The following is a 115,343-nucleotide window of genomic DNA, read 5'->3' on the forward strand; positions in this document are numbered from 1 at the left end:
AGGGACTTACACCCTTACATACTCGATCTGTGATAAGACCAATATATCAAACTGCAGTACGGCTTCGGTTACTCTAACAGTAAACGCGCCTGCAGTGATACTGCCAGTTATTATTGCAGTAACGGAGAATTTAGGTCCAATCAATGGAACAATTGGAGGAACTACAACGTCATTAATTGCCGGAGATACTCTAAACGGAGTACAAGCTGTAATTGGTTCAGGTGTAGGACAAGTTACCTTATCAGGAACTGCCCCAGCAGGACTTACAATTAATGCAGACGGTACTATAAAAGTAGATGTAAATACACCTATTGGTAATTATCCTGTAACATATACAATCTGTGATAATGATCATCTTTTAACAAACTGTGCAACTGTAACTAGTTATGTTGCAGTAACTGGAGCTGCTTTAGTATTAGTAGATGATACAGCTGGTCCGGTAGCAGGTGTTGATCATCCGGTAAATGTTGTAAACGTTCTTACAAACGATACCAAAAACGGATTACCAATTACGGCTAATGATGTTAAACTTTCTGAATCAATTGCAGATCCAAAAGGATATTTAACTTTAAATCCAGATGGAACAGTAATTTTAAAAGAAAATGCTCCAGCAGGATCTTATGAATTAACATATCAAGTTTGCGAATTAAACACGACAAATTGTGCAACAGCCACTGTTAAAGTAGAAGTAGTTGAGCCAACAATGACTGTAACAGCTAACAGTTACTGTTCAAACAATGTGCCTTATGTATCTTATAATGTTGCGGCAGATAATTTCGCACCAAATAATTTACTAACCATAAAATGGATTGACAGTGATAATAATGTAGTGTTAACTCAAACTGATTTACCATTAAGCGGTAACATCTTATGGCCAGGTGCGACAATTGATACCAATGGAAAAGGAACAGATTGGCCAGGATGGGTATTGACAAATGGAAAATGGACAGAAGGTGTTGACGGATTCGAGAAAACTAAACCAGCAGTTACAATGCAGTTTTCATTAAACCCAACAGTTAATGTTTTAGTTTCTTATCCAGCATCAACATCAGGTTGTAACGCAAGACCAACATTTACGATAAAAGCAAATGATGATATTACAGGTCCGATAGATACAACAAAAGGAGTTAGTACTTCACTAAATATATTTGCTAATGACGAATTAAATACATTACCAATTGTACCAGCCAATATTGCGCTGACTACTGTTATACCAAATGCTAATTTGATTCTAAACGCAGACGGATCTGTTGATGTAAAAGCACAAACTCCATCTGGAACGTATCAATTAACGTATCAAATTTGTGATCTGTCAAGTAGTTCATCAAACTGCAGTCAGGCAATTGTAAAAGTTACGGTTGTGAATAGCGTGATAACATTGCCAAATACAATTGTAGCAACAAATGATGGCGTAATTAGTGTTGACGGAATTAATGGTTCACTTGAATTCATCAATGTTTTAGACAACGATTTATTCAACGGAGGAGCAGTTAATCCAATTGATGTAACGATTTCAAACACACCGGCAAATTCTCATTTTGAGTTCAATGCTGACGGAACTGTAAATGTAAAACCGAATACACCAGCAGGAAATTACGCATTAACGTATCAGATTTGCGAAAAAGCAAGTGGATCTAATTGTGCAACAGCAGTATTAAATGTCTTTGTAGAAGTTCCTTCAATTGCAATTATTAAAACAGCGGTATTTAATGATGAAAACGGAAGCGGCGTTGCAAATGCAGGAGAAACAATTACGTACAAATTTACAGTTACGAATACAGGAAATGTTCCGTTAACCGGAATTACAGTTACAGATCCGTTAACCGGAGTTGTACTTTCTGGACAAGCAATAAGCTTAGATGTAAACGAATCTAATGACAGCAACTTTACTGCACAATACAAAATAACACAAGCAGATATTAACCGAGGAAATGTTAGTAATCAGGCAACTGTTAAGGGTAAAAGTGAAAAAGGAGTTGTCGTAGAAGATGAATCAGACGATTCGAGTAATTCAGGAGACAAACCAACAGTTTTAGATCTAAACGGTTGTGTAATCAAAGTCTTTAATGCATTCTCACCAAATGGAGATAGTAAAAACACAAGATTCTACATTCAAGGTTTAGAATGTTATCCTGAGAACACAGTCGAAATTTATAACCGTTGGGGAGTTTTAGTCTTTGATATGGATCATTATAATAATGAAGACAAAGCGTTTAAAGGATTCTCTGAAGGTCGTGCAACCGTTAAACAATCAGACGGACTACCGGTAGGAACGTATTTTTATATTCTTAAATACAAAGACAGTGATTCTAACCCGCATGAATTAACAGGTTATTTATACGTTAACAAATAAAAATGATATACGGCTTAGTGATAAGCTAAGCCGTTTAAAAGTTTATAAAATGAAAAAATTAATTTTAGTTTTCATGTTTTTTTCGATTGTGTGTTCTGCGCAGCAAGATTCGCAGTTTACACAATACATGTATAACACAATCGAAATAAATCCGGCGTATGCTGGCTCGCGCGGCGTGTTAAGTGTTTTTGGGTTGTATCGTACACAATGGATTGGACTTGACGGAGCGCCAGAAACAAGTACTTTTTCGTTAAACACACCTCTAAACAACAGTAGTTTAGGTTTGGGAGTTTCTTTGGTAAACGATAAAATCGGGCCAACAAACGAAAATACCTTGTCGGCAGATTTGTCTTATACCGTTCCAACATCAGAAAGCTTCGATCTTTCTTTCGGAATAAAAGCAACAGCAAATCTTTTCAATCTAGATGTAAGCAAATTGAGTTTTGAAAACCAGGACGATCCGCAGTTTCAGGACTTAAACAATAAACTTACACCAAACATTGGAGCAGGTATATACTGGCATTCAGAGAAAATGTATTTAGGATTATCCGTTCCAAATTTTATCGAAACCAATCGTTACGATGACAATGATACCGCCATTTTCAAAGAAAAAATAAACTATTATTTCATGGCTGGTTACGTATTCAATCTGGATCATTTAGAATACATAAAATTCAAACCGGCATTATTAACAAAAATGGTAGAAGGAGCACCTTTGCAAATAGATGTTTCGGGTAACTTTATGTTTAATGATAAATTTGTTGTTGGTCTGGCTTATCGCTGGAGCGCATCAGTTAGTGCAATGGCAGGTTTTCAGGTTTCAAAAGGGATGTACATAGGATACGGTTACGATCATGAAACCACCAATTTACAGAAATACAATTCAGGATCACATGAGATTTTCCTTCGTTTTGACTTCTTCAGAAATGCAGGCAAACTTACATCACCAAGATTCTTTTAATTGATTTAAATATGAAAATTAAAAATTTAGCTTATTCCTTTTTATTCACTTGCTTATTTTTTAATGCAAATGCCCAAACAGCAAGCATAAAAAGTGCAGATAAAAAGTACGATAATTACGCTTACGCGGATGCTATAAAAGCGTATGAAAAATTAGTAGAGAAAGGATCAAAAGACGAAAAAGTATTGCAAAGACTTGGTAATTCCTATTATTATATTGGAGAACTAAAACAAGCTTTACAATATTACGATCAATTATTTTTAGTCAATGAGGATCAGGAAGCAGATTATTTATACAAATATTCGCAATGCTTAAGATCAGACGGAAACTATAATAAAGCAGATCAGATTTTAGAAAAATTCAGTCAAAAAGCACCTTTAGATAAAAGAGCAATTTTGTTTTTAAAGAACAAAAGCTATTTAGAAGATATTAAATTAAATTCGGGGCGATTTGAAATAGCCGATGCGGGAATTAATTCTAAGGGTTCTGATTACGGAAGCGCAATTCTAGACAATAAATTAGTTTTTACCTCTGCCCGTGATACTGGCGGAATCGTTAAAAAGAATTTTAAGTGGACTAATAAAGCGATTTCAACTTTATATACAGTCGATTTAAATGCAGACGGAAGCATTGGCGAACCTAAATTTTTTCATAAAAAGAATTTGGCTGTCAATTTTAATCAGTCAACTCCAGTTTTTACAAAAGACGGAAGAACGATGTATTTTACCAGAAACAATTCTGTAGATGGTAAAAGAAGAGAGAACGAAAATAAAATTACTTTTTTAAAGCTTTACAAAGCAACTCTAATAGATGGCGAATGGAAAGAAGTACAAGAACTTCCATTCAATAGTGACGAATATAGTGTGGCGCATCCAGCATTAAGCATAGACGAAAAAACATTATATTTTGCATCAGACATGCCGGGAACACTTGGTCTTTCTGATTTGTTTAAAGTAAGTATAATGCCTGACGGAACTTTCGGGAAACCGGAAAATTTAGGAACAGAAATTAATACTGAAGGAAGAGAAACGTTTCCTTTTATTTCTGACGAAAATGAACTTTACTTTGCAAGCGACGGACGTCCGGGCTTGGGCGGACTTGATGTGTATGTTTCAAAAATAGACAATCAAGGTTTGTTTGAAGAAGTAGAAAATGTTGGAGAACCTATAAACAGTAAACAAGACGATTTTGCTTTTATGATTAACAGCAAAAACAGAAACGGTTTCTTCTCTTCGAATAGAACAAACGGTCATGGACTTGATGATGTTTATCGATTTACCGAAATCCGCAAATTAATTTGTGAGCAAGATTTATTAGGTACAATTACAGATTCTGAAACCAAAGAAGTTCTTGCAGGCGTAAATTTAATTTTGTTTGATGAAGCTGGTCAAACTACTTTAGAAACAGTTTCAGATCAAAACGGGAATTATATTTTTCCAAAGGTAAAATGTGGTAAAAAATATGCCATTAAAACCTCAAAAGCAAATTATGATATAAAGCAGATCCTTCCAGTAGTAATAAAAAAAGGAGCAGGAACAACCACCTTAATGATTGCTTTAGATAAAAAAGTAGTGCCTATTGCAGCCAAAGCCGCGGTAGTAAAAACACTAAAGATTAATGCTGTAAAAGTAAAACCTATAGCAGTTGGAACAGATTTGGCAAAATTATTAAATCTCCCGATGAACTTTTTTGATTTAGGTAAAGCTACTATTAAAAAAACATCAGAGCCCCAATTGCAGAAAGTAGTAGATTTATTAAAACAATATCCAGCAATAAAATTAGATATTCGTTCGCATACAGACAGCCGACAATCAGATGCGAGCAATATGATTCTATCCGAAAAAAGAGCACAATCAACCAAAAGCTGGCTAGTTCAGAAAGGTATTGATGAAAGCCGATTAACTGCTAAAGGATACGGAGAAACACAATTGATAAACAGATGTGCCGATGGTGTAAAATGTACTGAAAAAGAACATCAGGAAAACCGAAGAAGCGAATTTATCATTACAGACTTGTAAAAAAATAATATTTTAAAAAAGCCCTTTTCTAAACTTTTAGAAAAGGGCTTTTTTAGTTTCGTTCTTTATTTTAAATCTTAAAAGTGTGTGTTTTCTGTAAAAAAGCCATAAAAAAGCCTGCTTTATTAGCAGAAAAATCTTAAAATTTACAATAAGCTGTATTATATTTAAAATGAGTGAGTTATGTTTTAAAAAATCGATTTCGTAGCAGATTATATGCAATTTTTTATAACTTTATAATCCTAAAATTTTTCAGCTATGACAGTAAATCAAATTTTAAACACAAAAGGAAAAAATGTTTATTCAGTACTTCCATCAAATACAGTGTATGAAGCACTAAAAGTAATGGGAGAGAAAAACATCGGTGCAATTCTAGTTATAGAAGAGAAAGAGCTTAAAGGAATTTTGTCTGAAAGAGATTATGCTCGAAAAATTGTTTTAAAAGACAAATCATCAAAAGAAACCTCTGTACACGAAATCATGGAAAGTACGGTTTTTACGGTGACATTAGCAGATAATCTTGATTCCTGCATGGAACTTATGAGCACAAAAAGAATCAGACACTTACCTGTTATAGAAGATGGAATTGTGGTGGGAATTATTTCTATAAGCGATGTCGTTAAAGCAATAATAGAGCTGCAAAAAGATACAATTCAGCATCTTAATTCTTATATTTCTCAATAAAAGAAATTCAAAAAAACTACGCATTATAAGATAGTCCAATGTAATTTGGACTATTTTTTAATTCCCTTAATTGTTATTTTAGGAAAAGAAAGCGTTAAAATCATACCTTTTTAAACCAAGACTTATATCTTTGTAAGCTAGAATAAAAGCTAAAACAATGAGTAAAGACAGTAAAAGAGAAGAGGCATTATTATATCATTCTAAGCCAACTCCAGGAAAAATTCAAGTAGTTCCAACAAAGAAATATGCGACTCAAAGAGATTTATCGCTTGCATATTCGCCAGGTGTTGCAGAACCGTGTTTAGAGATCGAAAAAAATATTGAAGACGTTTATAAATATACAGCAAAAGGAAATTTAGTAGCTGTGATTTCAAACGGTACAGCTGTTTTAGGACTTGGAGATATTGGACCGGAAGCTTCAAAGCCAGTAATGGAAGGAAAAGGTTTATTGTTTAAAATCTTCTCAGACATTGATGTTTTTGATATCGAAATCGGAACAAAAGATGTAGAAGAATTTATTCAGACTGTAAAAAATATTGCACCAACTTTTGGAGGAATTAATCTGGAAGATATTAAAGCACCAGAATCTTTTGAAATCGAAAGAAGATTGGTAGAAGAATTGGATATTCCGGTAATGCACGACGATCAGCACGGAACAGCAATTATTTCTTCTGCAGCTTTAATCAATGCGCTTGAATTAGCCGGAAAAAAAGCCGAAGATATTAAAATGGTAGTTTCTGGTGCAGGATCTGCTGCAATTGCCTGTACAGATTTATATGTATTATTAGGCGTAAAAGTTGAAAATATTTTGATGTTTAATAGTAAAGGACTTTTAACAAAAGACAATCCTTCATTATCTGAACTTCAATTAAAATATGCTGTAAACGGTCCTTCTCAAACTTTAGCAGAAGCCGTAAACGGTGCTGACGTTTTCATCGGATTATCATCAGGAAATATTTTATCCCCAGAAATGTTATTGACAATGAAAGCGAATCCGATTGTATTTGCAATGGCAAATCCAAATCCGGAAATCGATTATAATTTAGCTGTAGAAACTCGTAAAGACGTAATTATGGCTACAGGACGTTCTGATTTTCCTAATCAGGTAAACAACGTTTTAGGTTTTCCATACATTTTTAGAGGAGCTTTAGACGTAAGAGCTACAAAAATTAACGAAGCAATGAAAATGGCTGCTGTAAAAGCATTAGCTATTTTGGCGAAAGAACCAGTTCCAGAACAAGTAAACGTAGCTTACGGAGCAACCAAATTAGGATTTGGACAGGAATATATTATTCCGAAACCATTTGACCCTAGATTGATAACGATTGTAGCACCTGCAGTTGCAAAAGCAGCAATGGAATCTGGAGTTGCAAAAAATCCTATTACAGACTGGGCAGCTTATGAAGATGTGCTTCGCGAACGTATGGGTAATGATAATAAAATGGTTCGTTTGATGACTAACCGCGCAAAACTAGATCCTAAAAGAGTTGTTTTTGCCGAAGCAGATCAGTTAAATGTTCTAAAAGCAGCACAAATTGTTCATGAAGATGGTATCGGTTTTCCAATTTTACTAGGAGATAAAGAAACGATCTTAGAACTAAAAAAAGAATTAGGTTTTGATGCAGAAGTAGAAATCATTGATCCTAAAACAACAGAAGAAGCAGCAAGACGAAATAAATTTGCCAATTCGTACTGGACTACAAGAGAAAGAAGAGGAGTTTCTTTACTTGATGCACAGAAATTCATGCGCGAAAGAAATTATTTTGCTGCAATGATGGTGAATGAAGGCGAAGCAGATGCTTTGGTAACAGGATATTCCAGAAGTTATCCAAGTGTTGTAAAACCAATGTTACAATTGATAGATAAGGCACAAGGAGCTTCCTTAGTTGCAACAGCCAACATGATGATGACTTCTCGTGGACCGATGTTCTTATCAGATACAGCAATCAACATAAATCCTTCGGCACAGGACTTAATCAATATTGCAATTATGACGGCAAAAACGGCAAAAATGTTTGGAGTTGAGCCTGTTATAGCAATGGTTTCGTTTTCTAATTTTGGTTCATCAACCAGCGAAAGCGCATCAAAAGTAAGAGAAGCAGTAGCTTATTTACATAAAAATCATCCTGATATGATTGTTGATGGTGAGATTCAGGCAGATTTTGCGTTAAACCCAGAAATGCTTCAGGAGAAATTTCCTTTTTCTAAATTAGCAGGAAAAAAAGTAAACACATTGATTTTCCCTAACTTAGAGTCAGCAAACATTACCTATAAATTGCTTAAAGAATTATACAAAGTAAACTCAATTGGTCCAATTATGATGGGTATGGGTAAACCAGTTCACATCTTTCAATTAGGAGCAAGTGTAGAAGAAATGGTAAATATGGCAGCAATTGCTGTTATTGATGCTCAGGAAAAAGAAATCAAAAAGAATAAAGTGGTCAAATAAAAGTAAGTAAGAATTGCTTAAAATTGTCTTAATTTTATTGCATTTTTGCTATATTTGACACTTATAAAATACATTATGATAGCACATTTGCAAGGAAAATTAGTGGAGAAAAACCCTACTGAAGTCGTAATTGATTGTAATGGAGTTGGTTATCATGTAAATATCTCGTTACATACCTTTTCATTAATTCCAAATGCAGAAAATATAAAATTGTATACGCATCTTCAAATCAAAGAAGATGCGCATACTTTATTTGGTTTTGTAGAAAAATCAGAACGTGAGATTTTTAGAATGTTGTTGTCTGTTTCCGGAATTGGTGCAAACATTGCCAGAACAATGTTATCTTCAATAGAACCTAAACAAATAATAAACGCCATTGCATCTGGAGATGTAGGTATTATTCAGTCAATCAAGGGGATAGGAAACAAAACAGCGCAGCGAGTTATACTTGATTTAAAAGAAAAAGTACTTAAACTGTATGATTTAGATGAAGTTTCTGTAGTGCTAAACAATAGAAACCGAGATGAAGCGTTATCTGCTTTAGAAGTTTTAGGATTTATTCGAAAAACTTCTGAAAAAGTTGTCGAAAAGATCGTCAAAGAAGATCCGGAAGCATCTGTAGAAACAATCATCAAAAAGGCTTTAAAAAGTTTATAGACTCACTTTAATATAAAAGAAATTGTATGCGTAAAATTTGTATTTTGTTGCTGGTTTTGTTCTGCGGTAATGTTTTACATTCCCAAGTAAATCCATCGGCTCAAGACACAACAAAAACAAGTTTTTCTACAGGTAAACTAGAGCTCCAAAATCCGCCAAGCATCCTTTCAGCATACAAATACGATCCCATTACAGATCGATATATTTACACCAAATCAGTCGATGGTTTTTCGATCGATTATCCTATTATCTTAACACCACAGGAATACGAAAATTTAGTTCTGAAAGAATCAAGAAGAGATTATTTCAGAAAAAAATCAGATGCAATTGATGGTAAAAAGAAAGGAAGTGAAGCTGCAAAAAAAGATTTACTGCCTCGTTACTACATCAACTCAAGTCTTTTTGAAAGTATCTTTGGAAGCAATACAATAGATGTAAAGCCTACAGGATCAGTAGAAATGGACTTAGGAATGCGTTATACCAAACAAGATAATCCGTCTTTTTCTCCCAGAAACAGATCCAGCTTAACCTTTGATTTTGATCAGAGAATCAGTATGAGTTTAATGGGTAAAGTAGGAACACGTTTAGAGGTAAACGCCAATTACGATACACAATCTACATTCGCATTTCAAAATTTATTTAAGCTTGCTTATACACCTTCAGAAGATGATATTATTCAAAAAGTTGAAGTTGGTAACGTAAGTATGCCGCTAAACAGTACACTTATTCGTGGTGCTCAAAGTTTATTTGGTGTAAAAACACAACTGCAATTTGGTAAAACAACTATCACAGGTGTATTTTCAGAACAGAAGTCTCAAACCAAGAGTATAGTTGCAGAAGGTGGCGGAACCGTACAAAACTTTGATTTGTATGCTTTGGACTATGATAATGACCGACATTTCTTCTTATCACAGTATTTTAGAAATAAATACGATGCATCATTAAGAAATTATCCTTTAATAGACAGCCGTGTTCAAATTACCAGAATAGAAGTTTGGGTAACCAATAAACAAAATCGTGTTTCTACAAACAATAATAACTTAAGAAATATTATTGCGCTTCAGGATTTAGGTGAAAGTCAGGTTACAGGTATTCCAGACAATCAAGTTGTGGTTATTAGTAATACAACAGGATTTTTTAGTAATCCGATAGATTCTCCAACAGACAATAATAATAATAAATACGATCCGGAAGCAATAGGTAAACCAGGGTCATTTTTAAACTCTAATATTAGAGAAATTGTAACTGCAAAATCTGGATTTAATAATACGAATGTCAGCGAAGCTTCAGATTATTCTGTTCTTGAAAATGCTAGAAAGTTAACTACAAACGAATATACTTTTAATGCTCAATTAGGATACATCTCTTTGCAGCAGCGTTTGGCAAATGATGAAATTTTAGCAGTTGCTTACGAGTATACTTCTGGAGGAAAAGTGTATCAGGTTGGTGAATTTGGAAGTGACGGTGTTGATGCAACTGTAGTAACAGGAAACAACAATGCCAATCAGGCTATTATTACACAAAGTTTAGTTTTAAAAATGCTGAAAAGCAATTTGACAAATGTTCAAAATCCAGTTTGGAATTTGATGATGAAAAACGTTTATCAAATCCCGCAAGCGTATCAAATTAAACAAGACGATTTCAGATTAAATATTCTTTATACAGATCCTTCACCGATCAATTATATTACACCAGTTACCGGAACTACATTTCCTGCAAATCCTGCGCCAGATAGTAAAGTAGATCAAACACCATTATTAAATGTCTTTAATTTAGATCGTTTAAATTACAATAACGATCCACAAGTTGGGGGAGACGGTTTCTTCGATTACATTCCGGGTATAACTGTAGACGTTCAAAACGGGCGTGTTATATTTACGACCAAAGAACCTTTTGGAGAACTTTTATTTAAGAAATTACAAAATACAGGATCAGCCGAAAATTACGATGATCCTAATACTTATAATCCAAACCAGCAGAAATACGTGTTTAGAAACATGTATAGAAATACACAATCTGGAGCTTTACAAGACAGTGATAAGAACAAATTCTTATTAAGAGGAAAATACAAATCATCTGGAAGTAACGGAATACCAATCGGTGCATTTAATGTGCCTCAAGGATCTGTTGTAGTAATGGCAGCCGGAAGAAGATTAGTAGAAGGAATTGATTACAGCGTAGATTATCAATTAGGGCGAGTTCAGATTCTGGATCCTTCACTACAAGCCTCAAATACACCAATTGAAGTTTCCTTAGAAAACAATTCAATTTTTGGGCAGCAGACCAGAAGATTTATGGGTTTCAATATCGAACATAAAATTTCGGATAAATTTATTGTCGGTGGTACTTATTTAAAAATGACAGAAAGACCATTTACTCAAAAATCGAGTTATGGACAGGAATCTGTAAACAATACTATTTTTGGTTTTAACGGAACGTATTCAACGGAAGTTCCATTCTTAACCAGATTGGTTAATAAATTACCAAACATCGATACAGATGTTCCTTCTAATCTTTCTATTAGAGGAGAAATTGCTTTCTTAAAACCAGATGCGCCAAAAGCAAGTGATTTTGATGGAGAAGCCACTATTTATGTTGATGATTTCGAGGGTTCGCAGACTACAATAGATATGAGATCGGCTTATGCATGGAGTTTAGCTTCTACGCCATTTTTAAATTCTATAAATGACAATACTTTTAATGCCAATTCCAACACATTAGAATACGGTTACAAACGTGCAAAATTATCCTGGTACACTATTGATCCTGTTTTTTATTCTTCAAAACCATCAGGAATTTCCAACGATGATTTGTCATTAAATACAACAAGAAGAGTTTACAGTAGAGAACTTTATCCAAATACAGATATTGCGCAAGGTCAGATTCAGGTAATTAACACACTAGATTTAAGTTATTATCCATCAGACAGAGGGCCGTATAATAATAATCCGAATTTTAGTTCAACTAATCCAGCCAGTAATTTTGGAGGAATCATGCGTGCATTAAATTCAACCAATTTTGAGCAGGGAAATGTAGAATATATCCAATTCTGGGTACTTGACCCTTATGTTGGAAATGGAGAAGCACAACCAAGTAATACGGGTAAAATTTACTTCAACTTAGGGGAGCTTTCAGAAGATGTATTAAAAGACGGAAGAAAACAATACGAAAACGGATTAGGACCAGATCAGGTTTTAGTAAATCCGCAGCCGCTTTGGGGAGATGTTCCGGCATCACAATCTTTAATTTATGCGTTTGATACCAATCCCGACAATCGTAAAAATCAAGATATTGGTTTAGACGGTCTTCCAGACTCTAAAGAGGGAGCAGTTTATACAAATTATGCTGGAGAAGAAGATCCTGCTGCAGATAACTACAAGTATTATCTAAATACAGACGGAGGAGTCTTAGATCGTTATAAAAAATATAATGGAGTAGAAGGAAACTCTGCCGTAAGTGTAGATGATCCTAACAGAGGTTCTACAACGCTTCCAGACGTTGAAGATATTAATCGTGACAACACGATGAATACTATTAATGCATATTACGAATACAGCATTGATCTAAAACCGGGAATGCAGGTGGGTCAAAACTATGTTACAGATATTCGTGAAGTAAGCAATGTTGAACTGCCAAACGGAAGTTCAACAAATGCAAGATGGATTCAATTTAAAATTCCGGTTTCACAACCTCAAAATACAATTGGTAATATTACAGATTTTAGATCGATTCGTTTCATGCGTATGTTTATGACTGGTTTTAACGATCAGATGACCGTTCGTTTTGGAGCTTTGGATTTAGTAAGAGGAGAGTGGAGAAGATATACAGGAACGCTTGACGCCAACGATACAAACCCAGATGATGACGGAGTTGAGTTTGATGTAGCAGCAGTAAACATTCAGGAAAACAGTACAAAATGTCCGGTAAATTATGTAATTCCGCCGGGCGTTCAAAGAGAGCAATTGTACAATAACAATACAATTATCAATCAAAATGAGCAGGCATTAGCAGTACGAGTAGGCGGATCAGGTTTAGAATTTAGAGATTCAAGAGCTGTCTTTAAAAACGTAAGTGTTGATATGCGTCAGTACAAAAAATTAAAAATGTTTCTTCACGCTGAATCTTTACCTAACGAAGTTGCTTTGTTAGATGACGAAATGGTAGGATTTATTCGTTTTGGAAATGACTTTACGCAGAACTTTTACGAAGTCGAAATTCCATTAAAAGTGACAAGAACCGGAGGTTCATGTACCATTGCTGCAGATCAGGTATGGCTGGAAGATAACAATATTGATTTGGCACTTGAATTATTGACCAAAATGAAAATTCAGGCCATGAATATTGATATCAATTCAGACAGGCGCGATATAAATGGTATTTATTATCCAGATGATGATTTGGCTTTAAGCGGTGGAGATGGCGACAGTAGATTGAGATTAGGTATAAAGGGAAATCCTAACTTTGGTCTGGTGCGAAATTTAATGGTTGGGGTAAAAAGCAGGGCCGATCATAAAGATATAAAAGGAGAAGTTTGGTTTAATGAGCTTCGTATGTCTGATTTGGATAATAAAGGAGGTATGGCAGCATTGTTAAATGTTGACACTAACATGGCTGATTTTGCTACAGTTTCCGCCTCTGGTAAAAAGAGTACAATTGGTTTTGGATCTTTAGAACAAGGGGCTAACGAAAGAGATCGTGAAGATATTCAGCAGTATAATATTGTTACCAATCTTAATTTAGGTAAATTATTACCGCACAAATGGGGAATCAATGTGCCTTTTAATTATGCCATTGGAGAAGAAGTTATTACGCCAGAATACGATCCTTTTAATCAAGATATAAAATTGGATCAGTTAATTAGAGAAACTACCGATCCAGCAGAAAAAGAAAATATTAGAACGCGTGCAATTGATTATACAAAAAGAAAAAGTATCAATTTTATTGGCGTTAGAAAAGACAGAGCGCCAGAGCAAAAACCGCATGTTTATGATGTAGAAAATTTTACTTTTTCTCAATCATACAATCAGGTAGAAAGACATGATTATGAAGTCGCGTCTTATGATGATGAGCAGTCTAATTCGTCTGTTAATTATGCGTACACTTTTCAGCCAAAAGAAGTAGTTCCTTTCAAGAAGAATAAGTTCATGAAAAAGAGCGAATATTGGAAAATGCTTAGTGATATTAATTTTAATTATTTGCCGTCGAATATATCTTTTAATACCAATATTTTAAGACAAAGCAACCGTCAGGAATACAGACAAGTTGATGTAGAAGGAATTGGTATCGATCCTCTTTACAGACGAAATTTTGCATTTAATTATCAATATGGTTTTGGATTTAACTTAACAAAATCATTAAAATTAAATTATACAGCAGCGTCTAATAATATCGTGAGAAACTTCTTGAATGCTGATGATACGCCAAAAGAAGATTTTAATATTTGGGATGACTATTTTGATATCGGAACACCAAACCAGCACTTACAGCAATTAGTGTTGAATTATGAAATTCCGATTAATAAAATTCCAATTTTTAGTTTTGTAAAAGCAAGTTATTCGTACACGGCTGATTATAGCTGGCAGCGTTCCTCTACGGCACTTTCACAATATGTTGAAGATGGTGTAACTTGGGATTTAGGAAATACAATTCAGAACGCAAATTCGAATACGCTGACTACAACTTTCAATATGAATATGCTGTATAAGTATTTAGGGTTAACTCCTGGAGCAAAAACAAAAGCAAAAGGAAAGCCGGCAGCACCGCCAAAACCAGGTGAGAAAATTGTAAATACAGCAAAACCAGTTACCAGCAGTAATCCATTTTATGATGGTCTGATTGGTGTTTTAACCAGTGTAAAAAACATACAGGTTAATTACACTGAAAACAGCGGAACAGTTTTACCTGGTTATACACCAAGTATTGGTTTCTTCGGAACATCAAAACCAACATTAGGCTTTATTTTTGGTAGTCAGGACGATGTACGTTATGAAGCTGCTAAAAATGGCTGGCTGACCGATTACCAAAATTTCAATCAAAACTTTACGCAGACAGAAAATAAATTATTGAAAGTTACCGCTAATATTGATTTGTTTCCAGATTTTAAAATCGATCTGAATATGGATCGTTCTTATTCTGAAAACTCTTCAGAGCAATATAGTGTTGATCCTGTAAGCAGTGAATATCATGCATTATCTCCTTATACTTATGGAATGTTCTCGATTTCAACGGTGTTAATTAAAACAGCATTTTCTACGAGTAGCGCAACAGAATCTTCTGCATTTGATGAATTTAGAAGCAATCGTTTAGTTATTGCAGATCGTTTGGCACTAGAGCGCTACGGATCTGAAGCTGCAATTCCTCGATATGGAGATGTGAATAATCCAATTCCGGCAGAAACAGATGCTAATTATGCTTTGTATGTTGCCAATCAGGGATATCCAATAGGATATACAAAAAGTAATCAGGCTGTTTTGCTTCCTTCTTTCTTGGCAGCTTATACAGGAAGTGATGCTTCGGGTAGTTCGACAAGTATTTTTAGAAGTTTCCCTATTCCGAACTGGAGTGTTAAGTACAACGGTTTGATGCGATATAAATTTTTCAAAGATAAATTCAAGCGTTTTTCATTACAGCATAATTATAGAGCATCTTATACCATTAATCAATTTAGATCTAATTTTGATTTTATCGAAAATCCAAACGGACAGGATGTAAACACGAATTTCTATAATAAAACGATCATGTCAAACGTCAATTTAGTAGAGCAGTTTAGTCCGCTTATCCGAGTAGATTTTGAGTTGAAAAGTTCATTACGTTTATTGACCGAGATTAAAAAAGACAGAGCATTGTCAATGAGTTTTGATAATAACCTGCTTACAGAAGTAAAAGGTGTTGAGTATGTTGTTGGTTTAGGATATCGTTTTAAAGATGTTATTTTCTCATCAAGACTTGCAGACAACCCAACGGGAATTATTAAAAGTGATATTAACATAAAAGCGGATTTCTCATATAGAAATAATGAGACATTAGTACGTTATTTAGATTATGATAATAATCAATTGGCTGCAGGGCAAAATATCTGGTCACTGAAACTTACTGCTGATTATTCATTTAGTAAAAACCTGACGGCAATATTTTATTACGATCATTCGTTCTCAAAAGCAGTGATTTCGACATCATTTCCTTTAACGAATATTAGATCAGGATTCACATTACGTTATAACTTCGGAAATTAATTTTGAGTTTCTAAACTAGATTTCATTAGAAGATTATTACATTTGTGTCTTAAATTTTAAATTATCAATTTTCAAACATACAATTATGAGCATACCAGCAAATTTAAAGTACACAAAAGATCATGAATGGGTTAGCATCGAAGGAGATGTTGCAACCGTAGGAATTACTCATTTTGCTCAAAAAGAGTTAGGAGATATCGTGTATGTTGAAGTAGAAACTTTAGATCAGACACTTGATAAAGACGAGGTTTTTGGAACGGTTGAAGCTGTAAAAACAGTTTCGGATTTGTTCTTGCCTTTGACAGGAGAAATCATTGAATTTAATGAAAGCTTAGAAAGTGCACCGGAAACAGTTAATTCTGATCCTTACGGAGCTGGATGGATGATTAAAATAAAAATCGCTAATGCATCTGAAATAGATTCTCTATTATCTGACGAAGCTTATAAAGAACTTATCGGTGCCTAAACTATTATTGCTTTGCTGGGCAATTATATGTTCTGGTATTATTACTTATTTTTGTTTAACAGATTCGAGTAACATTCCAGCCGTAGATTTTCCAAGCATTGATAAAATCGTACATTTTTGTTTTCATTTTGGATTTACAATTTCCTGGATTTTGTTTTTCAAAAAAGAACTAAAAGGAATTGAAGCTAACGATTATAAAGCATACCTGATTTCGTTTATATTTTCTGTTTTTTTTGGAATTACAATCGAAATCTTACAAAGTGTTTTTACAACTACAAGATCGGCAGATGTGACTGATGTTTTAGCCAACACAATCGGAGCTACAACGGGTGTTTTTACAGCAATAGCTTTTAAGAAGCTGATAGATAAAATTATAAAATTATAAATTCCCACTTAGGTGGGTTTTTTTATGGTTAAAAAAGACCAAGCATTAGTAAAGAATGCTTGTTTTCTGAATTTATAATGTATTTTTGTGGCAATTCGAAGAAACTTCAAAATTATGAATGTTAAGCCATACTTAGATTCAACATATTTAAAAACGGCATCTCAAGCCGGACTTTCAGAAGCAGAGAATACAATTGTAGTTAAAAATGCAATTGCGGAGGCTGTTGAGGAAGGTTTTAAGTTGATTATGATTCGGCCTGAACATGTTAGTTTAGCAAAGAAGATGATTTTGGATGCTGATTCTAATTTACTTGTTGGCACCGTGATAGATTTCCCTGAAGGAAAATCTAATTTAGAAAGTAAAATCAAAGAAGCAAACGAAGCGATCGAAAATGGTGCAGATGATTTAGATTTTGTCTGCAATTATGAAGCTTTCAAAAATGGAGACACTGCATTAATAAAACAAGAAATCTTAATCGGAACACAAATTGGCTTAGCTAATAATAAAACAGTAAAATGGATTATTGAAGTTGCAGCTTTGAGTGATAAAGAAATTATTCAGCTTTCGGCTTTGATAAAAAATGTTGTGCTGTCGAATTTTAAAGAAGAAGATTATGCTTCTGTTTTTGTAAAATCATCTACAGGTTTTTATAAAACCCAAAATGGTCTGCCAAACGGAGCTACAATTCCTGCTATTACAATAATGCTTGAAAATGCATCACCTTTGTCTGTAAAAGCAGCAGGCGGAGTTAGATCATACGAAGATGCCGTTGAAATGATTAATCTGGGCGTGAAGCGCATCGGAACTTCGGCAGCAAAAGCAATTGCAGGAGGAGAAAATACCACAAATCAATATTAAATAAAAACCAAAATCTACGTGAACAAGCTTTTATTATCATTAACTTTTACCTTGTCATTCTTATTTGCTTATTCGCAGCAAAATGGAACTTCTTCAATTACGCCAAGTTTTACAGCAGAACAATTTCCGGTTTTTCCAAATTGCGAAAATCTGCAGGCAAAAGATTTAGAAAATTGTTTCTATAAAGAAGTTCAGGATTTTGTGTTTAATAATTTTCAAATCCCTCAAAACGTAAAGCAAAACAATTATAAAGGTGCTGTTAAGGTGCTTTTTGAAGTTGATGCTGAAGGACAATTTAAAGTTATTTACGTTAATGCAATAAATGATGAATTGTCTGAAGAAGCAAAACGCGTATTTGCAAAATTTGATAAAATAAAGCCGTCAACCTACAACGGAAAACCAACCTACTCAAAATATACAATCTCAATTGATATTCCGTTAAAAAGTGCCGACCAGCTTGCAGCTGAAGCTTTGGCACAAGCCGAAATTTTAAAACCAGAACAAAAACCAATGACAGAATTGGATAGTATTGTATACAAGAAATACACCAATCCAGAATTTGAAAGTCATTTAAACATTCCTTTTTCACACAGTTATTATGCGCAATTTGATGGTGCAATGAATCAGGTTGGAAGTAATAATCATACCGCTTCTAAACCTTATACTTATGCTGAGGTTTCAAAATATTATAACTTAAAAGCAGTAAATGAATCGTTGAAGAAAAAGACTTCAAGTTGGCTGGGAAGAAAGTGGTGGAACGAAAATATGGTTCAGATTCAAGGCGAAGATTATTGGTTTACCCTAAATCCGATTGTTGATTTGCAAATGGGTAAAGCCTCAGATATTGACGCATCTTACACTTACGTGAATACTAGAGCCCTGAATTTTAGAGGAGGTTTAGGAAAACAGATTAATTTTACGACTACATTTTATGAAAGTCAGGGAAGATTTGCGGGTTACTTTAATAATTATGCAGAATCTATAAAACCTTCTGGTGGAAATCCGGCTATTGTTCCAGGAATTGGAATCGCAAAAGGATTTAAAACAGACGCCTATGATTTTCCTTTGGCAGATGCAAATATCACATTTTCTCCAAGTAAAATATTTGATTTGCAATTAGGTTACGGGAAAAATTTTATTGGAGACGGTTATAGATCTTTATTAGAAGGAGACGGAGCAAGTCCGTATCCGTATTTTAAAATCAATACCACTTTTTGGAAATTAAAATATACAAATACTTATATGTGGCTTAAGGATGTTCGTCCGGATGTTACAGCAGAGAAAACGTATGCCACAAAATTTATGGCAAATCATTATTTAAGCTGGAATGTTTCGAATAAGTTGAACTTAGGTTTCTTTGAATCTGTAGTCTGGACAGATACTAATAATAGAGGATTTGATGTTAATTTTGTAAATCCAATTATTTTTTACCGTGCGGTAGAGTTTGGTTCTTCTTCTAAAAGCGGAAATGCACTTTTAGGGATTACAGGAAAATACAAATGGAACAATAGTATCAATTTGTATTCTCAGTTTTTAATTGATGAATTTTCGGTATCTGATGTAAAAGCGGGCGATAAAAGCTGGAAAAATAAATTTGGTTTACAAGTTGGAGCAAAATACTTCAATGCTTTTAAAGTGAAAGATTTATTGGTACAGGTAGAATATAACCATGTAAGACCTTATGTGTATTCGCATAGTGAGATAATTACAAATTATGGGCACAACAATCAGAGTATGGGGCACCAGTGGGGAGGAAATTTTGAAGAATTAGTAGTGATTTCACGTTACCACGTAGGACGTCTTTTTGCCGATGCTAAATTTACAATTGGAACCAGAGGACTGGATTTTGATACGGCGCAAGACAGTTTTAATTATGGTGGAAATATTTATAAAGATTATGATGAAAAACGCCCTTATGATAAAGGTGTAAAAGTAGGTCAGGGAAATAAAACCAGTATTTTTATCGCAGATATTCAGGCTGGATACTTGATTAATCCGATGACAAATTTAAAATTCTTTGGAAGTTTTCTTTATAGAAACTTTGATCCGACACAAAATACAGCAACAACTTTTAAGCAAAGCACCACTTGGTTTACGATAGGACTTCGTTCAGATGTTTTTAATTGGTATTTTGATTACTAGTTTTTAATAAGATTTTTCGAAATAATAGTGTTAAAGATGTGCAAGTTGTTGTTTTATCAAGGTTTATTGAAAAAAATCTAAATTTATAGTTCCAGATTCTACAATCTAATTTGTACATTTGCACCACTCAAAAAAAACATACAAACAACAAACGTGTTGAACGCTGCAAAAAATACATTTTCACTAAAATCAATATTTCTAGATTTCAAAGAGATTACTAAAGCTGGTTTAGCCATTAGCGTTTTGTTTTCTTCTATTGCAGGATATTTATTAGGTGTTAATGACGAACATCCTTTTCAATGGAGCGTTTTGCTGGTATTGTCAATTGGAGGATATTGCATGGTTGGAGCTTCAAATGCTTTTAATCAGGTAATAGAAAAAGATATCGATTCTTTAATGGATCGTACTAAAAACCGTCCAGTTCCTTCAGGACGTATGTCGCCAAAAATGGCTTTGTTTGTGGCTAGTCTGCTTACAATTATTGGTATTACATTATTGTATACCATAAATGCAAAGTCGGCAATGTTTGCTGCGATTTCAATATTCTTATATACAAGTATTTATACGCCTTTAAAAACAGTAACCTCTTTATCTGTTTTTGTCGGTGCTTTTCCGGGCGCAATCCCATTTATGTTAGGTTGGGTTGCAGCGACAGGAGAATTTGGTATCGAGGCAGGAACATTATTTTTAATTCAGTTTTTCTGGCAGTTTCCCCACTTCTGGGCTATCGGATGGTTTTTGTATGAAGACTATGAGAAAGCTGGAATCTTTATGCTTCCTACAGGAAAAAAAGATAAAGGAACTGCATTGCAGGTAATTTTATATACAATTTGGCTGATAATAGCATCTTTATTACCGGTTTTAGGATATACAGGGCAATTGTTTATTTCGCCAATTGCAGCAATTTTGGTGTTCTTATTAGGATTATGGATGTTGTTTTATGCCGTGCGTTTGTATCAATTGCGAACTGCAAAAGCAGCAAGAACATTAATGTTGGTAAGCGTGTCTTATATTTCATTACTGCAGATTGTATTTATAATAGATAAATTTTTAAGATAGTTATTTTATGGAAATGACAATGACAAAAGGCGAGGAACAAGTAAGAAAATCAAAATCGGCAAAACTGATTTTGTTATTCGCAATGGTGAGTATGACCATGATGTTTGCAGGTCTTACAAGTGCATTTGTAGTGAGTAAGTCAAGAGCCGACTGGTTGAAGAACTTTGAATTACCGACAGCATTTTACTTTAGTACGGTTGTGATTATTGGTTGCAGTGTTACTTTTTACCTGGCTAAAAAAGCAATTCAAAAAGACAATAGAAGTGCAGTTACGACTTTACTTCTGGCAACATTAGCTTTAGGAATTTTGTTTATAATCTTGCAGTTTCAAGGTTTTGGACAAATCGTAGATCAAGGATATTATTTTACAGGAGAAGGTAGTTCAATTACTACAACTTTTCTTTATGTAGTAACGGTTACACACTTGTTACACTTGGCCGGAGGGTTAATTTCACTTTTAATTATAATTTATAATCATTTTAAACAAAAATACAATTCGACTCAAACTCTTGGTATAGAACTAGGTGCGATGTATTGGCACTTTTTGGATTTATTGTGGTTATATTTATTTTTATTTTTATATTTCTTTAAATAAGAAAAAAACGTAAATTTGGGAACTTTTTAACGAATAACTTTTATGGGAGCGACAGTTACTACTGCAAACAACGACGAAAAAACTTGGGGAGGCGGAGACATTCAGCCATTAGGAGCAAGTTATGGTAAAATGATGATGTGGTTTTTCATCGTATCAGATGCCTTAACATTCTCTGGATTCCTAGGTGCATATGGCTTTTCTAGATTTAAATTTATTGAAACATGGCCATTGGCTGATGAAGTGTTTACTCACTTCCCATTTATGCACGGTGTATCTGCTCCGATGTATTATGTGGCCTTAATGACTTTTATTTTGATTTTTTCATCTGTAACTATGGTATTAGCAGTTGATGCAGGACATCAATTGAAAAAAACAAAAGTTGCAATCTATATGTTCTTAACTATTATTGGAGGTTTAATTTTCGTTGGTTCTCAAGCTTGGGAGTGGAAAAACTTCATTAAAGGTGAATACGGTGCGATTGAAACAAAAGGAGGTAGTTTGTTACAGTTTGTTGATGCAAAAGGTAATAGAGTAGCACTAGAAGATTTTGCTGTAAAATTACCAGAACAAAGAGAAGCGCTTTCAAGAGCAAAAGCAAAATGGTTTATGGAAGATGCTGAAACACTTCCAACTTATTCAGTTGCTGAAATTCAGGCTGGCTTTAAAGCACATCCGGAATTGTTGATCAGAACTGAAAAACTTACTGCTGAAAAGAAAAAAACAATCTTAACGAGAGCAGAATCTGAAACTCGTTTAAGTGATGCAAAATATGTAGTAGAAGGAGCAAACTTAACTAGAAACGAATACGGAAGTAAATTGTTTGCTGATTTCTTTTTCTTTATTACAGGATTCCACGGATTCCACGTATTTTCGGGAGTTATCATTAATATCATTATCTTCTTTAATGTATTACTTGGAACTTATGAAAAACGAAGAAGTTACGAAATGGTAGAGAAAGTTGGTTTATACTGGCACTTTGTCGATCTAGTTTGGGTATTTGTATTTACAGTTTTCTACTTAGTTTAATTTTAGATTTTAATTATTATGTCACACGAGCACGTATCAAATACAAAAAGAATCTGGTTTGTTTTCGCATTATTATCTGCAGTAACTACAGTAGAAGTTATTTTGGGTATTTTGAAACCTGGAGTTTTAGAGTTTAATCATTTTGTAGGTTTGAATTTATTGAACTGGATATTTTATATCTTAACAATATTCAAAGCATATTATATTGTATGGGCATTTATGCACATGGAAGGTGAGAAAAGCAGCCTTAGATGGTCTGTTGTATCTCCAGTTATATTCTTAGTTTTATATTTATTGTTTATTCTACTAACAGAAGGACATTATATTTATGGGGTTTTTAAAGATTCTACTATTAAATGGAATTTTTAACATCATATTAATTCGAAAAGAGGCTCCGTTTAACGGAGCTTTTTTTATTTTTGTACTCGAATAACTTCTCTCATAATAATGAAAAAAAATATAGTTCTCTTCTCGCTTTTTGTTCTTCCAATTGTAGCGTATTTATTTTTTGCTTCCGGAGTGAACAGTTTTACTAAACTCCCTACAATAACTCCTAAAATTGCCGATTTTGGAAATTGGAAAAGTTTAAACGGCAAAAAAGTTTCCCTTGATAAAAAGATAACTATTTTAGGTTTTTCCGGATCTAATCTTTTAGCAAATCGCGGTAATTATTTCAATTTAAATGAAAAAATCTACAAACGCTATAATGGTTTTGAAGATCTTCAGTTTGTGGTACTTTGTCCTTTAGGAACTGAAGAAGAAGCTCAGAAAGTTGTAGATGCACTTGCTCCTTTTACAAATGTTTCTGGATGGAATTTTGTTTTTGCCTCGCCAGAAGAAATCAAAACCTTTTATAACCAGCTGCATTTAAAAGGAAAACTAAATGAAGACTTAGGAACTGCAAATGTTTATATTGTAGATAAAGAAAGAAATTTAAGAGGCAGAAAAGATAAAGACGAATACAAAGAAGGCTACGATACTTTTCATCCATCAGAATTGAGTAATGAGATGCTGGACGATTTTAAAATTATCTTATACGAATATCGTGCTGCACTTAAAAAGAACCACAATGCTACAAAAGAACTTTAAATTGTATTATAATGTTTAAAAATAAATCATATATCGGGATTTCGTTTATCATCTTAATTTTCGGAATTTATGCTGTGCCAAAAATTGTGGACAGAGTTAAAAACGGAGAAATAGTAAAAGGAAATCGTTTGGATAATGTTGGATTGAAATCAGATAAGTCTAGCACAAAATTGATTACTATAGGTAAAGCGCCAAAGTTTGAATTGACAAATCAGGACAATGCTAAAATATCGAATGCTTCTTATAAAGGTAAAGTATATGTTTTAGAATTTTTCTTCACGACATGTCCTTCAATCTGTCCAAAGATGAATTTGAGTATGTTGGAAATTGAAAAGACTTTTTTCGGAAATCCTAATTTCGGAATTGTGTCTATAACGATTGATCCAGCGCACGATACGCCACAGGTTTTAAAAGACCATGCAAAATTGCTTGGAGTAAAATCTTCTAATTGGAATTTTCTAACTGGTGACAGAGCTACAATTATGGATTTGTCTAATAAAGGATTTAATCTTTATGCAGGAGAAAATGATAAAGTAAGCGGCGGTTTTGAGCATTCTGGTTTATTTGCTTTAATTGATAAAGATGGAAACATCAGATGTAGAAAAGATGAATTTGGAAACCCAAACATTTATTACGACGGATTAGATAAAAAAGGCGTTAGAGAAATTCAGGAAGATATTAAAATATTATTAGAAGAATAAAATGGAAGACCATTCATTAGAAAAAAAATACAACAAATATATTGTTGCCGTTTCAATTATCGTTCCCGTTCTTGTTGGAATTTTATTTGGTGTTAAACTTAAAGATCTTGGTTTTCATGTAGAGCCTTTGTCGTTTCTGCCTCCAATTTATGCAACTACAAATGGTATAACTGCTATAGTACTAGTTTGGGCTGTTATTGCCATAAAAAATGGAAAGCGTAAACTTCACGAAAGATTAATGACTTTTGCTATTGCGTTATCAGTTGCTTTTCTGGTAATGTATATTGCGTATCATATGACCTCAGATTCTACTAAATTTGGTGGCGAAGGTGCAATACGTTATGTATATTTCATTATTTTAATAACTCATATTTTGTTGTCTATCGCAATTATTCCTTTAGTATTAATTAGTTACGTTAGAGCTCTTTCAGAGCGATTTGACAGACATAAAAAAATAGCTAAAATAACATTTCCGCTTTGGTTATACGTTGCGGTTACAGGTGTTATAGTTTATTTAATGATTTCTCCTTATTATGTATATTAAAAATAAAAATAAGTTTCAGACTTTGAGTTTCAAGTTTCAAAAAATGTTTTTTGGAATTTGTTTCTTTTTGATTGGAATTTCGACGAACGCTCAATGCGCCATGTGTCGCGCAGCTCTTTCGGGCGAGCAAAATGTAAAAAAAGCTGAGGCTGTAAATAACGGAATTGTTTATTTAATGGTAATTCCGTATTTATTAGTTGCTATAATCGGTGTTCTGATTTATAGAATGTACACCAAAAAGAAAAAAGCAGTCTAATATTTAGACTGCTTTTTTTTATTTCAATCCGTTAACAGATACATTAACAGTTCCATTTATTTTTATAAAAGCTATAATAGCTTGATTGGTCAGCTGAATTTTATCAAACTGAATATCTTCCATTTTGCCATTTACAAAAACGCCCGGCATTGGAGAGTAGTTTTTAAGATAAGCCGCCATGCTCTTTTTTCCTTCTTCTAAATTTGGCTGAATCGAATAACGACAGCTTTCTTCCATTTTCTTTAAAACAAAACCTTGCGCCAGCCAATTTGCAGTTCGCATCAGTTTGCTTTTGGTATCTAGAACATAATCAAGTTTGTCAAAATAGATTTCTTTAGTCTGCGGATTATATTGTGGAAATCCGTTTAAATAAAGTGTTCCGTTTATAGATCCTAAAACATCAAGTGCAATAACCATTTTTCCGTTTTTATGCCAGATAGCTACATTTTTCACCGTTACTTTTTTGCTGCCAGATCCAAATTCCTGTCCGGCAAAATTCTTAGTCATAATTTTTGAAGCATCAACATAACTAGAAATAGCGGCAATGTTAGCTGCAATTTGATTTGGAATTTTTGCAACAGGTTTCAATACAATTTTGCTGGCATTAAATTTAGAATCGGGTTGTTTTCCAACAATAGTTTCCATGTTGCATTTCATTCCCATATCCAATACATAAGAGTCTTTTTTGAGTTTAGCATTTGTCGAGTAAATTTCAACCGGAACAATTCTCAGCCAGCTTTCATACGTATCACTCATTTGAAAAGGCGTGCAGATTTTTTCTAAAGCAGCTAAAACATTGGGTTTAAAATCCATTGATTTTTCGATTGCATCATCTATGTTTTTTTCAAGTTTAGATTTGAAAATAGAAATCGCGGGATTTATCAAATACGTAATCGGCATATTTTTTCCAAAGACAACCATTGTTGGGCTTTCGCTCCAGTCTAATGATTTAAATTCGGTTTTAGTCGCCAATTTCCAATTGGTAAGTGCCACGTCACTAGACAAAGTAATAATTCCGTTTAAGTTAAATTCACGAACGTCGTACAACTCGACTCCAAGTTTTTTTGTCCCAATACGATATTTAATAGTCGCTTTTAGAGGCAGAATGGTTTTGATCTTTTTGTCTGGATTTGAAGGATCATTTTGAATTTTTATCGGAGCCTGTTTCCAAATTTTCATTTCAATATCATCATCGTCTATATTGTTATCTTCATATATCAATCCGTTCAGAATAGCATTGGTTTGATTTTCAATATCAGTAAGTTTTACGGTTATTGGCAAGTTTATAAACGAAGGATTACTATCGTAAACTAATGGGCTGGCATCGTCTGGTTCTGGTTTTAAAGTTTCGATTTTTTGAGTTGGAGAACAGCTTGTAAGCAATATAGCTGTAGTAAATATTGAAATAATGGAAAGAAGTTTCATTATAAATGATTTTTTAAAGTGGGGTAAAATTACAAAAACAATTATATTTATTATTAAAGTGTAACATTTGATAAAGTTCGTAGTCTTATTGAAATAACCTAACGCAATTATTAACGTTTCATTATCATAAAATACTTAATAAAAATATTATTATTGTCTTAAAATTTAACAATACCATGATCGAAATTAAAGATTTACACAAGTCCTATAAAATGGGGAGTTCAGAGTTGCATGTGTTAAAAGGGATTAATTTTAATATTGCCGAAGGAGAATTGGTTGCGATCATGGGATCTTCTGGATCTGGAAAATCTACGCTTCTTAACATTTTAGGAATTCTTGATGAAGCAGATTCTGGGAGTTATATTTTAGACAAAACTCCGATAAAAAAACTAAACGAAACGATAGCTTCAAAATATCGAAATAAATTTTTAGGTTTTGTTTTTCAATCTTTCAATTTAATAAACTACAAATCAGCGCTCGATAATGTTGCTATGCCTTTGTATTATCAAGGTGTAAAAAGAAAAGAACGTTACGAAATCGCTATGAAATATTTGGAGAAAGTAGGTTTGGCTACACATTCTCATCATTTACCAAGCGAACTTTCGGGAGGACAAAAACAACGTGTTGCAATTGCAAGGGCGTTAGCGTCTAATCCAAAGGTTTTATTGGCAGATGAGCCGACTGGAGCTTTGGACACCAAAACTTCTTATGAAGTTATGGAGCTTATACAAGGAATTAACGATGAAGGAAAAACCATTTTGATCGTTACACACGAACCTGATATTGCAGCAATGTGCAAAAGAAATGTAGTCCTGAAAGACGGATTAATTATCGATGATAAAATGGTAGAACAAGTTAGAGCTTCATCTTATGTTTAATATTGAGCGTTGGCAGGAAATTTTTGAGGCAATCTCTAAAAATCGGCTTAGAACATTTCTTACGGGAATTTCTGTAGCGTCGGGAATTTTTATTTTAGTGATTTTGCTGGGTGCGGGTAAAGGACTTCAGAACGGAATTGAAAAACAATTCGAAAATGATGCCGAGGGAATTATCGAAGTTTGGTCGAATGTTACCACTAAACAATATAAAGGATTAAATCCTGGAAGACAAATTCAGCTGCGAAATAGTGATTACGATCTTCCCGTTAAAAAGTACAGTGACGAGATTAATAAAAAATCAGATACCAGAATTACCTGGGGTGGTACTACAACTTACGGAAAAGAGTCTGGGAATTATCAATTTAGAGGTGTTACTCCTGATTATTTAGCAATTGAAAATGCAACAATCATACAAGGCCGTTTTTTGAATGATAATGATTTAAAAAATAACGAAAAAGTTGCAGCAATTGGTCTTAAAGTAAAACAGGATTTGTTTAAAGATGTTGATCCTCTTGGGAAAATAATATTAGTAAACGGAATTAATTTTAAAGTTATTGGTGTTTTTACAGATCCTTCCGGAGAACGAGAGGAATCCAGAATTTATATGCCAATGACTACCAATCAGCGTGCTTTTGGTGCTGGTGATAAAATTAACGGAATGATGTTCGTTTTGAATAAAAAGGCCAATTATGATGAAGCATTAGCACAATCAAAGAAATTTACCGAAGGTGTTAAAGAGTTATTGAAAAGCAAAAATATTATCGCTCCCGATGACGAAAGTGCTATCGGAATTTATAATTCTGTTGAAGATGCCAAGCAGTTTTACGATCTCAATCTTTATATAAGATTGTTTTTCTGGTGGGTTGGTATTTGTACTATTATTGCCGGTGTTGTTGGTGTAAGTAATATCATGCTTATTATAGTAAAAGAAAGAACGAAAGAAATAGGAATTAGAAAAGCTCTTGGAGCTTCGCCATTTTCGATTATTTCGATGATACTTCACGAATCTATTTTTATTACCACAATTGCAGGTTTTGCGGGACTGCTTGCCAGCTTACTTTTATTAGAATTTGTGGGGCCAATGGTGCAAAGCGAATATTTTAGAAATCCTGAAGTAGATTTTAGTGTAGCCTTAACAACATTAGTACTGCTTGTTTTTGCAGGAGCAATGGCAGGATTTTTTCCGGCGTACAGAGCAGCCAAAATTAAACCTATTGTAGCACTTAGAGACGAATAATTATGTTTAAAAAAGACAATTGGGACGAGATTATACAGGCTTTAACTGCCAATGTTTTTAGAACGGTTCTAACTGCATTTGGGGTGTTTTGGGGTATATTTATTTTGGTAATATTACTTGCTGCTGGAAAAGGCCTGGAAAATGGAGTAAAGAAAGGGTTTGACGGAATAGCAACCAACACAATGTTTATGTGGAGTCAGACTACTTCAAAAGCTTATAAAGGGCTTCCGAAAGTGCGCCGTTACGATTTTAGAAATAGTGATGTACAGGCTTTAAGACAAGCACTGCCGGATTTATTATATGTTTCGCCAAGAAATCAATTAGGAGATTTTAATGGAACAAACAATGTTGTTCGTGGTACAAAAACGGCTGCATTTACCATTTATGGAGATTATCCGGAATTGATTAAGCAACAGCCAATGGATATTATAAAAGGGCGTTTTATAAATCAGCAGGATATTCTGGACAGAAGGAAAATTGCGGTGATTGGAAAAGGTGTTATCACAGAACTTTACGGAAAAGAGGAAGAAGCTGTTGGTACGTATGTAAAAATCAACGGAATCAACTTTATGGTGGTTGGAGTTTATAATTCTAAGCAGCAGGGAGGAAATGCAGAGCAGGAACAAAAGAATATTTTTATCCCTTTTACTACATTTCAGCAAGCTTTTAATTACGGAGATAAAGTGGGATGGATGGCGCTTACTGCAAAAGATGAAGCATCTATTACAGAATTAAAACCAAAAATTTTAGAATTAATAAAAGCATTGCATTCTGTAAATCCAGCAGATGACCGTGCAGTTGGAAATTTTGATTTATACGAGCAATTTAATAAAGTGCAAAGTTTATTTAACATCTTACAAATCATAGCTTATTTTGTAGGAACTTTGGTTTTGATTTCGGGAGTTATTGGTATTTCTAATATCATGCTTATCGTAGTTAAAGAGCGTACCAAAGAAATCGGAATTAGAAGAGCATTAGGAGCAACGCCGGCAGCAATCCGCGGACAGATTTTATCAGAATCAATATTCTTAACCATCATTTCTGGTATGCTGGGTATTGCCGTCGCAACGGGCATTATTGCCCTCTTAAACATGGCCTTAGATTCAATGCCTCCGGGAAGTAATACAATGTTTGCAAACCCAAGTGTAGATTTGCGTGTTGTATTTGTTGCCTTATTAATATTAGTAGGATCAGGTTTGCTGGCAGGATTTATTCCGGCGCAGACTGCAATCAACGTAAAGCCGGTAGATGCTTTAAGATCAGAATAAAATTATCAATCAAAAATAATCGATTAAACCAAGAACAAAATGAAAAAAGGAGTAACGGTAACCATTTTAATTTTTATTGCAATAGTTTTCTTTGGCGCACTTTATTACTTGTATGCCAAAAATCAAGAGTCGCCAATAGTCTTTAAAACTGAAAAAGCAGAAATTAAAACGATTGTAAAAAATACTATCGCGACAGGTAATATCCAGCCAGATGAAGAAGTCCTAATCAAACCAAACATCTCGGGTATTATTGAAGAAGTATATATCAAAGCAGGAGAGAAAATCAAAGCAGGCGATATGATTGCTAAAATTAGAGTTGTTGCAAACGTTTCTAATGTAAGCAGTACACAAAATCAGGTACAGACAGCCAAAATTGCATTAGACAATCAGGAAAAAATTTATCAAAGACAAAAAACTTTATTTGATAAAGATGTAATTTCTGCAAATGATTTTGATGCAGCTTCTGTAGCGTACAAACAAGCAAAACAAACCTATCAGGCAGCAAAACAAAGTTTAGATATTGTAAAAACAGGAACAACATCTTCTTTAGGAAGTTATGCCAATACTTTGATTCGTTCTACAGTAAACGGAATGGTTTTAGCCGTTCCTGTAAAAGTTGGAAATCAGGTTATTGAAAGTAATAATTTTAATGAAGGAACAACAATTGCAAGCGTTGCCGATGTGGGAAGAATGATTTTTATTGGAAAAATTGACGAATCTGAAGTAGGTAAAATCAAAGAAAAAATGCCTATCGAGATCACAGTTGGTGCAATTGAGAACAAAAAATTTGATGCCGTTTTAACTGACATTGCCCCAAAAGGAGTTACAGAAAATGGTGCTATTCAGTTTGAAATTAAAGCAAGATTAGAAAATAGAGACGGCACCTTTATTAGAGCTGGGTTAAGTGCAAACGCGTCGATTATTTTAGAGAAAGCAGATAAAGTAATGGCTATAAAAGAGTCATTGGTACAATTTGATAAAAAAACACAAAAACCTTATGTTGAAGTCGAAACTGCTCCACAAAAATTTCAAAGAAGAGATTTAGTTTTAGGAACAAGTGACGGAATCTATGTTCAAGTTAAAAGTGGTATTAAAAACACAGATAAAATTAAAATCTGGAATCAAGGTTTAATTACCGAAGGAGAGAAAAAATAATTTGAAATAGAAGGTTCTTTTTGGTTTTAAAAAATGTTAAATTTGCGTAGTATCGATGCTATGCTTTCATTCAAAATATATGAAAATAAATAAATATAATAGTCTTGTTTTTGCATTGTTATTCGGTTTTGGATTATCAGGACAGGCGCAATCCAAACAATGGACTTTAGAAGAATGCGTGAGATATGCACTAGACAATAATATCACCATAAAACTTTCAGAGTTAGATGTTAAAAACGCTGCAATCGATAAAAAAGGCGCATTAGGTAGTTTTTTACCATCTGTAAACGGAAACGCTTCTCACTCCTGGAATATTGGTTTGAACGTTAACCCGGTTACGAATATCGCTACTACACAAACCACACAATACTCATCACTTGGGGTAAACGCGGGAGTAGATCTTTACAAAGGTTTGCAAAATCAAAATATTTACAGAAGAACAAAACTTTCTATCATAGCATCGCAATATCAATTATTGAAAATGCAGGAAGATATTTCTTTGAATGTGGCGAGTGCATTTTTGCAGATTTTGTCTAACAAAGAAGATTTGAAAGTTAAAAAAGAACAATTAGCAATTGATGAAAAACGCTATACACGTTCTGAAGAAATGGTAAATGCAGGAACAATTCCGCGTGGAGATTTATTTGATCTAAAAGCTACCGTTGCAACAGACAAGCAAAATATCACCGTTTCTGAAAATAACTTATTGATTTCTAAATTAAGTTTAGCGCAGCTTTTACAGCTTAAAGAATTTGCAGATTTTGACGTAATTGACGATACGAATGCCAAAGATGAAAACAACATTATGGCGCAAAATCCGGTTGACATTTACAATAAAGCAAAAGAAATCAGAACAGAATTAAAATTAGCGCAGACTAATCTTGAAATTGCAGAGAAAAATGTTGCTATTGCAAAAGGAGCATACCAGCCAACACTTAGAGGTTTCTACGGATTTAGTACAAGCGCAAGTTATAGTGACAGACTTATAGGAACAGATGGTGCAGGAAATCCACTTTATTCAAGTCCAGATCCTGTATTTACACAGTTTAGTGATAATAAAGGACACAATTTTGGTTTTCAGTTGAATGTTCCAATTTTTAATGGATTTTCAGTAAAAAATAATGTAGAGCGTAATAAAGTAAGTTTAGAGAAATCTAAAATAGATTTAGAACAAAAAAGTTTAGATTTGCAACGTAACGTTTATACCGCTTTTACAGATGCAAAAGGCGCTTTAAACACTTACGAATCGTCTACAGTAACTTTAGAAGCAAGACAACAGGCTTACAATTATGCAAAAGAAAAGTATGATGTAGGTTTAATGAATTCTTTTGATTTTACACAAGCACAGACTTTGTTAACAAATGCGCAGTCAGACGTTATCAGAACAAAATACGATTATATGTTTAAAATAAAAATACTAGAATTCTACTTTGGAATTCCAATTATTCCAATTATCACAAAATAATTTACTATGTCAAAAAAAACAGTTTATTTCTTAGTAGGTGGTGCAGTAGTTGTTATTGCAGGACTAATAGGCCTTTCTAAAGCAGGAGTGATAGGAAATAAGGATGAAGGAAAAGAAGTAGAAATTTCAAAAGTAATGGCTTCAACCATTATCGAAACCGTTTCGGCAACAGGTAAAATCCAGCCGGAAATAGAAGTTAAAATAGCTTCTATGGTTTCGGGAGAAATCATTGCATTAAACGTAAAAGAAGGGCAGGTTGTAAAAAAAGGCGATTTGCTGGTAAAAATAAATCCCGATTTATACACTTCTGGATTAGACAGATCCGTGGCTAATTTATCTGGATCTAAAGCAGGATTAACACAGTCTGAAGCTAATTTTAAAGAAGCAAAAGCAAGTTATGAAAGAAATAAAACCTTGTATGATAAAGGTGTAATTTCTAAATCGGATTGGGATAAAGCAATTGCCACTTTTGAAGTAGCAAAAGCAACCAAACAAAATGCATATTATACCGTACAAAGTGCATCGGCTTCTGTTACTGAAGCAAGAGATAATTTAGGGCGTACTACAATTTATGCTCCGGCAGCGGGAACTATTTCCGTATTAAATGTAGAATTAGGAGAGCGCGTTTTGGGAACACAGCAAATGGCAGGAACAGAGCTTTTGAGAGTGGCAAACCTCAACAATATGGAAGTTGAAGTTGATGTAAACGAAAATGATATTGTAAAAATAAAAATCGGCGACGAAGCCAATGTTGAAGTTGATGCTTATCTAAAAAAGAAATTCAAAGGCGTTGTAACCAGCATTTCTAATTCTGCAAGTACAACTTTAACTTCAGATCAGGTAACTAATTTTAAAGTGAAAGTTCGAATTTTAAAAGAATCATACCAAGATTTATTAGAAGGAAAACCGGCAGAATTTTCTCCGTTTAGACCAGGAATGACCGCTACTGTTGATATTCTTACACAAACCAAAGCAAATGTTTTAGCAGTGCCAATTAGCTCTGTTGTGGTAAAATCAGATACAACTGCAGTTACAGAATTTAAAGTTGATGATCCTAACGAAGATAAAAAAGCAGCTCCAAAAAGTGATAAGAAATTTGAATGTGTTTTTGTAAAAGTAGGCGATAAAGCTAAAATCAGAGTTATAAAAACCGGTATTCAGGATGATACAAACATCGAAGTAATGTCGGGTTTAAAACCAGGTGATGTTGTAATTACAGGTCCTTATACCACAGTTTCTAAAGAACTGAATTCTGGCGATAAAGTAAAGCTTAAAAAAACAGATACGCCCAAAAAGTAATCTAACACATTTCAAGCAAACATAAATTTTAAAAATTACATACATTGTCTTTTATCCTTAATATCGAAACTGCAACCAAAAACTGTTCTGTATCCATTGCAAAAGATGGCGAAACTATTGTGTGTAATGAAATTGCCGATGAAGGTTATTCGCATGCAGAAAAACTTCACGTTTTTATAGAAGAAGCAATAGCAGCAGCAGGAATTACAGTTCAGGATTTAGCAGCAATTGCAGTAAGTCAGGGACCGGGTTCTTATACTGGTTTAAGAATTGGTGTTTCGGCAGCAAAAGGATTGTGTTTTGCATTAAATATTCCGCTGATTGCAGTAGATACTTTAAAAGCTTTGGCATCTCAGGCCAATGTTTCAAGCGGAAAAATTATTCCGATGCTAGATGCACGTCGCATGGAAGTTTACAGCGCTGTTTTTAATGCCGATTTAGAAAATGAAAGACCAATTAAAGCAGAAATAATCGACGAAAATTCTTTTGCCGAATATACAGAACCAGTTTATTTTGTTGGTGATTGTGCTGAAAAATGCAAACCGGTTTTAACAAAAGAGAACTTTGTGTTTTTAGAAGAAATCAAATATCCTTCGGCGAAAGCCATGAGTAAAATCAGTTATGATAAGTATCAAAAAAACGACACTGTAGATGTCGCTTATTTTGAACCTTATTATTTAAAAGATTTTATGATTGCCCCGCCAAAAAAGCAATAAAAACTATTTTATTTTTGAAGTGTAAAAGGCTGAATAGCAATTCCTGCTTCATCTAAAGCTGTTTTGCAATTTTCTAATGTATCTGAAAATACAGATCCGTAATTAGCATTTTTTGCCCACGGGCGCACTGCAAACTCTACAGAACTTGCTGTTAGATTTTTTACAAAAACTTCCGGTGCGGGTTTCGTAAGTACTTTTGGATTATTGTTTAAAACTTCTAAAAGTACTTCTTTAGCTTTTTTAATATCCGAATCATAAGAAACAGCAAAAGTCAAATCGGCTCTTCTTTCTCCCTGCATCGAATAATTAATTATCGTTCCGTTTGATAAAGCGCCGTTAGGTACAAAAACAGTCTGATTATTTCCCGTCAGCATTTTGGTAACAAAAATCTGAATTTCAAGAACAGTTGCGATAACGCCTTGGGCTTCTATAGTATCGCCAACCTTAAAAGGTTTGAAAACGATAATTAACATTCCGCCCGCAAAATTAGAAAGAGAACCTTGCAGAGACAAACCTACTGCAAGACCCATTGCTCCTAGAATGGTAACAAAAGAAGAAGTTTCTATTCCTAATTTTGAAATAAAAGACACAAACAATAAAATTCGGAGCGCCCAGAGTAAAATGTCGGCGAGAAATTTTGTTAATGTTGGATCTAAATTTCTCTTCACCATTATTTTTCTAATCGCCCTGTTTGTTAATCTTATGGCATATAAACCAATAAATAAGATTAAAAAGGCCGAAATTAATTTTGGCGAATAATCTACTAATATGTTAACAAATCTTGTTACGTAATTGCTAAGGTGATCTGGATCGATGTACATCATTTTTTTGAATAAAAAAACCTTCCCAAAAGAGAAGGTGGTATTAATGCTGCAAATATAAAGATATTTATTCGATCATAATAAGAATAATTCTGTTCTATATTTTTATTGCTGTAAATTTAGTCTTCGTCTGTCAGCGGTTTCTCGCTCGTGTCCACAACCGTTTCTGTAGCAAGAGTTTCGGGATCAGTATTAAATTCTGCAGTTTTCTCTTTTATAGAATCAATCACATCATTTAAGGATTCTGAAGCTTTTTCTACATATTCGCTCATAATATCTTTTGCATGATGTACATAATCTGCAGCACTTTCTATAATCGGCTCTGCAGCATCTTTGACTTTTTCGATCGTTTCTTCGGCAAAAGTTTCTGCCTTATCAATATAAGGAGCGGCAGTTTCTTTGGCTTGTTCAAAAGTGTTTTCGGCTTCAGTAGCCAAATCGGAAGTAGAATCTTTGGATGTACCAAATAGATTCTTGAAAAAAGAAGATAATCCCATAGTTTTAAAATAGATTAGTTTTTGGAAATACAATAATAACTATTTTTCAATAACAATGATGTTTTATAGTGCAGATTTTCAATTGGTTTTCTCAAATTTCATATAAAAAAATAGCGCCTCATTTGAGACGCTATTGATTATTTTAAGAGATGTATTTTTTAAGCATTTGTCGCTTCAACCTTAATAGCCTCATCATTAAGCATACTTTTCAGCATATTTTCGATACCGCTTTTTAGGGTAAAAGTAGAAGACGGACAACCACTGCAAGCACCTTGTAAAAGTACTTTTACTGTTTTATCTTCTTCATTATAAGATTCAAAAGCAATATTTCCACCGTCTGCAGCTACAGCCGGTTTTACGTATTCTTCTAAAATATTGATAATTTGCTGTGAAGTCACATCTAATTTATCAAAAGCTTCATCTTTTGTAATGTCATTTTTGGTAGTAACCTGAATTAAACTTTCGTCTAAAACAGTGCCGCCGTTTTCGATAAATTGTTTGATAAAAGTTCTTAATTCCAGTGTAATTTCAGACCAGTCGTTGATGTCATATTTAGTTACCGAAATATAATTTTCATCAATAAAAACTTCTTTTACATAAGGAAATTTAAACAATTCCTGAGCTAATGGAGAAGATACAGCCTGATCGATATTTTTGTACTCGATAGCATTTCTGGTTAACATTCTGCTTACCACAAATTTTAAAGCTGAAGGGTTTGGAGTTGTTTCTCCGTAAACTGTAATAGGTTGTTTTTTAGCTTTGTTTTCATCCACTTTAATGATCACGCCGCCTTTATCTACATAAGCTTCAATTTGGTCTGCAACAGCGTCTTTTACATCATCCCAATCTACAATGCTGTATCTTTCGATTGCAATAAAATTTCCTGAGATGTAAACGGTTTTAACAAACGGAAGATAAAATAATTGTTGTGCTAAAGGAGAAGCTTGTGCTTCGTCTATGTTTTTAAACTCAAAGTTTTCATTTTGAGTGATAAAGTCTTCAAATTCGAATTTTAAAATGGTAGGATTTTGAGTTTCTTTTATAGTGATTTTTGCCATGGTCGTATATTTTTTGCAAATTTAGTAAAGTTATTTTCTACTAATAGCTATATTTGATTTTTTAATAAAATAATTAAGACTCTTTTACAATAAATCTCGTTAAAATTTTTGGGAGAGTGGGGATTATTTTCAAACAAAATTGCTTTTATGAAATTTAGAATCAAGGTTTTATTTATTTTTTTGATTACAACATTTTATTCTTACTCCCAAGAAGGAATTCCTGTGTATTCAGATTATTTATCGGATAATTATTACCTGATTCATCCTTCTATGGCCGGGGCGGCAAACTGTGCCAAAATAAGATTAACAGCCAGAAAACAATGGTTTGGGCAAGATGATGCGCCAACACTACAGACTTTGAGTTTTAACGGAAGAATAGGCGAGCGCTCTGGTGCGGGAATTATTGTTTTTAATGACAAAAATGGATATCATTCTCAAAAAGGAGTAAAACTTACTTATGCTCATCATATTATGTTTTCTCGAGATGAAGTAGATTTAAATCAGCTTTCGTTTGGTATTAGCGGCGGATTGATTCAAAGCCAATTAGACGAAACCACTTTTGGCGGTACTTTTGACCCTATCGTTTTTGGTTCTATTCAAAAAGATTCTTATTTTAATATGGATGTGGGAGCATCTTATAATTATTTAGATTTTTATGCTCACGCTACGGTTCAGGGCCTTCTTGAAACCAGAAGAGATTTATATACAGAATATGAAAGCAATAACCTGAGAAAGTTTTTGCTGAGCGTTGGATATGTTTTTGGTAAAAACGAAAACATTACCTGGGAGCCATCGGTTTTGTTTCAATTATTTGATCAGACGAAAGAAAAAACAATTGACTTAAACATGAAAGCTTACAAAAACATGGATTTCGGAAGTTTGTGGGCAGCGTTGTCGTATAGAAGAAGTTTTGATGGTGCTCAATATAGTACAGGAAGCGGTGTATCTTCTCAAAAACTACAATATTTTACACCAATTGTGGGGGTTAATTTTAAGAACTTTATGTTTGCTTACACGTATTCGCAAGTTGTGGGCGATGTAAAATTTGATACTGGCGGTTATCACCAAATTACTTTGGGGATTAATTTATTTTGTAAAAAAGAACGTTACGACTGTAACTGTCCGGCAATTAATTAAACTTTTATTATGCTGATTAAATCTGTAAACGGAAAATCTCCTGCGATTCCAGAAGATTGTTATGTAGCCGAAAATGCAACTATTGTTGGCGATGTTACTTTTGGAGAATCTTGCAGTGTTTGGTTTAATGCTGTAATTCGCGGTGATGTTCACTTTATTAAAATAGGAAATAAGGTTAACATTCAGGACGGAGCGATTATTCATTGTACGTATCAAAAGCATCCAACCATTATAGGAAATAATGTTTCAATTGGTCACAATGCTATTGTGCACGGTTGTACCATTCATGATAATGTTTTAATCGGAATGGGAGCAATCGTTATGGATAATTGCGTTATAGAAAGTAATTCGATTATTGCAGCCGGAGCGGTTATTACTCAAAATACCGTTGTGGCTTCTGGAACTATTTATGCTGGCGTTCCGGCTAAAAAGGTAAAAGATATAGACCAATCTAATTTTGCCGGCGAAATAGAGCGTATTTCAAACAATTACGTAATGTATTCTAGCTGGTTTAAAAACGAAGAATAAAAAAAAGAAATTCCAAAATAAAAATTCCAAATTCCAATGTAGTAAAGACTTGGAATTTGGAATTTTTATTTTGGAATTTAATCGCTTATAAATTGATCTTTTCAAAGAAAGTATTTTTGTAACTTTCACTAATCGGAATTCTTTTATCGCTAATCAAAACTTTATTTTTCTGAATAGATTTCACGTGTTTTATATTAATAATATACGATCTGTGAATTCTTGAAAATCCTTTACTGGAAAGTAAATTTTCTAACTTTATTAAACTAATTAAGGTTAAAGTAAATTTGCCGTCTGTAGTATAGATTTTTACATAATCTTTCAATCCTTCAATAAAAAGAATATCGGCAAAATTCATTTTTACGTTTTCATATTCTGCTCTTACAAACATAAAATCCTGCTCTAATTCTGGAGCAGTTGTATTTTCAGAAATCGCCTGAACAGTTGTCGCAGGATTTAAAATTTGTTGTGCTCTTACAACCGATTTTAAAAAACGATGAAAAGGAATCGGCTTTACTAAATAATCAACAGCGCCAAGATTAAAGCCTTCTACGGCATAATCAGAATAAGCGGTGGTAAAAATTACTAAAGGTTTTTTTTCGATAGTATTCAAAAAATCAATTCCGGAAAAATGAGGCATCTGAATGTCTAGAAAAACCAAATCGACATTGTTTTGATTGATAAACGAAACAGCATCAATGGCATTATTAAACGTATTTATTAATTCCAGCGATTCTATTTTCTTTACAAAATCTTCTAAAAGTTCAACCGCTAAAGGTTCATCATCAATAATTACACACTTCATCTTTTGGGTATTTAATTAGAATAAATTTGTTTTGGTCGTCAAAAGTAGTTTTAAACCAGTGAATTAAGTTTTAAAATTTTCATAAAAAAACTGCCTCACTAATTTTATACTTAGTTTGTTTTTAATTTAATTCCGTCTGAATTTCATCTAATTTTAAATTAAGATGAACACGGTAAAACCCATTTTCTTGTTTAATGATAAGTTCGTGCGCATTTGGATAAAGCAAATCAAGTCGGTTTTGAATATTAACCAATCCAATCCCTGAATTTTCAGGATCTTTCACATAATTTTCAACAGTGTTTTCAATCCAGAAATCAAGATTATTGTCGGATATAAAAATCTTAATTTTTACGTGAGTCGCGCCTTTATAGTCAGTTCCGTATTTAAAAGCGTTTTCAACAAACGAAATCAACAATAATGGCTCGATAAATTTGTTTCGGGTATCGCCGTGAATGTTTACAACAATGTCTTCGATATTATTAAGTCTAAGCTTTTGTAATTCGATATAATTCTGAATGTAATTCATTTCTTTTTCTAAAGCCACCGTTTTATTATCTGTTTCATACAGCATATACCGCATGAGTTCAGATAATGTCACGATGGCATCAGGGACCAAATCAGATTTCTTATGTGCCAAAGAATAAATACTGTTTAGAGAATTAAATAAAAAATGCGGATTGGTTTGTTTGCGCAGGTAAATTAATTCTGTATTTGTTCGATGCGTTTCTGCAATTAATTTGTTTTGTTGATTGTTGTAAAACTCAGTCAATGTTCTAATAATCGCACTAATAGTAATAATTAAAATATAGAAAAATGAAGGACCGATTTTAAAAAAAAGCGGCTGCCTCATTTCTACTCTATGGTGTTTTCCTCTAAGAAAAAAATGATCATCAAGAGGCATTGTTCTGGCTGGTATCATATTACCGCCAAATCTTAAATGTCTGAATTCCGGAATAAAATAATTTATTCTGATAATCATAAAAACGGCAATAAGACTAAAGGCAAAAATAAAATAGAGCCAATATTTTTTTTGCAAAAGCAGGACTGGAACCAAATAAAAATAGTTGAGGTAAAACAAGACAATTCCTGTAAACCATTGTACATAAAAGTCGTTATTGATGCTAAACGGACTTTCGTAAAATTGAATCAAAGAAGTCAATATAAAGAAAATCCATATGGCACAATGGAACAAAATTTTGTTATTACCGCTATTTTTGATGGTATCTATCTGCATTTACAATTTTATTTTTAATAAAATTAAATCTTTTTTGGTTACCGTGGGCGATATGTTTTGATGGAGTTTCTTAACCACAAGATCAGCCACTTTTAAGGCATCATCTTCTGTAGAGAAACTTTTGCTGTCACTTATTACAGGAATAATAGATTGTTTGATTACAATTTTATTCTTGTAAGCAATGGTATAACCCCATCCTGACTGTGTTTTAAATGTTTCAGCTTTCAAGCTTTCCTTTTTTGAACAAGCAGAAAGCAGTAAAACCAGCAGTAAAAAAACTAAATTCTTCTGGATGTTACCCCAGAAGAATCGGTTATTGTTATTAGTTATCGTCGTCATTTTGTTCTTCTGTAGGTTTAAATTCCCAAGCATCATCAAAATAAGTAGAACCTATTCTTCCTAACATATAAAAACCTCTGTTGTTAATTGCAAAACCAACAGCATCTGTTCTTGTAGCACCTTCCATAGGAGTTCTTTCCACCCAAAGATCTGTACTCGGATTGTACTCCCAGATTGTTTTTACACTTTCTCCACCCACAACATAACCCAATCCATTCATAGTAAAACTAGAAGCATTAGAACGAAGGATCGCATATTCGTCATTGTAACTGTCGTCATCATCAGTATCTTTATCGATATCACGCTTTCTTGTCCAGACATCTGTAGAAGGATCAAATTCCCAGAAATCTTCCTGCATAACGCCATTGTTAACACCAGTTACCAAATACGCTTTATCAGAAATTACAAAAACCGTAGCGTTACGTCTTTTATTACCGCTAAATCCGTTTACCAAAGTCCAGGTATTTGCCTGATCATTGTATTGGTAAAAATCTTTCAGATAATTTCCGTCATAACCAGTACCAAAATAAGCCTTTCCGCCAGCCTGAAAACCTACCGCTGCATAACGCGCAGTACCTGCAAAGTCCGTTTTTTGAGTCCAGCTGTTGCTCGTAGGATCGTATTGATAGAAATCTTTCAATTTATTAGTTCCATCATAACCAAGACCTACATATCCTTTTTCGTTTAATGTAAAACTTGACGCAGAACTTCTGCCAATTCCTGTAAAATCAGCTTTTTGTTCCCAATAATCCCCTGTTGAGTTATAGGCCCATAAATCTTTTAAATATACATCTCCTGTATAACCAGTTGCTACGTAAGCAAAATCTCCAATAACAAAACTAGTAGCACTAGATCTTGCAGGTCCGTCAAAAGCCGATTTTTTAACCCAGTTTCCAATCAAATCATCATCGTCATTGTCATTGCTGCAGCTCACAAAAAAAAGGCCCGATAAAAGTGCCGCGAATAATATTCCCTTTTTTAAATTATTCATAGTGTATTAAATTTATTTATTGTTTGTATTTGATGCCAATTCCTAAAATATACCCGTTGCCGGTATTAAAATCATATACTTTGTGATTGTCATTATCAATCAGATTGTATTTTTTATTAAAGTCATAACCCGCCTTAAAATTCAGAAACCAGTTTTTAGTCACATTTCTTTCATATTCAACTGCCGAAGTCATTTGCGATAAAACAGCTTTAGAAGCATTATAATTCACATCATTTTGAGTATCCAAATTGTAATAATTACCATTAAAGCTATTCGTTACACTAAACCTGTTCCGATCATTATTAGCGTACGAAATTCTGGAATCCGGAAAACCAATCGATATATCGCTTTGTTCATTAAATTTATAATTGAATGAAAAAACGGGCATGAATTTAGGATCGCCAAAAGCAGTTGTCCGCGCGGCTCCAATAGTAATCGAAGCATTCGGATTCAATTGCTGATTAAGTTCAAAACTTCCTAAGACCGTAAGATCAGAAATAGCTAAATTTTGTTGAAAATTTACTGTTGGCGTAACCGTAATATTCAATTTTGTCTTATCTGATACTTCATGCGAAAATTTGATTTTGTTTTGAATTTGATTGAATTGATTTAAATCTTTAAAAGGAGCAAAGGTTTCAAAAACCGTTTCTTCATAATTCACTTTCAGATTAGAATATTCTAATGTGTTTGTGATGGTGTTTTTTGCACTCACTTTTTTATGGAATGAAAATCCAATATTGGTTTCATTAAAATCAATCTTATCAGTTGGCTCCGTTTTTACATTTACCACAGCAGAAAAGTTTTCTTGAGCTTTCACTGTGAAAAATGAAATGGAAAAAACCAAACAAATTAAAAATCTTATTTTCATTACTTAATTATTGGTTCAAAAGTAGGTGGCAGATGGTTTTAAAAAAAAGAAGATATATGTATGCCCCTTTTTGATAGACGAAATGAGCATTTTTAAGCCTGAATGAAGTATTGGCGGCTGTAAATCTATTGTAGATGTTTTTTTGCTATTTATAGTCCAGAAAAGCCCAACCGTATATGTTATAGTGTGGTGCAGGAGAGTGCAATTTATATTTGTTCAAAAAATGGATTATGTACAAGTTTATATTGATGTTCTTTTTCGCCATCACTTTTATTTCATGCGGAACCGATACAGATGCCGGCGAATTTGTTGTGGGTTCTGATTACTTGGCTTTAAGCAATAAAGTTATCTTGATTGATACGGTTACGGTGGATATGTCTACCATAAATTTTGATTCGCTTGCTACTTCAAGTCAAAGCCGAATTTTAATTGGTAATTATGATGATCCTATTTTTGGGAAAGTAAAATCAGACAGCTATTTTCAATTGTCTACAGAGACTTATGCCTTAAACAATTCGGGATCCGATACAGAAGCAGTCAATTATGTTTTTGATTCTATATCGATGATTTTAAAATATAACAATTACCATTACGGAGATACTACAAAAGTGCAGACGTTTGATATTCATCGATTAACTCAAAAAGTGAAACCGAATACAGACGATGATAGTTTTTATAACAATTCAACTTTAAGCTACAGCGACGAAAGTCTTGGTACAATTTCATATAAACCACGACCGACAGAAAAAGATTCTATCAATATAAAAATGAGCAGTGAATTTGGCGCCGCACTTTTTCAGAAATTTAAGAAACGAGAAATTACCGATTTTGATAGTTTTACCGAATATCTAAAAGGACTGGTTTTGGTTCCTGCTACTTCTAATTCTTCGAGTGTAATTGGTTTTAGTGTTGCAACAAGCAAAGTAAGATTGTATTATTCCAAATATCAGGCAGATACAGAAGAAACTCCTTATTTTATAGATTTTACTATTGCCGATATTGCGAAGCAGTTTAATTCTATTTCATTAAATAAAACAGGAACACTGCTTCAAAATCTGCCCATTTCCAGCAGTAAACTCTCTAGTTTATTAACCAATCATCAGGGATTTATCCAGGCCGGAACCGGCGTCGCCTGCAGGCTTGATTTTCCCAATATAAAACAGCTTAAGTATATTGCAAATAACGGAGCAATAGTGGATGCCGAATTGATCTTAAAACCGGTCAATAATTCTTATTCAGAACAATATCCTTTATCCGACTCTTTAAAAGTTTATGTAGGCGATAATTTAAATCGAATAAGCGGTTCGCTCGCAAATTCTGCCGGAACTGCTGTTTATGGTATTCTAAATAAAAAGAGCGATGAGTTTAACGAAAATGTAGGTTACTCGGTTCGTATTGGTAATTTTCTTCAGAAAGAAATGCTCAAACAGGCAGACTCCCGATCTTCTCTCATTCTTACCTTACCAGCAATTTCTAAAGCAGTAAATAGAATTGTTTTAGGAGATCAAAAACGTTTGGAGAATAAAATTCAATTGAAAATTTATTACATCTCATATTAAATGAAAAATAAAATAGTTTTTTTTAGCTTTTTCCTTCTGATGTCGCTGACTTCATTTTCGCAAAGCATTTCAAGTTCTCCTTATTCATTATATGGTTTAGGAAGTGTTTACGATTCAGATTTTGGCCCGCTGCCTTCAATTGGTTCATCAGGAATGGCATTGCCGTCAAATACTTTTATAAACAATTTAAATCCGGCGTCATTGGGTTTTATGCCTCAAAATCATTTTATGTTTGATATTGGAGGTAAAGCAATTGCAACGACATACCAAAGCAGTACGAAAACAGAAAAGCGTAATAATTTTCAATTTTCTCATTTAGCATTTGCTTTTCCGGTTACCAAAAATTCAGGTTTCAGTGTTGCTTTACGTCCGTATTCCAGCGCGGCATTTAAAATCTCCAATCTTAAACTGCCCATTACAGACAGTCAGGAATTTTATTATTTAAGTGCAACAGGTTCTGGCGGACTTAATAATTTGGATTTTTCATACGGTTACCGATTTGGGAAGAAATTATCGTTAGGAGCAACGGCAACTGTATTGTTTGGAAATACGGTTGATGACAGAACCTTTCTTATTTTGAATTCGCTGACCAATATTCATAAAAAGACAGACTACAACGGTTTGCGTACAACACTTGGCGCACAATATAAAATCGATTCGACTTTAACAATTGCTACAACTTTTAAAATTCCGGCTCAAATTAAAGCTTCAAAAGTGCAATCTGTTCAAACGGTATCAGACGATGTGGTAACGACAATAGAATCCGAAGCAGCATCTGATGTAGATGATTATTATATGCCATTAGAAATTGGAGTAGGGATTAGTAAACGTTTCAAAAATAATTTGAACATGACCTTAGATTATGAAAAGAGTTTATGGAACGATACCAGACAATCTGAGTTATACGGAAATTTTGTAAATCAAGACCGATTTGCACTTGGATTTACTTATAATACGAAAAAGAATATCCGAAGTTATTGGGATAGAATACAGTATTTGGCGGGAGCAAATTTTGATACCGGTTATCTTGAAGTAGACGGAAAAAGGGTTAATAATGCATCGGTTTCTGTCGGACTTTCTTTGCCTATAGAAAATACATATTCGGCCCTGAATATTTCCTATTCGTACGGACAAAGGGGAAGGGTTGCCAATGATTTAATAAAAGAGAATTATCATAAAATCTCAATCAATTTATCGCTTGACGGAATTTGGTTCGTAAAACGTAAATTTGAATAAGACCTAAAAGTCTTTTTTGACTACTGGATATTTATATTCTAAAATCGATTCTAAAACTCTCGGATCTGAGTTTACATAAAACTCAGGTTCGCTTTTTGCAGCATCACTAAAACCTACTTCTCGCAGCAAATTTTGTGTTTGTCTTGCAACAGCTTCACCAGAATCAATAATTTGAATGTGATCCGGCAGTATTTTTTTGATCTGCGGAATCAAGTAGGGGTAATGACTGCATCCTAAAACCAAATAATCAATATTGGCATCAATCATAGGAACCAAATACGATTCTAAAAGCTGGGTCATTTCTGGAGAATAGAGATTTCCATCTTCTATAAGTTGTACAAGCCCAAAACCAACCTGTTCGATTATTGTGGTGTTTTGAAACATCTCTGCAGTTTTATTAAAAAGCTCACTGTTTAATGTTCCTTTAGTAGCTAAAATACCAATAACCTGTGTTTTAGAATTATTCGCAGCTGGTTTAATAGCTGGTTCAATTCCTATAAACGGAATATCGTAATCTGCACGAAGTTCTCGAATTGCATTTGTGGTAGCGGTATTACAAGCCACAACAATTAATTTGCAATTCATTTCGAGTAATAAATCAACATTTTTTTTGCTCAATGCAACAATCTCCTCTTTGGTTTTCTGACCATAAGGGGCATTTTTACTATCGGCTAAATAAATTGTTTTTTCGTTTGGAAGTAAATCATGAATCGCAGTCCAGATTGAAGTTCCTCCAATACCAGAATCAAAAACGCCTATAGGATTGTTGTTTGTCATGATACAAAATTAGTGTTTTTTGAAATAAATTTATCCTACAAATTAATTGAAATTTTAGAATTTATTTCTTTTTTTATTTTTAATTAATTGTAAAAAAAAACTGCTCAAATTCTTTGAAGAAAATGAACAGTTTTAATATAATTGAATCCGTTTATTAGAATCCTAAATCTTTTTTTACATCAGCAGTAATGTTTGGACCATCAGCTAATAAAAGAGTAGAACCATCTAACACATATTGGAAACCTTTTGCTTTACCAACTTTTTGGATAGAAGCTTTAACTTTTTCCATTAATGGTTTTACGATATCAGTTTCTTTTTGTTGAAGTTCTTTTTGAGCATTGTCTCTATAATCAACAATTCTTTTTTGCATATCCTGAACTTCTTTAGAACGCTCTCCGTTGATAGCATCAGTAACAGTTGCAGCTTCAGCCTCGTACTTTTTGATTTTTACTTGGTATTCGTCAACCATTTTTTTGTATTCAGCATCGTATGTCCCACTTAATTTTTGCAATTGGTTTTGAGCATCAAGCATTGCAGGCATTTTCGACATAATCTCGCTGACATCAACATGGGCTACCTTCGCCTGTGCGTTCATTGTGTTACTTGCTCCTAAAATAAATATCGCAGCAATTAGTAAAGTTTTGATTTGTTTCATCATTTTTAAAATATTAATTAATTATTGGTCGTATTAGGTTTTTGTGTTTCGGCTTCTTTTGCTTTTTTAGCCGCCTCTCTCTCTTCTAATATTTTCTTTCTTCTCTCTTCTAGTTCTTTTTTACGCTCCTCGTACAATTTTTGTCGTTCTTCGGCTTTCGTAGGAGCAGCTGGCTCCGTTGTTGTTTCTGTTCCAGTTGTTGCTGCAGGTTTTGCTGTTGCATCAGTTCCAGTAGTTGTTGTTGCTGGTTTTGCTGTTCCATCAGTTGTTTTTGCAGTGTTGGTTGTTTTAGCTGTTTCAGAAACCGTGCCATTTTTTTTAGCTTCTCTTTCAGCTAATATAGCATTTCTTCTGTCTTCGTATTCTTTTTTCTTCGCTTCTTGTTCTGCTTTTCTATCCTGAATTAGCTTTTCTCTGGCTGCTTTTTTATCATCCAGTACTTTTTGTCGATCGGCCATTGCTGGATTTTCGTCAATTGCGTTTTCAAGATTTTCTTTTTTCTCCTGATCTTTCAATTGTTTTTTAGTCAATTGCTCACGTTTATCAGTTCTGTTTAAAACACGTATAACCTGATCGCTGATGTCAAATCTTTTATTACTAAAAAGCATCGTTAAATCCGATGATTTGTCAAAAATAAAATCATAATTTTTAGCTTCAGCAATATCCTGAACGGCTGTAAAAACCTGATCTTGTATTGGCTTTGATAAAGCTGCTTTTTGTCGAATTAAATTTCCATTAGCTCCGAATTGTTTTTGCTGATAATCCAGCATTTCGTCTTCTAGAAATTTAATTTCAGTTTCTCTTTCATCAATTAACTCTTTAGTTAATAAAGCTTTTTCTGCTTTGAGACCTTCTTTTAAGGTATTAATGTCTGTTTTTTTGGCCTCAATTTCTTGTTTCCATTTTTGAGCTTTTAACTCTAATTGTGCTGTGGCTTCCTTGTAATCAGAAACATTTTCCAGGATATACTCCATGTCAATGTAACCAATCCTAGTCGTTTTACCTTGAGCCTGACTTGTACTCGCTACAATCAAGGCTAAAAATATAAATAAATATTGTTTTCTCATAACATAACTTTATTTGATGATTTTTAACCAAACGCTGTTTCTCTAAAATTGTTGTCCAATGATAAAGTGAGTTTCCCAACCATTAGCTTTTGTTTGACCTGGAAGTGCATCAAAACCATAACCAAAGTCAATACCTAATAATCCAAATGCTGGCATAAATACACGTAAACCGGCACCTGCAGAACGATTCAAGTCAAATGGGTTGTAATCTTTAAATGTAGGATATGATGATCCTGCTTCTAAAAATGTTAAGGCATAAATTGATGCAGAGGATTTTAATGTAATTGGGTAACGCAGCTCCATAGAGAATTTGTTATAAATAGTTGCCCCAATTTGTTCTCCATTAGCATTAACCGGAGTTAATGAGTTGTTTGGATAACCTCTCAACTGAATAGTTTCTCTACCATCCATTGAGTAATTCGCCATTCCATCTCCTCCTAAGTAGAAACGTTCAAATGGTACAACGCCTCTTTCTTGATTGTATGCTCCTAAGAAACCAAATTCTGTTAATGTTCTTAAAACTAGCTTACCATAAACTTTAGTATACCAGTCACCTTTAAATTTAATTTTATAGTATTCAAGCCAATTGTATTTTTTCTGATCGACTTTTGCTACATCTGTATCTGCACTTGCAAAGTCAGAACCAACACTTACAGTTCCGCCAGTTGAAGTAGCTTTAATATAGTCACCTTTGTTAAGAGGCTGACCGTCTGCTCCTGTTGTATTTTCACCAGTATATTGTGATTTATATTCTTTTTCATTTTTTAAATCACCATAATCAATTCCGCTAAACAATGAATACGGAGGAGTAACTTTCGCAGAGATACTAAATTCTGAACCATACGTTGGGAATATTGGGTTAACCCCTTTATTACTTCTTGAAAGTCCAATTGTATACGCTAAGTTTCTTGACGCTCCATTACCAAATGTAAATAGACCCGTATTATAATTATTTAAATCATAATGTTGGTAACTAACAGATTGTGAAAGAACAAAATAATCATCCGGCACTGTTAATCTTTTTGCTAACCCAACTTGTACTGTAAAAATATTAAAACTTTTGCTTTTATCAACAGTTCTGGTAATATAATTATTCAGAAATTGTTTACTATATGAGATAGATGAACTAAATTGTACTGGCTTTTTTCCTCCAAACCAAGGCTCAGAGAAGGAAACACTATAAGTTTGGAAGTATGTACTTCCTTGTAAACGAAGTGCAACTTTCTGACCATCTCCCATAGGAAGCGGTTTGTAAGCAGATTTATCAAATAATTTTCTTGCTGAGAAGTTGTTAAATGATAATCCTAATGTTCCGATGAAACCTCCACCACCGTAACCTCCTTGAAGCTCAACCTGGCTAGATCCTTTTTCTACAACATTATATTCAATATCAACTGTTCCTGCAGCTGCATCAACATTTTTAAACTTCGGATCGATTGCCTCAGGATCAAAGAAACCTAATTGTCCAATCTCACGAATTGTTCTTACAAGCTGTTCTTTACTGTATTTTTCTCCCGGTTTAGTTCTTAACTCACGATAAATAACGTGGTCATTGGTTTTATCATTTCCTACAACCGTTATTTTGTTAAAATAAGCAATAGGACCTTCTGTAACTCTAATTTCAAAATCGATTGTATCGTTTGCAGTTTTTACCTCAACAGCATTGATGTTAGAGAATAAATAACCATTGTTTTGGTATAAATTGGTAATATCGTCTGCTTCTGGATTCTTTTTGTCTGCAATTCTTTTTTCAAGTAAAACACCATTGTAAGTTTCTCCTTTTTTGATCCCTAAATAGCGGTGTAATAATTGATCAGAATAAACAGTATTTCCTAAGAATTTAATGTTTCCGAAGTAATATTTATTTCCTTCCTCTAGATTAATTTTGATAGCAAGTTTGTTTTTTGCTTTGTCATAAGTAACAGAGTCTGAAAGAATACGGGCATCACGATATCCTTTTTCTTTGTAAGCGGCAATGACGTTTTCTAAGTCGCTTTTGTATTTTTCAGGAATAAACTTTGAAGCTTTGAAAACACGAATAATATTCTTTTGTTTTGTGTCCTTCATCGCAGCTCTTAATTTGCTGTCTGTAAGTTGTGTATTGCCAGTAAAATCAATGCTGCTGATTTTTACTTTATCACCTTTATCAACGCGAACAAGCATGTTTACCATGTGTCCGTTTATGGTATCGGGAGTATTGGTTATAGTAACTTTAGTGTTATAAAAACCTTCTTTTTTATATTTATTTTCAATGTAGTTTTTAGTCGTAGTAATTAAGTTTTCGTTTACGATTTTGTTTTTAGTTAAGCTGTTATCCTTAATTAATCCTTCAACTTTGCTTTTCTTTATTCCTACAAATTTAACTTCATTTAATTTCGGAAGTTCAACGATATCTAAATCTAAATAGATACTGTCATTTTCAACTTTATTTACATAAAATGAGATTTCGTCAAAAAGGCCAAGTTTACCTAATTTTTTAATTGCGCTGCTTATTTCTTCACCGGGAACTGTGATTTGCTGTCCTTTTTGAAGACCTGAGAATGTAACAACGGTTTGTTCGTTGAAGCTTATTTTACCAACAACAGAGACTTTAGCAAGAATATATTTTTTTCCCTGATCAAAAGGAAGTTTATCTTGTGCTTTTATTTGTGAAAAACTACCCAAAAGAATTAGGGTAAGGGCTATTTGAATTCTTTTTTGTAACACTAAGAAATTATTTAATTTGTTCACTGGTTTTTCCAAATCTACGTTCTCTTTTTTGATAACTAATAATAGCCTCATATAAATCTTGGTCTTTAAAGTCTGGCCATAACACATTAGTAAAATATAACTCTGCATAGGCTATCTGCCACAACAGAAAATTACTGATTCTATGTTCTCCACTTGTTCTTATTAATAAATCTACGTCGGGTAAATTTTGCGTGTAAAGATGCTCATTTATAATTGAATCGTCAATAGTGTCTATTGAAATTATATTATTTTTAACTTTATCACTGATGATTCTCACGGCATTTACCAATTCTTCTCGTGATCCGTAACTTAAAGCAAGTGTTAGCGTAAGGCGGGTGTTATTTTTAGTTTTGTCAATAACGTCTAAAAGTTCTTTTTGAGCTGATTTTGGTAGTTTGTCCAGATTTCCAATTGCATTAAGTTTGATGTTGTTTTCCTGAAGGGTAACAAGCTCTTTTTTTAATGCATTAATTAAAATTTTCATTAATGCTTCAACTTCTAATTTTGGACGATTCCAGTTTTCTGTCGAAAAAGCATACAATGTTAGGTACTCAATGCCAAGTTTAGCACAAGTTGTAATTGTTTTTTTTACAGATTTTGTTCCGTTTTCGTGACCAAACGCTCTTAAAAAGCCTTGTTGTTTGGCCCAGCGTCCATTACCGTCCATGATGATGGCCAGATGTCGGGGTAAATTTTTGTGATCTATAGAGTCTAGTAAATTCATTTTAATCTGCGCAATAGCAAGGTTTAAGTCCAAAGGTATACGTTAGAGTAAGACCTGAGAAAACATACCAGTCATTGTTATTTAAATTTCCAAACTTCATAATGTTTGGATTGTTAGTATTAGGATTACTTCCGTCAATATTATCTGTAAAGGTATAACGTACTCCAGCTTCAAGTCCCAAAACAAAGTTTGGTGTTACGTTTGATTTTATACCTAATATAATAGGTATAGCTAACTCATTTGAATTTACAGATCGAACTACGTTTGGACTTGCGTCGTAACGGTATAAACCATCGTAAATAAAGAAACTCAAGCCTGAATATATATAAGGTGTAACTTTTTGATGATAATCATGAAGATTAAAGTCGAAAAAATTGAATTCTAGCCCAGCAGAAAGCTCTTTTATATTATTGTCAAAACGATAACCTCTTTTGTTTCTTCCTGTTTCTTTGGAGTCGAAATCATTAGCTGTAATAGTAGATTGTGTATAAGAAAAGCGGTACGAGTGTCGCGGGCTTTTATTCCATTTGTACAAAATACCAAAGGCTAGTTTTTCGGGAGCAATATAAGTAGTGCTTCCAATGTCTCCAACATAGTTGCTTCCACCAAGAAAAACACCAAGCTCATTAATCTGAGCGTTTAGTGTAATAAAGGGAAAAAAACATAACAATAAATTAAAAATTTTCTTCATTTAATTAAAAATTGCGTGCAAATATAATAATTATCAATACGAATCAACGTTCCTTTACATAAATGTGCTTTTTTTTCAATTTACATTATGATTTTGAGACATTTAATGATGATTCACTACAAGCAGAACGAGAAAAGGGGGTATATCGTATAGTACAGAATCAGAAAAAAGCTTAATTTCTTTTGTCTTCTCCCCAAAGCAATTTATTTCTTAAAGTTTTCAAGAAAGTTTCGCCCGGAATCTCTACCATCTTTATTTTAAAGTCAGTTTTTTTAATACTCAAAACCGATTCGTTTTTTACAGAAGCGATTCTGGAATCTAAAGAAATTAAGTATTGATCTTCTCTTCCTGAAACGCGAAGTTTAATTTCGGTATCGTCTGGAATAACAAGTGGTCTGGCGTTTAGGTTATGAGGAGCAATTGGAGTAATTACTAAACTTTGTACAGCTGGTGTTAAAATAGGACCTCCACAGCTTAAAGAATATCCTGTAGAACCTGTTGGTGTAGCAACGATTAGTCCGTCTGCCCAATAAGAGTTTAAATATTCATTATTTAAATAAGTATCTACTGTAATCATCGAAGTAGTATCTTTTCTGCTGACAGTAACTTCATTCATTGCAAAATTCAAATCTTCGGGAATAGCATCGTTTTTAGGCTCGCAAGTAATGCTTAATAATGTTCTTTCAGAAATAGTGTAATTTTTATCAATTACATATTGTAAAAAACTATCCACATTATCTTTTTGCACCATTGCTAAAAAACCCAATCTTCCTGCATTTATTCCTAAGATAGGTATACCTGAATTACGGACCAAAGTTGCTGCTCTTAAAATAGTTCCGTCACCGCCAATACTGATAAGCATTTCGTAGCTGCTGTCTAAAGTAGTACTAGCCGAAAAAGTTTCGTACTCTTTTTTAATAAGCTGTTTATCATAAAGCATTTTTAGAAAATTATCTTCAATTACCATTTCTACATTATTGGTATTGAAAAACAGAAAAATGTCCTTAATAATTGGCTCTGTGCTATTTTGATAATACTGTCCGTATATGGCTACTTTCATCGTTGTAATTAGATAATGAGAAATGTTTAATTTGATAATTTATTAGTTGAGATCATTGTCTAATTTTCTCATTGACCAATTTTCTAATTTATATATTAAGGTATTTGTCTAAATAATCAGAACGTTCTTTTAAGCTGTTTATATAAGTGTCTTCCTGATGTTCTGAAATAATCTCGTAACCATATCTTCTATAGGTCTGAATTATTTCATTCATAGCACCTAAACCAATTTTTACCGTAATCTGAACATTTTCTAAATCAGCTTCAGAAACAAAACAACCCAGAATCTTACCGTTATTACTTTCTACAATCTGAGTTACTTCGCTCATAGAATAATCTAAAAGCCCTTTTTGAACAATGATAATACCGCCTTGTTCTTTTAAAAATGGAGTTTCCTGAAAAAACTTCATAATATCTTCCATTTCATAATAACCTACATAAAGGTTATTCTCATCAAGAACCGGAATTGTATTTGTATGGTTTTTTGAAAAAACCTCTAAAACGTCCAGCCAGATCATCGATTTTCGGGCAAAAAAACGTTCCAGCGTATATTTATAATCAATGGCTTTTTTGTCTGTATCAAAAGTTTCAACATCATCAGAAGCAATACTTCCAATGAAAATTCCATTTTCTAAAACTGGGAAATGCGAAAAATTTAAGTCGGCAAAAAAATCCTGAACAGCTGCTATTGTTTCCTGGCTGTCAATCGCTCTGAAATCATTGGTGATATAGTTCGTAATTTCTGTCATAGGTCAACGGAAGATATTTTCTGCAAAATAATCAAAAAATAGCAAAAACTGCTGTGTTTTACTTTGTATTTTTGTCGTAACAAATATAGTGTTACTAGAATTAATTATCTATTTATATGACAAAGTTAAGTGTAAATATCAATAAAATTGCAACGCTTCGAAATGCACGCGGCGGAAATGTTCCTGATTTACTAAAAGTAGCAGCCGATATTCAGAAATTCGGAGGTCAGGGAATCACCATTCACCCGCGTCCGGACGAGCGACATATTCGTTATCAGGATGCACGAGATTTAAAAGCAATTGTTACAACCGAATATAATATTGAAGGAAATCCACAGCATAATTTTATCGATTTGGTTTTAGAATGCAAACCCGATCAAGTAACATTGGTTCCCGATGCAATTGGTGCAATTACTTCTTCTGCCGGTTGGGATACGATTAAAAATGAATCTTATTTAACGGAAGTTATTCAGGAGTTTCAACGTAACGGAATCAGAACTTCAATTTTTGTTGATCCGGTTTTAGAAATGATAGAAGGAGCTAAAAAAACTGGAACAGACAGAATCGAATTGTATACCGAAGCTTTTGCTCACGAATATGATTTGGGAAATAAAAACGGAATTGATCCTTATGTAAAAGCAGCAGTATTAGCCAATGAATTAGGTTTGGGAATAAATGCCGGACATGATTTGAGTTTAGATAATATTCAGTTTTTTAAACAAAATATTCCGGGATTATTAGAAGTTTCTATTGGTCACGCTTTAATTGCAGAAGCGCTTTATCTAGGTTTGGATAATGTTGTGAATATGTATTTGCAAAAACTAAAATAAGATACAATTAAAACAATTATAACCTGATGTAATTGGGTTATAATTGTTTATTTTCGCACTTTTCTTATTAAAATTAAGTGTTGAAAATAATTACCCTCTTTTGTTTATTCTGCTTTTCCAATTTATTTGCACAGCAAAAGGCTGTGATTAGTGGTAATATAAAATCTTCTGAACATGAAAATTTAGTTGGAGTAAGCATTTCTTTTACAGTTAATAATTTAAGTTATTATGCTATAACAGATACTCTTGGTAATTTTTCTGAAAATATTCCTGTAGGACAAGTCACTATCCTATTTGATCAATTGGGTTATGTTGAAAAAACTGTTCAGATTGATTTAAAGGAAAATACCGAAATCTCAATTGTTTTAGAGAAAGATATTTCGCTTTTAAAAGAAGTTGTTATTTCTAATGATAAAAAAAACGGTATAACCACTTTGTCAGGGGGCAAATTATCATTCAATTTAAAAGAATTATCTTCCGTGCCCACTGTACTTGGAACTACGGACATTATAAAAATTTTACAGCTCACGCCAGGAGTTCAAAATTCTGGTGATGCTAATTGCTATTTGTATGTTAGAGGAGGAGATCCGGGACATAATGCCATATTATATGACGGAACTCCAATTTATGGAATGTCGCACTTATTAGGTGTTTTTCCTTTTTATAATACCGATCATATTAAAGAAGTTGAATTTGATAAATCAAGTTCTAATGCCAGATATGGAGGGCGCCTAAGCGCTACAACAGTATTGATTCCGAATAAAAAAATACCATCAGAATTTGAAATCCAGGGAAATGTTGGAGTTTTAGCTTCTCAATTAACATTTGCTGTTCCGATTTCCGAAAAATCTGGTTTTTATATCTCAGGAAGAAAAACGTATATAGACGAAATCATTGCGCCAATATTAAATTCAAGCTCAAAGAATAATGATGTTCAGGATATGAAATACGGATTTTCAGACGGGAATTTTACTTTTGTGTCTCAAATCTCTAAAGATAATCTGCTTTCTGTTGATGCCTTTGTTAGTGCTGATGAGTTAAAAATTAAAGATGGAAACCTTGCTTTAAGAACTAGTTTGAAGTGGAATAATTTTACAGTTTCTCCAACTTTGGCTACGAAATTTTCGACAAATGTAAGTATGTCAAACTCGGTTTATTTGAGTCAATATTCTAATGATTTAAGGATGGAGCAAGCTACAATTCAGTTTGGAGTTTCTTCTTATGTTAAAGATTTTGGGTTTAATAATTCAGTTCGTTATTTAATTAAAAATGTTCCTTTTGAGTCAGGATTTCAATACGTTTATCATGATTTACAACCTCAAAAAGTGAATGTAGAGAATTTGACAGATACTAATAATACAGCACAAAATAGTATTATTAATGCTAATGAAGCTGCAATTTTTACTACTATTAAACCAAAGTTGACAGATCATTTAAATGCTGAAATTGGTCTTCGAATTAATTACTATACTTCGGGTTCAAAAGATTCCTATCTGCATTTTCAACCTCGTGTTCTGTTGAATTATACGACAAATGATAAATATTCTTTTTATGGCTCGTATAACAGACAGTACCAATATTTGAGTATGATAACAACTTCTAGCGTCGGAATTCCAACAGATTTTTGGATTGCAAGTTCAGATGGAATAAAACCTCAATCGTCTGATGAATTTTCTATTGGTTCTAATCAGAATATTTCAAAGAATTTAGCTTCTTCTTTTGGAGGATTTTATCGTTATATGAAGGATTTGCTGGAGTATCCTTACGGAGTAACTCAGTTTAATGAAATTACAACATTAAAAAACGATTTGCTTGTTGGCAAAGGAAAAGCTTATGGTTTTGAAATGATGCTTAGAAAAAATAACGGAAAGTTTACCGGCTGGCTGAGTTATACTTTGAGCTGGTCTGACCGGAATTTTGATGAGCTTAATAATGGGAATACTTATTTTGCTAAATATGACAGGCGTCATAATCTTTCGTTGGTAGGAATGTATGATTTAAACTCAAAATGGAATTTTGGCGTAACCCAAATCTTTAGTTCAGGAAATCGCTTTACAATGCCAACATCCTGGTATTTTATAAATAATAATCCAGTAAAAGAATATTCGGAATACAATAACGCACAAATGCCAAATTATATTCGTACAGATCTTTCTATAAATTACTTTTTTGTAAAGACAAATAAAAAAGAAAGTGCTCTGAATTTTTCAATTTACAATACTTTTAATCTGGAGAATCCTATATATGTTGTATTGGATGTGCAGGTTAATAAAGATAAAAACAACGTAATTGTAAGACAGGAAAAGAAGGTTTTGTATCGAATTCTGTCTTCAATAAGCTGGAGATTTAAATTTTAAAAGGATGAAAAAATACATTCTATTTCTTTTCGCATTAATTATAATCAGTTGTTCTAAAGATGATTTTAGTACTCAAGCAAGTCTTGAATCTAAAATTGTAGTAGAAGGATGGATTGAAGAAGGTGATTTTGCTGAAGTTCTGCTATCAAACAGTATTCCGGTTACAGATGTTATAGACTCTACAAATGTTTTAAACCATGTAATACGATCAGCAAAAATTACTATTTCTGATGGTGTAACTTCAGAGGTTTTAAGAGTGAAAAATGATAAAAACAGAGTGCCTCCATTTGTGTATTTTGGATCAGTTGTAAAAGGAGAAGCAGGAAAAGAGTATTCTTTAAAAATTGAATATTTAAATCGTGTAATTGAAGCAGTAACAACAATACCAAAAAGTGTTGAACTAAAAAGTGCATCGTATATAAAGAAGAATGCGGTGGATACTACAGGCTATGTATTTGTAAAATTTGATGACCCAATAAACGAAAAAAACTACTATCAGCTTGCTACAAAAATTGAAGGAGAAGAACCTATTTTTGTTCCTGCATTTTATGGAAATTTAGATGATAAAAATTTTAAAGAATCAGCTGTTTCTGTACAAATTAATAGAGGAGTACTGCTTTTTCCTAAAACGAAATTCACACCTTATTTTGCAGATGGAGATTTAATTTATGTAAAATTAAGAACACAAAACAAAGATGCTTTGGATTTCTGGAACAGCTGGCAAAATGAGATTGTTAATAGCCAAAACCCAATTTATCCTGCTAATACAAGTCTAAAATCGAATATTAAAGGAGGAATAGGTATTTGGGCAGGATATGGACAAAGTACATTGATAGTAAAAACACCTCCAAAAATATAGCCGGTCTGAATAGTTTCAAACCGGCTATAAATATAATTTTAAAAGCTGTTATTTTTCAAAAGCAGCAATAAAATCTTCAAATTTAGCTGTCAGTTTATCAAATCCTTCAGAGAAATAAGCGCTCATTTCTACTTCGGTATTGTCGCTGAATTTTAAATATAATACTTCATCATAATTTTTGCTGACAAATGTTCCTCCTGTACCATTATATGACCAATATTTGTCTTTAGCATTCCAAACAGGTAGTTCTCTATTGTAGCTATCTACTACTTCTGCGTGCTGCACAACATCAGCTATTTTAGTTCCATCTTTTTTCGATACTAAGATGAATTTTAGATTTTTATTAAAACTAGCTGCATGACCTTCAGAGTATTTTTGGTTGTATGTGTTTTCAGCTGTGTAATATGCTTTGTAATCAGCATTTGCACTTTGGTAATCAGGAGAATTAGGATAAGTGATAGTTTTTTCTAAAGCAGCATCATCAGTTGCTTGAGTTGCTAAATCCATATCTGCAACAATAACAAAATTGTCCATCAATTTAAATAAACCATTAGCTTTTCCTCTGTATTGAACAAGTTCATCATTGTCAATTAAAGCATCGATTTGTGCAGTACTTCCAGAATTAAATTCAATTAAGTTTTTACCGTTATAAGTAAGTGAAGCTTTTGCAGTGTTTTCAGTTGCTTTTGTGCTGCTCATTTCCCAGGCATAACCATCATTTACGCTCATTTTATATGCAAATTCATTCGGGATTTCTTTTCCGTTAGCATATTTTGCAGTTTGATTAAAAGTAGCTGCTTGTACATTGTCAATTGTTAAAACTGCATCTGCTGATAATGGTAAAAAGAAAAAATCATTTATTTCTACATCAGTTTGCCAATCATAAGTATCAACAACTTTTACCTTTATGTCTGAAGAAACAGCTTTAGAAGAAAAAGATGCATTGTTAGCTGTTTGTGATTCTTTAGCAGGAAAAACAAATTTTAATTCTGTAGTTGAAGCTGTTTTAGTCCATTTTTTTCCAGTATTATTCCAAGTGTAAATTCCATAAACACCAGAAACGTTTAAGATGTCTTCAACTTCATTTTCATTTTTTCCACTAAAAATATCAACAGAACTAAGATCTAACAATCTGGTTAGATTCTCTAATGCTTCGATCGCACTAGAAGTTTTAGACTTGTCCAATTGAACTAACATTTCATTAGCTTCTGATTCTAATTTTACTTTTTGTTCAGTAGGAGTCAATTTAGAGTACGGCTGCTTAACAATATTTGCAATTTGTTCAGCAAGAGTTTGATCTGTTTCTGATGCGCTTTCGTCACTAGAGCAAGAGATAGTTAGTTGAGAAACAACTAATGACAATAAAAGGAATTTTTTAATCATGATTAGGTTTTAAAAATTAATTAGATAAAATCAACGTTTTGGTTTTGATTTTTGCGAAGATACTTTTTTGAAATCATTATATTTTACGGGAAGCCGTAATGCTGTAAATCTTGTAGTGTTAATTTTGTTGATAAAAACAACAGAATTATTCTTGTTTTTTTGCTGAATAAGTTTTTTCTACTTTTGTAAAGGATATTAATATCAATACTAAATGTTATACTCAAAAATAGAAGGCGAAGGAAAACCATTCGTTATAATGCACGGTTTTCTAGGAATGTCTGACAACTGGAAAACATTGGCAACACAATATGTAGAAGCAGGATTTCAGGTTCATATTTTAGATTTAAGAAATCATGGGCGTAGTTTTCATTCTGATCAATGGAGTTATGAAGCCATGGTTCAGGATGTGTTTGAATATTGTCAAGCAAACCAATTAAATAATATAGATCTTCTGGGACATTCGATGGGAGGGAAAGTGGCAATGCTTTTTGCAGCGACACATCCGGACATTGTAGATAAATTAATTGTTGCTGATATTGGTCCGAAGTTTTACAAACAACATCATCAGGATATTTTGGCAGGATTAAATGCTGTTGATTTTTCTGTAAAACCAAGCCGGAATGATGTAGAAGCTGTTCTTTCAGAATATGTTCCCGATTTTGGTACACGTCAGTTTTTGTTGAAAAATTTATATTGGCAGGAACCGGGACAATTAGCGTTCCGTTTTAATTTGGCAGTTTTCAATAATAATCTTGATGCAATCGGAAAACCTTTGGCAGATGATTTAGTTTTTGATAAGCCAGCCTTATTTATTAGAGGTGGAAATTCGGGTTATATTCAGGATGCTGATATCGATTCTATAATGCAGCATTTCCCAAATATGAAATTAGAAACGATTCCAAATGCGGGACATTGGCTTCATGCCGAAAATCCTAAAATGTTTTTTGAATTGACAACGGAGTTTTTAAAAGCCTAATTATTTTTGATAAATTTTAGTACATTTATTAAAAATTTAAAAGAATTTACGATATGAAAATTATACTCAGACTTCTTGTTACAGCGGCTTTGGTTTTGCTAATTGCTCACTTTCTGCCGGGTGTACATGTGGCCAGTTTTGGTACGGCTGTAATTGTTGCAGTGGTTTTAGGATTGTTAAACCTTTTTATAAAACCAATATTAGTAATCCTTACATTTCCCGTTACAATTATTACGCTGGGCTTGTTTCTGCTGGTTATAAATGCAATTATTATTTTGTTGTGTACCAATATTGTTGGAGGTTTTGCAGTTGACTCTTTCCTCACAGCATTACTCTTTAGTGTAATATTGTCTGTACTTCAGTCTATTACTTATAAAATACTGGCAGACGATAAATAAAATCAAAATCAAAGCAGGATAAAAACGGCTTCAAATACAATAGATTAAAAACTTGGCTGGGTTGCAAAAATTTTATAATTTTGCAACCCAATTTTATTATGTAAATTAAAGAAGAAGATGGATATTAAAAGAGTAGCAATAGATGCTGTGAATGAAACGATCGTAATGACAGTTGTTCACATGGATTATAAAGGTCAAGTAGCAAAAAGAATAAACGAAAAAATGCCATTGGCTACCGTAAAAGGTTTTAGAAAAGGACAAGTTCCTAAAGATCTTGTTGAAAAACAATACGGAAAAGCAATCAAGCAGGAAGAAGTTAAAAAAGTAGTTGATTTGGCTTTAGAGCGTTTTGTTCAATCTGAAAGATTAAATCTTTTAGGAACTCCTCTTGCTAAAGAAAACGAAAACTTTGATTGGGATGCAGAAGAATTAACTTTCGAATACGAAATTGGTTTAGTGCCAAACTTCGAAATTGATCTTGAAGCTAAAAACAATATCGTAAAATATATCGTTACTGCTGACGATAAATTAATCGACGGACAAGTAGAGCGTATCCAAAAACAATTCGGAAAAGCAATTCCTCAAGAAGTTGTTGCTGCAGATTCTGATTTAACTGGAACTTTCTCAAACGAAGAAAAAGGAATTAACAATACTACTACAATTTCTGTAGAAACTTTTAATAAAGCTGCTGGAGATAAATTCATCGGTAAAAAAGTTGGAGATGTTGTTACAGTAAGCACAAAAGGTTTATTTGAAGACGATCACCAATTAATGGACTACCTAAAAGTAGGTCATGACGATGTTCACGGTTTAGATATCGAAGTAAACTTTACTATCGAAGCAATTAACGGAGCAGAATTGGCAGAATTAAACCAAGATTTATTTGATAAACTTTTTGGAGAAGGAAAAGTAGCTTCTTTAGAAGATTTAAAAGCTAAAATCAAAGAAGATGCAGAAGCTCAATTTGCACAACAAGCGGATCAAAAATTATTGTTAGACGTTCAGGATTTCTTGATCGAAAGCACAAAATTTGATTTACCAGCAGAATTCCTTAAAAAATGGTTGCAAACTGTAGGAGAGAAAAAACTTTCTGCAGAAGAAGCTGAAGTTGAATACGCAAGATCTGAAAAAGGTTTACGTTTTCAATTAATTGAAGGAAAAGCAATGGCTCAAAGCAATATCCAAATTACATTTGAAGATTTGAAAGCGTTTACAACAGGTGCAATCAAACAACAAATGGCTCAATTTGGACAAACAAACCCAACTGACGAAGAAGTTCAAGGAATCGTGGCTAGAGTTTTATCTAACCAAGAAGAAGTAAAAAGACTTTCTGAGCAAGTTGTAGCAGCTAAATTGTTAGATTTGTTTAAAGAAAAAGCAAACCCAACAACTAAAGAAGTTACTTACGAAGAATTTATTGCTGCGTCTTACGGAGAATAATTTCAAAAATTAATATATTTGAGCGTCAATAGGAGTTTTTCTATTGACGCTCTTTTTTTTGTTTCTAGTTTCAGGTTTCAAATTTTAACGTTGTGGACAAACTTAAAACCTGAAAGAAAAAACTTTGAACCTTTGCATCTCAGAACCTTAAAAAGAAGACATATTGACATACTTATAAAAAGGTATGACCTTTGTAATAAGTGATGATATAGATTTATAAATTAAACTTAGAAAACATACATATGAACTACGGTAAAGAATTCAAAAAATTTGCTACAAAGCACCAAGGAGTAAACGCAATGTACTATGATAAAATCGTAGCTGCGATGAACCCAACAAACATGACTCCATATATTATAGAAGAGCGTCAGTTGAATATTTCTCAATTAGATGTTTTCTCAAGATTAATGATGGACAGAATCATCTTTTTAGGAACAGGTATAGACGATCAAATCGCAAATATCGTTCAGGCACAATTGCTTTTTTTAGAAAGTGCAGATGCTACAAAAGACATTCAAATTTATTTAAATTCTCCTGGAGGAAGCGTTTACGCAGGATTAGGAATTTATGATACTATGCAATTTATCAAACCAGATGTTGCTACAATCTGTACAGGAATGGCAGCTTCTATGGGAGCAGTTTTATTATGTGCAGGTGCTGCAGGAAAACGTTCAGCATTGCCACATTCAAGAGTAATGATTCACCAGCCATCTGGAGGAGCACAAGGAGTTGCTACAGATATGGAAATCAACTTACGTGAAATGTTGAAGCTGAAAGATGAATTATATCATATTATATCACAACATTCAGGACAAACTTTTGATAAAGTTCATAAAGACAGTGAGCGTGATTACTGGATGAAAGCTGATGAAGCTAAAGAGTACGGAATGATTGATGAAGTATTAAGAAGAAGCTAATAAAATTGTTTCAAGTTTACATTGTTTCAGGTTTCAAGTTGGTTAATAAAGCAACTTGAAACCTGAAACCTGAAACAAAAAAATAAAAAAAGATAAGAAGCAAGACACTAAGTTTCTAAGTTTTTGAGTTTTAGACTATAAAAGCTTAGAAACTTAGTATCTTTGCAACTTAGAAACTTAAATAAGGAATGGCAAAAGTAGTATTAGAATGTTCGTTTTGTGGAAGAAAAAAGCCAGAAACTAATTTATTAATTGCCGGTATCAATGCGCATATTTGTGATAAATGTATTGAACAGGCACACGGAATTGTATTAGAAGAATTAAAATCTAGCGGAAGCGCTAAATTGGTTGGGGACTTAATTTTAAAGAAACCAAAAGAAATTAGAGCTTTTTTAGATCAATATGTTATTGGTCAGGACCAGACAAAAAAAGTAATGTCGGTTGCGGTTTACAATCACTACAAACGTTTAATGCAACAGCAATTAGATGACGAAGTAGAGATTGAAAAAAGTAATATCATTATGGTGGGGCAAACCGGAACAGGAAAAACATTAGTAGCAAAAACTATTGCGAAAATGTTAGACGTTCCTTTGGCAATTGTTGATGCAACTGTATTAACAGAAGCTGGTTATGTTGGAGAAGACGTAGAAAGTATTTTGACACGTTTGCTTCAGGCAGCAGATTATGATGTGGCTAAAGCCGAAAGAGGAATCGTTTTTATTGACGAAATTGATAAAATTGCCCGTAAGAGCGATAATCCGTCAATAACGCGTGACGTTTCTGGAGAAGGTGTACAGCAGGCATTATTAAAATTATTAGAAGGAACAGTTGTAAATGTACCACCAAAAGGAGGTCGTAAACACCCAGACCAGAAATTTGTTGAAGTAAATACCCAAAACATCTTGTTTATTGCAGGAGGAGCTTTTGATGGAGTAGAACGTATTATTTCTAAACGTTTAAACCGTCAGGCAGTTGGATATTCTACTTCTAGAAATGTAGATAATATCGACAAAAACAATTTATTGCAGTACATCATTCCAAAAGATATCAAGGATTTCGGATTGATTCCTGAAATTATTGGTCGTCTGCCAGTTCTTACACACATGGATCCTCTTGATAGAGAAACATTGCGTGCAATTCTGACACAGCCTAAAAATGCATTAATAAAACAATATCAAAAATTATTCTTGATGGATGATGTTGAATTTGCAATTACAGACGAAGCATTAGATTTTATCGTAGATAAAGCATTAGAGTACAAACTAGGCGCTCGTGGATTACGTTCGTTATGCGAAGCAATCTTAACAGACGCGATGTACGAACTGCCAAGTTCTGACGATAAAACACTGACAATCGATAAGGATTATGCAGAACATACATTAAGTAAAAATTTATTGAAGCGTATGGAAATTGCTTCTTAAAGCTTAAAGATATTTTATTCTAAAACCTGTTCATTTATTTGAGCAGGTTTTTTTTATAACCAAAATAATATATCTAAGTTTTTGAATAAATATTCTTTGTAATTTGCTATTATGAAAATTACTACACTCCTGATTATTTTTGCACTATTTTGGTCTTGTACAACAAAGACAAAAGAAAAAGCATATTCGGTTTTAAAAAGCGAAAACATACAAAATAAAGCCATAGAAATTTCGGATATAGATTATAGTTCTTATTTTAAAGAAGCCGCGCAATACACAAAAAAGAGCAATTATAACCGAGATATTTTTATACTTGTAGATCTTGGAAAACATTCCGGACTAAAAAGATTTTTTGTTTATGATTTTAAGAAAAACAAAATTATCAAATCCTATATGGTGAGTCACGGCTGTGGTGATGCTTCCTGGGGAGCAACTATGACAAAAGATGAGGCACAGATTAGTAATGTGCCAGATTCACATTGTTCTTCAATAGGAAAATATATGATATCGAGCCGGGGAACAAGCGAATGGGGAATAAAGGTTAATTATCTAATGTTAGGAAAAGATAAAACGAATTCAAACGCATTGAACCGTGCCATTGTACTGCACTCCTGGAATGCTGTTCCCGAAAATGAAGTTTATCCCGAAGGAACTCCAGAAGGCTGGGGCTGTCCTGCGGTTTCTAATGAAAGTATGAAAGAAATAGATCAATTGCTCAAAACAAATAAGCGGGTTTTGATGTGGATTATTAAATCATAAAAAAAGCTAATTTCAAAAAAAAGAATTACTGCACTCTAAACTTCTCCCGATATTCAATAGGTTTCATGCCAACCATTTTATGGAATATTTTTCTAAAAGCTTTCGGGTCGTTATATCCTGTTTTTTCAATAATCTCCGAAATCGAAAGTTGTGTCTGCTCCAAATATTTTTTAGAACTTTCAACCCTGATATTTTGCAGATATTCGATAGGAGGAATTCCGGTTACCTGTTTAAATCTACGTGTCATATTGCGGGCGCTGGTCGGAATATCTTTGGTGATTTCTTCTAATTTTACAATTGTGCTGTATTCATTTTCAATTTTTTGCTGTAACATCGCAACCAAATTATCATTGTGAAGATGATTAGGTCTAAAAGTGCTGAAATAACTTTGTTTGTAGCGGTTTAAATCAATCGAAAAAATCTTGGCAATTTGTACGGCAATTTCATTACCGCAAAATTTCTGAATCAAAAGAATCAACAAATGAAAAGTTGAGGTAGAACCTCCGCTGGTGTATAAACTTCCGTCTGCTGTCAAAGTCTCTTCCGATTTTAATTTCACTAAAGGAAAAGCCTTCGTAAAAGCACTACAGGCATCAACATGTGTGGTAGCCAGCTTTTCGTTGAGTAAACCCGAAGCAGCAAACAAAAAAGCGCCAGTGCAAAAACTTGCCAGTTCCGCTCCAGATTGATGTTGTTTTTTTAACCACGGAATAAAATTTTTATTCTTATGGATCATTTCGCTCATATTATCTGTCGTAAAAGCCGGAATCAAAATCAGTTCTAGAGAAATATTCGAACCCTCAATCGCGTTTACTTTATAACCAAATAAATTTTCCTGATCAATTTGTTCTTTAGATTGAAAAACCATTATTTCAAACGGTTTGTCATTTCCTTTAAAGAGTTTATTGGCCGTTTCAAAAACTTCCAAAATAGCTGCTATGCTCAATAACTTATAATCATACGGCACAATCAAACCAACTTTCTTGCTCATAATTTTGTGGTATTTAGAAAAAGGATTCTTTACAAAAATAGATTAATTTGTCTTAAATGACCCTAAGAATGACTTTTAATGTAGTATTAGTCATTAATTATAATTCTACATTTGTTTTAAATAATTTGTAATTTTATAAAAATCTAAGTTTAAATTTATTAAATATATAATGATAACAGTACAGACTAAGATTAATGCATCAATAGATAAAGCCTGGGATTTTTGGAGATTGCCGGAGCATATTGTAAAATGGAATTCGCCTTCTAATGATTGGTACACATCAAAAGCAGAAAATGATCTCACTTTAGGCGGGAAATTTAAATATACAATGAATGCAAAAGAACAGGATTTGCATTTTGATTTTGAAGGTGTATATACCAAAGTAGAGAAAAATAAAGTTATAGAATATAAACTTCATGATAACAGAACAGGAAGTATTCAGTTTCTGGAAAATGACAATCAAATAATAGTAACAGAAACATTTGAACCTACACCAAGTGATCCCGAAAGTATGCAGCAAGAATGGTGTCAGGCCGTTATTGATAATTTTAAAAAATACGTAGAAAGTTTTTCAAAATAAAATCCAAATAAAAATATAATGATAACAGTACAAACAAAAATTAATGCTTCTCTAGAAAAAGTGTGGAAATTCTGGACAAAACCAGAACATATTAAAAATTGGGCTTTTGCATCGCCAGAATGGCATGCGCCTGCTGCGGAAAATGATTTAAATGTTGGTGGAAAATTTTCGACAACAATGGCGGCAAAAGATGGCAGTATGAGTTTTGATTTTGGTGGAGAATATACTTTGGTAAAACAACATGAAGCCATCAGTTATATAATGGATGACGGAAGAAGTGCAGAAATTACTTTTAAAGAAACTCCAGACGGAATTGAAATTATAGAAAGCTTTGATCCCGAAACACAAAATCCTGAAGAAATGCAACGCGGAGGCTGGCAGGCTATTCTGGACAATTTTAAAAATTATGTTGAGGAGAATTAGGGAGAAAGTAGCAAAGTAGCAAAGCGACAAAGGTTCTTTAGTAGCATAAAAAAACAATATCTAACATAAAACAAAAGCAAATGACAAAACAAATTTGGTTGAATCTGCCTGTAAAAGACGTGGCAAAAGCGAAGGATTTTTTCTGGAAAATAGGTTTTTCTTTTAATGAACAACATGACACGCCAAGTTCTACTTGTATGGTAGTAGGCGAAGGACATTTTGTAGTAATGCTTTTTGAAGAATCATTGTTTGCAGGTTTTATACAAAATAATATTGTAGATACACAATCCGGCTCAGAAGTTTTGATTTCGATTGATGCTGAAAGCAGGGAAGAAGTTGATGAATTAGCAAAAAAAATAGAAGAAGCGGGAGGAAATGTATTCTCTCCACCAGCAGAATCTCAAGGCTGGATGTACGGCTGTGGTTTTGCAGATTTAGACGGACATCGATGGAATGTTTTATATATGGACTTTAGTAAATTACCTCATTAAATTAATTATGGAAACACTAGAATTTACCATTAGAATTAAAGCCTCAAAAGAAAAAGTATGGTCGGTTTTATGGGATGATGAAACCTATAAAAAATGGACAGCGGTTTTTTGTGAAGGCTCGCACGCAGTAAGTGATTGGAACGAAGGAGACAAAATATATTTTATGTCCCCAAACGGAGAAGGAATGAGCAGTGTAATCGAAAGGAAAATTCCAAATGAATATATGGCTTTTAAGCATGTAGGAGAGGTCAAAGATTTTAAAGAACTCCCAACAGATCCTGAAACGCAAAAGTTTAACGGTGCAATGGAAACATACCGATTAATTCCTGATGACGAATTTATTACTTTGACCGTACAAATAGATTTAATCGAGCAATATATGGATTATTTCAAAGAAGCTTTTCCAAAAAGTTTAGAAGTAATAAAAGAATTGTCGGAACAATAGAAGAGAATAGTCCTTAGTTCTTAGTCCTACTAAGAACTAAGAACTAGGGACTATATTCACAACAAGCAACAAACAATAAAACATAAAAAAATCATGGCAACAGTAAATCCTTATTTATTATTTAATGGAAATTGCGAAGAAGCATTTCAGTTTTACAAATCAGTTTTTGGCGGAGAATTTCCGTATATCGGAAAATTTAAAGACGCACCATTAGAAGAAGGCGAAGCAGCACTTTCTGAAGAAGATGCAAACAGAATTATGCACGTTTCATTACCAATTGGAAACACAATTTTAATGGGAAGTGACAGTCACCCAAGATACGGCGATGTAGTTTTTGGCAGTAATTTCCAGATTTCTATAAACGTAGAAAGTACCGAAGAAGCAGATCGAATTTTTAACAGCTTATCCGCAGGTGGAAAACCTTATATGCCAATGAGTAAAACTTTTTGGGGAGCATATTTTGGTATGTTTCAAGATAAATTTGAAATCAGCTGGATGGTTAATTTTGATGAAAATATGACAGAAAAATAAATTTTAAAAATAGCTAAACGACACAAAGTTATATTATTTGGATAGTCGAAGATTATTGTTAAAATACTTTATAAAAGCACATTAATTTGTGCTTTTTGTGTTTAAAAAAACAAAGGATATTCTTTTTTATCACCAATAGATTGTCGATTTTTGTCGCTTTCAAAATCAATTCAGATTAAAATGGCAATAGAGGATAAAGAAATTATTTTATTAAAAGTTTCAGGACACGATAAAATAGGGGTTACAGCAGGTTTAACAGCTGTACTAGCGACGTATGATGCTAATATTTTGGATATTGGTCAAGCCGATATTCATGACACACTTTCTTTAGGGATTTTGTTCGAGATTGAAGCTGGTTCTTCTTCTGCACCAGTTTTAAAAGACTTGTTATTTAAGGCTTACGAGCTGGAAATCAAAGTCAAATTTATTCCAATTTCTATAGAAGATTACGAAACTTGGGTAAAATCACAATCAAAACAACGTTACATCATCAATATTTTAGGCGAAAAACTGGCAGCTTCACAATTGGCCGCAGTGACTAAAATAATGTCAGATCAAAACCTGAATATCGATTCGATTATCAGATTGACAGGAAGAACTTCAATTGTAGAAAAAGAACAATATCCGCGTTCTTGCATCCAATTATCTGTAACCGGAGAAATCGTAAATAAAATTGTCATGACGGCAAGTTTTATGGAAATTTCAAGAACCTTAAACGTAGATATTTCTTTTCAGGAAGACAATATCTATAGAAGAAACAGACGTTTAGTTTGTTTTGATATGGATTCTACTTTAATTCAAACCGAAGTAATCGACGAGCTGGCAGAATTAAACGGAGTAGGAGCGCAAGTAAGAGCCATTACAGAATCTGCCATGAATGGTGAAATTGATTTCAACGAAAGTTTCAAACAACGTATGGCTTTGCTTGAAGGTTTAAGCGAAGAAGTATTGCAAAATGTTGCCATAAATTTACCGATTACGCAAGGCGCCCACAGATTAATGAAAGCCTTAAAATATTATGGATACAAAACTGCAATCCTTTCTGGAGGATTTACCTATTTTGGAGAATACCTGCAAAAAGAATTGGGAATCGATTACGTTCACGCGAACCAATTAGAAATAAAAGACGGTAAACTAACCGGAAAATATTTAGGAGAAATCGTAGACGGTCAGAAAAAAGCAGAATATCTAAAAGCTATTGCCGAAAAAGAAGGCATTCACATCAACCAGACAATTGCTGTTGGTGATGGAGCAAATGATTTACCAATGCTAAATTTAGCCGGTCTTGGAATTGCTTTTCACGCCAAACCAAAAGTAAAAGAAAGTGCTTCAACCTCAATCTCTAGTTTAGGATTAGATGGCGTTTTGTACTTACTAGGATATCACGACAGATATATTGATATGATGTAATACCTGTCACTCTGAGCGAAGTCGAAGAGCTTTCATAACAAAAAAGGGCTTCGACTCCGCTCAGCCTGACAATCAAAATTCAACGAATTCTTGTCATTTCGACGAAGGAGAAATCGCACTAGAAACTCCGTGAACAAAATCATCAGTTTTAATAAAAAAATAAAAACCTTAGTTTTCAATAAAGACTAAGGTTTTTTTATGGGCATGTCCCTCCGGGTCGGGCTATCCGTTCCAATCTTTTGTGGCGAACCCCGCCACAAAAGGATTTCCACTTCTATCCCTCATGCGGGTTTTGTGGAATTAACGTTTTTTAGTAAATATCAATTTTAGAAATAAAATTGAAGTACTTATTTACGCGATTCTAATTCTTTTTTAATTTCTTTCAAATTGTTCAAATTCAAAAAAAGTATTGGCAGCAATGCGATAGGAACAACATTCATGGCGCTAAAACCTTTCATAAAAACAATAAATAAGTTTAAGACAAACAACATAAAAAGTACAATCCCAAAAATAGTGTTTACCGTTTTTAATGTTTTCTGATTTTTCAGTAGTTCTTCAATAGTCATTTCACTGAATTTTGTGTCTTTCATCTTAAATTAAATAAAGTTATCTTTTATACACATCTCCTTCAACTGCTCCAAATAATCTCTCTGATTAGAAAGTCTCGGAATCTTATGCTGGCCGCCCAATTTATCTCTTTCCTTAAGCCAGTCATAAAATAAGTTTTCACGCGCAACATTAATTACAAGCGGATTTAACGTCATATTGTTATAACGTTTCGCTTCGTAATCAGAATTTAAAGTTTGCAAAGTTTCATCAAGCACTTTTTGGAAAAGTCCAACATCGGCTGGTTTTTTCTTAAACTCAATCATCCATTCGTGCGCACCTTTTTCTTTGTCTTGCATGAAAATAGGAGCAACCGTATAATCAATCACTTCGGTTTGAGTAAGCTGACAAGCTTTGGCAATAGCCTGATCCGTGTTTTCGACCATTAATTCCTCGCCAAAAACATTAATATGATGTTTGGTTCTTCCCGTAACGCGAATTCTATACGGATTTAAAGAAGTAAAACGAACCGTATCTCCAATTAGATAACGCCATAAACCAGAATTTGTAGTAATAACAATAGCATAGTTTTTATTAAGTTCAACATCAGCAAGACGAATCACTTTTTGATTTAAAGTTCCAAAAGTATCCATCGGAATAAATTCGTAAAAAATGCCATAATCCAGCATCAACAATAAATCACTTGAATTATTTAAATCCTGAATCGCAAAAAAGCCTTCAGAAGCATTGTATATTTCGTAATATTTAAAATCTTTACTCGGTAAAATTTTCTTGTATTGTTCTTTGTAAGGAGAAAAACTCACGCCGCCATGAAAATAAACTTCCAGATTTGGCCAGATTTCCAATAAGCTTTCTTTACCCGTGTTTTCCAAAACCTTATTCATCAAAACCAGCATCCAGGAAGGAACTCCTGCAAAACTGGTTACATTTTCGACTTTTGTTTCATTAATAATCGCCGCCATTTTAGCTTCCCATTCGCTCATAAGCGATGTTTTACTGCTTGGCGTACTGCTAAATTCAGCCCAAATAGGCATATTCTCAATTAATATGGCCGATAAATCTCCAAAAAAAGTATTGTTGTTTTCGTAAATCTGAGAACTTCCTCCCAAACGAAGACTTTTTCCCAAAAACAATTCAGAATCCTCATTATTATTCAAATACAAACAAAGTAAATCTTTACTTCCTTTATAATGACAATCTTCTAATGCTTCGGTACTTACAGGAATAAATTTGCTTTTGGCATTGGTAGTGCCGCTCGATTTTGCAAACCATTTTATTGGAGTTTCCCAAAAAACATTCTGCTCGCCTTGGCGCGTACGCTCAATCAGAGGTTGTAATTCTTCGTAAGTTGCAATAGGTACCCTTTCGGCAAAAGTCTGATAAGAGTTTATAGTAGAAAATTCATATTGCTTTCCTATAACTGTATTTTCAGAAGCCGTCAATAAATTGTGCAATAATTCTTCTTGAACTTCATTAGGATATTTTAAAAAAAGTTCAATTTGATGTATCCTTTGTTTAAGGACCCATGAAGCAAACGAATTGATTATTGATAAAGGCATGTGTGAATTTTAGATTTTAGATTGCTGATTTTAGATTACTGATCTTACTGTTATCGCAAAAGCAGAAAATTTAAAATTTGAATATCAACAGACAAATACTAACTTTGTCATTGTATCAAAAATAGTATTTTTTTTGTAAAAAAAACCATTCTATTTGCAGTAAAGATTCTAATTCTATCGAAATAAATAATTTAAACTGGTATAAGGACAAGAGAAATCTAAAATCTAAAATCAACAATCTGAATCTAATGACATATCAAGGCGTGCTTACAAAAATGCAGACAGAACTCGGAAATCCAATTCAATATTATTTGGTTTTTGAGGACAGTTTCTTAAATGTAAATCAATTATTAAACAAAGAAATTGAAATCAATTTTGCAGGCTTTCAATGTTTAAATTGCAATAAAAAGAAAAAGATATACAGACAAGGATTTTGTTACGATTGTTTTTATTCAAGTCCGGCTGTAGGAGATTGGATCATGAGACCAGAATTAAGCACGGCACATTTAGGCATTGCAGACAGAGATTTAGAATATGAGCAAAAAGTGCAGTTACAGCCGCATATTGTTTATTTGGCTATTTCAAGCGAAATTAAAGTGGGTGTAACCCGCAAAACACAAGTGCCAACACGATGGATAGATCAAGGCGCAGAGCAGGCAATTGCTATAGTTGAGGTTCCAAATCGTTATTTGGCAGGAATTACCGAGGTTGCCTTAAAAGATCATTATACAGATAAAACAAACTGGAGAAAAATGCTTCAGGAAACCAAAACATCTTTTGATTTGATTGCAGAAAAAATCAAGGTTGAAAGTTTAATTCCTGATGAAGCCAAAGAATATTTTTACAGCGAGAAAAATGACCTTTACGAATTGAATTACCCGGTTTTAAATTATCCAGCCAAAATTGCCAGTTTAAACCTTGATAAAACGCCTTCTTTTTCAGGAAAATTAACAGGGATTAAAGGGCAGTATTTACTATTTGAGGATGGAACAGTTTTTAATGTTCGTGGCTCAGAAGGGTATGTTGTCAATATTAACGTCTAGCTGTATGGTCTAAACGTCGACTCATTTCTTAAAGCGGTCTATTCATTTATTTATTATAAAATATTTACTCTAGTTTTAAATTTCTTAAGTAAGCTAGAGTGTGAATAATGATACATTTGATTACAATTTTGTAATAATTACTTATTGAAATATTTTAGTTTTAAAAGTTAGGAAAAACTAGTTTAGTTATAATCCTTTTAAAACAGTTTTCCTGAATGAAAGGAAAAATTTTAATCTGAAAAATTATTTATAAAATGAATGTTTCAAGTAAAATAAATGCCTTTAGACGTACGGCAATGACCGCTTTGACTAAGAATATTGGGAAATCAAAATTAGATCAAAACGTTGTACTGCTGAATAGAACAGAAATAAAAAGAGTTTTAGTCTGCAGACCAAACGCGCGACTTGGAAATCTTTTATTGATCACGCCTCTTATTCAGGAGATTACGGCTACGTTTCCAAATTGTAAAGTAGATTTGTTTGTTAAGGGAACTTTAGCACCTATAATTTTCGAAAACTACGAGAATGTCGACAAAGCAATTGACCTGCCTAAAAAACCTTTCAAACACTTATATAACTATCTTAAAGTCTGGTTTTTAATAAGAAGCCAAAAATATGATCTTGCCATAAACGTCGATCAAAATTCTTCATCGGGAAGATTGGCTGTTAAAGTTGCCAATGCCAAGTATAAGTTTTTTGGTGATCTGGACAATCTGGATGAAATGACAAAAAGTGATTACGAACATATTGCAAAACGCCCAGTTTATAATTTTCGCAATTATCTAACCAAATTAGGGATTGAGAAAAGCAATAGAATAATTGCACCGCTGAATCTTAATTTAAGTTCTGCTGAATTAGCAGAAGGTAAAAAAACACTCGATCAGTTAGTGAGTAAAGCTAAAAAGACAATTAGCATATTTACGTATGCAACAGGACAAAAATGCTTATCAGAAGAGTGGTGGAATGATTTTTATAAAGAATTAAAAGAAAGATATAAAGAGTATAATATTGTTGAGGTTCTGCCTGTAGAAAATGTATCTCAAATAGGTTTTCAAGCTCCAACATTTTATAGTAAAGATATTCGCGAAATTGGCGCGTTTATAGCCAACACAGAATTGTTTATTGGTGCAGACAGCGGCATTATGCACTTGTCAAGTTCGGTTCAGACGCCAACAGCAGGATTATTTTCTGTTTCAGATCTAAAAAGATATCAGCCTTATGATAACAGCAGTATCGGAATAGATCTTAACAGTTATTCTAAAAATGATCTCTTCAAAGCTTTTAATACTATTTTGAATAATGGCAAATTAAAAGTTTATTCTAAAGCAGTTTAATATAAAAAAGGCCAATCTATCAGATTGGCCTTTTTCTTTTTATATATACTATGGTTTATTTTTTCTTCTTAAATAAACCATTCAACAAGTCACTTGCTTTTTTAGTTACTTCCTGAGTTTTTTGTTCCTTTTCTGTTGCTGCCGCTTTTGTAGTATCTTTGGCTTTCGTATTTTTATTAATCAAATCAGTAAGTGCAGAAGCTCCTTTTTGAGTTAATTTCTCTTTCTGTTGATTCACCAATTGTGTCGTTAAACTTGTAACCGCACTTTTCATATCCGTAGAAATTTTTGGATTAGAAAAATTACCAGTTAATACAGCATTAATCGGAATATTGTCCAGTTTCGCAGCATCTGCAGGAGACAATTTTGCAATCAAAGCATTTGCATCACTTCCTAAATATTTCGCCGGAACATCAAACTTAATGTTATAATTCATGTTTTGGTCAAAACCGTGAGTTCCGCCAATAGTAGCTTTAATGTCTTGATATTTAATGTCAAATGGTTTTACGTTTACTTTACCATTCTCAAAAGTCAATGCCATTTTTAAATCATTTAAGTTTAATTTATTGACATCAAGGAATTTGACATTAGAGCTTAAAGAATTTAAAAGTGTTGAGTTTTTAGCATTTACAGTAGTAGAAAGCAATTGACCTAATAAATCTCCCGAAATAGATTTTAAGTCTGGAGTCAATTCTTTAGCATCCAGATTTCCATTCAATTTAATAGTCGAATTTAATTTTCCATTAATGATTCCGGCAATTGGAGCAATTTTTTTCATCATGTCCAATTGCGTAAAAGTCTGCGCAATATCCACTTGGTTAAAACCTAAATTCATATCAAAAGTCGGCACTTTTTCTTTTGTAGAAACAGTTCCTGTCAATCCGATAGAACCTCCAAAAATCGATGTTTTAAAATTCTCTAAAGTTGCTTTTTCATCTTTGATAATTAATTTTCCAGAAACATCTTTTAGTTTTAAATTATCATATAAAACCGTTGTTGCTTTTGCATTCAAAGTACAATTTAAGAACGCAGGAATTTTCATTGCTTCAGCTGGTTTTGCTGGAGTTTTTGTTTCTGTTGTTGTTCCCGTTTTCGCAGGTTCGCCAGAAGTCATAAAATCATCAACTGCCAATTGGTTTGAGCTCATGTTGAAATTTCCTTTAAGTTCCTGTTTTTTAAACATAAAACCATAGAAATTCTCTAAAACTCCGTTGATGCTTAAATCACTTTTTCCAGTTGTAGCATCAAATTGTTTTAAGTTGATGGTACTAGTATTGAACTGCACTAAAGCAGTGCTGATGTTCATAGATTTATTGTTTTCATCTGTATATTTAAATCCAGACAAACTCATTGTACCAGCATTTTTGATGTTTTGGTATTGACTTTTTTCTACAGAAGCCATATCAAAATTGGTAGTTACGTCTGCTTTTAAAATACCCGCCAAAGGTTTATCCATTTTAACTGGATACGCTTTAGAAAGGTTGGCTAAATTGATCGTTCCTTTTAAGGCAGCATCTACAATTGGGTTTACCGTAATGTTTTTAATATTCGCTTTAGCGCTAAAAACATCCTGATCGATTCTAAACGAAAGTTTATCTAAATTAACGTAGGTGTCATTTAAGATTCCTGTTTCATTTATAATCTTGGTATCAATTACAATATTCTGAACCGATTTTGGAAGGTTTGGATATTGAAAAGAAGCATTGTTTGATGCAATCGCAATATTGAATTTAGGAACCGTAGTATCTGTTAATTCTCCTTTTGCAAAACCAACAACGGTAAAATCACCAGTAGTTTTTACGCCGTTTAAACTAGAAGAATAAGCAGACGGAATTAATCCTAAGAAGTTGGTAAATGATGAAGTTGGCGTTTTGAATTTTAAATCATAAATCTGGCCTTTTTCAACCATTTGTATAAATCCGTCAAATTCTAACGGCAATTGGTTTATTAAAGCTTTGTTTTCTTTAAAAGTATATTTGCTTTTTTCTAAATCAATTCCTAAAACAGCGTCTAGAGTCAGTTTTACATTTTTCATGTAATTCATCTTATCCATGTCTAAAGAAACTTTTGCTGTAGATTTTGTGGTTAAATCAAGTTTAGAATTGGTGAAATCTCCTGTTCCTTCATGATTTAAGCTGTCAATAACCATTTTTATTTTAGAACCCTGATCGATATATCTAAAAGTAAAATTTTCGATTTTGTAGTTCTGAATTTTTAGCGAAAGCGGTTTACTCGCTTCGTCTTTTTCTGTTTTTTCTTTGTCTTTAAGCGCAATGTCAAAATTTCCGACACCGTCTTTATTAAAGATAATATTGATTAAACCATTTGTTGAGGTAATTCCCTGAATACTTAAAGGTTCATCCTTTCCTTTAAAAAGTTCTTTAATACTCATTTTTAAGTTTAATTCGCCAAGCGAAACCAAAGTATCACCTTCAAAAGGCGCTTTGTTTATGATCACCAATTTCTCGATTCCAACACTTGCATTGGGGAAGTTTCTAAACAAACTTAAATCGGCATCTGCAAAACTTACTTTAGCATCAACACTTTCGTTGATTGCCTGAGCAATTTTGGCCTTAATCTGGTCTTTAAAGAAATAAGGAATAGCAAATAATGAAGCTACAATTACTACTAGTAGGATAGCAGTTATTTTTAAAATTTTCTTAAGCATATTAATTTCATTTGAGGGTTTAATGTTAAAATCAACTCTGCAAAAGTAGTTTTTTTTGGTTGAGTTTGAGATAAAAGTTTACTAAAAAATGTAGGAAATTTTAGCTATTTGTTAAAATAAAAAATCCGTTTGATCTTATATTCAAACGGATTTAATTTTGTCTTTATTGTTATTTCTGAATAAAAGAAACAATTTTGTTTGTCAGTGTTTCAGAAATGGGTAAAGTTTCGTTGTTATAACTGGCTAAATTTGCTTGCTGATCACCATCAATAACTTTCATGATATGATTCATTTTATCAACGATTAAGAGTTCAGCATTTTTATTTGCTTTTGCTAAATTCTCGGCATCCTGCACTGTAACTTGTAAATCGTTGTTTCCTTGTAATATTAATATAGGTACGGTTAATTTCTGAATTTCTGTCTGCGGATTGTATTTAAACCAGGAAATTAAATAAGGCTGAATGCTTGGTCTAAAAAGAGAATTTAGCATTGGATCAACTTTTTTTACCTTATTTCCGTTCTTTAAACTATCAATAATCGGAAAAGTCATATCCTCAATTTGCTTCATCGATTTAGCAGCAATTTGTGTTTTCAAAATTTTATCTGCCGAATCTCCTGCTCCTGCAATAGAAATAAATTTGTCTGCTTTGGCGCCGGCAATCATTCCAATCAAAGAACCTTCGCTATGTCCGATAAGAATCACTTTAGAAAAACGTTTGTCTTGTTTTAATAAATTAATCCAGCTTTTTACATCTTCCGTATAATTTTCAAAAACCAGACTTGATTCTGAAATTGCCGATTTTTTACTTTCTCCAATCCCTCTTTTGTCAAATCGTAATGATGCAATTCCGTTTTTAGCCAAAGCTTCTGCAAGCATTTTTAGCGAATTGTTTTTCATCATCGGATTATTTCCATTTCTGTCCGTTGGTCCCGAACCCGCAATGATTAAAGCTACTGGAACTTTTTTTGTCAAATCCGGAGTTGTCAAAGTCCCATAAAGCAGATCTACATTAATTTTTAAGGTTATTGGAGATTCTTTATAAGTAAGCTCTTTTTTATCCTGAGCATTTACAAAACTCAGGAAAAGAATGGTCAGAAGAAGGATTATTTTATTCATTTTCTAATAAGATTAGTGAATGTTAATACCAAACGGCATTACTGCCTGAACACCTTTTTGGTTTTGGAATTTTTTTACCTGCTCGATAAGCATATAGTTTTCTTCGCCAATTTCTTCTTTTATAAAAGCTTCTTTAGACTGTGCAAAAGGCAGACCAGAAAGTATATCGCTGAATTTCTTTTCGTATTCTGGATAATTTTGTGTGCTGTATGTTTTTACTTTTGCGATTTTAGCAGCTTCGGCAATAGCATCATTAAGACCTCCAATTTGATCTACTAAACCAATTTTTATAGCCTCAGATCCAGACCAAACTCTTCCTTGTGCAATTGCGTCTACTTGCGCAAAAGTCATTTTTCGGCCTTGCGCCACATGCGTTACAAATTCGTTGTAAATTTTTTCTACACCTTCTAAAGTAAACGCTTTAAATTTTTCGTCAATTGGCACAAACGGACTGTAGTTTGCAGCATTTTCGTGTGTTTTTACCTGCTCGGTATTAATTCCTAATTTATTGGCAAGCGGACTAAAATTTGGCAGCATACCAAATACACCAATAGATCCTGTAATAGTATTACTTTCTGCAAATATTTTATCGGCATTACAAGCAATATAATAACCTCCAGAAGCAGCATAATTACCCATAGAAACTACAACTGGTTTTACTTTTTTAGTAATTTCAATTTCTCTCCAGATCAAATCAGAAGTTAAAGCGCTTCCGCCCGGGCTGTCAATTCTAAGAACAATCGCTTTTACATCGTCATTTTTTCTGGCTTCCTGCAAAGAACGACGCATAGAACCCTCACCAATTACGGTAACGTCGCCTTCACCGCCCATAATTTCGCCTTGAGCGTAAATAATAGCAATTTGATCGCTTGCTGTATTCGTTAAAGCAGTAGTAACATTGTTTTGAGTATAATCTTCTATCGAAATTTTATTATAATCATCGTCACCTGTTACTTTTAATGCTTTTTTGATTGCGTTATGATAAACATCTTCATAGGCTACAACATCTACTAAGTGCTGTGCTTTTGCCATTTCTGGAGTTCTGGCCAGTAAACCGTCTGCAATTTCATTTAATTTAGGAAGAGGAATATTTCTGCTTTTTGAAATATCTGTAGAAACCGTTGTCCAGATAGAATTCAAAAGAGCCGTCATTTGCTCTCTGTTGGCGTCACTCATTTTATTTTCTAAAAATGGCTCAACAGCACTTTTGTATTTTCCGTGACGAATCACTTCCATTTTAATACCTGATTTGTCCTGAAAATCTTTAAAGAACATCACTTCAGAAGAAAGTCCTTTAAAATCTAAATCTCCCGCAGGATTTAAATAAACGGTATTGGCAACAGAATTTAAATAATATTCTTTTTGAGAATACGTATTAGCGTATGCCCAAACAAATTTTCCTGATTTTTTAAAGCTTTCCAAAGCATTTCTCAAATCTTTATATTGCGCTAATCCTAAAGAAGATTCGTCATTTAAGATCGAGATTCCTTTAATTTTATCATCCGTTTTTGCAGCTTCGATAGCGTTTATAACATCAGTAATTCCGATCTCTTTTTTATCTGAAAAGACAGTAACCCACGGATCTTTGTATTTTCCGGCATAATCATTTTTAATGTCTTTTAAATCCAATTCAATAACAGAATCGGCTTTAACAGACACGGCATCTTCTCCTCCAAAAATAGCTCCAATGAGTATTACTCCAAAAAAGAAGAGCATGATAAAAACAAAAATACCAATCACTGTAGCAAGTACATTTCCTAAAAACTTCATAAGTATATTTTTTTAATAAGTAGCAAAAAAGGCTAATATGTTACAAATTTTAAGGCACAATTTTTAATCGATTACATGAGCCCGTACACAAATATATTGTTAATTCTAAAATAGTTTTAGTTAATTTGCATTAATTATGAAATCACAGCATCAAGTCGTTTTATCTATAGGAAGTAATCAGGGAAATAGGCTGGCTAACATCGAAAGTTGTATCGAACTGATACATCGGGAAGTAGGTTGTGTTATTCGGGTTTCAAAACTATATGAAACGCCTGCGTGGGGGTTTGAAAGTGATGCTTTTTACAATTGCGCGCTTCTTTTGCATACCAATGCTGCATCACATAAAATATTAAATCAGGTTTTAAAAGTTGAAAAACAATTAGGAAGAATCAGATCTGAACAACAAGGATATCAATCCCGAATTATTGATGTTGATGTGATTGTTTTTGATGATGAAGTTATTGATTCTGAAAAACTTCAGGTACCGCATCCTTTAATGCAGAACCGAAATTTTGTTTTATTGCCGTTACAAGATTTAAAATTAGATTGGAAACATCCTGTTCTTCATAAATCTATTTCAGAATTAATTGCCGTTTCGCCAGATGACAGCGTTTGTACTGTAGTTCAGGATTTAAAAAGTCCGCTAAATCAAATTCCATTAGAAAAATTTAATTATATCTCTTTTGAAGGAAATATTGGAGCTGGAAAAACAACGCTTGTGCATAAAATTGCAGAAGATTTTAATGCAAAAACGGTTTTAGAGCGTTTTGCAGACAATCCTTTTCTGCCGAAGTTTTATAAAGATCAAAACCGATACGCATTTCCGTTAGAAATGTCTTTTCTGGCAGATCGTTATCAGCAGTTATCAGATGATTTGGCTCAGTTTGATTTGTTTAAAGATTTTATTGTAGCCGATTATCATATTTTTAAATCTTTGATTTTTGCTAAAATTACATTGGCAGAAGATGAATATCGTTTGTACCGAAATTTATTCGATATCATTTACAAAGAAATGCCAAAGCCGGATTTATATATTTATCTGTATCAAAATACAGATCGATTGCTTCAAAATATCAAAAAAAGAGGCAGGACTTATGAGCAAAATATTGAAGCGACTTATTTAGAAAAAATCAATAACGGCTATTTAGAATATATAAAATCCCAAACCGATTTGAATGTTTTAATTATAGACGTTTCAGATCGTGATTTTGTAAAAAAACACGAAGATTATATTTTTATCTTGAATGAAATTCAGAAGAAGATTGGTTAATGTGCCAATTAATAAATTTGATAATTAGAAAATTGTTTTTACGAATGTAAAGCATTATCTAATTATCAAATTGACACATTTTCTAATTAAAGTAATTATCTTTTTAGTGAAAAATGTCCTTTTAAAATAGGCAAAGTATTGTCAATTTTTAAGGCATACCAATAATCAGAAGCGGGCAGTGGAGTTCTTTCAAAAGTTCCGTCCCAGCTCATTTTAGAATGATTTAAATTTGCAATCAGTTTTCCGTATCGGTCAAAAATTGTTACCTCAGCCTGCGGATAATTTTCCATTCCCGTTACTTCCCAAACATCATTATAAGAATCATTATTTGGAGTAAAAAATGGAGGAAAAACAAGTACAACAAATTGCTGTGTATCTTGACCGCATCCGCTTTTTTCTCTTACATAAGCCGTCTGTAAACCTCCGGGAACATCATAAAATATATTCGAATCCTGAAAATTTACGCCGTCTACAGAATATTCAAAATAATCTTGAGGTTTAGTCGTATTGATTATTGCTCTCGTTCCGGCAACATCAATTTTATCTATTTCTGGTTTTAAGTGTTCTTCAACAGTTACTGTTTTAGTGCTGCTACAGCTTCCAGGACCTGGATCTGTAACCACAACAGTATATTTTCCTCCGGCATTTACCTCGGTAGTTTGAGTTGTTGCACCATTAGACCATAAATAACTCATTCCGGCAATTCCGGCATTTAATGTAATTTTTTGAGATTGGCATAAAACCAAAGTTTCATCGGTAACAACTGGCGGTGTATAAATAATGATATTGACAGCGGTACGATTTGTGTTGATACAGCCATTGTTTGATGCCTCAGCGTAATAAGTTGTATTAGAAGAGATTGATGGAGTTGTAAAAGAATTTCCATTATAAATACTTGTCCCTCCAGAAGCGTCTGTAAACCAGTTAATAGTACCAACATTTGAACTCGCTTCAAGTGTTACAGTTCCCGCACCGCATCTTGTAACAGTCGGCGAAGTTGAAACAGGGTTATTTGGTGTTTTATTAACTACAGCAGTAACTGATCTTCTATTGGTTTCACAGCCGGCATCAGCATAATAAATGGTTGTAGTGTTTATTGTTGGTGTCGTGTAAGTAGCTCCGGTTGTTAATAAATTTCCTCCAACAGCTGCATCGTACCAACTGATTGTTGCTCCGGTTGTAGCAGTGGCATTTAAAGTAAAACTGCCAGAATCACATACAGGATTTGGTGTAAGCAATGTATTAATTACAGGAATAGTAATTTTGGTACTTGTTGCGATTTGCAAAATAGGATCGCCAGGCATCCCGCCATATTCAACAATATATCCTTTTGGCTGATAAGAATCACCAGGTGTTAAAGAGCCAGTATTAGATAAGTCATTCCAAGAACCTCTTAATCCGACACCGGGTTGTGTAATATGTGCATAATCTTCATCACCTTGCTGGTTAGGTTCGCCATTATTCCAAAACGCGTAATTTGGAGTTGATCCATTTGCATTTCCGTTCCAGAAAACTGTTCCAGCTTCCGGACCTGTAACCCATTTCCATACGCTTTCAATTTCTGCATCGCTGCCACCAATCCAGCCAGTTCCAGATGCTTGTTCTCCAATTAATTTGGCTTCATCGGCAGATAAAATCGTGGCTAAATATCCTCTTATTCCATAGTAAATATTAGCATCAGATTCTGCAGCAATTTTAGCATTTGTCCAGGTTATACCAACGATCGGAATGTATTGATAATAATGTTGTGTTGATGGTAAATAATTGGCTTGTCCAAGTGTAATAGAAAAAGTTCTGGTTCCTGAAGCTGTTGCAGAAGAATTTGAATAAACAACATCTTTTATTGCAAGTTCCAGCTCTGAGTATAGGACGTCTCCGCCTGTAGCACTAGACAATGTTAATTTTCCGGCTGAAGGATCCCAGCTAAAAGATACTGATGGATGTGATGCTAGATTAGAAAGTTCCAGTTTATCTAATCCTGCTGCATAACCAGATGAAATTTGAATATAAATTGCCTCTGTTCCAGTTTCTGCTGGATCGTGAGTTATAGAAAAATCTTCAACAATTTTAATATTGGTTTGTGGACAGTATAGTTGATTTCCTGTTGACTTTAATATTGGTGCTGTAGCGGCCACGGCATTACAATTGTTAGAATAAGAAGCAGATGCGTCTTTAAACGTTGACCAATTGGTGTTGGAATAAGAGACATTATCTACTAGTACGCACGTAAGAGCTGGATTGTTTTTTAAGTCAAGAGCGGTAAGTTTTGAATTTTGTCCATTCTTTAAATTCAAATAAGTCAATTGGTTACTATCACACCAAAAATTAAATAAATTAGTGTTTGTAGAGATGTCTAAACTTTTTAATTGATTGAAGCGACAATTTAAAACTGACAATTTTGTATTTTTTGTAACATCTAGCGACGTCAAATGATTTGCAAGTATATTAAAATAATCAAGATTAACATTTGCAGAAACATCAATGTTTGATAGATTGTTAGAGGCACAACTGAAATCTCGTAAAAAAATATTTTTAGATACATCTAAAGTGCTTATCTTATTTGAAGTACAACTTAAGCCTACTAAAGATGTATTTTTTGTAACGTCTAAAGCAGTAAGATTGTTGTTGGAACAAAATAAACTTACTAGTAATATGTTTTGAGATACATCTAAACTGCTTAGTTGATTATTTTCTACAACTAAAACTTCTAAAGCTGTGTTTTTTGTAACATCAAGCGTTGTTAATTCATTATAACCGCAATCTAAACTTCTAAGCAGTAAATTATTTGAAAGATTTAAAGAAGGAATTTTATTTTTTATAAAAGGATTATTATTGTCTGATAATCCCAAATCTAATAGCTCTAATTTTGTAAAAGCTTCAATTCCTGATAAATCAAAAATACCTCTTCCAGGAATTGATAATATTTTTACATTGGCAGCATTTGCTGTCAAAACCTGATGATCAATAACACCAGAATCAATTCCTAAATCGATTAATGCCTGTTCAAAATTTGGATCAGGAATTGCGGTATATTGTGCAAAGCCAAAAAAACTGGATAGTAATAAAGCGAATAAAAAAGATATTTTTAGAGAACTATTATTTTTCATTTTATAAAAGTATCAATTTTATAATAATAAAAAAAAATATTTCAATTTCTAACAATTAAACTCTAAAAATAACTTTAAAATCACAACTTTAAGGTGAAATTTTTATTTAATTACTTGTTGGTCAATTTAGTTTTTGAAACAAATCCCAAACAACAATTCCGGCACTAACAGCAATGTTTAGAGAATGTTTAGTTCCCAATTGAGGAATTTCAATACAACCGTCGCAGATAGCAACTGCCTCCTGCGCTACACCATAGACTTCGTTACCAAAAACTAAAGCATATTTTTGATTTTCTTCTACTTTAAAATCCTGAAGAAAAATCGCGCTTTCAACTTGTTCAATAGCCAGAGTTACTACATTTTCCTTTTTAAGATTTTCAATAACTTCCAAAACATTTTCATGATGCTCCCAAGCAACAGTCTCAGTTGCCCCCAAAGCAGTTTTATGAATTTCTTTATTGGGTGGGGTAGCGGTAATACCACATAAGATTATTTTTTCTACCAAAAAAGCATCGGCAGTTCTAAATACAGATCCAATATTATGTAAGCTGCGAATATCATCTAATACTAAAATCAGCGGTGTTTTCTCTGATTTCTTAAAATCTTCAATCGATTTACGGTCTAATTCGCTATTTTCAAGTTTTCTCATTTGTTTTGAATTGAGGTTATAAAAAAAGCTTCCAAAGATAAGGAAGCTTTTTTAATTATTTTATTGTTTCTCAGATTAGCTTTTTACTGGATCTGGTAAAACTGTACCTTTAATAGTAAGTACTTTTGTTGGTTGTCCTTCAGCGTTAGAAGTAACAGTTACAGTTTTTGTAAAAGCACCAACTCTGTCAGTAGCATATTTTACACCAATAATACCTTTAGCACCTGGAGCGATTGGCTCTTTTGGTGTTGTAGGAACTGTACATCCACAAGAACCTTGTGTGTTAGTGATGATTAATGGTTTAGTTCCGTTGTTAACGAAAACAAACTCACGTTTTCCATCAGCATTGTGTGCGATAGTTCCGTAGTCAATAGTTTCAGTTTCAAAAGCCATTCCAGCTCCTTCAACTTTTGCAACTTTAGCTGTTCCTTTTTTAGCCTGAGCATTAGAAGCTGTAATTCCAACTACAGCTAACATAGCAATTAAGATTATTTTTTTCATCTTTTAGAATCTTTGTTTTAATTATGAACAAATCTATGTAAAAATCTTATATCTCAACTTAAAAATTTCTTAAAATATTTTAATTTTTGAACGCTTCAATATTCTTTCAAAAAATCCTAAATTCGCTGTCTGATTTTTTCATTTAAAACATAACAATTTGGCAGCTAAAGATAAAGTGGTGAAAGAAACACCCTTAATGAAACAGTATAACGAAATCAAGAGAAAATATCCTGATGCATGTCTGCTTTTCAGAGTAGGAGATTTTTACGAAACCTTTGGAGAAGATGCCATTAGAGCCTCTAAAATTCTTGGTATAACCTTGACAAAAAGAGGTGCAGGTTCTGAAACCGAAACGGCGCTGGCCGGTTTTCCGCATCATTCTATTAATACTTATCTGCCGAAATTAGTAAAAGCAGGACTTCGTGTAGCAATTTGTGATCAGCTTGAAGATCCAAAAATGACCAAAACTATTGTAAAACGTGGCGTTACAGAATTGGTAACTCCCGGAGTTTCTCTTAATGATGAAGTTTTACAATCAAAAACAAACAACTTTTTAGCATCGGTTTATTTTGCTAATAAAAATATAGGAGTTGCCTTTTTAGATGTTTCTACCGGTGAGTTTCTTACAGCGCAGGGAAATGCAGAATACATTGATAAATTACTTCAGAATTTTAATCCAAGCGAAGTTTTAGTTCCAAAAACCTGTAAGACTGATTTTAAAGATGCATTCGGAGAAGATTTTCATAGCTTTTACTTGGAAGATTGGATTTACAAAGAAGATTATGCACTAGAAACATTAACAAAACATTTTCAAACCTCTTCCTTAAAAGGTTTTGGTGTAGAAGAATTAAAAGAAGGAATTATTGCTTCTGGAGCAATTTTATATTATTTATCAGAAACGCAGCACAATCGTGTGCAGCATATCACGGCAATTCAGCGTATTGCAGAAGATGCTTATGTTTGGATGGATCGTTTTACGATTCGAAACCTGGAATTATATCACAGTTATAATCCAAATGCAGTAACACTTTTAGATGTAATAGACAGAACGCTTTCGCCAATGGGAGGTCGTTTATTAAAACGTTGGCTTGCTCTTCCTTTAAAAGATAATAATAAAATAAAAAGCCGTCATGACGTGGTTTCGTATTTGAAATCGAATCAAGAGGTTTTACAAAATATTCAATATCAAATCAAACAGATTTCAGATTTAGAGCGTTTGATTTCCAAAATTGCAACAGGAAAAATTTCACCTCGAGAAATTGTTTATTTAAAAGAATCTCTGGATGCTATAATTCCAATTAAAACTTTAGCTCTGGAAAGTCCACAAGAAGCTGTAAAAGTAATCGGAGACAGTCTGCATGCTTGTGACTTGCTAAGAGAAAAAATCAAAACAACTTTAAATCAGGACGCGCCCGTTGCGATTGCAAAAGGAAATGCGATTGCAAAAGGAATTAACGAAGAATTGGATGATTTACGTGCAATTTCTACAACAGGAAAAGAATATTTAGAAGGAATTGAAAAAAGAGAATCTGAAGCAACCGGAATTTCTTCTTTGAAAATATCATTCAATAATGTCTTTGGATATTATATAGAAGTTAGAAATACGCATAAAGATAAAGTTCCGGCAGAATGGATTCGTAAGCAGACTTTGGTAAATGCAGAGCGTTATATTACCGAAGAATTAAAAGAATACGAAACAAAAATTTTAGGTGCTGAAGAAAAAATTCATAAAATTGAAACCGAACTTTTTGAGCAATTAGTGGCTTGGATTGCTACTTATATTAAACCAGTTCAAATGAACGCGTTTTTGGTAGCGCAATTAGACTGTTTATGTTCGTTTACACAATTAGCGATTGAAAATCAATATGTATGTCCGGAAATAGATGAAACTTTTGAATTGGATATTAAAAACGGAAGACACCCTGTAATCGAAAAACAATTGCCTGTTGGTACTCCTTATATTGCCAATGATGTTTTTCTGGACAGAGAAACGCAGCAGCTTATTATGATTACCGGGCCCAACATGTCTGGTAAGTCTGCTATTTTAAGACAAACAGCCTTAATTGTATTATTGGCTCAAATGGGAAGTTTTGTTCCTGCAGACAGCGTAAGAATGGGAATTGTTGATAAAATCTTTACCAGAGTAGGAGCATCGGATAATATTTCGATGGGAGAATCTACGTTTATGGTAGAAATGAACGAAACAGCTTCTATTTTGAATAATATCTCTGACAGAAGTTTAGTATTGCTGGATGAAATTGGAAGAGGAACAAGTACATATGACGGAATTTCTATTGCTTGGGCGATTGCCGATTTTTTGCATGAGCATCCGTCAAAACCAAAAACTTTGTTTGCGACACATTATCATGAGTTAAACGAAATGACAGAATCTTTGCCGAGGATTCAGAATTATAATGTTGCAGTAAAAGAATTAAAAGATACTGTTCTTTTTATTAGAAAGCTTGTAAAAGGCGGAAGTGCGCATAGTTTTGGTATACATGTGGCAAAAATGGCGGGAATGCCTCAGATTGTTATTCTAAAAGCACAGAAACTATTAAAGAAATTAGAAAAAAATCATTCAAGTGATGCATTAAATGGAGTGAAATCTGCAAATGATGAAATGCAAATGAGTTTCTTTAATTTGGATGATCCATTATTGGAAGAAATAAAAGAAGAAATTCTAGGTCTTGATATAAATGCGATCACACCAGTTGAAGCCTTAATGAAGCTGAATGAGATCAAAAGAATGTTGGTGAAAAAATAAATTTGTAAAATTTTCAAATTTAAAGTTTAGGTTATCAGAAAGTTATAAAATAAGTGAAATATTTTTTTGAAAAACGCTTGTATAATTGAATAAATGTCCTAAATTTGCACTCGCAATACGAAACAAGTGTTGCAGTTCTTACTAAGATTTGAAACGCGAAAATAGCTCAGTTGGTAGAGCGCGACCTTGCCAAGGTCGAGGTCGCGGGTTCGAGCCCCGTTTTTCGCTCAAAACCATATAATGCTCGGATGGTGAAATTGGTAGACACGCTGGACTTAAAATCCAGTGAACAGCAATGTTCGTGCGGGTTCAAGTCCCGCTCTGAGTACTAAAGCCTCTTCTTTTTGAAGAGGCTTTTTTTATTGTGTAAACTCATCTTAAAAATAAATTTGCGAAGTAAATTTATTTTAAAGAATCTAAGAATCTAAGAATCTAAGAATCTAAGAATCTAAGAATCTAAGAATCTAAGAATCTAAGAATCTAAGAATCTAAGAATCTAAGAATCTAAGAGTCTAAGAGTCTAAAGAAAAATCTAAAATCAACATTCTAAAATCTGAAATCTAAATATGGGGGCTTTTGTAATTAGTAAAAGATTTAATGATGAATATAAATTTGTTTTTACTTCGAGAAAAGGAAAAGTGATTTTTACAAGTTTAAGTTATGAGTTGAAATTTGAATGTGAAGAAGATATTGAGAAATTTAAGGCGAATATAGATCAGGCTAAATTTTTAAGATTTAAAGGCTCTGGGGGGAAGTATTTCTTTAAATTGATGTTGGGGGAAGTTTATTTTGCAGTAAGTCGGAAATATACAACTGAATTGCTTTTGCAGAAAGGGATTAAGGAAATTGTAAATTATGCTACGAGGGCAGAGATTTTAGATTTCGCATCCAGCGAATCGATTTTTGGAGATGAAGAAGTGTTTGAAGAAGCAGCGGAGTAAAAAAAAGGGCGTTTTTGAGATAAAATTTCAAAACGCCCTTTTTTTATGCTTACAAAAAATATAAAGCACAAAAAAAAGCTATCTAATAAAAGATAGCTTTTTAATTTTTTGAGTAATTTAGAATTACTTTTTAGCTGGAGCAGCTTCTTCAACTTTTGCAGCAGCAGAATCAACTTTTGCAGCAGCAGAGTCAACAGTTGCAGCAGCAGAATCGACTACAGCAGCAGCAGAATCAACAGTTACAGCAGTAGAATCTACAGCAGTAGCATCAGCAGCAGCGTCAGCTTTTTTACAAGATACAACAGTTAAAACAGCAACAACAGCTAAACTTAAAAATACTTTTTTCATCTTACTTTATTATAAAAGGTTAATTATTAATTCGTGGCAAAGATATAAATTTTTTAATATGTAAAATATTTTTTTATTTTTTTTTTAAAATATTTTCATTGCTCACGATTATCTTATTTATCAAATAATATGCCAAAACGCAAATAAAACGTGGTATTATCTTATGTTTTGTGTAAATTATTTTTTATTGAATATTCTACAAGAGAATCGATTGTTTGGTTGTTTTGATTGTGGTTTATTTTGTTTTTCATTGATTATTACACAGTTTCTAAAAATTAAAATAAGCTCTTTTAGAAGGTTTTTTTATAAAAAATGATGTCAGGACTCTATGATTGTTGTTTTGAAACTATTTTGAGACGATTTTCATGATGCTTTCCGTTGCGCCTTTATTGTCTTGAATATATGATTTGCAGATTTCGCTTTTCTCTTTTAGAAAACTTTCATCCGTTAGCAAGAGATCAAAATTTTGTTTTAATTCTTCAAAAGAAGAAACAGGAATACAGCCTCCAAGTTTAACCAGTAAAACGGCCTCTGCAAAATTGGAATAGTTAGGTCCGATTAAAATCGGAATTCCAAATGTAGCAGGTTCAAGTATATTATGAATTCCGGGATTTCCAAATCCGCCGCCAACATAAGCAATCGTTCCGTAACTGTAAATCTTAGTAAGCAAACCTATAGTGTCTATTATAAATACAGAATAATTAGATAAATCGACATTTTCTTTTTCTGAAAATAAAATAGTTCGTTTGCTAAGCTGTGCTTTCAGATTTGCAATTTGATCAGTCTTAATATTATGCGGTGCAATAATAAATTTAACATCTTCTGAAGACTGATTAATATATTCAGCTAAAAGAGCTTCGTCTTTTGGCCATGAACTTCCAATAACTATTACAGGTTTGTTATTTTTAAATTTCTCAATATAATCAAGAGAATTGTCTCGTTCTAAAATCGCATTAACACGATCAAAACGAGTATCGCCGGAAACAATTACATTATGAAACCCAATACCTTCAATTTTTTCTTTTGATTTTTCATTCTGAACAAAGAAATACATAAAAGCTTTAAGCGCTTTTCTGTAAAATCCGCCATACCATTTAAAAAACATTTGATTGTCTCTAAAAATACCTGAAATCAAATAAGTGGGAACTTTGTTTGTTTCTAATTCCTTTAAATAATTAAGCCAAAATTCATATTTAATAAAGAAAGCCAATTCAGGATGTGCTAATTTAAAAAATCGTTTAGCATTACTTTTAGTGTCTAAAGGAAGGTAAATAGTAACATCGGCAACAGTATTGTTTTTGCGTACTTCATAACCTGAAGGAGAGAAAAAAGTAACTATTATTTTATGTGAAGGATATTTTTCTTTTATCTTTTCGATTACCGGCAAGCCTTGCTCGTATTCTCCAAGTGATGCAGAATGAAACCAAATTGTTTTATCTGTTGGTTTTATTTTTTCTTCGAGTATAGCAAAAACATTTTTTCGGCCATCTACAAAAAGTTTAATTTTCGGACTAAAGAGTGCGATGATTTTCAGAAAAAACCCCGCAAGAGAAACTACTAAATTGTATAAAAAAAGCATGTATAAATTTTTGTGGCTAAATTACGTTTCTTTCGACTATTTTCATTGTTTGAAGGTATTAAATAACTATTTTTGTTCCTCCTTTTAAAGAATAGGTGTTAAAACCGGATCTTTAATTTTTAAACAAATATTGAAAATGAAAAAAATTCAAATGGTTGACTTAAAGAGTCAATACGAAAAAATAAAAACTGCTGTTGATGCTTCAATTCAAGAAGTTTTAGACACAAATACTTATATAAATGGACCTTTAGTTCATCAGTTTCAAAAAAACCTTGAAGAATATTTAGGTGCAAAACACGTAATTCCTTGTGCAAACGGAACCGATGCACTGCAAATTGCAATGATGGGATTAGATCTAAAACCGGGCGATGAAGTTATTACAGCCGATTTTACTTTTGCAGCGACAGTTGAGGTAATTGCTTTATTGCAATTAACGCCAGTTTTGGTTGATGTTGATATGGCAAATATGAACATCGATATCGAAGCGCTTAAAAAAGCAATCACGCCAAAAACAAAAGCAATTGTTCCGGTACATTTATTTGGTCGTGCTGCCAATATGGACGCGATTATGGAAATTGCTGCAGAACACAATTTATATGTAATTGAAGATAATGCGCAGGCAATTGGTGCAGATTATGTTTCTAAATCGGGAACAAAAAGTAAAGTAGGAGTAATAGGTCATGTTGCGGCAACTTCTTTTTTTCCGTCTAAAAACTTAGGCTGTTATGGAGACGGTGGAGCAATTTTTACAAATGATGATAAATTAGCGCACATTATCCGCGGCATCGTAAATCACGGAATGTACGAGCGTTACCACCATGATGTTGTGGGGGTAAATTCACGTTTAGATAGTATACAAGCAGGAGTTTTAAACGCAAAATTACCATTATTAGACGAATATAATAAAGCACGCCGTAGAGCTGCAACTAAATATAATGCAGCTTTTGCTGGAAATGCAAAAATTATTACACCTCAGTTTGATGCAGATCAAAATGATCACGTTTTCCACCAATATGTTTTAAGAATTATCGATGCAGATCGTGATGCCTTAATGCAGCATTTGCTGGATAAAGCAATTCCTTGTGCAATTTATTACCCAATTCCTTTACATTCACAAAAAGCGTATGTAGATGTTCGTTACAAAGAAGAGCAGTTTCCGGTAACCAATCAATTGGTAAAAGAAGTAATTGCTTTGCCGATGCATACAGAACTAGACGACGAGCAAATTAAATTTATTACAGATTCTGTTCTTGAATTTTTAAGTAAATAAATCCGTTAATAAAGATGAGAAAATTTAGTGTTTTACTTTTAATGATTTTTGTTCAGTTTTCGGTTTTTGCACAAAAATCAAATTCTAAAGAAGAATCCATTGTTGGTAATCAGGTAGAAATTTTGCGTAAGGCAATGATTGATGCTGACGGAAGTAAATTAAAAGCACTAACTTCTGAAAAATTGACTTATGTCCATTCTAACGGAAATTTTCAAAATCAGGCAGAATTTATTGATGGAATTGTCAGTGGAAAATCTGATTTTGTAACTATTGATTTTCAAGATCAAACCATTACCGTTCAAAACGATGTTGCAATTGTGAGACATAATTTGGCTGCTCACACCAAAGATGGTGGAATTGATAAAGATATTAAAATAGGAATAATGCTTGTTTGGCAAAAGCAAAAAAGCAAATGGATTCTTATTGCCAGACAAGCTTATAAATTAACTACATAAAAAAAATAACCACAAAATGAAAGTATTAGTAACAGGAGGGTTAGGATTTATCGGTTCGCACACCGTAGTCGAATTGCAAAATGAGGACTTCGAAGTTGTAATAATTGATGATCTTTCTAATTCTTCAGAAGAAGTTTTAAAAGGAATTGAGAAAATTACAGGAAAACTACCGTTGTTTGAAAAAATCGATTTAAGAGAAAAAACAGCAGTTCAGGATTTCTTTAAAAAACATTCTGATGTTACTGGAGTTATTCACTTTGCAGCTTCAAAAGCAGTTGGCGAAAGCGTTGAAAATCCGTTATTATATTACGAAAACAACATAAGCAGTTTAGTTTATTTACTACAGCAATTACAGCAAAAACCAGAAGCAAGTTTTATATTTAGTTCATCTTGTACCGTTTACGGTCAAGCCGAAAAAATGCCAATTACAGAAGACGCGCCAGTTCAGGTAGCAATGTCTCCGTACGGAAATACAAAGCAAATTGGAGAAGAAATCATTACAGATACTGCTAAAGTAACTAATATCAGCGCTATTTTATTGCGTTATTTTAACCCGGTTGGAGCGCATTCTTCTACAGAAATTGGAGAATTACCGTTGGGAGTTCCTCAAAATTTAGTGCCATTTATTACACAAACTGGAGTAGGACTACGCCAAGAACTTTCGGTTTTCGGAAATGATTATCCAACACCGGACGGAACTGCAGTTCGTGATTATATTCATGTTGTAGATTTAGCAAAAGCACACGTTATTGCGTTACAGCGTCTATTAAACAAGAAAAATTTAGCAAAAGTAGAAACCTTCAATTTAGGAACTGGAAAAGGAAGTTCTGTCCTTGAAGTCATTCATAGTTTTGAAAAAGTCAGCGATAAGAAATTGCCGTATAAAATGATGCCACGCCGTGAAGGAGATATTACAGAAGCGTATGCAAACACAGACAAGGCAAATAATGTCTTAGGATGGAAGGCTGAATTAAGTTTAGACGAAGCAATGGCAAGCGCCTGGAAATGGGAACAGAAAGTGAGGAATAAATAAATTCCTTTATTTAAAATTATAAATTTTAAAGTCCCAAATTATAACAATATAATTTGGGACTTTTTTTTTAACCGTATTTTATTATGAAAGAAAGTTTAGATTATAAATTAATTTTTGCACTAGCTGCAGTAGGAATTATTTGGGGTACCACATTTTTAGGAATTAGAGTTGCTGTAGAAACTATTCCGCCTTGGTTTGTAACTTCAATTCGTCAAGGATTAGCAGGAATAATTATGCTGATTATTTTATTATTCAAAAAAGAGTTAAAATGGATTGGATGGGAAAATTTCAAACACCAGCTTGTTCCGTCTATATTAATGGTTGTGATTGCAAATGGTTTTACCACAATTGCAGAGCAAACATTACCAAGCGGATTAGCTTCTGTAATTAGTGCGTTATCGCCAATTCTTATTTTTCTGGGCAGTATTTTGTTCGGATTACAGAAAATGAGCTTAAAAGGTTTTGTTGGTGTAATTATCGGATTTTCGGGAGTTGTTCTAATATTCAAAGACGGACTGGGATCGTTTTTAGATGCCGATTACAGAAACGGAATTGTATTTATGGGCTTCGCAATTTTAGCTTGGGCTACCGGAACAATTTATCTCAAAACCCATACAAATAAATCAAACAATATTGTACTAAATTTATTTTATCAGTTTACAACGGCTTCTTGTATTCAGTTGGTTTTGGCTTTTGTTTTTTCACCAAATCCAGATGTAAGTTCGTGGAGTTCGACAAGTATTTTTGCAGCTCTGTATTTATCTCTTTTTGGATCTGTGATTGCTTTTTTCTGTTATAATTATGCATTAAAACATGTTACAGCGGTGCAGGTTTCTATTTTGTCTTACATCAACACTATTATTGCTGTGTTTTTAGGCTGGTTACTTTTGGATGAAAAAATTACAGTTGATTTTATTATCGCGACTGTACTTATTATTTTGGGAGTGTTTATTATCAATTACAAAAAGAAAGAAAAATCTGTAATTTAAATATGTTTTTATTCAATCAATTTGCGTAATTTTGATATATAAAGAAAGTGATTATGAATGCGAAAAAAGAAAATAAAGAAAATAACAAGGTTGAAGAACCTGCTGTAGAATATCAAGCTCTAAAACCAGAATTTAAGGGAATAGACCATAAAACTTTTGATTTTGATGCTGAGTTTGCAAAAGGATTAACTCCTGAAGAGGCTAAAGCGGAATCTATTAGGAGAATAAGAGAATGGTGGGGAAAATAGAAGTTATTTATACACCAGATGTTATTCGTTCTTTAGATGATTTAGTTATTACATTGTATAAAAGGGAATATTTCGGATTTATAGATTCTGCAGAAAAGTATGTATCTGATATTTACGATGCAATTCCAGAAAGAATAAAGAAAATAACTCACAAGAAAGCTCCGAATATAATTAGATATTTAGGTTCAAGTTATGTTTTCTATAAACCTAATGCCAGAACTACTTGGTTTATCTTCTTTGAAAAAAGAGAACAAAAATATTTAATAACAGGAATAATAAACAATAACTCTGTTGAAGCTGGAGAGTTATAAAAAAATAAATCCTCATAAGTCTAAATTGTCTTATGAGGATTTTGTTTATTTCAAGCTGAACACTATAGTGAACACCAAATACTAAAATTTAAGCATTAGCAGTGACCGCTTCTTTATCAATTTTATTAATCAAACCAGCTAAAACTTTTCCAGGACCAACTTCAGTAAACAAAGTAGCACCGTCGGCAATCATTTGTTGTACAGATTGAGTCCATTTTACAGGAGCTGTTAATTGAATGATTAAGTTCTTTTTAATTTCATTTGCATCAGAAACCGCATTTGCTGTTACGTTTTGATACACTGGACAGATAGGAGTTGAGAAAGTGGTTGCTTCAATTGCAGCAGCCAATTCTTCTCTTGCAGGTTCCATCATTGGTGAGTGAAAAGCACCTCCAACAGGTAAAATCAAAGCACGTTTTGCTCCCGCAGCTTTCATCGCTTCACAAGCTTTTTCAACAGCAGTAGTTTCTCCAGAAATTACCAATTGTCCAGGACAGTTGTAATTGGCAGCAACCACAACACCATCGATAGAAGCACAAACTTCTTCAACAATATTATCCGCTAAACCTAAAACCGCAGCCATTGTAGACGGTGTAATTTCGCAAGCTTTTTGCATTGCTAAAGCACGTTGAGAAACCAATTTTAATCCGTCCTCAAAAGATAAAGTTCCGTTCGCAACCAAAGCAGAAAATTCTCCTAAAGAATGTCCCGCAACCATTTCTGGTTTAAAATCTTCGCCTAAAGTTTTGGCTAAAATAACCGAATGTAAAAATACTGCCGGCTGAGTAACTTTTGTTTCTTTTAGTTCTTCGGCAGTGCCTTCAAACATAATATCTGTAATTCTGAAACCTAAAATTTCATTCGCTTTTTCGAATAATTCTTTGGCCAAAGCCGATGTTTCATATAAGTCTTTACCCATTCCTGTGAATTGAGCACCTTGACCTGGAAATACGTATGCTTTCATTTGTCTAATTTGTTTTTTATTTTTTTGGAATTGAAATTAGTTTCAATTGAAAGGCAAAAATAACACTTTTTTAGCTCGTATAATCCTTAAACATATAAATCCACACCAATCTTGAAAATCTCAGATTGAAAGAAGTAAGCAGAGTAATAACCACAGCAATAATCGGAATGATTCTTAAATCAAAGTTAGTTTCGAAGAAATACTGTGCTACAATATATGTTGCAATTCCCTGAGCCACTGTTAATCCGTAGTTTACATACATTGCGCCAAAGAAATATCCAGGTTCTTTTTGGAATTTATAGTGGCAGTGACTGCAGTATTCATTCATTTTTGGTAAACCAAAATTCAGAAAAATATTTTTGTCTGTAAAAACTTTTCCTTTGTGACAAACAGGACATTCGTTTTTTAAAATATGAGTGATTGCGCTTGACATGATTTTGTTGTTTTTTATTTATACAAAGGTAATTACAGTTGTGTTTAAAGTCTTTTGCCTATCTTCGCTCATTATAGCACAATAAAGACATTTGTATGAAAAAATATCCAATTTATAGTGTTGAGAATTTTAGTTGCAACGATATTCATCGAGAGTTTTATGTGAATACTTTTAAAGAGCACTTAAAAAGCCACAGTTTTGTAGAAGAACCGCACAGACACGATTCTTATTTAATGGTGTTTTTTACGAAAGGTTCTGGAATTCACGAAATAGATTTTGATCGTTTCGAAATAAAAAAAGGAAGTTTGTTTGTGTTACAACCCGGACAAATGCATCATTGGAGTTTGTCTGAAGATATTGAAGGTTTTGTAATTATCTTTTCGCAGGAATTATACAATTTGTATTTTGGACAGAAAAAAATCAACGATTATAATTTTTACAATTCAATTCTAAATCGTCCTGAAGTAATTTTTGAATCAGAAGAATTGCCAAAAATCCTGCCTTATTTTAATTTGTTGATTCATGAAAATATCCAGCATAATAAATTACAATTAGATAAAATGCTCAATTTGTTAGATTGCATTCATATCGAAATTGCCCGGAAATATGGCGAAACTTTTTCACATCAAACACATTCATATAACATAAAAATAAGTGCTTTCGAAGTTCTCTTAGAAGAACATTTCAAAACACAAAAATTACCTTCGTTTTATGCAGAAAAATTAAATATCACACTAAAACATTTAAACAGAATCTGCAACGAAATCCTTCAAAAAACAGCAACCGAAGTAATCATGGGTCGCGTAATTCTGGAGATAAAAAGAATGTTGATCGACAAACAACTTGCAGTAAACGAAGTCGCATACGCCGTAGGCTACGAAGATTATTCGTATTTCTCCCGAGTCTTCAAAAAACAAACCGGACTTTCTCCAACAGAATTTCGGAACAATACTTTGCGTTGATTTTTTTTGCCACGAATTACACTAATTTCTCGAATTTTCTCTCTTAAGGCGAAAATGTTTTTCGCCACAGATTAAAAAGATTTACACAGATTAAAATCCAAATAATCCTTTTAATCTGTAGTAAAAAAATTAGTGCAATTCGTGTAATTCGTGGCAAACCAAAAAAAACAAAAACCCTGCACTTTCTAAGAATGCAGGGTTTTTAACCAACCAAATTAAAACCTAATTTTAAGAAAATTAAGCTTGTTTTGCTAATTGAATTTCGATATTCAATTTAACTTCTTCTCCAACCAAAACTCCTCCAGTTTCAAGAGCAGAATTCCAGTTTAATCCCCAATCTTTACGATTGATTTTTCCTTCTATATTCAAACCAACTTTAGTATTTCCCCAAGGATCAGTCATGATTCCGCTAAATTCAACAGGAAATTTTACAGATTTAGAAACACCTTTAATGCTTAAATCTCCAGTTAATTCAAAATCTCCGTCGTCAACTTTTTTGAAAGAAGTAGATTTGAAAGTTAATTTTGGATTGTTTTCAACATCAAAGAAATCGCCGCTTCTTAAGTGACCGTCTCTGTCAGCATTTGCTGTGTCGATAGACGCGATATCAGCAGAAAATTGAATATCTGCATTTTCGAAATTTTCACCTTCTGTAGTTGCAGTAGCTTCGTAAGTACCGAATTTTCCTGAAACATTTGTAAACATCATGTGTTTAACTTTAAAACCAATTTCTGAGTGAGTTGGGTCAATTGACCATTTTGTAGTTGCCATAATTTTTATTTTTAAATAATTAATTTCATTTTGATAGGACAAAGTTACGTCGGTAGTAATCGAAAGGCACTTAACCTAGATTAAGAAATGAAAACTTTGATTTTTTTGTTTGCCAAAGATTTTTTTTGTTTGCCACGAATTACACTAATTCACACTAATTTTATTTATGCCAATTCGTGTAATTCGTGTAATTCGTGGCAAAAAAACTTAGTACAGTTTAGTTTTTGTTATTCATGTAAAAAGTCAAAGCTCCCGACGGGCATTTATGAATAGTTGAGATTATTTTTTCGGTAGTCGATTGTTCTGGAGTAATCCAGGGTTTTTCTTTTGGGCGAAAAACATCTGGATTGTTTTTTACACAATTTGCCGAGTGTATGCATTTTCCGGATTGCCACACAATTGTAACTTCTCCGTTTGTATATTCTTTAGTAAGGTTATCTGGATTCATGTTTTTTGATTTTGGAAGTTGAAAAGAAAATCAATTTTTCTCTAATTTAATGTTTCTTTTTTGGTTTTGAAAATTTTGGGCAAAAAAATAAAAGGTAATAAATTGAAATTCAAAATATTACCTTTTATTAAGTAAGTGTGTTGTTTTATTTCGAATTAATAATTCATTGGTACTTCCATTAAAAGAAATTCAGCATCTGTATTTGCTTTTATATTTAAAGTTTCAAAATCTGAAATTCCAAGCGCATCACGAGAATTTAATTCCTGTCCGTTGATTGTCACATTTCCTTTCAAGATGAAAGCGTAAACACCGTTTCCTTCTTTTTTCAATTGATATTCAGTTGCGATTCCCGCATCAAAATTAGCCATGTGAAACCAAGCGTCCTGATGAATCCAAACTCCTGCATCGTCCGCATTTGGAGATAAGACTTGTTGTAATTTATTGTGTCTATCCGTAACATCCAAAGAAATTTGTTGGTAACGTGGCTCCACATTTCTTTTGTTCGGAAACAACCATATTTGCAATAATTTAGTTTGTTGATCTGCATTTGGATTAAATTCGCTATGCTGTACACCAGTTCCGGCACTCATCACCTGAACATCACCATTTTTGATGATTTCAGTATTTCCCATACTGTCTTTGTGCGCCAAATCACCTTCTAGCGGAATTGTAATAATCTCCATATTATCGTGAGGATGTGTTCCAAAACCCATTCCGCCCGCAATTGTATCATCGTTTAAAACACGAAGTGCTCCAAACTGAATTCTATCCGGATTATACCAGCTCGCAAAACTAAAACTATGATAAGCATTAAGCCATCCGTGATTTGCGTTTCCTCTTGTTTCTGCTTTATGTAATACTATATTTTCCATGATTCTGTGTGTTTTAATTTTATAGTACAAATTTACGGCAGTAGTTGATAAAAGTCACTTAATGTAGATTAAGAAAAAAAGTTTCTAAGGTTTTGAGGTGCTAAGTTTCTAAGTAAGATTCAAAGTTTCAGAGCGACGTAGGCTCAAAGGAAAAAACTTTGCGTCTTCGCGATTTTGCGAGAGGTGTGTTTATTAATCGAAAAGTAACCCCAAGATTGTTATCCTGAGCGAAGTCGAAGGACCGCAAGTAGCTCTACAAAGATTGTCTATATTGCATGATGAGTTTCTCGCGGAGATCTCTCCTTCGTCGAGATGACAAGATTGTGATGAATTATTTTATTTTAATCAATTTTCCTTTTCCAGACGATATGTCAAGATAATCATCACTTTTCTTATCATGCATATAAAAAAGAATAGTATCTTTTTTAATTTGATCTTTTGAAATTGTTATAATTAAATCAGTATTTATGAAATTCTCCAATAGTATTGTATTACCATAAGAAATTCTTCCTTTTGGCATAAACTTGTTATCAAAAGCAAAAACACTATCCTTAAAAGTAATTTTATCTTTTAGGATATAGGAATTGTTATCTTCTATTAAATAATAATAGCGTCCCGTAAGTTTGTCGTTTTCCTGATAGTTGAAATTGATAGAAAACAAAGTAATGATTAAGGTTAAATATTTCATAATATTCTAACTAAATTGATTAATATACTGCTGCACAACAGCATCCGTATTATCATGACGAATCTTTTTCTCCAAAGCAATTGGCGGAGCAGCCCTTTCAAGGCAATCCGAAATACCGCAAGTTTCGCAAGTCACGCCGACCAATCTTTTGGTAAGCGGTTTTCCGTCAATAAATTTAAATTTCTTTTTCATCGTTGGATTAATTAAAATTCCAACAGAAATACTTCTCACAAAATTTTCGGTAAAAGGATCTTTTGTAGCCGATGAAAAAACCAAATATTCGTTACCGCTATTGACGTAACTCGAAATCTGCGCATCAAAAAAATGAGGTTTATTTTGAATAATAGCTTCGTCAATAGTTTTTATTGAAACCCAGCGTCTGCAATAATGCTCGTTGGTTTCGTTGGCGTGCGGTTCCTGCTGATTTGTAATGTGTAATTCTTTATTGATCTGATAAAAATCAGAACCGATTTTGTGTGATAATCTCAAGAAGAATAGGTTTTTCAGCTGAAAATCTTTCGGTAATAAATTGGTCAATCTTTGATAAAAAGATTCTGGAGAAACCTCAAAACTTTCAATCAAAGCCACAAATTCCTCCGGTTTTGGCTGTTCATTATTCAAAAACAAATTGATTTTATCTACAACCAATTTTCTTGGCAATAATAAAGCACCTGCAAAATAAGAAGCGTAAAAATTATGCAGAACCTGATCAAAATTTTCAAACTTAATCCAGCTGAAAGTCAGTAATCTGTCTGATATTTTTAAGTAATTATAAGCAATTTCTTTAGCTAAAATAAAAGCTCTCTGCGGATCGTCAATTTCGGTAGAAAGTAATAAAGTTTTGCTTTTCGGAACATAAATCGAACGCAAATCTTCTAAAGCTTCCTGATCTTTAAACGCAATTTCTTCAATTTTATACTCGTATTCTTCTTTTAGAATCGCTTCTAATTCTTCAATAGAAATCTTCGAATCCAAATTAATTTGAAAAGACTTCGAAAAAGCTATCACTTTTTCTTCTAAATCTTCAAAATAATTGCTGTGTGCTTCCTGATAAGAACGAAGTGCGGCCAGAAAGAAACTTTCGCGGCTTAAATTATAATGCTGTGCAATTTCAATTATCGTACTAATAAACGCATTGACTTTGGCTGGAGCATTCGCAATAATATCTATTAAATCCGCTTCTTGAATTCCAAAAAGTTCTAGCGGAATCTCTTTTAAAATTCCCGATTTTAAGATTTCGCCGATCGGAGCGAGGTTATTATCAAGTTTTAAAGACACCATTTGGTCGTAAGAAACATCCAAATGTTTGCATAAAAGTAAAATTTTGTCCGCTTTTGGATATTTTTTTCCCTTTTCAATTTCGTTCAAATACGATTTTGAAAGGTTCGTCAATTTGGCTAAACCAAAAAGCGAAAGATTCTTCTGTACGCGAACCTGTTTGAGTTTTAGCCCGAAAATTAATTTGATGTAGTCTTTTTCGATATCCATAAATCAAATATAAATAATTAAAATGAATAACCGCCAAAAGTGTTTTTTTAAAATTTAGCGAACGTTCGCTTGTTTTGTAAAAAACTTTTTCCTAACATTGTAGTGTAAAACTTATTAGCTATAAAATTGTTATTGAATGATTTAGGTTGAAATGTTTTAAAAGACACTTTTTAATCAATTAAAAAAAATGTACAGCTATGAAAAACCAATTAGAGATTACCGACACGGCTATGGAATTTTTAGCCGAAAAAAAGCTTTCTTATCCAAAAATCTGGACAGACAAAGCAATTGTTTTTATAACGGAACTGCACAGAAAATTCGAATCACAACGAAAACTACTGCTTTTACAAAGAGACCAAAAACAAGTCGGTTTTGATCAGGGAATAATGCCGGTTTTTCCGCCAGAAACTAAAAGTATCAGAGAAAGTAGTTGGACGGCTGGCGAAACTCCAAAAGATTTATTAGACAGAAGAGTAGAAATTACCGGGCCAGTTGATCGTAAAATGATTATCAACGCTTTAAATTCCGGAGCTAAAACTTTTATGGCCGATTTTGAAGATAGTACATCTCCAACTTGGCAAAATTTAATGGACGGACAATTGAATTTAATTGATGCTGTAAACAAAACTATTTCTTTTACAGATGAAGCAAAAAACAAATCATATCAATTAAATGAAAAAATCGCGACGCTGATTGTTCGCCCGAGAGGTTTGCATCTTTTAGAGAAACATATTTTGATTGAAGGAAATGAAGTTTCTGGTTCTTTGGTTGATTTTGGGTTATATATTTTTCACAATCATAAAAGGCTGTTAGAAAATAATTCTGGACCATATTTCTACATTCCGAAATTAGAACATTATCTGGAAGCACGCTGGTGGAATATGGTAATTGATTTTACAGAAGATTATCTGAAACTAGAAAGAGGAACCATAAAAGTGACGGTTTTAATTGAAACTATAACAGCTAGTTTTCAATTGGATGAAATTATCTACGAATTAAAAGAACATATTGTTGGTTTGAATTGTGGACGTTGGGATTATATTTTCTCATACATCAAAAAGTTCAGAAAAAATCCAAAGTTCATAGTTCCAGATCGCGACCAGGTTACAATGACTTCGCCTTTTATGAATGCGTATTCGAATTTGGTAATTCAAAGATGTCATAAAAGAGGAATTCATGCAATTGGCGGAATGGCGGCGCAGATTCCGATTAAGAATAATGAGGAAGCAAATGCAACCGCTTTCGCGAAAGTGAAAACCGATAAAGAACGTGAAGTTCGAAACGGCCACGACGGAACTTGGGTGGCACATCCAGATTTGGTTCCGTTAGCAAAAGCAGTTTTTGATGCTGGAATGCCGACTCCAAATCAAATTCATATCAAAAGAGAACACCGCAAAATTACTGAAGCCGATTTGATTGAACCACCAATTGGAATTATTACGGAAAACGGCGTTCGAAAAAATATAAATGTTGGGGTTTTGTATTTGGCTTCATGGCTGAACGGTCAAGGCGCAGCGGCACTTCACAATTTGATGGAAGATGCAGCAACGGCAGAAATTTCAAGATCGCAGTTGTGGCAATGGCTTCAGAACAAAGTGGTTTTGGATAATGGAAAACAGTTGAATCTGGCTTATTATCACGAATTGGCTTTGGATGAATTCGATAAAATAAAAACGGAATTGGGAGAAGACAATTACGAAAATCGTCAATTTCCTTTAGCGGAAAAAGTACTGGAAAGATTAGTTGTAAATACTGATTTTGTTGACTTTTTGACGATTCCGTGTTACAAATATTTATAATCTTATTCTAAATAAATCCGCTCAATCTGCTCAATCTGCGGGCTAAAAATTTTCACGCAAATTTAGCAGATCAGGCAGATAAAATGAGAATAAAAAGATTTTCGCAGATTGTTTTTATCGATTGAAAATTGATAACTGCGACTGAACACTTTACTTACTAACCACTTTAACTATAACATTTATGAAAACAACAGAAGACAGAATTCAGGAATTGATTAACGATTGGATTACAAACCCGAGATGGAAAGGCGTTGAGCGTCCTTATACTGCAACAGAAGTAGTTACGCTACAAGGTTCATATCAAATTGAGCATTCTATTGCCAAAATGGGAGCGCAAAAATTATGGAGAAAGTTAAAAAATCAGGATTATGTTGCCGGGTTGGGGGCTTTAACAGGAAATCAAGCCATTCAGGAAGTTGATGCGGGATTAGAAGCGATTTATTTAAGTGGATGGCAAGTTGCGGCCGACGCAAATCTGGCGGGAGAAATGTATCCAGATCAATCGCTTTATCCGGTAAACAGTGTGCCGATGGTGGTTAAGAAAATTAATAATGCTTTATTGCGCGCTGACCAAATTCAGACCGTAAATAATATTGAAGATAAAAAAGATTATTTGGTTCCGATTGTGGCTGATGCCGAGGCTGGTTTTGGTGGCAATCTAAATGCTTTCGAATTAATGAAATCGATGATCGAAGCCGGAGCTTCTGGTGTTCATTTTGAAGATCAATTAAGTTCTGCTAAAAAATGCGGGCATCTTGGCGGAAAGGTTTTAGTACCGACTCAAGAAGCGATTAATAAACTGATTGCAGCACGACTGGCTTCTGACGTTATGGGAGTTTCGACTTTGATTGTGGCAAGAACAGATGCTGATGCGGCGAATTTATTAACGAGCGATGCAGATCCGCGTGACGCTAAATTTATTACAGGGGAAAAAACAAATGAAGGTTTCTTCTACGTAAAAAATGGAATCGATCAGGGAATTGCGAGAGGTTTGAGTTATGCACCATATGCTGATTTAATCTGGATGGAAACCAGCAATCCTGATTTGGTTTACGCTAAAAAGTTTGCTGATGCCATGAAAAAAGAATTTCCAGATAAAATGTTAGCCTACAATTGTTCGCCTTCTTTTAACTGGGCTGCAAAATTATCTGTTGCCGAAATGGAAACGTTTAGAGAAGATTTGGCTGCAATGGGTTATAAATTCCAATTCATCACTTTGGCAGGTTTTCATGCTTTAAATACGAGTATGTTCGAATTGTCTAAAGCATACAAAGAACGTGGCATGGCAGGTTATTCTGAATTGCAGGAAAGAGAATTTGCTTTACAAAAAAACGGATTCAGAGCTGTAAAACACCAAGCGTTTGTTGGAACTTCGTATTTTGACGCTGTTCAAAATACGATTACAATAGGAAAATCAACAACAACGGCAATGAAACATTCTACAGAGGTTGAGCAATTTTAATTCACAAAAAAAAACACGGTTCTTGAGCCGTGTTTTTGTTTTTTTGCCACAGATTACACAGATTAAAAGGATTTTTTTTTTCGCCACGAATTACACGAATTACGCTAATTTTTATTTCAATTTTTGAGTAAACTAATTCGTGCAATTCGTGTAATTTGTGGCAAACTTTTTTAAATCATTTTAAATCTGTGGCAAAAACTATTTTTTTAATAATCTAGCTTTCATTTTGCTAAAAAATTCTGGCGTAACTCCGATAAACGAAGCAATTTGTTTTTGAGGAACTTTGTGAATTAGCGTTCCGTATTTTTTAGTAAATTTTTCAAAGCGCTCTTCTGCTGGCAAGCTCAAATTGTCCATTAATCTTTGTTGATTGGCAACTAATGAATTTTCAATCAGAATTCTGAAAAAGCGTTCCAGTTTTGGAATCTCCAAATACAATTGTTCCTGATTTTCTTTAGATAAAGAAACTACTTCAGCTTCTTCTAAAACTTCAATAAAAAGCTGTCCCGGTTTTTGAGAAAAATAACTGTACATATCACTCATCCACCAGCCTTCGCAAGCAAATGATAATACGTGTTCGACAATATTATCGTTGATGTTGAAACTTCTTAGAATACCGGAATTTACGAAATAAGAATGTTTGCAGACTTCACCTGCGTTTAGCAAAATAGTTTTTGCTTTATAAGTATGAGTTTCAGTTTTAGATAAAAAAAGTGCCTGTTCTTCTGGAGTCAGCGAAACGTGTTTGGCAATGTTTTCGAGAATCAATGCCATATTATTTTTTTTCGTCGATTAATGCAAAAGAAGTTGCTAGAAAGCGATTCCCTTTTATTTCTCCTGTAACAGTAGCTTTTTTGATTGCGTTGCAAAAACCATCTTTGGCATGTGCATCACCATGTTGATCAATTTTTGTTCCGTCAACAAAATATGATTTTCCATCAATACGAACGGCTAAATCACAACTTTTACCTTTCATTCCGAATTGACATTCTCCGCAAGAAGCTTCAACGATTGTTGGTTTGTCGAATTTCTTTTTGTCTTGTGCTTGAGTAGCAATTCCAATAAATAAGAATGTGGCTAATAGTATATTTTTCATGTTTAAGAGTTTACGGTTATTAATTTTGCAGTTTCTTTGGCGCGTTCTACAATTTCTTCAATTGGAGTTGCCAAAGAATCAGAACTTAAAACAACGCCCATTCTGCGGTAAGGCCTTGAAGTTGGTTTTCCAAAAATCCTGAAATCAGTTTTAGGTAACGCTGCCACTTTTTCTATTCCGCTAAAAGTTGGGTTTGCAGAATCTGCTGATGCTAAAAGTACGGCACTTGCTCCAGCTCTTTCTAAAGTGATTTCGAAAATTGGAAGACTTAAGATAGCTCTTAAATGCAATTCAAACTCGTTGAAATTCTGCGTTCCTGCTAAAGTTACCATTCCGGTATCGTGCGGACGCGGAGAAAGTTCAGAGAAATAAACGCCTTCATTAGTCAGGAAAAATTCAACACCAAAAAGTCCCGCGCCGCCAAGTGCTTCGGTAATTTTTTCGGCCATATCCTGCGCTTCGTACAAATCTTTTTCGGATACCAAAGCCGGCTGCCAGCTTTCCTGATAATCGCCTCTTTCTTGTCTGTGACCAATTGGCGCGCAAAATAATGTTGGGTTATTATTTTGAGTAATCGTTAAAAGCGTAATTTCTGAATTGAAATCTACAAACGCCTCAACAATTACTTCGATAACATCACCACGCGAACCTGCAACAGCATATTCCCAGGCTTTTAAAATATCTTCCTGAGTTTTAATTGTCGATTGTCCTTTTCCTGATGAAGACATTAAAGGTTTTACGACACAAGGAATTCCAACCTCCTGAACCGCTTTTTGCAATTCGTCGGCAGAAGTGGCGTATTGATATTTAGCGGTTTTTAAACCTAATTCTTTGGATGCTAAATCACGAATAGCTTTACGATTCATGGTGAAGTTTGCCGCTTTCGCTGAAGGAACAACGGTAATTCCCTGTTTTTCGTAATCGTAAAAACGTTCTGTGCGAATGGCTTCTATTTCGGGAACGATAAAATCTGGATTGTGTTTGGCTACGATTCTGTCTAAAGCGTCGCCGTCGAGCATATTGATAACTTCAAAACCGTGTGCGACCTGCATGGCCGGTGCATTTTCGTAACTATCAACTGCTATTATGGTTTGTCCGATTCGTTGTGCGGCGATAGTGAATTCTTTTCCTAATTCGCCTGAACCTAGGAGTAGTATTTTCATTTTGTTGAATTTAAAGTTTGGGAGTTTTGACTCATTTTTACAATTACTAAACTGCTTAAAAATGTTAGAATCATTAATGAAAATGACAGGAAGAGAATCATTAGTAATGAAAATACAATTTGATCTAAAAATTGTGATTGCAATGGAGCAGATGTTCCATTTATAAATTTTCCGATTATATAAAGTGTAGAAAGAGCTATAATAAGTTTTGAGCTTACTGCAAAAGAAAATTGAGAGCAAGCTTTAAAATAAGAGATTTGATTTAATAAAAAGCTGAGTTTTTTTGCTGAATGCCAGAAAAGAAAAACTACAAATAAAGGAAATAGAATTCCCCAAAAGATTGGATTCCAAAATAGACCAAAGTCGTAGATTTGAATACACAAATCGGTAAAATAACTTTCTGAAAATATAAATAATGGAAAAATTGAGCATACTAAGAATCCTGCGATAATTGAGTATTTCTTAATACTGTTTTTTGATTCCATGGAAGATGTTTTTAAAAAGTAAAGATAAATAAAATGAGAATTATTCTCACGCAGATTTTGCAGATTCGGGGGATTATTTTTAATAATTAAGATTGATTTGAATTGCCTCCAGCTTTAGCTGGAGGAGAAGATGGAAGTTTGCAGGGCTTTAGCCAAACTCAGATATGTTTGGCTAAAGCCCCTATGATAGAATCTTATAAACCTCCAGCTAAAGCTGTAGGCAATTGATATTTCTTTAAAATAATATTATCTCATTTACCGTTTGCGTGAGGGATAGAAGTGGAAAGCCCGGAGCCTGACGGAGGAAGTGCGAGGACTTGTAACGGATAGCCCGACCCGGAGGGACACGCCAAAATAAAAAACCGATACTTCTTTTGAAAGTATCGGTTTGTATATTAATGATATTGATCCTCTTCAATCTCAAATTCAGCATCTTTTTCCCAGATTTCCATTTCGCAGGGTTTGCAGTTGAATTTTAGTTTGTATTCTAATTCACCTTGCTTTAATACCAATGGTTCTTTTACTTTAACACCAACAATATCTTTTTGGTGAATTGGGCATTTTTTTAATTCGTATTTAATGCAATATTTTGTGGTCATTACACGAGATTTTCCTGGATCCCATTGCAATTCGAATGCTTTTTCGATTTCGGTAACACCGTGGCGTTCGTAGAATTTACGAGCCGTTTTATTCGAAACGTTGTACATGAAATCCAGTTTGGTTTCTGGATACGGATGTGACGTTTTTACCAATTGGTGTTCTTCACGTTTGTAATTTGCCAGACGAATTTCTGTTAACTGATCGAAAACATTTCTTCTCATTTCGTTAATTTTAGAAATAGGAAGGAACCAGTTTTGAGAAAATACAACATCAATTTGATCGGCGCTGTAAGGTGTGAAACCTGTTTTTGCCAATTGTGTTTTGAAGTTTTCTGCAATTGATTCACCATTTTTGGTTTGTTCTTTTGCGTGTTCTAATTTTACGGTGCTTACGTTTCCGTCTTCATCGGTTGCGATTAATTCGAAACCATTTTCGTTTTCGGTAAGTAATAAAGTCGTTCCAATTTTACGGATCGCACTGTCTTCTCTTTCAACAATTTTGATGAAAGCAATATCGTTGTTACGGTAAATAAAAGTTCCATCTTTGATTTCTTTTAAAACGTTTGGATACACTTTTCCGTTTTCGGCTTTGTTTACATAAATTCCATCGGCTTCGTTTTGCTCGTTAATGAAACAAAGTCCATCACCGTTGTTTAGCAATTCACCGTTTTCGATTTCGTAAGCATTTCCAACTGTACGGATTAATTTACCAATATATTGTCCTTTTGATTTTGGACTTTCCCAAGAACCAATACTCGCATGTCTTTCGTTTACGAAATAATCGGTATAACCACGATTAAAAGTTCTGTTTAAAGTAGAATCAAAAGTATACGTACATTTTCCAGAAGAAGCTTTGGTGTATTTATCGCTTCCTTCTAAATAACTGTCTAATTTCTGACGAAGGTAAGACACGTTATTTTTTACGTAAGCAACATCTTTAAGACGACCTTCGATTTTGAAAGAAACAATTCCGGCTTCAATTAAATTCGGAATCTGGTCTGAAACGTCTAAATCTTTTATAGAAAGTAAATGGCTGTTTTTGATTAAAGTTTCTCCGTTTCCGTCGATTAAGTTGTACGGTAAACGACAGTTTTGAGCACAAGAACCACGATTGGCGCTTCGCTCTCCGTTTGCCACACTCATATAACAGTTTCCGCTGAAAGAAACACAAAGTGCTCCGGTTACGAAAAACTCTAACTCAACATCAGCTTCATCGTAGATTGTTTTAATTTGATGCAAGTTTAATTCACGTGCTAAAACCACACGTTTGATTCCGGCATGTTTAAGAAATTTAATTTTATCGGCATCACGATTATTGGCTTGTGTACTCGCATGAAGTACGATAGGAGGTAAGTCCATTTCCATAATCGCCATATCCTGAATAATCAGGGCATCAACACCAATGCCGTATAATTCCCAAATCATGGCGCGACACGTATCTAATTCGTTGTCGTATAAAATGGTATTCATTACCACAAAAACCTGAGCGTTAAATAAGTGTGCATATTTTACTAAGGCAGCAACATCTTCAATAGAGTTGTTGGCATTAGAACGTGCACCAAATTGTGGAGCACCAATATAAACTGCATCGGCACCGCTGTTTATGGCAGCCATTCCACCAATTAAATCTCTAGCTGGAGCTAATATTTCAATTTTCTTCTTCATTTCTAAAACTTTAGCCTTTTGTGGTATTCACGGAAAAAAGTGTGCAAAGGTCTAATAAATTATTTGAGTTTGCTAGAGATGAAGCGATTTTTTTGAAATTGTTAACTTAAATAGAATGAGTATTTAGTAATTCTTATTTGTTTTTAAATTTATTTCCCAAATATTCAAATTTGATTTGTTTATACTCTACAGTTTTTATTTCGTATATAAATCTTTTCGGAATTAATACTGCAGAAATGTCCATTGGATCCATATTAATCCAGTAATAAAGATATAATGTATCATTTGCTATTTTTGCTTTGCCATCATAATTTAGTCCTCCTGTTTCATATTTTTCAATAGTTATTTCGATACTTTTTTCTTTTGTTTTTGCAGTAATCTTCTCTGCTTTTTGGCTTTCATTTCTTTTTAGGTAATCGGAGTCAAATGCTTCTTTATGAGTAAATCTAATATTGATATCTTCTGTTCGCTTATTTTTACAGCCTATTGATAAAAAAAGAAAAAGTATTGGAAGTAAGATATATTTCATTTGATGATAAATTGGTTTCGACTTAAAAATAAAAATAAATACATCACTATTTATATTTTAGGAATAAAAAAACTGCTCAGTTATTTAAACTAAGCAGTTTTTCCAAAATAAAAGCATTAGTAGGTTAACTTATGATCTCATTTTAATTTGTGATAACGTATTTTCAATACTATTCAATTGTTTAGAAACGATAGAAATCTGGCTGAAATCTAATTCGTTTTTGTCTAAAGCCATTTTGTATTTTTCGATTGCAGCTTCTTCACCTGTTACGCAGGCATTGATGATTGCTTCTGTATCGCCTCCTGTAAAAGATGATTTAATATCGATCCAAGTACGGTGTAAAGCACCTAATGGTCCGCCACCTGATGTTTCTGTTGATTTTCCTAGTTTATTGATTTCGTCTTGTAATTCTACAATAAATAGCGCGCGTTCGCGGGCGTACTCTAGAAAATCAGTTTTAATAAGTGCATTTTCTACGTGTTCAGCGGCATTTGTGTATCCTAGTTTACCGTCTTCTAGAATTGAGATCAATCCTTCTAATGTGCTGATAGCTTCCTTTGTGGTTTCTTCTGTATGTGTCATGACTATAATTTTTAATAGTTAATGTATAATACAAAGGTGGCGACTTATAAGATGTTCTTTTTTACAGGATTACGGTTTCAAGTTACAATATTGTGGAATGGGAATTCTGAAAGCTGATTTTAGTTTAATATGAATTTGTCGTTTTCTGTTTTGCGTGAGGGATAGAAGTGGAAAGCCCACAGCCTGACGGAGGAAGTGCGAGGACTTGCAGCGGATAGCCCGACCCTTGGGGCACGCCCATAAAAAAAGCCTCAAGAAATTCCTGAGGCTTTGTATATAATTTTGAATCTAATTAAGCTGTTAAAGCTTCTTTGATCCTACGTAATGCTTCTTTAAGAATATCGTTGCTTGTTGCGTAAGAGAAACGAATACAGTTTGGATTTCCGAAAGCATCTCCTGTTACAGTTGCTACATTTGCTTCTGCTAAAAGATACATCGATACATCGTTTGCATCTTTAATTTCAGTTCCTCTTAATGTTTTTCCGAAGAAAGAAGAAACGTCTGGGAAAACATAAAATGCTCCTTCTGGAACGTTGATTTTTACTCCTGGGATTTCTTTTAATAATCCAACAACTAAATCTCTGCGACCGTGGAAAGCCTCAACCATATGATTTAAAACGCTTGGATCTGCATCTACAGCGGTAATAGTAGCTCTTTGTGCAACTGAGTTTGCACCAGAAGTTACTTGTCCCTGAATTTTTGTACATGCTTTTGCAATAAATTCAGGAGCTCCAATGTAACCAATTCTGTATCCAGTCATAGCAAATGCTTTTGCAACTCCGTTTACAGTAATTGTTCTTTCTAGCATTCCAGGGATAGAACCGATGCTGCAGAATGTTCCAGAGAAATTGATGTGCTCATAAATTTCGTCTGCAACTACATATATATTTGGGTGTTTTTCTAAAACTTTTGCTAATGCTGTCAATTCTTCTCTGCTGTAAACAGATCCTGAAGGATTACATGGAGAAGAGAACCACATCATTTTTGTTTTTGGTGTGATTGCAGCTTCTAATTGCTCTGGCGTCATTTTGAAATCTGTTTCTACAGAAGTTGGAACTTCTACAGGAACTCCGCCAGAAAGTTTTACGATTTCGAAATAAGAAACCCAGTATGGTGCAGGTAAAATCACCTCGTCACCATCGTTTAACATTACTTGTGCAATATTGTATAAAGATTGTTTTGCTCCTGTAGAAACTACAATTTGAGTTGGTTTGTATTCTAAATCATTGTCTCTTTTGAATTTTCTGCAAATTGCTTCTCTTAGTTCAAGATAACCTTCTACTGGAGAATATGTACTGTAATTTTCGTCTACTGCTTTTTTTACCGCTTCTTTAATAAAGTCTGGCGTATTGAAATCAGGCTCGCCTAAACTTAAACTGATAATGTCTTTTCCTTGTGCTTTTAATTCTCTTGCCAAAGCAGCCATTGCTAATGTTTGCGAAGTCGCAAGGTTGTTGATTCTGTCCGAAAGAATATGATTCATTATAAAAATTTTGATTGTCCTTAAGCTGCTGCGCTAGTTAAGGAAGGTTAATTATTAATAGATTTTTTTTAGTTTAAACAGTTAATTCTGGTTTCATTCCTAAGTCACGTAAATGTTTGAAGTGAGCGATAATAGCACTTCCCATTGTTTTGTATTCGTAATAAGGTAAATTACATTCTTTTGCAGTTTCTTTTACGATTTTTGCAATTTTACCATAGTGAATGTGACTGATATTCGGAAAAATATGATGTTCGATTTGATGGTTTAATCCGCCTGTGTACCAGTTTACAATTGCATTTCTTGGTGCAAAATTGGTTGTAGTAAACAATTGGTGAATGGCCCATGTGTTGTCCATTTCTCCTAATTCGTTTGGAGAAGGATTTGTAGTTTCTTCTACAACGTGTGCCAATTGAAATACAACACTTAAAATTAATCCGGCAGTGTAATGCATTACAAAGAAACCAATTAAAACTTTCCACCAAGTAATTCCGATTACGATTGGTAAAACAATCCAGATAGAAACATAAATGACTTTGGTAATAATAAGAGTTGTCCAAAGAATTTTTGGGCTTTTAGGTTCTCCGTATGATAATTTTCTTTTAAGGTAGCTTTTCATTTGCTTAAAATCGGTAGTGATAGCCCAATTGAAAGTCAATAATCCGTATAAGAAAACAGAATAATAGTGCTGAAAACGGTGAAAACTATGCCATTTGGCATCTTTTGTAAATCGAATGATTCTTCCTGCATCCAAATCTTCGTCATGACCAGGGATATTAGTGTAAGTATGGTGCAAAACATTATGCTGTACCTGCCAGTTGTAAACGTTTCCTGCCAGAACATAAATAGTTCCTCCCATAAATTTATTAATCCAGTTTTTGCTAGAATAAGAGCCATGATTACCATCATGCATTACATTCATTCCAACTCCGGCCATACCAATACCAATAACAATTGATAGAAGCAACATAACCCAGAATGGCATATTGAGTGTAAGAATTAAGAAATAAGGAGTCAAAAAAACAGCAAAAAGTATTACCGCTTTTAAGTGCAGTTTCCAGTTTCCAGTTTTCTGAATGTTGTTTTCTTTAAAGTAGTTGTTAACCCGAGAGTTAAGAGTTCTAAAGAACTTCATACTGTCTTGCCTAGCAAATGTTGGTGCAGTCTTATTCATAATTGATTTAAATAGCCTTCAAAGGTAATTATTATAAATTTTCAATTTGCAAAATTGAGTTAAATATTTCAATCGTAAAGTATTACTTTTGTTAAAAAATTAGAGCAATGGATGAGATTCTGAAATATTTTCCTGATTTGACTGAGATTCAAATCGAACAATTTCAAAAATTAGATTTTTTATATCACGATTGGAATGAAAAAATCAATGTTATTTCGCGAAAAGATATTGATGCCTTATATACAAAACACGTTTTGCACTCGCTTGGTATTGCAAAAATTATGAAGTTTGAGCCGGGAACTACAGTTTTAGATGTTGGTACAGGTGGTGGATTTCCTGGAATTCCGCTGGCAATTCTTTTTCCTGAAACCCGTTTTTATTTAATTGATGTTATTGCAAAAAAAATAAAAGTAGTTCAGGGTGTTGTTGATGCTTTAGAATTGAAAAATGTAAAGGCAGAGCAATTACGTGCAGAAAATGCAAAAGGTGATTTCGATTTTATTGTAAGC

General features: G+C 33.4%; 105 protein-coding genes and 2 tRNA genes (1 of these 107 running past the window's edge). 62 read left to right on the forward strand and 45 right to left on the reverse strand.

From position 1 onward, the window contains the following. The 19 genes from EV144_RS19420 to EV144_RS19510 form a co-directional block, all read left to right on the forward strand. Positions 1 to 2,353, forward strand: a 2,353-nt coding sequence (locus EV144_RS19420; protein ID WP_134150818.1) for a gliding motility-associated C-terminal domain-containing protein, incomplete at its 5' end; no start/stop codon positions are given. 49 nt (positions 2,354 to 2,402) lie between these two features. Continuing rightward, positions 2,403 to 3,314: a type IX secretion system membrane protein PorP/SprF gene (locus EV144_RS19425; protein ID WP_134150819.1), complete on the forward strand. Its 912-nt coding sequence runs from the start codon at positions 2,403 to 2,405 to the stop codon at positions 3,312 to 3,314. 11 nt (positions 3,315 to 3,325) lie between these two features. Continuing rightward, on the forward strand, positions 3,326 to 5,332 hold the full coding sequence (locus EV144_RS19430; RefSeq protein WP_134150820.1) for an OmpA family protein: 2,007 nt from the start codon (positions 3,326 to 3,328) through the stop codon (positions 5,330 to 5,332). Positions 5,333 to 5,590: 258 nt separating this feature from the next. Then, positions 5,591 to 6,016, forward strand: a complete 426-nt coding sequence (locus EV144_RS19435; RefSeq protein WP_134150821.1) for a CBS domain-containing protein — start codon at positions 5,591 to 5,593, stop codon at positions 6,014 to 6,016. A 157-nt stretch (positions 6,017 to 6,173) separates the two neighbouring features. Further along, entirely contained in the window at positions 6,174 to 8,465 is a 2,292-nt protein-coding gene (locus EV144_RS19440) for an NADP-dependent malic enzyme (RefSeq protein WP_134150822.1), read from the forward strand. A 75-nt stretch (positions 8,466 to 8,540) separates the two neighbouring features. After that, positions 8,541 to 9,122, forward strand: a complete 582-nt coding sequence (gene ruvA, locus EV144_RS19445) for a Holliday junction branch migration protein RuvA (protein WP_134150823.1) — start codon at positions 8,541 to 8,543, stop codon at positions 9,120 to 9,122. Positions 9,123 to 9,148: 26 nt separating this feature from the next. Then, positions 9,149 to 16,354, forward strand: coding sequence for a cell surface protein SprA (gene sprA, locus EV144_RS19450; RefSeq protein ID WP_134150824.1), 7,206 nt, complete (start codon positions 9,149 to 9,151; stop codon positions 16,352 to 16,354). 85 nt (positions 16,355 to 16,439) lie between these two features. After that, positions 16,440 to 16,820, forward strand: coding sequence for a glycine cleavage system protein GcvH (gcvH, locus tag EV144_RS19455; RefSeq protein ID WP_134150825.1), 381 nt, complete (start codon positions 16,440 to 16,442; stop codon positions 16,818 to 16,820). Next, positions 16,813 to 17,205 (forward strand): VanZ family protein, encoded by a 393-nt coding sequence (locus EV144_RS19460; RefSeq protein ID WP_134150826.1) that lies wholly within the window; start codon positions 16,813 to 16,815, stop codon positions 17,203 to 17,205. The genes gcvH and EV144_RS19460 overlap by 8 nt, the downstream gene beginning before the upstream one ends. 114 nt (positions 17,206 to 17,319) lie before the next feature. Continuing rightward, complete coding sequence (gene deoC, locus EV144_RS19465) at positions 17,320 to 18,063, forward strand: deoxyribose-phosphate aldolase (protein ID WP_134150827.1); 744 nt, start codon at positions 17,320 to 17,322, stop codon at positions 18,061 to 18,063. Positions 18,064 to 18,081: 18 nt separating this feature from the next. Next, positions 18,082 to 20,205, forward strand: a complete 2,124-nt coding sequence (locus EV144_RS19470) for an energy transducer TonB (protein WP_134150828.1) — start codon at positions 18,082 to 18,084, stop codon at positions 20,203 to 20,205. Between the two features lie 156 nt (positions 20,206 to 20,361). Further along, on the forward strand, positions 20,362 to 21,264 hold the full coding sequence (gene cyoE, locus EV144_RS19475; RefSeq protein WP_134150829.1) for a heme o synthase: 903 nt from the start codon (positions 20,362 to 20,364) through the stop codon (positions 21,262 to 21,264). A gap of 7 nt (positions 21,265 to 21,271) precedes the next feature. Beyond that, on the forward strand, positions 21,272 to 21,859 hold the full coding sequence (locus EV144_RS19480) for a heme-copper oxidase subunit III (protein WP_134150830.1): 588 nt from the start codon (positions 21,272 to 21,274) through the stop codon (positions 21,857 to 21,859). Positions 21,860 to 21,901: 42 nt separating this feature from the next. After that, the gene (locus EV144_RS19485; RefSeq protein WP_134150831.1) at positions 21,902 to 22,885 is read left to right on the forward strand and encodes a cytochrome c oxidase subunit 3; all 984 of its coding nucleotides are present in this window, start codon (positions 21,902 to 21,904) and stop codon (positions 22,883 to 22,885) included. An 18-nt stretch (positions 22,886 to 22,903) separates the two neighbouring features. Beyond that, on the forward strand, positions 22,904 to 23,254 hold the full coding sequence (locus tag EV144_RS19490; RefSeq protein WP_099710763.1) for a cytochrome C oxidase subunit IV family protein: 351 nt from the start codon (positions 22,904 to 22,906) through the stop codon (positions 23,252 to 23,254). 78 nt (positions 23,255 to 23,332) lie between these two features. Continuing rightward, entirely contained in the window at positions 23,333 to 23,974 is a 642-nt protein-coding gene (locus EV144_RS19495; RefSeq protein ID WP_134150832.1) for a hypothetical protein, read from the forward strand. Positions 23,975 to 23,985: 11 nt separating this feature from the next. Then, positions 23,986 to 24,675 carry an SCO family protein gene (locus EV144_RS19500; RefSeq protein WP_134150833.1) on the forward strand — a complete coding sequence of 230 codons (690 nt, stop codon included), beginning with the start codon at positions 23,986 to 23,988 and terminating at the stop codon, positions 24,673 to 24,675. 1 nt (position 24,676) lies between these two features. Continuing rightward, entirely contained in the window at positions 24,677 to 25,219 is a 543-nt protein-coding gene (locus tag EV144_RS19505; protein ID WP_134150834.1) for a DUF420 domain-containing protein, read from the forward strand. 43 nt (positions 25,220 to 25,262) lie between these two features. Then, positions 25,263 to 25,475, forward strand: coding sequence for a hypothetical protein (locus EV144_RS19510; RefSeq protein WP_243854716.1), 213 nt, complete (start codon positions 25,263 to 25,265; stop codon positions 25,473 to 25,475). Positions 25,476 to 25,493: 18 nt separating this feature from the next. Here the strand turns inward: EV144_RS19510 and EV144_RS19515 are convergent, their stop codons facing one another. Beyond that, a complete protein-coding gene (locus EV144_RS19515; RefSeq protein ID WP_134150836.1) occupies positions 25,494 to 26,900 on the reverse strand; it encodes a DUF4403 family protein in 1,407 nt (468 codons plus the stop codon). A 176-nt stretch (positions 26,901 to 27,076) separates the two neighbouring features. On the opposite strand from EV144_RS19515, the gene EV144_RS19520 reads away from it, so the two are divergent. The 7 genes from EV144_RS19520 (at position 27,077) to tsaB (ending at position 34,918) form a co-directional block, all read left to right on the forward strand. Next, complete coding sequence (locus EV144_RS19520) at positions 27,077 to 27,778, forward strand: ABC transporter ATP-binding protein (protein WP_134150837.1); 702 nt, start codon at positions 27,077 to 27,079, stop codon at positions 27,776 to 27,778. Continuing rightward, positions 27,771 to 29,015, forward strand: coding sequence for an ABC transporter permease (locus tag EV144_RS19525; RefSeq protein ID WP_134150838.1), 1,245 nt, complete (start codon positions 27,771 to 27,773; stop codon positions 29,013 to 29,015). Before EV144_RS19520 ends, EV144_RS19525 begins: the two co-directional genes overlap by 8 nt. Positions 29,016 to 29,017: 2 nt before the next feature. Continuing rightward, on the forward strand, positions 29,018 to 30,283 hold the full coding sequence (locus tag EV144_RS19530) for an ABC transporter permease (RefSeq protein WP_134150839.1): 1,266 nt from the start codon (positions 29,018 to 29,020) through the stop codon (positions 30,281 to 30,283). Between the two features lie 39 nt (positions 30,284 to 30,322). Further along, entirely contained in the window at positions 30,323 to 31,438 is a 1,116-nt protein-coding gene (locus EV144_RS19535; protein ID WP_134150840.1) for an efflux RND transporter periplasmic adaptor subunit, read from the forward strand. Positions 31,439 to 31,517: 79 nt separating this feature from the next. Next, positions 31,518 to 32,903 (forward strand): TolC family protein, encoded by a 1,386-nt coding sequence (locus tag EV144_RS19540; RefSeq protein ID WP_134150841.1) that lies wholly within the window; start codon positions 31,518 to 31,520, stop codon positions 32,901 to 32,903. 6 nt (positions 32,904 to 32,909) lie between these two features. After that, positions 32,910 to 34,202: an efflux RND transporter periplasmic adaptor subunit gene (locus tag EV144_RS19545; protein WP_134150842.1), complete on the forward strand. Its 1,293-nt coding sequence runs from the start codon at positions 32,910 to 32,912 to the stop codon at positions 34,200 to 34,202. 44 nt (positions 34,203 to 34,246) lie between these two features. Then, complete coding sequence (gene tsaB / locus EV144_RS19550) at positions 34,247 to 34,918, forward strand: tRNA (adenosine(37)-N6)-threonylcarbamoyltransferase complex dimerization subunit type 1 TsaB (protein WP_134150843.1); 672 nt, start codon at positions 34,247 to 34,249, stop codon at positions 34,916 to 34,918. A gap of 8 nt (positions 34,919 to 34,926) precedes the next feature. Here tsaB and EV144_RS19555 read toward each other — a convergent pair whose 3' ends face one another. The 3 genes from EV144_RS19555 to EV144_RS19565 all read right to left on the reverse strand — a co-directional run bounded on the left by EV144_RS19555 (position 34,927) and on the right by EV144_RS19565 (position 37,294). Further along, positions 34,927 to 35,739, reverse strand: coding sequence for a mechanosensitive ion channel family protein (locus EV144_RS19555; RefSeq protein WP_134151155.1), 813 nt, complete (start codon positions 35,737 to 35,739; stop codon positions 34,927 to 34,929). 119 nt (positions 35,740 to 35,858) lie between these two features. Then, entirely contained in the window at positions 35,859 to 36,236 is a 378-nt protein-coding gene (locus tag EV144_RS19560; RefSeq protein WP_134150844.1) for a YtxH domain-containing protein, read from the reverse strand. A 158-nt stretch (positions 36,237 to 36,394) separates the two neighbouring features. After that, positions 36,395 to 37,294 (reverse strand): NifU family protein, encoded by a 900-nt coding sequence (locus EV144_RS19565; RefSeq protein WP_134150845.1) that lies wholly within the window; start codon positions 37,292 to 37,294, stop codon positions 36,395 to 36,397. A 147-nt stretch (positions 37,295 to 37,441) separates the two neighbouring features. Between EV144_RS19565 and EV144_RS19570 the strand changes: the two genes are divergently transcribed. Together EV144_RS19570 and EV144_RS19575 are read left to right on the forward strand one after the other, a co-directional pair. Then, entirely contained in the window at positions 37,442 to 38,431 is a 990-nt protein-coding gene (locus EV144_RS19570) for a type IX secretion system membrane protein PorP/SprF (RefSeq protein WP_134150846.1), read from the forward strand. Between the two features lie 9 nt (positions 38,432 to 38,440). After that, on the forward strand, positions 38,441 to 38,959 hold the full coding sequence (locus EV144_RS19575; protein WP_134150847.1) for a gamma carbonic anhydrase family protein: 519 nt from the start codon (positions 38,441 to 38,443) through the stop codon (positions 38,957 to 38,959). An 85-nt stretch (positions 38,960 to 39,044) separates the two neighbouring features. On the opposite strand, the gene EV144_RS19580 is transcribed toward EV144_RS19575, so the two are convergent. From EV144_RS19580 to EV144_RS19600, 5 genes are all read right to left on the reverse strand, one after another. Then, positions 39,045 to 39,761 carry a LytR/AlgR family response regulator transcription factor gene (locus EV144_RS19580; protein ID WP_134150848.1) on the reverse strand — a complete coding sequence of 239 codons (717 nt, stop codon included), beginning with the start codon at positions 39,759 to 39,761 and terminating at the stop codon, positions 39,045 to 39,047. Positions 39,762 to 39,882: 121 nt separating this feature from the next. Next, positions 39,883 to 40,995 carry a sensor histidine kinase gene (locus EV144_RS19585; RefSeq protein ID WP_134150849.1) on the reverse strand — a complete coding sequence of 371 codons (1,113 nt, stop codon included), beginning with the start codon at positions 40,993 to 40,995 and terminating at the stop codon, positions 39,883 to 39,885. Further along, entirely contained in the window at positions 40,996 to 41,334 is a 339-nt protein-coding gene (locus EV144_RS19590; protein ID WP_134150850.1) for a DUF4907 domain-containing protein, read from the reverse strand. Continuing rightward, positions 41,318 to 42,325, reverse strand: a complete 1,008-nt coding sequence (locus EV144_RS19595) for a Kelch repeat-containing protein (RefSeq protein WP_134150851.1) — start codon at positions 42,323 to 42,325, stop codon at positions 41,318 to 41,320. The genes EV144_RS19590 and EV144_RS19595 overlap by 17 nt, the downstream gene beginning before the upstream one ends. Before the next feature lie 16 nt (positions 42,326 to 42,341). Then, on the reverse strand, positions 42,342 to 43,142 hold the full coding sequence (locus EV144_RS19600) for a DUF6268 family outer membrane beta-barrel protein (RefSeq protein WP_243854717.1): 801 nt from the start codon (positions 43,140 to 43,142) through the stop codon (positions 42,342 to 42,344). A 281-nt stretch (positions 43,143 to 43,423) separates the two neighbouring features. On the opposite strand from EV144_RS19600, the gene EV144_RS19605 reads away from it, so the two are divergent. Then, a complete protein-coding gene (locus tag EV144_RS19605; RefSeq protein WP_134150853.1) occupies positions 43,424 to 44,752 on the forward strand; it encodes a DUF4270 family protein in 1,329 nt (442 codons plus the stop codon). Beyond that, complete coding sequence (locus tag EV144_RS19610; protein WP_134150854.1) at positions 44,753 to 45,988, forward strand: aromatic hydrocarbon degradation protein; 1,236 nt, start codon at positions 44,753 to 44,755, stop codon at positions 45,986 to 45,988. It begins immediately after the preceding gene. A 3-nt stretch (positions 45,989 to 45,991) separates the two neighbouring features. On the opposite strand, the gene murI is transcribed toward EV144_RS19610, so the two are convergent. The 8 genes from murI to EV144_RS19650 all read right to left on the reverse strand — a co-directional run bounded on the left by murI (position 45,992) and on the right by EV144_RS19650 (position 54,440). Next, positions 45,992 to 46,765, reverse strand: coding sequence for a glutamate racemase (murI, locus tag EV144_RS19615; protein WP_134150855.1), 774 nt, complete (start codon positions 46,763 to 46,765; stop codon positions 45,992 to 45,994). Between the two features lie 154 nt (positions 46,766 to 46,919). Continuing rightward, entirely contained in the window at positions 46,920 to 47,423 is a 504-nt protein-coding gene (locus EV144_RS19620) for an OmpH family outer membrane protein (RefSeq protein WP_410501179.1), read from the reverse strand. 14 nt (positions 47,424 to 47,437) lie between these two features. Then, entirely contained in the window at positions 47,438 to 48,487 is a 1,050-nt protein-coding gene (locus EV144_RS19625) for an OmpH family outer membrane protein (RefSeq protein ID WP_134150856.1), read from the reverse strand. A gap of 42 nt (positions 48,488 to 48,529) precedes the next feature. Continuing rightward, the gene (locus EV144_RS19630; protein WP_134150857.1) at positions 48,530 to 51,268 is read right to left on the reverse strand and encodes an outer membrane protein assembly factor; all 2,739 of its coding nucleotides are present in this window, start codon (positions 51,266 to 51,268) and stop codon (positions 48,530 to 48,532) included. Further along, the gene (locus tag EV144_RS19635; RefSeq protein WP_134150858.1) at positions 51,201 to 51,941 is read right to left on the reverse strand and encodes an isoprenyl transferase; all 741 of its coding nucleotides are present in this window, start codon (positions 51,939 to 51,941) and stop codon (positions 51,201 to 51,203) included. Before EV144_RS19635 ends, EV144_RS19630 begins: the two co-directional genes overlap by 68 nt. Position 51,942: 1 nt before the next feature. Beyond that, entirely contained in the window at positions 51,943 to 52,632 is a 690-nt protein-coding gene (locus EV144_RS19640) for a DUF6089 family protein (RefSeq protein ID WP_134150859.1), read from the reverse strand. A gap of 172 nt (positions 52,633 to 52,804) precedes the next feature. After that, on the reverse strand, positions 52,805 to 53,692 hold the full coding sequence (locus tag EV144_RS19645) for an NAD kinase (protein ID WP_134150860.1): 888 nt from the start codon (positions 53,690 to 53,692) through the stop codon (positions 52,805 to 52,807). Between the two features lie 88 nt (positions 53,693 to 53,780). Beyond that, positions 53,781 to 54,440, reverse strand: a complete 660-nt coding sequence (locus tag EV144_RS19650) for a CBS domain-containing protein (RefSeq protein ID WP_134150861.1) — start codon at positions 54,438 to 54,440, stop codon at positions 53,781 to 53,783. A gap of 116 nt (positions 54,441 to 54,556) precedes the next feature. Here EV144_RS19650 and EV144_RS19655 point away from each other — a divergent pair, with 116 nt between their 5' ends. The 3 genes from EV144_RS19655 to EV144_RS19665 all read left to right on the forward strand — a co-directional run bounded on the left by EV144_RS19655 (position 54,557) and on the right by EV144_RS19665 (position 58,486). After that, complete coding sequence (locus EV144_RS19655; RefSeq protein WP_134150862.1) at positions 54,557 to 55,270, forward strand: pyridoxine 5'-phosphate synthase; 714 nt, start codon at positions 54,557 to 54,559, stop codon at positions 55,268 to 55,270. Positions 55,271 to 55,413: 143 nt separating this feature from the next. Then, positions 55,414 to 57,627 carry a TonB-dependent receptor plug domain-containing protein gene (locus EV144_RS19660; RefSeq protein ID WP_243854718.1) on the forward strand — a complete coding sequence of 738 codons (2,214 nt, stop codon included), beginning with the start codon at positions 55,414 to 55,416 and terminating at the stop codon, positions 57,625 to 57,627. 4 nt (positions 57,628 to 57,631) lie between these two features. Continuing rightward, positions 57,632 to 58,486, forward strand: coding sequence for a DUF4249 domain-containing protein (locus tag EV144_RS19665; RefSeq protein WP_134150864.1), 855 nt, complete (start codon positions 57,632 to 57,634; stop codon positions 58,484 to 58,486). 48 nt (positions 58,487 to 58,534) lie between these two features. Here the strand turns inward: EV144_RS19665 and EV144_RS19670 are convergent, their stop codons facing one another. Further along, on the reverse strand, positions 58,535 to 59,869 hold the full coding sequence (locus EV144_RS19670) for a hypothetical protein (RefSeq protein WP_134150865.1): 1,335 nt from the start codon (positions 59,867 to 59,869) through the stop codon (positions 58,535 to 58,537). A 211-nt stretch (positions 59,870 to 60,080) separates the two neighbouring features. On the opposite strand from EV144_RS19670, the gene EV144_RS19675 reads away from it, so the two are divergent. From EV144_RS19675 to EV144_RS19700, 6 genes are all read left to right on the forward strand, one after another. After that, positions 60,081 to 60,845: an alpha/beta fold hydrolase gene (locus EV144_RS19675; protein ID WP_134150866.1), complete on the forward strand. Its 765-nt coding sequence runs from the start codon at positions 60,081 to 60,083 to the stop codon at positions 60,843 to 60,845. 53 nt (positions 60,846 to 60,898) lie between these two features. After that, the gene (locus EV144_RS19680) at positions 60,899 to 61,243 is read left to right on the forward strand and encodes a phage holin family protein (protein ID WP_134150867.1); all 345 of its coding nucleotides are present in this window, start codon (positions 60,899 to 60,901) and stop codon (positions 61,241 to 61,243) included. Positions 61,244 to 61,360: 117 nt separating this feature from the next. After that, positions 61,361 to 62,683 (forward strand): trigger factor, encoded by a 1,323-nt coding sequence (locus EV144_RS19685; RefSeq protein ID WP_134150868.1) that lies wholly within the window; start codon positions 61,361 to 61,363, stop codon positions 62,681 to 62,683. Between the two features lie 242 nt (positions 62,684 to 62,925). Continuing rightward, entirely contained in the window at positions 62,926 to 63,600 is a 675-nt protein-coding gene (gene clpP, locus EV144_RS19690; RefSeq protein WP_134150869.1) for an ATP-dependent Clp endopeptidase proteolytic subunit ClpP, read from the forward strand. A gap of 188 nt (positions 63,601 to 63,788) precedes the next feature. Next, entirely contained in the window at positions 63,789 to 65,021 is a 1,233-nt protein-coding gene (gene clpX / locus EV144_RS19695; protein WP_134150870.1) for an ATP-dependent Clp protease ATP-binding subunit ClpX, read from the forward strand. Positions 65,022 to 65,132: 111 nt separating this feature from the next. Further along, entirely contained in the window at positions 65,133 to 65,780 is a 648-nt protein-coding gene (locus EV144_RS19700) for a murein L,D-transpeptidase catalytic domain-containing protein (protein ID WP_134150871.1), read from the forward strand. 25 nt (positions 65,781 to 65,805) lie between these two features. Here the strand turns inward: EV144_RS19700 and EV144_RS19705 are convergent, their stop codons facing one another. Then, complete coding sequence (locus EV144_RS19705) at positions 65,806 to 66,771, reverse strand: GlxA family transcriptional regulator (RefSeq protein ID WP_134150872.1); 966 nt, start codon at positions 66,769 to 66,771, stop codon at positions 65,806 to 65,808. 169 nt (positions 66,772 to 66,940) lie between these two features. Between EV144_RS19705 and EV144_RS19710 the strand changes: the two genes are divergently transcribed. From EV144_RS19710 to serB, 6 genes are all read left to right on the forward strand, one after another. Then, positions 66,941 to 67,351 (forward strand): SRPBCC domain-containing protein, encoded by a 411-nt coding sequence (locus EV144_RS19710; RefSeq protein WP_134150873.1) that lies wholly within the window; start codon positions 66,941 to 66,943, stop codon positions 67,349 to 67,351. A gap of 18 nt (positions 67,352 to 67,369) precedes the next feature. After that, positions 67,370 to 67,774 (forward strand): SRPBCC family protein, encoded by a 405-nt coding sequence (locus tag EV144_RS19715; RefSeq protein WP_134150874.1) that lies wholly within the window; start codon positions 67,370 to 67,372, stop codon positions 67,772 to 67,774. Between the two features lie 80 nt (positions 67,775 to 67,854). Next, positions 67,855 to 68,265, forward strand: coding sequence for a VOC family protein (locus EV144_RS19720; RefSeq protein WP_134150875.1), 411 nt, complete (start codon positions 67,855 to 67,857; stop codon positions 68,263 to 68,265). Between the two features lie 7 nt (positions 68,266 to 68,272). Then, positions 68,273 to 68,710: an SRPBCC family protein gene (locus EV144_RS19725; RefSeq protein WP_134150876.1), complete on the forward strand. Its 438-nt coding sequence runs from the start codon at positions 68,273 to 68,275 to the stop codon at positions 68,708 to 68,710. A 93-nt stretch (positions 68,711 to 68,803) separates the two neighbouring features. After that, complete coding sequence (locus EV144_RS19730; protein WP_134150877.1) at positions 68,804 to 69,241, forward strand: VOC family protein; 438 nt, start codon at positions 68,804 to 68,806, stop codon at positions 69,239 to 69,241. Positions 69,242 to 69,421: 180 nt separating this feature from the next. Further along, positions 69,422 to 70,651 (forward strand): phosphoserine phosphatase SerB, encoded by a 1,230-nt coding sequence (gene serB / locus EV144_RS19735; protein ID WP_134150878.1) that lies wholly within the window; start codon positions 69,422 to 69,424, stop codon positions 70,649 to 70,651. Between the two features lie 347 nt (positions 70,652 to 70,998). On the opposite strand, the gene EV144_RS19740 is transcribed toward serB, so the two are convergent. Together EV144_RS19740 and EV144_RS19745 are read right to left on the reverse strand one after the other, a co-directional pair. Next, positions 70,999 to 71,241, reverse strand: a complete 243-nt coding sequence (locus EV144_RS19740; RefSeq protein WP_134150879.1) for a redox-active disulfide protein 2 — start codon at positions 71,239 to 71,241, stop codon at positions 70,999 to 71,001. A 6-nt stretch (positions 71,242 to 71,247) separates the two neighbouring features. Continuing rightward, entirely contained in the window at positions 71,248 to 72,777 is a 1,530-nt protein-coding gene (locus EV144_RS19745) for a GH3 auxin-responsive promoter family protein (protein WP_134150880.1), read from the reverse strand. Positions 72,778 to 73,025: 248 nt separating this feature from the next. On the opposite strand from EV144_RS19745, the gene EV144_RS19750 reads away from it, so the two are divergent. Continuing rightward, positions 73,026 to 73,820 carry a DUF2797 domain-containing protein gene (locus tag EV144_RS19750; protein ID WP_134150881.1) on the forward strand — a complete coding sequence of 265 codons (795 nt, stop codon included), beginning with the start codon at positions 73,026 to 73,028 and terminating at the stop codon, positions 73,818 to 73,820. A gap of 254 nt (positions 73,821 to 74,074) precedes the next feature. Further along, positions 74,075 to 75,154 (forward strand): glycosyltransferase family 9 protein, encoded by a 1,080-nt coding sequence (locus tag EV144_RS19755; RefSeq protein WP_134150882.1) that lies wholly within the window; start codon positions 74,075 to 74,077, stop codon positions 75,152 to 75,154. Positions 75,155 to 75,209: 55 nt separating this feature from the next. On the opposite strand, the gene EV144_RS19760 is transcribed toward EV144_RS19755, so the two are convergent. The 3 genes from EV144_RS19760 to sppA all read right to left on the reverse strand — a co-directional run bounded on the left by EV144_RS19760 (position 75,210) and on the right by sppA (position 80,709). Beyond that, the gene (locus EV144_RS19760; protein WP_134150883.1) at positions 75,210 to 77,822 is read right to left on the reverse strand and encodes an AsmA-like C-terminal region-containing protein; all 2,613 of its coding nucleotides are present in this window, start codon (positions 77,820 to 77,822) and stop codon (positions 75,210 to 75,212) included. A 169-nt stretch (positions 77,823 to 77,991) separates the two neighbouring features. Next, positions 77,992 to 78,939 (reverse strand): alpha/beta hydrolase family protein, encoded by a 948-nt coding sequence (locus EV144_RS19765; protein ID WP_134150884.1) that lies wholly within the window; start codon positions 78,937 to 78,939, stop codon positions 77,992 to 77,994. Between the two features lie 12 nt (positions 78,940 to 78,951). Further along, the gene (gene sppA, locus EV144_RS19770) at positions 78,952 to 80,709 is read right to left on the reverse strand and encodes a signal peptide peptidase SppA (RefSeq protein WP_134150885.1); all 1,758 of its coding nucleotides are present in this window, start codon (positions 80,707 to 80,709) and stop codon (positions 78,952 to 78,954) included. 136 nt (positions 80,710 to 80,845) lie between these two features. Here sppA and folK point away from each other — a divergent pair, with 136 nt between their 5' ends. Further along, positions 80,846 to 81,979: a 2-amino-4-hydroxy-6-hydroxymethyldihydropteridine diphosphokinase gene (gene folK, locus EV144_RS19775; protein WP_134150886.1), complete on the forward strand. Its 1,134-nt coding sequence runs from the start codon at positions 80,846 to 80,848 to the stop codon at positions 81,977 to 81,979. Positions 81,980 to 82,074: 95 nt separating this feature from the next. Here folK and EV144_RS19780 read toward each other — a convergent pair whose 3' ends face one another. The 3 genes from EV144_RS19780 to EV144_RS19790 all read right to left on the reverse strand — a co-directional run bounded on the left by EV144_RS19780 (position 82,075) and on the right by EV144_RS19790 (position 86,236). After that, positions 82,075 to 85,086 (reverse strand): T9SS type B sorting domain-containing protein, encoded by a 3,012-nt coding sequence (locus tag EV144_RS19780; protein ID WP_134150887.1) that lies wholly within the window; start codon positions 85,084 to 85,086, stop codon positions 82,075 to 82,077. Positions 85,087 to 85,207: 121 nt separating this feature from the next. Beyond that, on the reverse strand, positions 85,208 to 85,735 hold the full coding sequence (locus EV144_RS19785; RefSeq protein WP_134150888.1) for an RNA methyltransferase: 528 nt from the start codon (positions 85,733 to 85,735) through the stop codon (positions 85,208 to 85,210). Positions 85,736 to 85,810: 75 nt separating this feature from the next. Then, complete coding sequence (locus EV144_RS19790) at positions 85,811 to 86,236, reverse strand: DUF1573 domain-containing protein (RefSeq protein ID WP_134150889.1); 426 nt, start codon at positions 86,234 to 86,236, stop codon at positions 85,811 to 85,813. Positions 86,237 to 86,393: 157 nt separating this feature from the next. On the opposite strand from EV144_RS19790, the gene mutS reads away from it, so the two are divergent. The 4 genes from mutS (at position 86,394) to EV144_RS19810 (ending at position 89,941) form a co-directional block, all read left to right on the forward strand. Further along, positions 86,394 to 89,000 carry a DNA mismatch repair protein MutS gene (gene mutS / locus EV144_RS19795; protein ID WP_166670609.1) on the forward strand — a complete coding sequence of 869 codons (2,607 nt, stop codon included), beginning with the start codon at positions 86,394 to 86,396 and terminating at the stop codon, positions 88,998 to 89,000. 155 nt (positions 89,001 to 89,155) lie between these two features. Then, a tRNA-Gly gene (locus tag EV144_RS19800) sits at positions 89,156 to 89,228 on the forward strand. A gap of 14 nt (positions 89,229 to 89,242) precedes the next feature. After that, positions 89,243 to 89,328, forward strand: a tRNA-Leu gene (locus EV144_RS19805). A 238-nt stretch (positions 89,329 to 89,566) separates the two neighbouring features. After that, positions 89,567 to 89,941 carry a DUF1508 domain-containing protein gene (locus tag EV144_RS19810; RefSeq protein ID WP_134150890.1) on the forward strand — a complete coding sequence of 125 codons (375 nt, stop codon included), beginning with the start codon at positions 89,567 to 89,569 and terminating at the stop codon, positions 89,939 to 89,941. Positions 89,942 to 90,064: 123 nt separating this feature from the next. Here EV144_RS19810 and EV144_RS19815 read toward each other — a convergent pair whose 3' ends face one another. Together EV144_RS19815 and EV144_RS19820 are read right to left on the reverse strand one after the other, a co-directional pair. After that, the gene (locus EV144_RS19815; protein WP_134150891.1) at positions 90,065 to 90,289 is read right to left on the reverse strand and encodes a hypothetical protein; all 225 of its coding nucleotides are present in this window, start codon (positions 90,287 to 90,289) and stop codon (positions 90,065 to 90,067) included. A 346-nt stretch (positions 90,290 to 90,635) separates the two neighbouring features. Then, positions 90,636 to 91,868: a 3-deoxy-D-manno-octulosonic acid transferase gene (locus EV144_RS19820; protein WP_134150892.1), complete on the reverse strand. Its 1,233-nt coding sequence runs from the start codon at positions 91,866 to 91,868 to the stop codon at positions 90,636 to 90,638. 136 nt (positions 91,869 to 92,004) lie between these two features. Between EV144_RS19820 and EV144_RS19825 the strand changes: the two genes are divergently transcribed. From EV144_RS19825 to EV144_RS19850, 6 genes are all read left to right on the forward strand, one after another. Further along, positions 92,005 to 93,138, forward strand: a complete 1,134-nt coding sequence (locus tag EV144_RS19825; protein ID WP_134150893.1) for a DegT/DnrJ/EryC1/StrS family aminotransferase — start codon at positions 92,005 to 92,007, stop codon at positions 93,136 to 93,138. Positions 93,139 to 93,152: 14 nt separating this feature from the next. Beyond that, complete coding sequence (locus EV144_RS19830) at positions 93,153 to 93,593, forward strand: nuclear transport factor 2 family protein (RefSeq protein WP_134150894.1); 441 nt, start codon at positions 93,153 to 93,155, stop codon at positions 93,591 to 93,593. A 16-nt stretch (positions 93,594 to 93,609) separates the two neighbouring features. Then, on the forward strand, positions 93,610 to 94,626 hold the full coding sequence (galE, locus tag EV144_RS19835; RefSeq protein WP_134150895.1) for a UDP-glucose 4-epimerase GalE: 1,017 nt from the start codon (positions 93,610 to 93,612) through the stop codon (positions 94,624 to 94,626). A gap of 83 nt (positions 94,627 to 94,709) precedes the next feature. Continuing rightward, positions 94,710 to 95,615 carry a DMT family transporter gene (locus EV144_RS19840; protein WP_134150896.1) on the forward strand — a complete coding sequence of 302 codons (906 nt, stop codon included), beginning with the start codon at positions 94,710 to 94,712 and terminating at the stop codon, positions 95,613 to 95,615. 53 nt (positions 95,616 to 95,668) lie between these two features. Then, complete coding sequence (locus EV144_RS19845) at positions 95,669 to 95,863, forward strand: hypothetical protein (protein WP_134150897.1); 195 nt, start codon at positions 95,669 to 95,671, stop codon at positions 95,861 to 95,863. Continuing rightward, entirely contained in the window at positions 95,848 to 96,174 is a 327-nt protein-coding gene (locus tag EV144_RS19850; RefSeq protein ID WP_134150898.1) for a hypothetical protein, read from the forward strand. The genes EV144_RS19845 and EV144_RS19850 overlap by 16 nt, the downstream gene beginning before the upstream one ends. A gap of 88 nt (positions 96,175 to 96,262) precedes the next feature. On the opposite strand, the gene fabD is transcribed toward EV144_RS19850, so the two are convergent. Then, positions 96,263 to 97,138, reverse strand: a complete 876-nt coding sequence (fabD, locus tag EV144_RS19855) for an ACP S-malonyltransferase (protein WP_134150899.1) — start codon at positions 97,136 to 97,138, stop codon at positions 96,263 to 96,265. Between the two features lie 70 nt (positions 97,139 to 97,208). Beyond that, positions 97,209 to 97,571, reverse strand: a complete 363-nt coding sequence (locus EV144_RS19860; protein WP_134150900.1) for a DUF983 domain-containing protein — start codon at positions 97,569 to 97,571, stop codon at positions 97,209 to 97,211. Between the two features lie 95 nt (positions 97,572 to 97,666). Here EV144_RS19860 and EV144_RS19865 point away from each other — a divergent pair, with 95 nt between their 5' ends. Continuing rightward, positions 97,667 to 98,533 (forward strand): AraC family transcriptional regulator, encoded by an 867-nt coding sequence (locus EV144_RS19865; protein ID WP_134150901.1) that lies wholly within the window; start codon positions 97,667 to 97,669, stop codon positions 98,531 to 98,533. Positions 98,534 to 98,770: 237 nt separating this feature from the next. Here EV144_RS19865 and EV144_RS19870 read toward each other — a convergent pair whose 3' ends face one another. The 5 genes from EV144_RS19870 to EV144_RS19890 form a co-directional block, all read right to left on the reverse strand. Further along, positions 98,771 to 99,304 (reverse strand): YceI family protein, encoded by a 534-nt coding sequence (locus EV144_RS19870; protein ID WP_134150902.1) that lies wholly within the window; start codon positions 99,302 to 99,304, stop codon positions 98,771 to 98,773. A 217-nt stretch (positions 99,305 to 99,521) separates the two neighbouring features. Next, positions 99,522 to 99,752 (reverse strand): (4Fe-4S)-binding protein, encoded by a 231-nt coding sequence (locus tag EV144_RS19875; RefSeq protein ID WP_134150903.1) that lies wholly within the window; start codon positions 99,750 to 99,752, stop codon positions 99,522 to 99,524. A gap of 155 nt (positions 99,753 to 99,907) precedes the next feature. Beyond that, complete coding sequence (locus EV144_RS19880) at positions 99,908 to 100,624, reverse strand: pirin family protein (RefSeq protein ID WP_134150904.1); 717 nt, start codon at positions 100,622 to 100,624, stop codon at positions 99,908 to 99,910. Between the two features lie 331 nt (positions 100,625 to 100,955). Beyond that, positions 100,956 to 101,312, reverse strand: coding sequence for a hypothetical protein (locus EV144_RS19885; protein ID WP_134150905.1), 357 nt, complete (start codon positions 101,310 to 101,312; stop codon positions 100,956 to 100,958). 6 nt (positions 101,313 to 101,318) lie between these two features. Next, the gene (locus tag EV144_RS19890) at positions 101,319 to 102,800 is read right to left on the reverse strand and encodes a helix-turn-helix domain-containing protein (protein ID WP_134150906.1); all 1,482 of its coding nucleotides are present in this window, start codon (positions 102,798 to 102,800) and stop codon (positions 101,319 to 101,321) included. A 197-nt stretch (positions 102,801 to 102,997) separates the two neighbouring features. Between EV144_RS19890 and aceB the strand changes: the two genes are divergently transcribed. Next, entirely contained in the window at positions 102,998 to 104,599 is a 1,602-nt protein-coding gene (gene aceB, locus EV144_RS19895; RefSeq protein ID WP_134150907.1) for a malate synthase A, read from the forward strand. A 181-nt stretch (positions 104,600 to 104,780) separates the two neighbouring features. After that, entirely contained in the window at positions 104,781 to 106,061 is a 1,281-nt protein-coding gene (gene aceA, locus EV144_RS19900; protein ID WP_134150908.1) for an isocitrate lyase, read from the forward strand. Positions 106,062 to 106,259: 198 nt separating this feature from the next. On the opposite strand, the gene EV144_RS19905 is transcribed toward aceA, so the two are convergent. The 9 genes from EV144_RS19905 to EV144_RS19945 form a co-directional block, all read right to left on the reverse strand. Beyond that, positions 106,260 to 106,835 (reverse strand): Crp/Fnr family transcriptional regulator, encoded by a 576-nt coding sequence (locus EV144_RS19905; protein ID WP_134150909.1) that lies wholly within the window; start codon positions 106,833 to 106,835, stop codon positions 106,260 to 106,262. Between the two features lies 1 nt (position 106,836). Continuing rightward, positions 106,837 to 107,157 carry a DUF6370 family protein gene (locus tag EV144_RS19910; protein ID WP_134150910.1) on the reverse strand — a complete coding sequence of 107 codons (321 nt, stop codon included), beginning with the start codon at positions 107,155 to 107,157 and terminating at the stop codon, positions 106,837 to 106,839. Positions 107,158 to 107,159: 2 nt separating this feature from the next. Continuing rightward, positions 107,160 to 108,320, reverse strand: coding sequence for a formate-dependent phosphoribosylglycinamide formyltransferase (gene purT, locus EV144_RS19915; RefSeq protein ID WP_134150911.1), 1,161 nt, complete (start codon positions 108,318 to 108,320; stop codon positions 107,160 to 107,162). Further along, positions 108,317 to 108,805, reverse strand: coding sequence for a hypothetical protein (locus EV144_RS19920; protein ID WP_134150912.1), 489 nt, complete (start codon positions 108,803 to 108,805; stop codon positions 108,317 to 108,319). The genes purT and EV144_RS19920 overlap by 4 nt, the downstream gene beginning before the upstream one ends. Positions 108,806 to 109,200: 395 nt before the next feature. Beyond that, positions 109,201 to 111,069 (reverse strand): peptidase U32 family protein, encoded by a 1,869-nt coding sequence (locus tag EV144_RS19925; RefSeq protein WP_134150913.1) that lies wholly within the window; start codon positions 111,067 to 111,069, stop codon positions 109,201 to 109,203. A 133-nt stretch (positions 111,070 to 111,202) separates the two neighbouring features. Beyond that, the gene (locus EV144_RS19930; protein ID WP_134150914.1) at positions 111,203 to 111,598 is read right to left on the reverse strand and encodes a hypothetical protein; all 396 of its coding nucleotides are present in this window, start codon (positions 111,596 to 111,598) and stop codon (positions 111,203 to 111,205) included. A gap of 129 nt (positions 111,599 to 111,727) precedes the next feature. After that, on the reverse strand, positions 111,728 to 112,180 hold the full coding sequence (locus EV144_RS19935) for a ferritin-like domain-containing protein (protein WP_134150915.1): 453 nt from the start codon (positions 112,178 to 112,180) through the stop codon (positions 111,728 to 111,730). Between the two features lie 292 nt (positions 112,181 to 112,472). After that, a complete protein-coding gene (locus tag EV144_RS19940) occupies positions 112,473 to 113,663 on the reverse strand; it encodes a pyridoxal phosphate-dependent aminotransferase (RefSeq protein ID WP_134150916.1) in 1,191 nt (396 codons plus the stop codon). Positions 113,664 to 113,736: 73 nt separating this feature from the next. After that, on the reverse strand, positions 113,737 to 114,834 hold the full coding sequence (locus EV144_RS19945; RefSeq protein ID WP_134150917.1) for a fatty acid desaturase family protein: 1,098 nt from the start codon (positions 114,832 to 114,834) through the stop codon (positions 113,737 to 113,739). A 107-nt stretch (positions 114,835 to 114,941) separates the two neighbouring features. On the opposite strand from EV144_RS19945, the gene rsmG reads away from it, so the two are divergent. Beyond that, positions 114,942 to 115,343: the 5' portion of a 16S rRNA (guanine(527)-N(7))-methyltransferase RsmG gene (gene rsmG, locus EV144_RS19950; RefSeq protein ID WP_134150918.1), read on the forward strand. It continues 228 nt past the right edge of the window; 402 of the gene's 630 nt are visible here — the first part of the coding sequence; it begins with the start codon at positions 114,942 to 114,944; its stop codon lies beyond the right edge, outside the window.

The organism is Flavobacterium sp. 270 (assembly GCF_004368785.1).
Taxonomy (GTDB): Bacteria; Bacteroidota; Bacteroidia; order Flavobacteriales; family Flavobacteriaceae; genus Flavobacterium.

Coding starts and splice junctions, on each gene's coding strand:
- EV144_RS19425 (WP_134150819.1), top strand. CDS start 2,403: ATGAAAAAATTAATTTTAGTTTTCATGTTTTTTTCGATTGTGTGTTCT.
- EV144_RS19430 (WP_134150820.1), top strand. CDS start 3,326: ATGAAAATTAAAAATTTAGCTTATTCCTTTTTATTCACTTGCTTATTT.
- EV144_RS19435 (WP_134150821.1), top strand. CDS start 5,591: ATGACAGTAAATCAAATTTTAAACACAAAAGGAAAAAATGTTTATTCA.
- EV144_RS19440 (WP_134150822.1), top strand. CDS start 6,174: ATGAGTAAAGACAGTAAAAGAGAAGAGGCATTATTATATCATTCTAAG.
- ruvA (WP_134150823.1), top strand. CDS start 8,541: ATGATAGCACATTTGCAAGGAAAATTAGTGGAGAAAAACCCTACTGAA.
- sprA (WP_134150824.1), top strand. CDS start 9,149: ATGCGTAAAATTTGTATTTTGTTGCTGGTTTTGTTCTGCGGTAATGTT.
- gcvH (WP_134150825.1), top strand. CDS start 16,440: ATGAGCATACCAGCAAATTTAAAGTACACAAAAGATCATGAATGGGTT.
- deoC (WP_134150827.1), top strand. CDS start 17,320: ATGAATGTTAAGCCATACTTAGATTCAACATATTTAAAAACGGCATCT.
- EV144_RS19480 (WP_134150830.1), top strand. CDS start 21,272: ATGGAAATGACAATGACAAAAGGCGAGGAACAAGTAAGAAAATCAAAA.
- EV144_RS19485 (WP_134150831.1), top strand. CDS start 21,902: ATGGGAGCGACAGTTACTACTGCAAACAACGACGAAAAAACTTGGGGA.
- EV144_RS19490 (WP_099710763.1), top strand. CDS start 22,904: ATGTCACACGAGCACGTATCAAATACAAAAAGAATCTGGTTTGTTTTC.
- EV144_RS19495 (WP_134150832.1), top strand. CDS start 23,333: ATGAAAAAAAATATAGTTCTCTTCTCGCTTTTTGTTCTTCCAATTGTA.
- EV144_RS19500 (WP_134150833.1), top strand. CDS start 23,986: ATGTTTAAAAATAAATCATATATCGGGATTTCGTTTATCATCTTAATT.
- EV144_RS19505 (WP_134150834.1), top strand. CDS start 24,677: ATGGAAGACCATTCATTAGAAAAAAAATACAACAAATATATTGTTGCC.
- EV144_RS19510 (WP_243854716.1), top strand. CDS start 25,263: ATGTTTTTTGGAATTTGTTTCTTTTTGATTGGAATTTCGACGAACGCT.
- EV144_RS19515 (WP_134150836.1), bottom strand. CDS start 26,900: ATGAAACTTCTTTCCATTATTTCAATATTTACTACAGCTATATTGCTT.
- EV144_RS19520 (WP_134150837.1), top strand. CDS start 27,077: ATGATCGAAATTAAAGATTTACACAAGTCCTATAAAATGGGGAGTTCA.
- EV144_RS19525 (WP_134150838.1), top strand. CDS start 27,771: ATGTTTAATATTGAGCGTTGGCAGGAAATTTTTGAGGCAATCTCTAAA.
- EV144_RS19530 (WP_134150839.1), top strand. CDS start 29,018: ATGTTTAAAAAAGACAATTGGGACGAGATTATACAGGCTTTAACTGCC.
- EV144_RS19535 (WP_134150840.1), top strand. CDS start 30,323: ATGAAAAAAGGAGTAACGGTAACCATTTTAATTTTTATTGCAATAGTT.
- EV144_RS19540 (WP_134150841.1), top strand. CDS start 31,518: ATGAAAATAAATAAATATAATAGTCTTGTTTTTGCATTGTTATTCGGT.
- EV144_RS19545 (WP_134150842.1), top strand. CDS start 32,910: ATGTCAAAAAAAACAGTTTATTTCTTAGTAGGTGGTGCAGTAGTTGTT.
- EV144_RS19555 (WP_134151155.1), bottom strand. CDS start 35,739: ATGTACATCGATCCAGATCACCTTAGCAATTACGTAACAAGATTTGTT.
- EV144_RS19560 (WP_134150844.1), bottom strand. CDS start 36,236: ATGGGATTATCTTCTTTTTTCAAGAATCTATTTGGTACATCCAAAGAT.
- EV144_RS19565 (WP_134150845.1), bottom strand. CDS start 37,294: ATGGCAAAAATCACTATAAAAGAAACTCAAAATCCTACCATTTTAAAA.
- EV144_RS19570 (WP_134150846.1), top strand. CDS start 37,442: ATGAAATTTAGAATCAAGGTTTTATTTATTTTTTTGATTACAACATTT.
- EV144_RS19575 (WP_134150847.1), top strand. CDS start 38,441: ATGCTGATTAAATCTGTAAACGGAAAATCTCCTGCGATTCCAGAAGAT.
- EV144_RS19580 (WP_134150848.1), bottom strand. CDS start 39,761: ATGAAGTGTGTAATTATTGATGATGAACCTTTAGCGGTTGAACTTTTA.
- EV144_RS19585 (WP_134150849.1), bottom strand. CDS start 40,995: ATGCAGATAGATACCATCAAAAATAGCGGTAATAACAAAATTTTGTTC.
- EV144_RS19590 (WP_134150850.1), bottom strand. CDS start 41,334: ATGACGACGATAACTAATAACAATAACCGATTCTTCTGGGGTAACATC.
- EV144_RS19595 (WP_134150851.1), bottom strand. CDS start 42,325: ATGAATAATTTAAAAAAGGGAATATTATTCGCGGCACTTTTATCGGGC.
- EV144_RS19605 (WP_134150853.1), top strand. CDS start 43,424: ATGTACAAGTTTATATTGATGTTCTTTTTCGCCATCACTTTTATTTCA.
- EV144_RS19610 (WP_134150854.1), top strand. CDS start 44,753: ATGAAAAATAAAATAGTTTTTTTTAGCTTTTTCCTTCTGATGTCGCTG.
- murI (WP_134150855.1), bottom strand. CDS start 46,765: ATGACAAACAACAATCCTATAGGCGTTTTTGATTCTGGTATTGGAGGA.
- EV144_RS19620 (WP_410501179.1), bottom strand. CDS start 47,423: ATGATGAAACAAATCAAAACTTTACTAATTGCTGCGATATTTATTTTA.
- EV144_RS19625 (WP_134150856.1), bottom strand. CDS start 48,487: ATGAGAAAACAATATTTATTTATATTTTTAGCCTTGATTGTAGCGAGT.
- EV144_RS19630 (WP_134150857.1), bottom strand. CDS start 51,268: ATGAGGCTATTATTAGTTATCAAAAAAGAGAACGTAGATTTGGAAAAA.
- EV144_RS19635 (WP_134150858.1), bottom strand. CDS start 51,941: ATGAATTTACTAGACTCTATAGATCACAAAAATTTACCCCGACATCTG.
- EV144_RS19640 (WP_134150859.1), bottom strand. CDS start 52,632: ATGAAGAAAATTTTTAATTTATTGTTATGTTTTTTTCCCTTTATTACA.
- EV144_RS19645 (WP_134150860.1), bottom strand. CDS start 53,692: ATGAAAGTAGCCATATACGGACAGTATTATCAAAATAGCACAGAGCCA.
- EV144_RS19650 (WP_134150861.1), bottom strand. CDS start 54,440: ATGACAGAAATTACGAACTATATCACCAATGATTTCAGAGCGATTGAC.
- EV144_RS19655 (WP_134150862.1), top strand. CDS start 54,557: ATGACAAAGTTAAGTGTAAATATCAATAAAATTGCAACGCTTCGAAAT.
- EV144_RS19665 (WP_134150864.1), top strand. CDS start 57,632: ATGAAAAAATACATTCTATTTCTTTTCGCATTAATTATAATCAGTTGT.
- EV144_RS19670 (WP_134150865.1), bottom strand. CDS start 59,869: ATGATTAAAAAATTCCTTTTATTGTCATTAGTTGTTTCTCAACTAACT.
- EV144_RS19675 (WP_134150866.1), top strand. CDS start 60,081: ATGTTATACTCAAAAATAGAAGGCGAAGGAAAACCATTCGTTATAATG.
- EV144_RS19680 (WP_134150867.1), top strand. CDS start 60,899: ATGAAAATTATACTCAGACTTCTTGTTACAGCGGCTTTGGTTTTGCTA.
- EV144_RS19685 (WP_134150868.1), top strand. CDS start 61,361: ATGGATATTAAAAGAGTAGCAATAGATGCTGTGAATGAAACGATCGTA.
- clpP (WP_134150869.1), top strand. CDS start 62,926: ATGAACTACGGTAAAGAATTCAAAAAATTTGCTACAAAGCACCAAGGA.
- clpX (WP_134150870.1), top strand. CDS start 63,789: ATGGCAAAAGTAGTATTAGAATGTTCGTTTTGTGGAAGAAAAAAGCCA.
- EV144_RS19700 (WP_134150871.1), top strand. CDS start 65,133: ATGAAAATTACTACACTCCTGATTATTTTTGCACTATTTTGGTCTTGT.
- EV144_RS19705 (WP_134150872.1), bottom strand. CDS start 66,771: ATGAGCAAGAAAGTTGGTTTGATTGTGCCGTATGATTATAAGTTATTG.
- EV144_RS19710 (WP_134150873.1), top strand. CDS start 66,941: ATGATAACAGTACAGACTAAGATTAATGCATCAATAGATAAAGCCTGG.
- EV144_RS19715 (WP_134150874.1), top strand. CDS start 67,370: ATGATAACAGTACAAACAAAAATTAATGCTTCTCTAGAAAAAGTGTGG.
- EV144_RS19720 (WP_134150875.1), top strand. CDS start 67,855: ATGACAAAACAAATTTGGTTGAATCTGCCTGTAAAAGACGTGGCAAAA.
- EV144_RS19725 (WP_134150876.1), top strand. CDS start 68,273: ATGGAAACACTAGAATTTACCATTAGAATTAAAGCCTCAAAAGAAAAA.
- EV144_RS19730 (WP_134150877.1), top strand. CDS start 68,804: ATGGCAACAGTAAATCCTTATTTATTATTTAATGGAAATTGCGAAGAA.
- serB (WP_134150878.1), top strand. CDS start 69,422: ATGGCAATAGAGGATAAAGAAATTATTTTATTAAAAGTTTCAGGACAC.
- EV144_RS19740 (WP_134150879.1), bottom strand. CDS start 71,241: ATGAAAGACACAAAATTCAGTGAAATGACTATTGAAGAACTACTGAAA.
- EV144_RS19745 (WP_134150880.1), bottom strand. CDS start 72,777: ATGCCTTTATCAATAATCAATTCGTTTGCTTCATGGGTCCTTAAACAA.
- EV144_RS19750 (WP_134150881.1), top strand. CDS start 73,026: ATGACATATCAAGGCGTGCTTACAAAAATGCAGACAGAACTCGGAAAT.
- EV144_RS19755 (WP_134150882.1), top strand. CDS start 74,075: ATGAATGTTTCAAGTAAAATAAATGCCTTTAGACGTACGGCAATGACC.
- EV144_RS19760 (WP_134150883.1), bottom strand. CDS start 77,822: ATGCTTAAGAAAATTTTAAAAATAACTGCTATCCTACTAGTAGTAATT.
- EV144_RS19765 (WP_134150884.1), bottom strand. CDS start 78,939: ATGAATAAAATAATCCTTCTTCTGACCATTCTTTTCCTGAGTTTTGTA.
- sppA (WP_134150885.1), bottom strand. CDS start 80,709: ATGAAGTTTTTAGGAAATGTACTTGCTACAGTGATTGGTATTTTTGTT.
- folK (WP_134150886.1), top strand. CDS start 80,846: ATGAAATCACAGCATCAAGTCGTTTTATCTATAGGAAGTAATCAGGGA.
- EV144_RS19780 (WP_134150887.1), bottom strand. CDS start 85,086: ATGAAAAATAATAGTTCTCTAAAAATATCTTTTTTATTCGCTTTATTA.
- EV144_RS19785 (WP_134150888.1), bottom strand. CDS start 85,735: ATGAGAAAACTTGAAAATAGCGAATTAGACCGTAAATCGATTGAAGAT.
- EV144_RS19790 (WP_134150889.1), bottom strand. CDS start 86,236: ATGAAAAAAATAATCTTAATTGCTATGTTAGCTGTAGTTGGAATTACA.
- EV144_RS19810 (WP_134150890.1), top strand. CDS start 89,567: ATGGGGGCTTTTGTAATTAGTAAAAGATTTAATGATGAATATAAATTT.
- EV144_RS19815 (WP_134150891.1), bottom strand. CDS start 90,289: ATGAAAAAAGTATTTTTAAGTTTAGCTGTTGTTGCTGTTTTAACTGTT.
- EV144_RS19820 (WP_134150892.1), bottom strand. CDS start 91,868: ATGCTTTTTTTATACAATTTAGTAGTTTCTCTTGCGGGGTTTTTTCTG.
- EV144_RS19825 (WP_134150893.1), top strand. CDS start 92,005: ATGAAAAAAATTCAAATGGTTGACTTAAAGAGTCAATACGAAAAAATA.
- EV144_RS19830 (WP_134150894.1), top strand. CDS start 93,153: ATGAGAAAATTTAGTGTTTTACTTTTAATGATTTTTGTTCAGTTTTCG.
- galE (WP_134150895.1), top strand. CDS start 93,610: ATGAAAGTATTAGTAACAGGAGGGTTAGGATTTATCGGTTCGCACACC.
- EV144_RS19840 (WP_134150896.1), top strand. CDS start 94,710: ATGAAAGAAAGTTTAGATTATAAATTAATTTTTGCACTAGCTGCAGTA.
- EV144_RS19845 (WP_134150897.1), top strand. CDS start 95,669: ATGAATGCGAAAAAAGAAAATAAAGAAAATAACAAGGTTGAAGAACCT.
- EV144_RS19850 (WP_134150898.1), top strand. CDS start 95,848: ATGGTGGGGAAAATAGAAGTTATTTATACACCAGATGTTATTCGTTCT.
- fabD (WP_134150899.1), bottom strand. CDS start 97,138: ATGAAAGCATACGTATTTCCAGGTCAAGGTGCTCAATTCACAGGAATG.
- EV144_RS19860 (WP_134150900.1), bottom strand. CDS start 97,571: ATGTCAAGCGCAATCACTCATATTTTAAAAAACGAATGTCCTGTTTGT.
- EV144_RS19865 (WP_134150901.1), top strand. CDS start 97,667: ATGAAAAAATATCCAATTTATAGTGTTGAGAATTTTAGTTGCAACGAT.
- EV144_RS19870 (WP_134150902.1), bottom strand. CDS start 99,304: ATGGCAACTACAAAATGGTCAATTGACCCAACTCACTCAGAAATTGGT.
- EV144_RS19875 (WP_134150903.1), bottom strand. CDS start 99,752: ATGAATCCAGATAACCTTACTAAAGAATATACAAACGGAGAAGTTACA.
- EV144_RS19880 (WP_134150904.1), bottom strand. CDS start 100,624: ATGGAAAATATAGTATTACATAAAGCAGAAACAAGAGGAAACGCAAAT.
- EV144_RS19885 (WP_134150905.1), bottom strand. CDS start 101,312: ATGAAATATTTAACCTTAATCATTACTTTGTTTTCTATCAATTTCAAC.
- EV144_RS19890 (WP_134150906.1), bottom strand. CDS start 102,800: ATGGATATCGAAAAAGACTACATCAAATTAATTTTCGGGCTAAAACTC.
- aceB (WP_134150907.1), top strand. CDS start 102,998: ATGAAAAACCAATTAGAGATTACCGACACGGCTATGGAATTTTTAGCC.
- aceA (WP_134150908.1), top strand. CDS start 104,781: ATGAAAACAACAGAAGACAGAATTCAGGAATTGATTAACGATTGGATT.
- EV144_RS19905 (WP_134150909.1), bottom strand. CDS start 106,835: ATGGCATTGATTCTCGAAAACATTGCCAAACACGTTTCGCTGACTCCA.
- EV144_RS19910 (WP_134150910.1), bottom strand. CDS start 107,157: ATGAAAAATATACTATTAGCCACATTCTTATTTATTGGAATTGCTACT.
- purT (WP_134150911.1), bottom strand. CDS start 108,320: ATGAAAATACTACTCCTAGGTTCAGGCGAATTAGGAAAAGAATTCACT.
- EV144_RS19920 (WP_134150912.1), bottom strand. CDS start 108,805: ATGGAATCAAAAAACAGTATTAAGAAATACTCAATTATCGCAGGATTC.
- EV144_RS19925 (WP_134150913.1), bottom strand. CDS start 111,069: ATGAAGAAGAAAATTGAAATATTAGCTCCAGCTAGAGATTTAATTGGT.
- EV144_RS19930 (WP_134150914.1), bottom strand. CDS start 111,598: ATGAAATATATCTTACTTCCAATACTTTTTCTTTTTTTATCAATAGGC.
- EV144_RS19935 (WP_134150915.1), bottom strand. CDS start 112,180: ATGACACATACAGAAGAAACCACAAAGGAAGCTATCAGCACATTAGAA.
- EV144_RS19940 (WP_134150916.1), bottom strand. CDS start 113,663: ATGAATCATATTCTTTCGGACAGAATCAACAACCTTGCGACTTCGCAA.
- EV144_RS19945 (WP_134150917.1), bottom strand. CDS start 114,834: ATGAATAAGACTGCACCAACATTTGCTAGGCAAGACAGTATGAAGTTC.